Origin of the sequence: Pseudoalteromonas sp. S3260 (assembly GCF_005886925.1) — a bacterium.
Classification (GTDB): domain Bacteria; phylum Pseudomonadota; class Gammaproteobacteria; order Enterobacterales; family Alteromonadaceae; genus Pseudoalteromonas; species Pseudoalteromonas tetraodonis.
Genome location: NZ_PNCV01000011.1, coordinates 1 through 101,604, shown reverse-complemented (window position 1 = coordinate 101,604; position 101,604 = coordinate 1). Strand labels below are relative to the sequence as shown.

91 protein-coding genes and 5 pseudogenes are annotated in these 101,604 nt (G+C 39.0%); 43 read left to right on the top strand and 53 right to left on the bottom strand.

The window, feature by feature from the left end:
* Window positions 1-418: 418 nt before the first annotated feature.
* The gene (locus CWC14_RS02725; protein WP_197098959.1) at window positions 419-928 is read right to left on the bottom strand and encodes a hypothetical protein; all 510 of its coding nucleotides are present in this window, start codon (window positions 926-928) and stop codon (window positions 419-421) included.
* Window positions 929-939: 11 nt separating this feature from the next.
* Entirely contained in the window at window positions 940-2,124 is a 1,185-nt protein-coding gene (locus CWC14_RS02720) for an AAA family ATPase (protein WP_138561114.1), read from the bottom strand.
* A gap of 310 nt (window positions 2,125-2,434) precedes the next feature.
* On the opposite strand from CWC14_RS02720, the pseudogene CWC14_RS02715 reads away from it, so the two are divergent.
* Window positions 2,435-2,713, top strand: a pseudogene (locus CWC14_RS02715) (glutaredoxin family protein); the annotation flags it as partial.
* Window positions 2,714-2,929: 216 nt separating this feature from the next.
* On the opposite strand, the gene CWC14_RS02710 reads toward CWC14_RS02715, so the two are convergent.
* The 24 genes from CWC14_RS02710 to gmtY all read right to left on the bottom strand — a co-directional run bounded on the left by CWC14_RS02710 (window position 2,930) and on the right by gmtY (window position 29,231).
* Entirely contained in the window at window positions 2,930-3,280 is a 351-nt protein-coding gene (locus CWC14_RS02710) for a hypothetical protein (protein ID WP_004589646.1), read from the bottom strand.
* Between the two features lie 50 nt (window positions 3,281-3,330).
* A complete protein-coding gene (locus CWC14_RS02705) occupies window positions 3,331-3,702 on the bottom strand; it encodes a hypothetical protein (RefSeq protein ID WP_008467865.1) in 372 nt (123 codons plus the stop codon).
* A 10-nt stretch (window positions 3,703-3,712) separates the two neighbouring features.
* Window positions 3,713-4,135 (bottom strand): hypothetical protein, encoded by a 423-nt coding sequence (locus CWC14_RS02700; protein ID WP_008467863.1) that lies wholly within the window; start codon window positions 4,133-4,135, stop codon window positions 3,713-3,715.
* Window positions 4,119-4,784: a methyltransferase family protein gene (locus CWC14_RS02695; protein ID WP_004589269.1), complete on the bottom strand. Its 666-nt coding sequence runs from the start codon at window positions 4,782-4,784 to the stop codon at window positions 4,119-4,121. The genes CWC14_RS02700 and CWC14_RS02695 overlap by 17 nt, the downstream gene beginning before the upstream one ends.
* Window positions 4,777-5,112 (bottom strand): DUF2933 domain-containing protein, encoded by a 336-nt coding sequence (locus CWC14_RS02690; RefSeq protein WP_016899208.1) that lies wholly within the window; start codon window positions 5,110-5,112, stop codon window positions 4,777-4,779. Before CWC14_RS02690 ends, CWC14_RS02695 begins: the two co-directional genes overlap by 8 nt.
* A 9-nt stretch (window positions 5,113-5,121) precedes the next feature.
* A complete protein-coding gene (locus CWC14_RS02685) occupies window positions 5,122-5,475 on the bottom strand; it encodes a cupredoxin domain-containing protein (RefSeq protein WP_004589267.1) in 354 nt (117 codons plus the stop codon).
* An 11-nt stretch (window positions 5,476-5,486) separates the two neighbouring features.
* Window positions 5,487-7,730 (bottom strand): heavy metal translocating P-type ATPase, encoded by a 2,244-nt coding sequence (locus CWC14_RS02680; RefSeq protein WP_058155250.1) that lies wholly within the window; start codon window positions 7,728-7,730, stop codon window positions 5,487-5,489.
* Between the two features lie 101 nt (window positions 7,731-7,831).
* Window positions 7,832-8,245 carry a MerR family transcriptional regulator gene (locus CWC14_RS02675; protein ID WP_008467855.1) on the bottom strand — a complete coding sequence of 138 codons (414 nt, stop codon included), beginning with the start codon at window positions 8,243-8,245 and terminating at the stop codon, window positions 7,832-7,834.
* A gap of 299 nt (window positions 8,246-8,544) precedes the next feature.
* Window positions 8,545-8,967 (bottom strand): hypothetical protein, encoded by a 423-nt coding sequence (locus CWC14_RS02670; RefSeq protein ID WP_010558026.1) that lies wholly within the window; start codon window positions 8,965-8,967, stop codon window positions 8,545-8,547.
* 638 nt (window positions 8,968-9,605) lie between these two features.
* On the bottom strand, window positions 9,606-10,466 hold the full coding sequence (locus CWC14_RS02660) for a copper resistance protein B (RefSeq protein WP_004589262.1): 861 nt from the start codon (window positions 10,464-10,466) through the stop codon (window positions 9,606-9,608).
* Complete coding sequence (locus CWC14_RS02655; RefSeq protein WP_138561112.1) at window positions 10,463-12,286, bottom strand: copper resistance system multicopper oxidase; 1,824 nt, start codon at window positions 12,284-12,286, stop codon at window positions 10,463-10,465. Before CWC14_RS02655 ends, CWC14_RS02660 begins: the two co-directional genes overlap by 4 nt.
* 27 nt (window positions 12,287-12,313) lie before the next feature.
* The gene (locus tag CWC14_RS02650) at window positions 12,314-12,784 is read right to left on the bottom strand and encodes a YybH family protein (protein WP_024596192.1); all 471 of its coding nucleotides are present in this window, start codon (window positions 12,782-12,784) and stop codon (window positions 12,314-12,316) included.
* A 15-nt stretch (window positions 12,785-12,799) separates the two neighbouring features.
* Window positions 12,800-13,687, bottom strand: coding sequence for a CopD family protein (locus CWC14_RS02645; RefSeq protein ID WP_024596191.1), 888 nt, complete (start codon window positions 13,685-13,687; stop codon window positions 12,800-12,802).
* 19 nt (window positions 13,688-13,706) lie between these two features.
* The gene (locus CWC14_RS02640; RefSeq protein WP_004589258.1) at window positions 13,707-14,054 is read right to left on the bottom strand and encodes a copper resistance CopC family protein; all 348 of its coding nucleotides are present in this window, start codon (window positions 14,052-14,054) and stop codon (window positions 13,707-13,709) included.
* A gap of 24 nt (window positions 14,055-14,078) precedes the next feature.
* Window positions 14,079-15,911, bottom strand: a complete 1,833-nt coding sequence (locus CWC14_RS02635) for a 2Fe-2S iron-sulfur cluster-binding protein (RefSeq protein ID WP_004589257.1) — start codon at window positions 15,909-15,911, stop codon at window positions 14,079-14,081.
* On the bottom strand, window positions 15,911-16,618 hold the full coding sequence (locus CWC14_RS02630) for a hypothetical protein (protein ID WP_008109638.1): 708 nt from the start codon (window positions 16,616-16,618) through the stop codon (window positions 15,911-15,913). Before CWC14_RS02630 ends, CWC14_RS02635 begins: the two co-directional genes overlap by 1 nt.
* Window positions 16,611-19,775 carry an efflux RND transporter permease subunit gene (locus tag CWC14_RS02625; RefSeq protein ID WP_076923062.1) on the bottom strand — a complete coding sequence of 1,055 codons (3,165 nt, stop codon included), beginning with the start codon at window positions 19,773-19,775 and terminating at the stop codon, window positions 16,611-16,613. The genes CWC14_RS02630 and CWC14_RS02625 overlap by 8 nt, the downstream gene beginning before the upstream one ends.
* Before the next feature lie 15 nt (window positions 19,776-19,790).
* Window positions 19,791-21,548: an efflux RND transporter periplasmic adaptor subunit gene (locus CWC14_RS02620; protein WP_138561110.1), complete on the bottom strand. Its 1,758-nt coding sequence runs from the start codon at window positions 21,546-21,548 to the stop codon at window positions 19,791-19,793.
* On the bottom strand, window positions 21,548-22,975 hold the full coding sequence (locus tag CWC14_RS02615; protein ID WP_008467837.1) for a TolC family protein: 1,428 nt from the start codon (window positions 22,973-22,975) through the stop codon (window positions 21,548-21,550). The genes CWC14_RS02620 and CWC14_RS02615 overlap by 1 nt, the downstream gene beginning before the upstream one ends.
* Window positions 22,975-23,472, bottom strand: a complete 498-nt coding sequence (locus tag CWC14_RS02610; RefSeq protein ID WP_036956660.1) for a DUF411 domain-containing protein — start codon at window positions 23,470-23,472, stop codon at window positions 22,975-22,977. Before CWC14_RS02610 ends, CWC14_RS02615 begins: the two co-directional genes overlap by 1 nt.
* Before the next feature lie 107 nt (window positions 23,473-23,579).
* On the bottom strand, window positions 23,580-23,939 hold the full coding sequence (locus CWC14_RS02605; protein ID WP_004589251.1) for a hypothetical protein: 360 nt from the start codon (window positions 23,937-23,939) through the stop codon (window positions 23,580-23,582).
* 594 nt (window positions 23,940-24,533) lie between these two features.
* A complete protein-coding gene (gene gmtX / locus CWC14_RS02595; RefSeq protein WP_138561106.1) occupies window positions 24,534-25,184 on the bottom strand; it encodes a gamma-mobile-trio protein GmtX in 651 nt (216 codons plus the stop codon).
* A gap of 8 nt (window positions 25,185-25,192) precedes the next feature.
* Entirely contained in the window at window positions 25,193-27,787 is a 2,595-nt protein-coding gene (gmtZ, locus tag CWC14_RS02590) for a gamma-mobile-trio integrase GmtZ (RefSeq protein WP_138561104.1), read from the bottom strand.
* 1 nt (window position 27,788) lies between these two features.
* Window positions 27,789-29,231 (bottom strand): gamma-mobile-trio recombinase GmtY, encoded by a 1,443-nt coding sequence (gene gmtY, locus CWC14_RS02585; RefSeq protein WP_138561102.1) that lies wholly within the window; start codon window positions 29,229-29,231, stop codon window positions 27,789-27,791.
* Window positions 29,232-29,405: 174 nt separating this feature from the next.
* Here gmtY and CWC14_RS02580 point away from each other — a divergent pair, with 174 nt between their 5' ends.
* Both CWC14_RS02580 and CWC14_RS02575 read left to right on the top strand, forming a co-directional pair.
* Window positions 29,406-30,617, top strand: coding sequence for a tyrosine-type recombinase/integrase (locus tag CWC14_RS02580; RefSeq protein ID WP_138561100.1), 1,212 nt, complete (start codon window positions 29,406-29,408; stop codon window positions 30,615-30,617).
* Complete coding sequence (locus CWC14_RS02575; protein WP_138561098.1) at window positions 30,617-31,816, top strand: cation:proton antiporter; 1,200 nt, start codon at window positions 30,617-30,619, stop codon at window positions 31,814-31,816. The genes CWC14_RS02580 and CWC14_RS02575 overlap by 1 nt, the downstream gene beginning before the upstream one ends.
* Window positions 31,817-31,892: 76 nt before the next feature.
* Here the strand turns inward: CWC14_RS02575 and ydiJ are convergent, their stop codons facing one another.
* Complete coding sequence (gene ydiJ, locus CWC14_RS02570; RefSeq protein ID WP_138561096.1) at window positions 31,893-34,937, bottom strand: D-2-hydroxyglutarate dehydrogenase YdiJ; 3,045 nt, start codon at window positions 34,935-34,937, stop codon at window positions 31,893-31,895.
* A gap of 144 nt (window positions 34,938-35,081) precedes the next feature.
* On the opposite strand from ydiJ, the gene CWC14_RS02565 reads away from it, so the two are divergent.
* Entirely contained in the window at window positions 35,082-35,300 is a 219-nt protein-coding gene (locus CWC14_RS02565) for a PGPGW domain-containing protein (RefSeq protein WP_138561094.1), read from the top strand.
* A gap of 46 nt (window positions 35,301-35,346) precedes the next feature.
* On the opposite strand, the gene ppsA is transcribed toward CWC14_RS02565, so the two are convergent.
* Window positions 35,347-37,722: a phosphoenolpyruvate synthase gene (gene ppsA / locus CWC14_RS02560; RefSeq protein ID WP_138561092.1), complete on the bottom strand. Its 2,376-nt coding sequence runs from the start codon at window positions 37,720-37,722 to the stop codon at window positions 35,347-35,349.
* Between the two features lie 154 nt (window positions 37,723-37,876).
* On the opposite strand from ppsA, the gene ppsR reads away from it, so the two are divergent.
* Window positions 37,877-38,686, top strand: a complete 810-nt coding sequence (ppsR, locus tag CWC14_RS02555; protein WP_036955577.1) for a posphoenolpyruvate synthetase regulatory kinase/phosphorylase PpsR — start codon at window positions 37,877-37,879, stop codon at window positions 38,684-38,686.
* 88 nt (window positions 38,687-38,774) lie between these two features.
* Here the strand turns inward: ppsR and CWC14_RS02550 are convergent, their stop codons facing one another.
* Entirely contained in the window at window positions 38,775-40,124 is a 1,350-nt protein-coding gene (locus CWC14_RS02550) for a class II 3-deoxy-7-phosphoheptulonate synthase (RefSeq protein ID WP_024602472.1), read from the bottom strand.
* Between the two features lie 588 nt (window positions 40,125-40,712).
* On the opposite strand from CWC14_RS02550, the gene CWC14_RS02545 reads away from it, so the two are divergent.
* Window positions 40,713-41,588, top strand: a complete 876-nt coding sequence (locus CWC14_RS02545; RefSeq protein WP_008464472.1) for a DNA replication terminus site-binding protein — start codon at window positions 40,713-40,715, stop codon at window positions 41,586-41,588.
* 62 nt (window positions 41,589-41,650) lie between these two features.
* On the opposite strand, the gene CWC14_RS02540 is transcribed toward CWC14_RS02545, so the two are convergent.
* Window positions 41,651-42,865: a hypothetical protein gene (locus CWC14_RS02540; RefSeq protein ID WP_013463357.1), complete on the bottom strand. Its 1,215-nt coding sequence runs from the start codon at window positions 42,863-42,865 to the stop codon at window positions 41,651-41,653.
* A gap of 773 nt (window positions 42,866-43,638) precedes the next feature.
* Here CWC14_RS02540 and CWC14_RS02535 point away from each other — a divergent pair.
* The 5 genes from CWC14_RS02535 (at window position 43,639) to CWC14_RS02515 (ending at window position 52,389) form a co-directional block, all read left to right on the top strand.
* Window positions 43,639-44,877, top strand: a complete 1,239-nt coding sequence (locus CWC14_RS02535) for an AAA family ATPase (protein ID WP_008464468.1) — start codon at window positions 43,639-43,641, stop codon at window positions 44,875-44,877.
* Between the two features lie 15 nt (window positions 44,878-44,892).
* The gene (locus CWC14_RS02530; protein ID WP_138561090.1) at window positions 44,893-45,855 is read left to right on the top strand and encodes a transcriptional regulator; all 963 of its coding nucleotides are present in this window, start codon (window positions 44,893-44,895) and stop codon (window positions 45,853-45,855) included.
* Between the two features lie 426 nt (window positions 45,856-46,281).
* On the top strand, window positions 46,282-49,428 hold the full coding sequence (locus CWC14_RS02525; RefSeq protein ID WP_138561088.1) for a DEAD/DEAH box helicase: 3,147 nt from the start codon (window positions 46,282-46,284) through the stop codon (window positions 49,426-49,428).
* A gap of 589 nt (window positions 49,429-50,017) precedes the next feature.
* Window positions 50,018-51,487: a DNA recombination protein RmuC gene (locus tag CWC14_RS02520; RefSeq protein ID WP_138561086.1), complete on the top strand. Its 1,470-nt coding sequence runs from the start codon at window positions 50,018-50,020 to the stop codon at window positions 51,485-51,487.
* Between the two features lie 104 nt (window positions 51,488-51,591).
* Complete coding sequence (locus tag CWC14_RS02515; protein ID WP_138561084.1) at window positions 51,592-52,389, top strand: DODA-type extradiol aromatic ring-opening family dioxygenase; 798 nt, start codon at window positions 51,592-51,594, stop codon at window positions 52,387-52,389.
* 75 nt (window positions 52,390-52,464) lie between these two features.
* On the opposite strand, the gene CWC14_RS02510 is transcribed toward CWC14_RS02515, so the two are convergent.
* Complete coding sequence (locus tag CWC14_RS02510; RefSeq protein WP_138561082.1) at window positions 52,465-53,361, bottom strand: MBL fold metallo-hydrolase; 897 nt, start codon at window positions 53,359-53,361, stop codon at window positions 52,465-52,467.
* A 71-nt stretch (window positions 53,362-53,432) separates the two neighbouring features.
* Between CWC14_RS02510 and CWC14_RS02505 the strand changes: the two are divergent.
* The 3 genes and pseudogenes from CWC14_RS02505 to drt2 all read left to right on the top strand — a co-directional run bounded on the left by CWC14_RS02505 (window position 53,433) and on the right by drt2 (window position 58,607).
* Window positions 53,433-54,310: pseudogene (locus tag CWC14_RS02505) on the top strand (LysR family transcriptional regulator).
* A 134-nt stretch (window positions 54,311-54,444) separates the two neighbouring features.
* Entirely contained in the window at window positions 54,445-56,781 is a 2,337-nt protein-coding gene (locus CWC14_RS02500) for a S9 family peptidase (RefSeq protein WP_138561080.1), read from the top strand.
* 545 nt (window positions 56,782-57,326) lie between these two features.
* Window positions 57,327-58,607: an antiviral reverse transcriptase Drt2 gene (drt2, locus tag CWC14_RS02495; protein WP_138561078.1), complete on the top strand. Its 1,281-nt coding sequence runs from the start codon at window positions 57,327-57,329 to the stop codon at window positions 58,605-58,607.
* Between the two features lie 35 nt (window positions 58,608-58,642).
* Here the strand turns inward: drt2 and CWC14_RS02490 are convergent, their stop codons facing one another.
* Both CWC14_RS02490 and CWC14_RS02485 read right to left on the bottom strand, forming a co-directional pair.
* On the bottom strand, window positions 58,643-58,930 hold the full coding sequence (locus CWC14_RS02490; RefSeq protein ID WP_138561076.1) for a helix-turn-helix domain-containing protein: 288 nt from the start codon (window positions 58,928-58,930) through the stop codon (window positions 58,643-58,645).
* A 444-nt stretch (window positions 58,931-59,374) separates the two neighbouring features.
* Window positions 59,375-59,674, bottom strand: a complete 300-nt coding sequence (locus CWC14_RS02485; RefSeq protein ID WP_138561074.1) for a hypothetical protein — start codon at window positions 59,672-59,674, stop codon at window positions 59,375-59,377.
* A gap of 109 nt (window positions 59,675-59,783) precedes the next feature.
* Between CWC14_RS02485 and nhaR the strand changes: the two genes are divergently transcribed.
* Window positions 59,784-60,677 (top strand): transcriptional activator NhaR, encoded by an 894-nt coding sequence (gene nhaR, locus CWC14_RS02480; protein WP_138561071.1) that lies wholly within the window; start codon window positions 59,784-59,786, stop codon window positions 60,675-60,677.
* 201 nt (window positions 60,678-60,878) lie between these two features.
* Here nhaR and CWC14_RS02475 read toward each other — a convergent pair whose 3' ends face one another.
* Entirely contained in the window at window positions 60,879-61,688 is an 810-nt protein-coding gene (locus CWC14_RS02475) for a sulfite exporter TauE/SafE family protein (RefSeq protein WP_138561069.1), read from the bottom strand.
* 445 nt (window positions 61,689-62,133) lie between these two features.
* On the opposite strand from CWC14_RS02475, the gene CWC14_RS02470 reads away from it, so the two are divergent.
* Complete coding sequence (locus CWC14_RS02470; RefSeq protein WP_138561067.1) at window positions 62,134-63,108, top strand: DUF1852 domain-containing protein; 975 nt, start codon at window positions 62,134-62,136, stop codon at window positions 63,106-63,108.
* 31 nt (window positions 63,109-63,139) lie between these two features.
* The gene (locus CWC14_RS02465) at window positions 63,140-64,180 is read left to right on the top strand and encodes a methionine synthase (protein WP_138561065.1); all 1,041 of its coding nucleotides are present in this window, start codon (window positions 63,140-63,142) and stop codon (window positions 64,178-64,180) included.
* A 193-nt stretch (window positions 64,181-64,373) separates the two neighbouring features.
* Here the strand turns inward: CWC14_RS02465 and CWC14_RS20015 are convergent.
* Together CWC14_RS20015 and CWC14_RS19125 are read right to left on the bottom strand one after the other, a co-directional pair.
* Window positions 64,374-64,511, bottom strand: a pseudogene (locus tag CWC14_RS20015) (IS982 family transposase); the annotation flags it as partial.
* Entirely contained in the window at window positions 64,444-64,593 is a 150-nt protein-coding gene (locus tag CWC14_RS19125; protein WP_171036816.1) for a hypothetical protein, read from the bottom strand. The gene CWC14_RS19125 and the pseudogene CWC14_RS20015, both read right to left, overlap by 68 nt.
* Before the next feature lie 129 nt (window positions 64,594-64,722).
* Here CWC14_RS19125 and CWC14_RS02455 point away from each other — a divergent pair, with 129 nt between their 5' ends.
* The 3 genes from CWC14_RS02455 (at window position 64,723) to CWC14_RS19615 (ending at window position 66,118) form a co-directional block, all read left to right on the top strand.
* Window positions 64,723-65,073, top strand: a complete 351-nt coding sequence (locus CWC14_RS02455) for a hypothetical protein (protein ID WP_248532277.1) — start codon at window positions 64,723-64,725, stop codon at window positions 65,071-65,073.
* Window positions 65,057-65,506, top strand: coding sequence for a heparan-alpha-glucosaminide N-acetyltransferase domain-containing protein (locus CWC14_RS19620; RefSeq protein ID WP_248532275.1), 450 nt, complete (start codon window positions 65,057-65,059; stop codon window positions 65,504-65,506). The genes CWC14_RS02455 and CWC14_RS19620 overlap by 17 nt, the downstream gene beginning before the upstream one ends.
* 117 nt (window positions 65,507-65,623) lie before the next feature.
* Window positions 65,624-66,118: a hypothetical protein gene (locus CWC14_RS19615; RefSeq protein ID WP_248532274.1), complete on the top strand. Its 495-nt coding sequence runs from the start codon at window positions 65,624-65,626 to the stop codon at window positions 66,116-66,118.
* Between the two features lie 37 nt (window positions 66,119-66,155).
* On the opposite strand, the gene CWC14_RS02445 is transcribed toward CWC14_RS19615, so the two are convergent.
* Window positions 66,156-67,022, bottom strand: coding sequence for a LysR family transcriptional regulator (locus CWC14_RS02445; protein WP_138561063.1), 867 nt, complete (start codon window positions 67,020-67,022; stop codon window positions 66,156-66,158).
* A 104-nt stretch (window positions 67,023-67,126) separates the two neighbouring features.
* Between CWC14_RS02445 and CWC14_RS02440 the strand changes: the two genes are divergently transcribed.
* The 3 genes and pseudogenes from CWC14_RS02440 to CWC14_RS02430 form a co-directional block, all read left to right on the top strand.
* Window positions 67,127-67,627, top strand: coding sequence for a lactoylglutathione lyase family protein (locus CWC14_RS02440; protein ID WP_008130525.1), 501 nt, complete (start codon window positions 67,127-67,129; stop codon window positions 67,625-67,627).
* 161 nt (window positions 67,628-67,788) lie between these two features.
* Window positions 67,789-67,941 (top strand): hypothetical protein, encoded by a 153-nt coding sequence (locus CWC14_RS02435; RefSeq protein WP_502705417.1) that lies wholly within the window; start codon window positions 67,789-67,791, stop codon window positions 67,939-67,941.
* A 188-nt stretch (window positions 67,942-68,129) separates the two neighbouring features.
* Window positions 68,130-68,432: pseudogene (locus tag CWC14_RS02430) on the top strand (GNAT family N-acetyltransferase); the annotation flags it as partial.
* 38 nt (window positions 68,433-68,470) lie between these two features.
* On the opposite strand, the gene CWC14_RS02425 reads toward CWC14_RS02430, so the two are convergent.
* Window positions 68,471-68,890, bottom strand: coding sequence for a hypothetical protein (locus CWC14_RS02425; protein ID WP_010388755.1), 420 nt, complete (start codon window positions 68,888-68,890; stop codon window positions 68,471-68,473).
* Between the two features lie 105 nt (window positions 68,891-68,995).
* Between CWC14_RS02425 and CWC14_RS02420 the strand changes: the two genes are divergently transcribed.
* Window positions 68,996-69,976, top strand: coding sequence for a ChaN family lipoprotein (locus CWC14_RS02420; RefSeq protein ID WP_249928677.1), 981 nt, complete (start codon window positions 68,996-68,998; stop codon window positions 69,974-69,976).
* Window positions 69,977-70,015: 39 nt separating this feature from the next.
* Here CWC14_RS02420 and azu read toward each other — a convergent pair whose 3' ends face one another.
* The 6 genes from azu to CWC14_RS02390 all read right to left on the bottom strand — a co-directional run bounded on the left by azu (window position 70,016) and on the right by CWC14_RS02390 (window position 74,111).
* Window positions 70,016-70,360, bottom strand: coding sequence for an azurin (gene azu / locus CWC14_RS02415; RefSeq protein ID WP_349654501.1), 345 nt, complete (start codon window positions 70,358-70,360; stop codon window positions 70,016-70,018).
* A gap of 197 nt (window positions 70,361-70,557) precedes the next feature.
* On the bottom strand, window positions 70,558-70,731 hold the full coding sequence (locus tag CWC14_RS02410; protein WP_249928676.1) for a cupredoxin domain-containing protein: 174 nt from the start codon (window positions 70,729-70,731) through the stop codon (window positions 70,558-70,560).
* The gene (locus CWC14_RS02405; RefSeq protein WP_036983572.1) at window positions 70,728-71,471 is read right to left on the bottom strand and encodes a HugZ family pyridoxamine 5'-phosphate oxidase; all 744 of its coding nucleotides are present in this window, start codon (window positions 71,469-71,471) and stop codon (window positions 70,728-70,730) included. The genes CWC14_RS02410 and CWC14_RS02405 overlap by 4 nt, the downstream gene beginning before the upstream one ends.
* The gene (locus CWC14_RS02400; protein ID WP_051498254.1) at window positions 71,468-72,256 is read right to left on the bottom strand and encodes a heme ABC transporter ATP-binding protein; all 789 of its coding nucleotides are present in this window, start codon (window positions 72,254-72,256) and stop codon (window positions 71,468-71,470) included. The genes CWC14_RS02405 and CWC14_RS02400 overlap by 4 nt, the downstream gene beginning before the upstream one ends.
* Window positions 72,253-73,305: a FecCD family ABC transporter permease gene (locus CWC14_RS02395; RefSeq protein WP_024602445.1), complete on the bottom strand. Its 1,053-nt coding sequence runs from the start codon at window positions 73,303-73,305 to the stop codon at window positions 72,253-72,255. The genes CWC14_RS02400 and CWC14_RS02395 overlap by 4 nt, the downstream gene beginning before the upstream one ends.
* Window positions 73,302-74,111 (bottom strand): heme/hemin ABC transporter substrate-binding protein, encoded by an 810-nt coding sequence (locus tag CWC14_RS02390; RefSeq protein WP_138561059.1) that lies wholly within the window; start codon window positions 74,109-74,111, stop codon window positions 73,302-73,304. Before CWC14_RS02390 ends, CWC14_RS02395 begins: the two co-directional genes overlap by 4 nt.
* Before the next feature lie 137 nt (window positions 74,112-74,248).
* Here CWC14_RS02390 and CWC14_RS02385 point away from each other — a divergent pair, with 137 nt between their 5' ends.
* Entirely contained in the window at window positions 74,249-76,330 is a 2,082-nt protein-coding gene (locus tag CWC14_RS02385; protein ID WP_036983575.1) for a TonB-dependent hemoglobin/transferrin/lactoferrin family receptor, read from the top strand.
* A 291-nt stretch (window positions 76,331-76,621) separates the two neighbouring features.
* Here CWC14_RS02385 and CWC14_RS02380 read toward each other — a convergent pair whose 3' ends face one another.
* A complete protein-coding gene (locus CWC14_RS02380) occupies window positions 76,622-77,230 on the bottom strand; it encodes a hypothetical protein (RefSeq protein ID WP_138561057.1) in 609 nt (202 codons plus the stop codon).
* A 225-nt stretch (window positions 77,231-77,455) separates the two neighbouring features.
* Window positions 77,456-77,995, bottom strand: a pseudogene (locus CWC14_RS02375) (TonB-dependent receptor plug domain-containing protein); the annotation flags it as partial.
* A gap of 160 nt (window positions 77,996-78,155) precedes the next feature.
* Between CWC14_RS02375 and CWC14_RS02370 the strand changes: the two are divergent.
* From CWC14_RS02370 to CWC14_RS02345, 7 genes are all read left to right on the top strand, one after another.
* Complete coding sequence (locus CWC14_RS02370) at window positions 78,156-78,776, top strand: fused MFS/spermidine synthase (protein WP_138561055.1); 621 nt, start codon at window positions 78,156-78,158, stop codon at window positions 78,774-78,776.
* A complete protein-coding gene (locus tag CWC14_RS02365) occupies window positions 78,769-79,665 on the top strand; it encodes a spermidine synthase (RefSeq protein WP_138561053.1) in 897 nt (298 codons plus the stop codon). The genes CWC14_RS02370 and CWC14_RS02365 overlap by 8 nt, the downstream gene beginning before the upstream one ends.
* Before the next feature lie 343 nt (window positions 79,666-80,008).
* Complete coding sequence (locus CWC14_RS19610) at window positions 80,009-80,182, top strand: hypothetical protein (protein ID WP_249928675.1); 174 nt, start codon at window positions 80,009-80,011, stop codon at window positions 80,180-80,182.
* On the top strand, window positions 80,148-80,447 hold the full coding sequence (locus tag CWC14_RS19605) for a hypothetical protein (protein WP_249928674.1): 300 nt from the start codon (window positions 80,148-80,150) through the stop codon (window positions 80,445-80,447). The genes CWC14_RS19610 and CWC14_RS19605 overlap by 35 nt, the downstream gene beginning before the upstream one ends.
* A gap of 291 nt (window positions 80,448-80,738) precedes the next feature.
* Window positions 80,739-81,215: a MarR family winged helix-turn-helix transcriptional regulator gene (locus CWC14_RS02355; protein WP_138561051.1), complete on the top strand. Its 477-nt coding sequence runs from the start codon at window positions 80,739-80,741 to the stop codon at window positions 81,213-81,215.
* Window positions 81,216-81,217: 2 nt separating this feature from the next.
* Window positions 81,218-82,282, top strand: a complete 1,065-nt coding sequence (locus tag CWC14_RS02350; RefSeq protein ID WP_036983582.1) for an HlyD family secretion protein — start codon at window positions 81,218-81,220, stop codon at window positions 82,280-82,282.
* 11 nt (window positions 82,283-82,293) lie between these two features.
* Window positions 82,294-83,343 (top strand): DUF2955 domain-containing protein, encoded by a 1,050-nt coding sequence (locus CWC14_RS02345; protein ID WP_138561049.1) that lies wholly within the window; start codon window positions 82,294-82,296, stop codon window positions 83,341-83,343.
* A 119-nt stretch (window positions 83,344-83,462) separates the two neighbouring features.
* On the opposite strand, the gene arfB is transcribed toward CWC14_RS02345, so the two are convergent.
* Window positions 83,463-83,876 (bottom strand): alternative ribosome rescue aminoacyl-tRNA hydrolase ArfB, encoded by a 414-nt coding sequence (gene arfB, locus CWC14_RS02340; protein ID WP_028834645.1) that lies wholly within the window; start codon window positions 83,874-83,876, stop codon window positions 83,463-83,465.
* A gap of 173 nt (window positions 83,877-84,049) precedes the next feature.
* On the opposite strand from arfB, the gene CWC14_RS02335 reads away from it, so the two are divergent.
* The 4 genes from CWC14_RS02335 to CWC14_RS02320 all read left to right on the top strand — a co-directional run bounded on the left by CWC14_RS02335 (window position 84,050) and on the right by CWC14_RS02320 (window position 87,777).
* Window positions 84,050-84,619: a short-chain dehydrogenase gene (locus tag CWC14_RS02335; protein ID WP_138561047.1), complete on the top strand. Its 570-nt coding sequence runs from the start codon at window positions 84,050-84,052 to the stop codon at window positions 84,617-84,619.
* Window positions 84,620-85,508: 889 nt separating this feature from the next.
* Window positions 85,509-85,853 (top strand): hypothetical protein, encoded by a 345-nt coding sequence (locus CWC14_RS02330; protein WP_138561045.1) that lies wholly within the window; start codon window positions 85,509-85,511, stop codon window positions 85,851-85,853.
* A complete protein-coding gene (locus tag CWC14_RS02325; protein ID WP_138561043.1) occupies window positions 85,850-87,439 on the top strand; it encodes a PepSY-associated TM helix domain-containing protein in 1,590 nt (529 codons plus the stop codon). The genes CWC14_RS02330 and CWC14_RS02325 overlap by 4 nt, the downstream gene beginning before the upstream one ends.
* Window positions 87,436-87,777: a DUF3325 domain-containing protein gene (locus CWC14_RS02320; protein WP_138561041.1), complete on the top strand. Its 342-nt coding sequence runs from the start codon at window positions 87,436-87,438 to the stop codon at window positions 87,775-87,777. Before CWC14_RS02325 ends, CWC14_RS02320 begins: the two co-directional genes overlap by 4 nt.
* 205 nt (window positions 87,778-87,982) lie before the next feature.
* Here CWC14_RS02320 and CWC14_RS02315 read toward each other — a convergent pair whose 3' ends face one another.
* Window positions 87,983-88,516, bottom strand: coding sequence for a lipocalin family protein (locus tag CWC14_RS02315; protein WP_036983590.1), 534 nt, complete (start codon window positions 88,514-88,516; stop codon window positions 87,983-87,985).
* A gap of 68 nt (window positions 88,517-88,584) precedes the next feature.
* Here CWC14_RS02315 and CWC14_RS02310 point away from each other — a divergent pair, with 68 nt between their 5' ends.
* Together CWC14_RS02310 and CWC14_RS02305 are read left to right on the top strand one after the other, a co-directional pair.
* The gene (locus CWC14_RS02310; RefSeq protein ID WP_058155619.1) at window positions 88,585-89,040 is read left to right on the top strand and encodes a YaiI/YqxD family protein; all 456 of its coding nucleotides are present in this window, start codon (window positions 88,585-88,587) and stop codon (window positions 89,038-89,040) included.
* A 1-nt stretch (window position 89,041) separates the two neighbouring features.
* The gene (locus CWC14_RS02305) at window positions 89,042-89,578 is read left to right on the top strand and encodes a DUF6942 family protein (RefSeq protein ID WP_138561039.1); all 537 of its coding nucleotides are present in this window, start codon (window positions 89,042-89,044) and stop codon (window positions 89,576-89,578) included.
* A 14-nt stretch (window positions 89,579-89,592) separates the two neighbouring features.
* Here the strand turns inward: CWC14_RS02305 and CWC14_RS02300 are convergent, their stop codons facing one another.
* Entirely contained in the window at window positions 89,593-90,237 is a 645-nt protein-coding gene (locus CWC14_RS02300; RefSeq protein ID WP_138561037.1) for a LysE family translocator, read from the bottom strand.
* Between the two features lie 114 nt (window positions 90,238-90,351).
* On the opposite strand from CWC14_RS02300, the gene CWC14_RS02295 reads away from it, so the two are divergent.
* A complete protein-coding gene (locus tag CWC14_RS02295; protein WP_013462814.1) occupies window positions 90,352-90,804 on the top strand; it encodes an Lrp/AsnC family transcriptional regulator in 453 nt (150 codons plus the stop codon).
* 289 nt (window positions 90,805-91,093) lie between these two features.
* Window positions 91,094-91,303, top strand: a complete 210-nt coding sequence (locus tag CWC14_RS02290) for a cold-shock protein (RefSeq protein WP_008463923.1) — start codon at window positions 91,094-91,096, stop codon at window positions 91,301-91,303.
* A 103-nt stretch (window positions 91,304-91,406) separates the two neighbouring features.
* Here CWC14_RS02290 and CWC14_RS02285 read toward each other — a convergent pair whose 3' ends face one another.
* The 4 genes from CWC14_RS02285 to CWC14_RS02270 all read right to left on the bottom strand — a co-directional run bounded on the left by CWC14_RS02285 (window position 91,407) and on the right by CWC14_RS02270 (window position 97,270).
* Window positions 91,407-92,063: a class I SAM-dependent methyltransferase gene (locus CWC14_RS02285; RefSeq protein ID WP_138561035.1), complete on the bottom strand. Its 657-nt coding sequence runs from the start codon at window positions 92,061-92,063 to the stop codon at window positions 91,407-91,409.
* A 9-nt stretch (window positions 92,064-92,072) separates the two neighbouring features.
* Window positions 92,073-95,723, bottom strand: coding sequence for an AAA family ATPase (locus tag CWC14_RS02280; protein ID WP_138561033.1), 3,651 nt, complete (start codon window positions 95,721-95,723; stop codon window positions 92,073-92,075).
* Window positions 95,720-96,967: an exonuclease SbcCD subunit D gene (locus tag CWC14_RS02275; RefSeq protein WP_138561031.1), complete on the bottom strand. Its 1,248-nt coding sequence runs from the start codon at window positions 96,965-96,967 to the stop codon at window positions 95,720-95,722. Before CWC14_RS02275 ends, CWC14_RS02280 begins: the two co-directional genes overlap by 4 nt.
* Before the next feature lie 66 nt (window positions 96,968-97,033).
* Entirely contained in the window at window positions 97,034-97,270 is a 237-nt protein-coding gene (locus tag CWC14_RS02270; RefSeq protein WP_013462818.1) for a hypothetical protein, read from the bottom strand.
* Window positions 97,271-97,696: 426 nt separating this feature from the next.
* Between CWC14_RS02270 and CWC14_RS02265 the strand changes: the two genes are divergently transcribed.
* The 3 genes from CWC14_RS02265 to CWC14_RS02255 all read left to right on the top strand — a co-directional run bounded on the left by CWC14_RS02265 (window position 97,697) and on the right by CWC14_RS02255 (window position 101,506).
* Window positions 97,697-100,141: a M1 family metallopeptidase gene (locus CWC14_RS02265; protein WP_138561029.1), complete on the top strand. Its 2,445-nt coding sequence runs from the start codon at window positions 97,697-97,699 to the stop codon at window positions 100,139-100,141.
* 2 nt (window positions 100,142-100,143) lie between these two features.
* Entirely contained in the window at window positions 100,144-100,638 is a 495-nt protein-coding gene (locus tag CWC14_RS02260) for a DUF6702 family protein (RefSeq protein ID WP_033103224.1), read from the top strand.
* Between the two features lie 250 nt (window positions 100,639-100,888).
* On the top strand, window positions 100,889-101,506 hold the full coding sequence (locus CWC14_RS02255; RefSeq protein WP_076922561.1) for an HAD family hydrolase: 618 nt from the start codon (window positions 100,889-100,891) through the stop codon (window positions 101,504-101,506).
* Window positions 101,507-101,604: the final 98 nt, after the last annotated feature.

The following is a 101,604-nucleotide window of genomic DNA, read 5'->3' as shown; positions in this document are numbered from 1 at the left end:
GGTGATCACCGGACGGATACATTTATTATTTTCATGGGGATCAAACGAATCAAGTCAGCTGAAAACTGAGTCTCAAGAAGTGAGTTTTTTACAAGCTTTTGGCGGGTTTAGAGAGCGGATAATAGAGACGTTTTTAGTAGGATAATTTGAAATAATTCACATCATTCAGAGAGTTTAATTATTAGGCTTAGGTTTCATCTGACAGGCCCATATGAGCGAGAAGCAGACGGTCGAGTAAACTCGTTTTTGGACAGAACCTTGTTAGAACTTTTGATCTAACAAGGTTGTTTTCAGATAAAAAAGTATCTTGAAACCATGAAAGTTTAGAATAGACTCCGTAACGTTTTCTCCAACAAACTCATGACGGTAGCAGTTTATTTTCGTAAATTCTTGTAATTAAAAATTAAGCTATTTCTTTTTATTTTTGGTTAGAAATCAACTCTCTTAGACTAACAATCGTACCTTTCCCAGTAGCATCTAAAACTTCTTTTGAAAATGATTTTTGGTAGCTATTTTTTTTAGTAGGGCAGCCCCCAAGAAAAGGTTTGAGTTTAGCTTTACAGCTGTCACCACAGGTTCCAGCGTTAACACCAAGAACATCAAGCAGCATCCCCTCAAGACATATGGGTGTAGATAAAATCACTTTGATCTTATGCTTCTCTGCATACGCCCAATCTTGTTGTTGTATTGCTACATCACTATCCATCAAAACATATCGTTTGTCATAAGCCGCTTCTTGGCTTTTTTTAGCAGACATGAGAATATTTCTAGGTGAGCCACCATCTGATGATTCAATTTTAACTACTTGCCCCGTTTTTCGGCCGTCATAGTTATCTTTCATATGATTCAAGAACGCCCTGTCGTGTATTCCTTCACCAACGACGATAAGTGACGCAATATTAGCCTTTCTAATTTTCTTCTTCGCCAACTTCAACACTCCTATACGTTGGGTACTGCACCTAAAGCACCAGCTTGGTACTTAGCGTAAAGGTTATCATCGGCACGAATGCCTACCATTTCATCCAAACGCCATGCATCACTTTCAAGGGACTCTTTTTCTACGAGGTAGACTTGGTGTTTCTTGAGTATGTTGAGCACTTCAGGTGTGTGACAGGTAAAAATAAGTTGTGCATCATGCTGGTTAGTCTCTTTGTGCTTAAACCAATTCAGAATGACTGGTAGCATATGAGGATGTAGGTCGTTATCAATCTCATCTAAGATAGCAACACCACCATATTGTAATACTGGAAGTACCCTGCGAAGCATTACAAAAAGAGCTTTAGTACCGCTAGATTCCTCGAAGAATGGGAGTGTAAATTCACCTTTTTCGCATTTATGGATAGCAAAAGGAAAATCAAACTCTATTTCGTCTCCTTTTTCATCTGTAAGTTTTTGCGGCTTATATTCAATATCGTGAATTCCCAAATCGAAGTCAAAGACAGCTTGATGTAATCTCTGTTTCAAATCAATATCGTCTTTTAGAAACTCGGTCGCTTCAAGAATATCACCATCATTGAAATGTCTACGCCCCAACATATTCACATTAAAAATAAAGCTTTCAAAGTACTCATAGAACTTAGATGCGTTAGACACACTCTGTTGGAATGCTGCTGAAATAACAGAGACATTACTTCTTACTTTCTTGGCTTGAGCTACAGAAAAGCCGAAACCTTTTTGCTTGTAGCTGTATCCATCCTCAGCTTTCTCTCTGACGAATACATAGGAGTAGCTACGACTCGTTTTTTTATAAAGCGATTCCAACAATACATCGTTTTTTGTAATCGATAATTTGTATTTGTACTGCTCCCCACCGAGTATGAAGTACAGCTCAAAATCAGTAGACTTATCGGTGTACAATCGGTGTGGCATGTATGGGATACTCTCAGATGGTTTATAGTCGAACACAGAAGTCGATATAAATGAGCCAAGGAAAGCGAGTGGGCGCAACAACTGAGTCTTACCAGCACCATTAGCACCAACAACAGCTAATACCTTGTTCAGACGCTCACCAGACTCTAGGTTTATGTCGTAGTAGGAAGCTGATGGTTTTTTCCCAACTTCGAAAGATACTTCTTGCTCACTGCCAAAAGAGTAGAAATTTTCACAGATAAATTTTATTAGCACTGAAACACCATAATCAACGTATTTCTGTTGATTATGGTGCTTAGTATAGGTAATTGCAAGTGTGTTCAGGGTGATGCAGGTCAAAAAATCAAGTTGTTTAGTAGTCCCGATCTAACCTAATCTCATGTTACTCTAAATATACGTTACTGTTATTACGCAAAGTAAGTCAAATAATGCTTTAGTGAAGTGAGTTTTAAATTCATCGAAACAAAGAATGGTATATCATAAACAAGTAAGTACCATAAAGCGGTAAGTCGGGTTGTTTCTGGTAAATTCATCATTATTGTCGGATGGTGTGGTTGGCCGGACGCTTACGATGAGATGGATAAGATATGGTTATATTTATCCCTTCATTGAAGCATATGCAGGTATTGGTATGGTTTCCCAACTACAGCCTCTCGCAGTGGCACCATTTTCATTGTTTATCGGCACAGTTGGAGCAATTTCAGTTTTCAAAGCCGTTTACATCGACAAACGCCAGTTAAAGTGTGCCTGTGTAGGCGGCGATAGCAGTGTGCCACTTGGATTTGTATCGCTATCTGAAAACTTATTTATGATCGCGGGAGCATTGATTATGCTGCTGATGTAAAGGTATAGCTCTATTCGGCGGCCCCTTAACTGTTAAGATTAGACCTAGGATGCCAGCCCACACCTTTCTAATTCATATGTAACATTTTTTCTGTCGTACTGGCATCAAGATAACCAGAACTGAGCAAACAATCTCAAAGGTTGTACAAAATAACACTAAAGTTTTTTCATTAAGTTTTATTGTTATGCTCTTGTGGTGGCTTTCGCCACCACTTTATTAGTTTTCAAGTTCCACCATATCTTTCGCTGCAATGTCACCAGACACTAGCTTTACAGTTGCGAAATGATCATTCACAATTTTAGTAATTTGTACCGTTCCTACCTTTTCGATAGTGTAGGGATCTTCACCTTCACTCAATACTATTCTTTCATGGAATCTAATAACACTGTATTTTTGCCCAACCTCTGCGCCATGCTTAGCACCAATACAGATTAGAGTTCGATTATCAGAACTTTCTACTACCTGACCTCTCATCATGTATTTATGATAAAAAGTGGTATTGGAACAACCCACTAAATATAAACCGAATGTAAGCAATAAAAGAGCTTTTATATAGGGTGTTTTCATCACTGTTACCTCATTTGACTAACTAATTATCTATACACTTTTTTATGAATTCATTTGTTTTTCCGGCCAGCCCCCGAAGGTGCTTGATGACAACTCCAAGGCTTATGAACAGAGTTATCTTTGATGTTCTGATCAACAAATTTATAGTAACTTTCTTTAGTATGTGTCCACCAATCATCATGAACATCTGCGCCATACTTACGGATTACCTCCTCAATCCCATCAAGGCTTACGTTTGCGGCATCATAGGCAAGGTGTATTTCACCTTCTTTGATGTTGTAACTAACTTCATCTATACCAAAAAGCTGATCTATTTCTTTTACTAACTCGTCACAGCTTTCTTCTGTGACATTGCTAAGCTTTAGGTTTCGAACAACTAAATTTTGCTCTTTAACGCCAACTCTATGATTTAAATCGCTCATAATTTTTCTCCTAATGTTTGTGTGAATGCTGTTGATTGCTATCTTTCATTTCTTCCATTTTACGGTTCATCTGCGGCATCATGTTCCCCATCATTTCTAAATGATGTTCAGCCATCTTGATTTGTTGATGCATTGGCATTTCTTCCATGTTTTTGTGCATGGATTGCATCATCTTCATCATTGAACGGTGATGTTCAACCATCATCTGCTGTTGCTTTTCAGGATCTTTTTCAGTTTTAATGGCATGGACTTCCTTTTTCATTTCCATCATCTTTTTGTGCATTTCTCCCATGTTCTCATGTGGTATTGCCATGCCTTGATGCATATCAGCTTTGTTCGCACCTTCATGTTTATGCTCATTGTTTTGGGCAAATGAGCTAGTGGTTATCAGTAGTGAACTAATAAATAAAATTGATTTAGTTAACGTTTTCATGATTTTTACCTTCTACACTTTTATTAAAATTTGGGATCCAACTTGGTGTCGATTCCATATACCTGTGGTACTCCGAACCAAACTCAGCAATCGCTTGTGCTTCTTCGCGTTTCGCTAGCTCGACGTAAACAACGACTAAGATCGGAAACATCGCAAGTGTTGGGATTGTCGGCCACTGCAATAAAAAGCCGAACATGATTAGAATGAAAGCTACATACTGTGGGTGGCGACACCTTGCATACCATCCAGTTGTAGCCAATTGATGATGTTTTTGCGCGTGATGCAATACATTCCATGCTGAAGACAACATAAAGAAACCTGCAACAATAAACACCATACTCACTATATGAAATGGGTCCCAATGGGCATCACCTTGAAATCCAAAGAAAGTATGTAATAAATGCCCATTTTCATGCGCAAAGAAATTTACTTCTGGATAGGTCTCCGTCAGCCACCCCGACAGAAAATAGATAGTTAAAGGAAAGCCATACATTTCAGTAAATAGGGCAACAATAAAGGCAGAGAACGCGCTTAGACTTCTCCAATCAGTTGATGTTTTTGGTTTGACAAAACTAAAGGCAAAAAAGATAAAAATTGCTGAGTTCAGTATCACCATCGACCATAAGCCATAATCATATGTTTCATTCATCACTGCTTTCCTTTTTATGTGATTCCTTACGTGCCTTTTCTAACCCTTGTATGTAGCCATCGTGATAGGCTGCATTTTTATCCGTGAGTTCTTGAAAGCTCTCTTCCTTTTTTTCATCAGGCGCATGTGAATGATCGTGACCATGTTTACCATGACTGCCATGCATAAATACGTGCATCAAGGGGCATAGCAATAAAATCAAGTAGGGAAGAAATTGCAGCATATGTTGACCATGCTCAAGCACTAAGAAGTAGGTCACTGCGGCAATAAGTGCCAGTGCAGCCCAGCCTGTAGGTGTTGACCAAAAATTAGGGTGTTGATTTTTCATATTGCCCTCCTAAACGACTTTTAAGACACCGCGATACATTTGCATCTGACAGTGAAACTCATGCTCTCCCGGTGATAAGTTCAATAGGGTAATTTGAGTAATTTCATTTAATTTAAGCTGTTCGCTTATATCCAATGAAGGAATAAGCATTGTTTCAGCGCAGGGGGATTGATCTTTGCGCATAAACTTCAGAGTGACAGGTTGGCTAGCAGACACCTGAATTGAGGATGGGGAATACACACCATCCCTCACTTCAATGAGTACTTCATTACCTTGAACGATTGTTTTATTGGGTTTATATAGCCAAAACCACCAAACAATCAGCGCGATTAACATTAAGCCTAATAAGTTAATAACCATCATTGTGATTCTCCTTAATGCTCTTTTGCTTTAAAAAAGCGAAGTCGATTTGCATTTGACACTACAGTCAATGACGAAAACGCCATTGCAGCACCTGCAATTACAGGGCTAAGCAGAATGCCAAAGAAGGGATATAGAACCCCCGCAGCAAAAGGAATCCCGGCTACGTTATAGACAAACGCGCCAAACAAGTTTTGTTTGATATTTCGTAAAGTAGCTTTGCTTACCGCTATGGCATCAGCAAGGCCATGAAGTGAACCACGCATTAGGGTAATGTCAGCACTTTCGATAGCTACATCAGTCCCTGTGCCTATGGCGAAGCCAACATCGGCTAACGCTAGCGCAGGAGCATCGTTGATGCCATCTCCTGTCATACCAACAATTTCGCCGCCTTCTTGTAGCTCTTTCACCTTGTTGGCTTTATCTTCTGGCAGCACTTCAGCAAGAAACTCACTAATACCCACTTTTTTAGCTACGGCGGCAGCGGTTTCCTTGTTATCACCCGTTAACATGATGACGCGTATACCATTAGCATGAAGTCGTTTGATAGCAGAGATTGAGTCTGACTTGATAGGATCTGCAACAGCAATGATTGCTGCAAGTTCACCATCTACAGCAAAGTACATAGGTGTTTTGGCTTCTTTGGCTAAAGACTGTGCTTGTTCAACAAAGCCTGTGAGGTCTATGCCTTTTAACTTCATTAGTTTATCGTTTCCGAAAAGCAGGGCTTTGTTGTTGCAGCTTGCTTCTACACCAAAACCCGTAATGGCGTTAAAGGCTTCAATTTTTAGTAACTCAATATCCTGATCTAACGCACTTTCAACAATCGCTTGCGCTAAAGGATGCTCTGAGCCGCTTTCTAAACTTGCTGCAAGCTGTAGTACGTCTTTTTCGTCAGTAGCTTTTGCTAAAATAATATCGGTTACCTTAGGTGCCCCTTCAGTAATAGTGCCCGTTTTATCTAAAATCATGGCAGTGATTTTAGAGGCGGTTTGCAGTGCCTCACCGTTGCGAATAAGCACTCCGGCTTCTGCTGCTTTTCCTACTCCCACCATGACAGACATGGGTGTTGCCAAGCCTAAAGCACACGGGCAGGCAATAATAAGCACAGTAGTTGCTGAAACGATGGCAAAAGCAATGGCTGGCTCAGGTCCAAAGTTAAGCCATGCTAGCGCACTTAACACAGAGGTGATCATCACGACAGGTACGAAAAAAGCTGAAATAACATCGGCCAAACGGCCAATCGGCGGTTTCGAATTTTGTGCTCGTTTCACCATATTGATGATTTGCGCAAGCGCCGTGTCTTTTCCAACACGTGTGGCTCTAAATAAAATCATGCCTGATTTGTTCAAAGTACCTGCGACAACCTCATCTTCTTCAGCTTTTTCAGCAGGCATAGGTTCGCCTGTCAGCATGGACTCATCAATAGAGGTGTGTCCTTCCAATACCACGCCATCGACGGGAATTTTTTCACCCGGTTTTACCTTCACAATATCGTTAAATAAAACCTGCTCAATACCTATCTGAACTTCTTTGTTGTCACGAACCACGGTTGCTGTTTTGGCTTGCAAGCCGATAAGACGTTTAATGGCCTCAGAGGTTTTACCTCTGGCTTTGATTTCTAATGCTAAACCTAAATCAATTAAGCCAATGATCATGGCGGTAGCTTCAAAATAAACATGCCGTGCCATCAATGGAACAGCGTCAGGTGCAAACACGACAACCATCGAATACAACCAAGCCGTGCCTGTTCCTAAAGCAATTAGGGTGTCCATATTGGCTGAATGATTTTTGAAGCTCTTCCATGCTCCTACATAGAAATGCTTGCCTGAAAAATACATAACACCAAAAGTTAAAATGCCTACAACCAACCAAGAAATTCGTTCAAGGTTTGTTTCAACCGTCATTTCTCCAACTACAATGCTGTAGATCATCAAAGGAACGCCGAGTGAAAGGGCAATAAACGTATCGCGCATTAGCTTTTTGTAATATGCAAAATCCGCAGCCTCTTTCTCATCAAGCGCATCTGTTGCTGAGCTATCATCAATTGGCTTCGCGTTATACCCCACTGACTCAACAGCTTTGATCAACTCTTTTGTTTTAGCTGTCCCATAAACTGTTACTGTCCTATCAGCAAAATTCATTTCCGCACTGACGACTCCAAGAGTTGCCTTCAACGCCCCTTCAATTTTGCCTACACAGCTAGCACACCCAGCACCTTCAATGATAAGCTGTTGGTTATGTGATACTTTCTCCAACGTATTCTCCTTACTTTTACACGAAGAGGATTGAGCTTTTGCCTGACAGCAACAGCCTGATTCAGTTTTTATATTTGTGTTAGTAGCCACCCTTTTTCCTCCTATGCTTTTTTAATTTGCTCAAAGTTTTCGATGAGATGACAAACCATGTTTGCAGTCGGTGCTTTGTCTTCCATTTCTTCCCATCGAGAAAGCGCAGAAGACATTTTTCCTCGAAGTGCCAACATTGCTTGAAACTGCTTTTCTGTTTCTTCAAGCCGCTCTTTGATCAGGCTTCTGACTAATGGGCACGCACTTTTACCATCTTCAGATTCATTAATAATTTCCTTGATATCTGCAACGGAAAAACCAAGGTTTCTGGCACTTAAAATGAATTTAAGTCTCGATACTTCTTTATTCGAGTATGACTTGTAGCCGTTCACTGACTTAGCAGGTTTTAACAATCCTAATCTGGTGTAATAGCGCACCGTATCAGCAGTCGTTCCAAGGCTTTTTGCCAGCTCCGCAACTTTCATATTCACTCCTCAGTTTTTTAGCTAAGTTTGTACTCTCATCTTCAGCTTAGACCTGTGTCTAAGACACAGGTCAAGTACTAATTCTAGTGAATAAGCTAAAAACTAATTTTTTGGTAAAAGAGAAATCTCGGTCAAAATCGACAGCATTAAGTACTGTAAATAGCAATAGTTTGAGCATGTTCATCATGCCTCCAAAAAATATTGTGCTAATTGTTCAAAACGGTTGGTAATTTAAACCAATCAGTAAATCGTTTTATTTTTGATGGGACTGGCGAAAAAAAGGCGCACTGATCCCGTGATTAGCCAATAATTGGTGGACGATAAAGTAAGAGATGGATACCAGATTTTGGTAGGGGTATACGCTGTAGAATTAGCTCAGAATGAATATTGCAAATACCTTCGTCTTGCGCTTCCACAAGATAGGCATTTAAATGAAAGCTTGTACAAAAACCGCCTTCACAACAAACACAATCACCAGCTTTACATTTTTCACAGTCTTCATCACCATGACGGTTTTTAGAATCTTGCGAATTTTCAGTGTGATAGTGACTATTGTCATTCATTGATTGATGATGCATATTTTTGCTTGGTTGTATAATATGCGTGTCGGAAGATCCATTTTGATGTTCTTCACAATTCATTGGTTTAGCAATAGCAAAGCCATGCTGCGTAAGCAACAGAGTAATTACCACTATTTTAAACCACTTGAAAAGTCCAAACATTTTAATTCCTTATTTATCACCTACAATATTAGCCACTTTATAAAAATAATTTTATGATCTTGATCAACCTTTGAACTAAAACCTAAACTTTTTACTTTTTACTTTTTACTTTTTACTTTTTACTTTTTTAAACAGCTTTAACTTCACAAGTATAAAAGGGGTGTCTAATTTATACTCATGAGATTGAAGCCAAGCATGAGCACCATTAAAAGAAATAAAAACCCTACGCTCATAACTAGGTATTGAGTAATGGATCATTTTTCCAATTGTTCAGCTTTAAGCGCAGTACTTTGCAACAATCGGTTCTATCCCGGGCACATCCAATTCCCGTTCATCAAAAGTGATAAAATGGCCTATTGTACGTCTTTCAATGGCGATGTTTTTTGCCTTGACTCTTTAACCTTAACCATTCGCCAACTTTACTTCTTAGCTGATATTCCACCTTGATAGGTATACACCAGACTGGCACCGATTGAAAACAAGAAGTAGCTTACTATTACTGCTCTTAGTTCTTTCCAAAAAAACTATTAGCTAGGCCTTTCCTAACATAACTAAAATGGTTTAAACCCCAAAAAACGAAAGCTACCATCAATATAGTTGCGGTAGCTCTCATCAAGTCAATATAGTATTTCTTCATATCAGAGCCAGAACTTGATACCTGCAACAAAAGCAGTATCACGAGTACTTTGCCCATTTAACTTCGCAAAGTCGGCTGTATTACCAAATTTATTTGTCCACTCAACGCCAACATAGGGAGCAAACTGGCGGGTAAACTCATAACGAACCCGAAAACCAATAGCACTGCTAGACAAGCCACTACCAAGGTTATTTTGGACGTCATCCTTACCGTAAAGCGTCAACTCTGCTCGTGGTTGAACAATTAACTTTTGAGTAAGTAATAGCTCATACTCAGCTTCGATCGAAAATGCACTATTACCTTGCTCTCCTAAATACGCAGTCATATCAATTTCAAACCAGTAGGGGGCTAGACCTTGTAAACCAAAAGCTAGCCATTTGCGGTTTTCACCTTCGTTATTGTAATCAAGTCGAATACCGACTTGTGTATCCCAATAAGCAGATATTGCGTGGCCCCATAGAAAATCTGTTTGGTTCTCCTCTAAATTACCTTCGCTAAAATCTCCTTCAGTTTTGATGACTAATCTATCAAAAGTAGTGCCATACCATGCCTGAAAGTCAAAAACACCTGCGTTTGTTTGCTCATTATATTCAAGACGATCCCCTAGTAGCGCGTAAAATGAATGCTCATCTGCCAAAGTCAGTCGTTTGTCGCTACTGAGTGCATAAGGACCTTCAGTCAAAGTTGTACCTGCTGCATAAGCATGGGGGTCTCTAGCATCTTTAGGTGCATCTCCACCTTGTGCTTGCATTTTAGAATCACCCATCTCAGTCATCTCATCTTTTGCAGATACAGATACACTTATAAGGGGCAAACCTATTAATAATAGTCTTAACGTATTGGTTAGTATTAATTTTTTCATGATACAACTACCTCTCTAAACATACCTGCATCCATGTGGAATAATAAATGGCAATGCCATGCCCAGCGACCTACGTCATGAGGTGTTGTTAAAAAACTAATTCTTTGCGCTGGTTGTACAGGGATAGTATGGCGACGAACCTGTACATCACCTTTTTCATTCTCCAAATCGCTCCACATACCATGCAGGTGCATGGGATGTGTCATCATTGTATCGTTTTGTAAAATAACTCTTAAACGTTGATTATGCTTCATGTGAACTGGCGTGCTTTTTCCAAATTCCAAGCCATCAAATGACCAGCTATAACGCTCCATGTTTCCAGTTAAATGTAATTCAATTTCAGCCTCTGGCTCTTGCTGGTTTGTAATTCCCTCAAGAGAATGTAAATCTGCAAGTGTTAAAACACGGCGTCCATTTTTACGTAAACCTATACCGGGATCATCAAGGTTTGTTCTAGGCATATCAACACGCATATCAACAGAAGCTCCATACTCTGTTTTTGCATGACGCACTTTAGTGCTAGCAACAGCTAATGGGTTTTTAGTCATTCCATGTTTACTATGATCCATTGCCATCGCTCCATGACCCATTGCACTATGATCCATTTTATTAGAATTCATGCCCGACATGTCTGCCATACCTGCCATCGCGGAATGCTCACCACCTTGGGCCATATTCCCCATCATATCTGTCATCGTTAACCATTCAACGGGATCTAGAGCAGGTACTGGTGCATCAATATTAGGTGCCATTGATAAAGTACCTTTAGCATAACCTGAGCGATCCATGCTTTGTGCAAAAATCGTATATGCATCATTTTTTGGCTCGACAAGTACATCATAAGTTTCACCGGGACCAAATCTAAATTCATCTACTGTCACAGGTTCAACATTTTGTCCATCAGCTTGTACAACTGTTAACTTCAGCTCAGGTATTCTTACATCAAAAAACGTATTGCTAGAACCGTTAATAAATCTAAGCCTAACCTTTTCGCCAGCTTTAAACATTCCACGCCAGTTTGTCAAAGGCGCACAACCATTCATTAAAAAAGTCATTGCAGATGCTGATAAGTCTGCAAGATCTGTAGGGTTCATTCTCATTTTATTCCACATTTCCCGGCGTTGTAGCGCATTTGAAACGCTGCTATTTGAAATGTCATCAAAAAACTCTGGAACAGTAGGTTGATTAAAGTTAAATACATCGCTCTGTACTTTTAACTTGCGGAACAAATCCATTGGGTCATCATCAGTCCAATCAGACAATTGGATAACATGCTCATTGTCAGCACTAATAATATCCTTTTCTCTTGGCTCAATAATTAATGCGCCGTACATACCTGTCATTTCTTGAAAGCCACTGTGTGAGTGATACCAATATGTGCCGCTTTGTTGCAGCTTAAATTTATAAACAAAGGTTTCACCCGGCATTATACCTTTAAAGCTAATACCCGGTACGCCATCCATTTGATACGGAAGAATGATCCCATGCCAATGAATTGAACTCGGCACTGATAATTTATTAGTTACCCTGATAGTAACGTCATCACCTTCTCTGAGGCGCAAGGTAGGAGCTGGTATTGAGCCATTGATTGTTGTAGCCATTCTTACAACACCTGTGAAGTTTACGGGTGACTCATCTATCACCAGATCTATTATTTCTCCACTTAGTTCGGGCACAGTACCTGTTGAAGTTCCAGCAAGCAAAGATGAAGCTGCATGAAGAATGCTTGGAAAAGCAGCTAATATACCGCCAGCAGCTAAACCTTGTACAAAGCGTCTACGCGGTGTAGAAATTTGATGTAATGGATCTTTAATTCTCATTTTACTCTCCGAGGTTTGACCAATAAATTAGTGTGACCAATGAATGTGCTTAATTTTCCATTCACCGTTTTGCTTTTCGAGAACCATTGTTTCCATCCCTTGATAATCACGTTCTTCACCATTGTAAGTACCTTTAGTTTGACTACGCGAGGCAGAGATAGCTGTATTTCCAAGTATCGTCACTTGATGTTCAAGTGTGTCGCTCTTCATCGCTGCTAAATACTTCATATCCGACAACATATGATGATGAGCATATTCATCAGCGCTCCTTTCAACGCGGCCTCCCTCGAAGATGGTGACATCATCCGCTAACTGCGCTCTAGCCTGTTTTTGATTGCCAGTTTCAAGTGCTTGATGAAATGCCAAAACAACTTTTGCGGCTGGTGTATCTACACCTTTAAACAATCCTTTGTCTTTATTCTTATCACCATGAGCGTTTGCTGCGAAACTAAACGTCATTAATAAAACGAGTAGGATATTTATTGTTTTCATTTTCATTTTCTCTTTTAGGTTTTAATTTGCAGGGCCAACAACACTAGTAAGCCCAGCCGTTACAGATAAAATGGCAAAAGCTACTACCATTTCTATCGAGATAGATTTAGATAAAGCCTCTCTGCCTTGACTATTTTTAAGTTGTGGAACGAGTATTAGTTTATGTTTAGCAGCAAGTGCCAAAATAGACACTACAAGGGCCAATTTAAACAACAGTGTTTGTCCGTAACTTGAGCTTATTAGTGCATCAAGACTTCCGACCAATTGAATCACGAGCCAGAGGCCTGCTACCAACAATAGGCTCAATGTAAAACTTGCTTGTTTGCCAAAGCTTTCCATCAGCAAATGAAGTTCTGCATAACTTAGCTGATGGCAAGCCTGTTTTAGTGGCAATAACGCCCCAAACCACCATGCCATAACGAGCACATGCAAAATAAGCAAGCCTTTTTCAATTGTGCCTAACTCAGAAATATGACCCAGTAACGTGAATGAGTATGCAAGGATTAATAAACTCAACATTAAAGCGCTTTGTTTTAAGTACGAGTTCACAGCGAGTTTGAACCTTAAAGCTAAAGCGATTATTGCGGTAACTAGCCCAAGCGCTCGAAGCAAAGCTCCAGTGCCGACAGAGGAGTCCCACATAATAGCCAATATATCAGCGTCTATCGCCCCCTGAATTCCCTCTTCTGCCATTGCACCAGTACTGGCAAAGAACCAAGTAATATTAGCGATCAAAGCCATAACTATATAAGTTCTTGTCCACGTTAAATTCGCTATTACAGCATTAGTATGAGATTCATTATTCTCAAATATTTGCCTGAAAAATGTATAACCAGCAATACAGGCAAAGCCGACGTAAAATACAATTTTTGACAGTACAATGACTGTATTCCAGATATACATTTCCATATCAATCACACCGCCTATTTTAGTGAACCATAAAGCCGAAGCTATGTTTCATTTTATGACCATCGTTACCTAAGAAGGTTACATCCACAGCATAGTTTGCAGGAGCTAATTTAGGTAGTTTCCATGTAAATTTGCTAGTAGCGACTTTAGAAGGCTCGAATCCAAATTTAAATTCTTCGCCTTGTTTATTGGCCAATGAAACTTTTACAACCCGTACCTCTTTGGTGAACACCAAAGTTAACTCTTCTGGAGGATTCATTAGCATTGCATTATCAGCAGGCACACTTTTTTCAAGATGCACATGCGCAAATACCGCACTACTAAAAACGACACTGATTACGGTTAAAAATTTAATTAATGTTTTCATATATACCTCTATTTATTTAATGGATTAACGACTAAATTTATCTTTGAAAATTTTATTACTTGGAATCCCAGCATCTGTAATTATTTTTTCCACTTCACTCATCATTGCTTCTGGACCGCACAAGTAAAACTCAGCCAAAAGCAGTTCTGATTTTTGGTTCATATACGGCAGAAGTACTTTTTGAACATAGCCTGAGTGCCCTTGCCATTCTTCTGAAGGATTAGAAAGAGTAGGAATATAAGAGAAGTTTTTATGCTTCTCACTCAGTGACTTCAATTCATTATGGTATAGCAAGTCATCTTCAGTTCGCGCACCATAGATAAGAGTCAAACCACTTTTATCTTTATGCTTTTTCAACTGTTCAAAAATAATAGACCTCAGTGGTGCAAGTCCTGAACCCGCACCAATAAACACGCGACTAACTTTTTTATTTGAAGTGGCATAAAAATCAGAAAAAGGGCCTTTTGCAGTTATCGTTTCACCTACTTGGAGTGAACCTAAATAACTTGAACCTATTCCTGCTTTAAAACCATTCTTTGCGGTCTGCCAACGGATATTAAACATTAACTCATCAGACTCCTCGTCAAAGTTAACTAATGAGTAGTGGCGAGTTACACCGTTATGAGAAAATTTTCCATGATAGTAGCTATCCCAGTATTTTTCATAGCACTCTGGCATATCATCTGGACGTAAGCTATTCATCCCTGCTGGCACATCAAATTGCATATATGCACCAGCTTTAAATGCCAACTGTTTGCCTGATTTCAGCTTAAATTTCACTTCCTTGATAAAAGGAGTAATGAAATTAGTCGCAACCACAACTAGCTCATGATTTTCAATATTGCGATCAGTATTAACTTCAATCGAACTAATTTCAGAGAACCTATGCTGACATCCAAGCCGATAACCTTCCTTAAGTTGCTCCTGAGATAAATGTTCCTGTTCAGATAGTGTGATAGGTAATTTAGTTGAACTTAAGAACACGCATTTGCCACAAGTACCGCCACCACCGCAACCTGAAGGAAGGTATACATGTGAACTAGCTAGCCCTTCTAGTACAGTTGAGCGACCAACTGCTGAGATGTCAGTAATAGTATTTTCATTGGAAAACGTCACTGCCACTTTTTGCCTGTTAGTGCCCCAACCTAGCTTCAGTAAACCACTTCGATACTGTTGTATCAGCCAAGTAACACCAGTAATTGAAAGGAATAGCGTTGCAAAAGCAAATGCAATGATCAACCAATGGTTAAATCCTCCAGAATTGCCATAGTCCATAAAGTGAAGCTTCATCATCAGATCTTTCAATCTGAAATCATCATTGGCATGGCGAAGTACTTGACCTGTAATACTATCTAAATAAATAGTTGTATTGTTCTCATCCTCAACGGCAACTTGCCACATAGGATTTTGCTGCCTTACGTGATCAGAAAACGGAGGTTGAGATAACACTGGAGTAGTTAACTTACCCTGTCCTGAGTAGGAGTTTTTTGCCAAAGTTAGTACTTGTTCTTCAGACAAATTAAATGGCTTTCCTGTTACAGCATCAAATAGCTTTGAGTGGCGTTCTTGATAGCTATGCTGCCCCTTATCGAACACAAAATGATAGTAAGGCTGATGTAAAACCCATATAAGGTTTACTTCCTGCGGAGCATTACTAGTAATGTCTTTAATAGGGAATAGGTCAAAGCCTGTAATGCTACCTTCATGATGAGAATGAACTCTAAGTTCATTACCACTGGCTTTACTGTGATCCATCAAATTGAAGTAAAGGCCCGTTCCCAACCAAATAAGCAGTTGTAAACCAACAAATAAAGAAAGCCACTTGTGTATCGTTGTATTTAACTTAAATAGTCGCATCAAATGACTCTCTTTTTATTTGGGGAAAGCACTCGGTAATAAGTCAATACTGCGCCAGTAATTGCTCCCATTAGACCTAGAGTTGCGACCAAGAACAAAAACCAGTTAGATACGTTTTCTCCATCATAGTAATCCATAATGTGGAACCGCCACATCCAATCAAACAATCGCCAGTAATCATGACGCTTGGCAACAAGTGATCCTGTTTGTTGACTTATATAAAATGTCGGTGTGGAGAATTGCTCAAACGTCACTCTCCAAACAGGTAAATGCCTTGGGGACAACTCAGCAGGCAAGTTTGTCGCTGACTTAATCAACCTTATGCTGTCGATTTGATGATTCAGCACATAATGGTATTGTGCGATTTCTTTAGCCTTGGTTTCATCTACAAGGGCCTGAACAGCTCCAGTTTTAGCATCTATTGCTACTTTTCCATTTTCTCCATTAATAAAAGAATACAAAGGACGGCCCATACTTTGAGTAAGTGTAACTTGGCTAGCTTTAGGATAATCCGCAGCTAGCTTTACAATGGAGTAATCCATACTTGCTAAATCTATTTTGGCTTCCTCACTCTTAGCCAAGGTTTCGCCGTGTATATAGTGAATATCCATAGTCACCATATACACACCAGTAATCGACCAGAAAAGGAATTGTATCCCTACAAATGCCATTAGCCATTTATGGTACTTCCTAGCTTTTCTAAGCATTGTTTTTTAGCTCCGAGTTAGAAAGTTCCTTGTTAAAGGCGTTTACTTCGGGCTTTTTAACGATTGAATAAATCGCGGGTAAAACAATTAGAGTTAGCAGGACTGCACTTGTCATCCCACCTACCATTGGTGCAGCAATACGACTCATTACCTCAGAGCCTGTTCCTGTACCATATAAAATAGGCATTAGGCCGATAATGATTGTCGCTACTGTCATCATTACAGGACGAACACGTAATCCAGCACCGTGCAATAAGGCATCTTGATATTCATCTTCTGAGATGAGTTCTGCTCGCTCTTTCGCTTTTTCCTTAAGCTCAGCAAGTGCCTGATTGAGATAGACCAACATTATCACACCAATCTCAACCGCTACCCCAGCTAGAGCAATAAAGCCCACGCCAACAGCCACAGAGAAGTTAAACCCTTCCAGATACATCAACCATAAGCCACCAATCATCGCCATCGGCAAGGTAACGATAATGATAGCCACCTCACTAAACGCTCTGAAGTTTAAGTAAAGTAGAATAACAATAATGGCGAGTGTTAAAGGCAATACATAGGTGAGCTTTTCTTTCGCTCTTTCCATATATTCGTATTGCCCAGCCCAAGTAATTGAATAACCTGCTGGTAGTTTTAGATTATTAGCCAAGTGTATTTTTGCACTTTCAACATAAGTACCTACGTCAACACCGTCTATATCGATAAACGTCCAGCCATTTAAACGAGCATTTTCACTCTTAATCCCCGGCGGACCGTTCTCAACTCGAATATCTGCGACATCACCTAGTGCAATGCGTTGACCACTTGGTGTTACAACAGGTAATCGTGATAGCTGCTCAGGAGAGTCTCGATAGTCTTGCGGATAGCGTAAGTTAACAGGGTAACGCTCTTGACCTTCTACCGTTTGGGTAACGTTCATACCACCAATAGCTGTAGAAACCACTTGTTGAACATCTTCGATGTTTAACCCAAAGCGACTTGCCTTATCGCGTGAAATATCAACCTTGATATATCGTCCACCTGCAACTCGCTCTGAGTAAACTGATGCTGTGCCTGTAACTTCGGGTAAAATTTGCTCTATTTGTTGGCCGATTTCCTGAATCACATCAAGCTCTGGTCCGGCGACTTTAATACCCACAGGCGTTTTAATACCTGTTGCCAACATATCAATACGAGTTTTGATTGGCATAACCCAAGCATTCGTCAAGCCCGGAAACTTAACCAACTTATCAAACTCAGCTTTTAAAGATTCTGTTGTAACTCCCTCACGCCACTCTTCTTGAGGCTTCAACTGAATGAAGGTCTCAATCATAGTTAGAGGCGCGGGATCAGTTGCAGTTTCAGCTCTTCCTACTTTACCAAATACTGTTTCAACTTCTGGCACTGTTTTAATTAGCTTGTCTGTCTGCTGTAGAATTTCTCTTGCCTTACCAATAGAGATCCCCGGATATGTAGTCGGCATGTACATTAAATCTCCTTCATCTAGAGGAGGAATAAACTCGCTACCAATCTTATCAACAGGCCAAAAACCGACGATAGTCACTAATATTGCTGCTACAATTGTCGATTTTGGAAACTTCATGACTTGCTTTAAAACAGGCATGTAAATAGCAATTAGCAATCGGTTTAACGGATTTTTCTTTTCTGAAACAATTTTGCCTCGAATAAAGTACCCCATTAATACAGGCACCAATGTTATCGCTAAGCCTGCTGATGCAGCCATTGCATATGTTTTTGTGTAAGCAAGAGGAGAGAACATTCTTCCTTCTTGCGCTTCCAAAATAAATACAGGCAAGAATGAGACTGTAATGATGAGCAAACTAAAGAATAATGCAGGACCGACTTCACTTGCCGCCTTTGAGACTATTTGCCAACGATTTTCATCTGTTAGCGGTGTCTTTTCCATATGTTTATGCATATTTTCAATCATCACTATTGCGCCATCTGTCATCGCACCAATTGCAATAGCGATACCACCTAATGACATAATATTCGCATTGATACCTTGCATATGCATGATGATAAATGAAGCTAAGATGCCAATAGGTAGAGTGACAACTGCAACAATCGAAGATCGCAAATGAAACAGAAATGCAACACATACAATCGCGACGACAGCAAGCTCTTCGAGCAATTTACTCCATAGGTTTTCTACCGCCTCTCCTATTAAGCCAGAGCGATCATAAACCGTAACTATTTCAACTCCTTCGGGTAAACCTTTTTTTAACTCTTCTAATTTGGCTTTTACTCCATCAATGGTTTTTTGTGCGTTTTCACCAAAGCGCATAACAACCACACCACCAACAACTTCTCCTTCACCATTAAGTTCCGCGATGCCCCGTCTCATTTGTGGACCTAAGTTAACTTCTGCCACATCGCCAATAGTAAGCGGCGTTCCTTGTTCGTTCACACCGAGAGGGATCAACTCTATATCTGAAATACTTTTGATATAGCCAGTAGCGGTAACCATGTACTCTGCTTCAGCCATTTCAACAACAGAGGCACCTGTTTCTTGGTTACCACGCTTAAGGGCCATTTGAATGTGACTAAGTGGTATACCGTAGGCTCTTAACTTATCGGGATCGACTTGTATTTGATATTGTTTAACCATTCCACCAACGGCAGCAACCTCTGACACTCCGGGGACAGTTTGCAATTCATATTTTAAGAACCAATCTTGAATACTACGCAATTGGCTAATATCCAAGTTGCCCGTTTTATCTACAAGAGAATATAGGTAAACCCAGCCAACACCTGTCGCATCTGGCCCTAGTTGTGGACGCGCACTAGCGGGTAGTGAAGGGGCTACTTGACTTAAATATTCAAGTACTCTGCTCCTTGCCCAATATAAGTCAGTGTCTTCGTCAAAGATGACGTAAACAAATGAGTCACCAAAAAATGAATAGCCACGAACAGTAACAGCGCCGGGAACAGACAACATTGCAGTTGTCAGTGGATAAGTAACCTGATCTTGAACAACTTGCGGTGCCTGACCGGGGTAATTCGTTTTAATTATTACTTGAACGTCAGATAAATCTGGTAGTGCATCAACAGGCGTATTCTTTATTGAAAATAGCCCACCACCAATCAAAATTAAGGTAGCTAAGATAACAAAGAAGCGATTGCCAATTGACCATCTAATAATTGATTCAATCATTATTTTTCTCCCAACTTAATGATTCGAGTGATCAACGACCGGCTTATTTTCCTTGCCGTGTTGTTCATCTGATTCAAGAGAAATGTCAGTGATAACTAAGTCATCCCTAACCTCAAAAGTGAAAGTGACATTATCACCAACATTGAAATCAACTATTTCTATATTGTCCGCGACGATAAAATCCATCGTCGCAGCAGGTCTATCCCACTTCTCTATTGGGCCTCGGCTAATATTTAGAATCCGTGTATCAATATCAATCGCATTAATTAAACCTGATACTGTTGCTGATGATACTTCTTCACTCATATCAGCAGGCTCACTCATGATATGAATTCCAGTAACTTCATATCCACCCTCTTCGGTTTTGCTCACTTCAAAGTGCAAAGATTGACCTGACTTTAATGAGTCAATATCGACTTTTTCAGCCACAGTAAAATCCATAACCATTTCAGGCCAATCCCAAGCTTCAGCAGGGCCATGTGAAATATTAACCATGCGGTGCCCTGCCATAACACTATTAACATCCCCTTGCATCCAAACAGAGTTAGGCACTTCATCATGAGTCATTCGTTTAAAGTCAGAGCTTTTACTTGATTCAGAATCAATCAAGAATTGGGCAGATGTCACCACAACGTCATCTTCATTTAAGCCGTCTAATATTTCGATGCTGTCGATATCAACCCGGCCAATAGTCACTTCAATAGATTTAAATTGCCCATCACCTAACGCAAGTACTACTCTGTCCTGTTTACCTGTTCTAATAACGGCTTCTTTAGGCACGAGGATGGTGCTATCAGCTTGATTAGCGTGAATAGAGACTTGTGCAAACATATTTGGTTTTAATTGATAGTCTGTGTTATCAAATTTCAATCTCACTCTGAGTGTGCGTGTTTTACTGTTCAATGTTGGATAAACATAATCAACGACACCAGCCCAGTCCTCACCGGGTAAATAATCCAGTGTCATTGATACAGGAAGTCCTTTTTTAATTAAGGCTGCGTCACGTTCAAACACTTCTGCTTCAACCCAAACTTGATCTAGCTGGCCAATGCTTAATAAGGTGTTTCCCGGCTTTACATAAAAACCTTCTCTAACCTTCAAACCATCGACAACACCTGCTTGTGGTGAATAAAAGGTAATTGTTTGCTGAACCTTTCGTGTCTTTTCTAGCTTTTGAACAAAGTCTGCTGAAAGCTGTAACGCTTTTAGGCGATCTTTGGCTGCTGAAATTAAAGAACTATTGTTGCGCTTTAACGCTATTAACAGCTCTTCCTGAGCATTAACTAACTGAGGAGAATATAGTGTATAAAGAGGCTGCCCTTTCTCTACAGGGTTACCTGCTGCTTTGATGTAAAGTTTATCAATCCAGCCATCAACCCGTGGGTGGATATGAATTAGCTTATCTTCATCATATTGAACATAACCTACCGTTGAGATTTCAGTATGCATATTTTTCAGTTCAACAGGTGCAGTGCGAACCCCAAGGTTATTCACTACATGAGGCGCAATTTTTACTGCTCCGGGGCCAAAGTCATCACCAGATGATCCTTCCTCATACACAGGTATTAAATCCATCCCCATAGGCGACTTACCGGGCTTGTCCCGGCGGTAATTAGAATCCATCGGTGCAACCCAATACAGAGGCTTTTTCTCTGCTGATGTTGCTTCATTACTATTACTGTTTGAGCCAGTACCTTGATATAAACTCAATGCTCCAGCACCAAGTGCTGCCCCAATGATGATGGCAATAATTGTTTTTGTATTCGTTGACATTATTTTTCTCCAAATTGCTGATTGGATAAGTGCTGATTAGTTTTGTGTGAAGTTTGCATCGACTTATGTTCAGCATTTGAGTTAGATTGAGAATGCGCAAATAAATAGTTGATACGAGCAACTGTTTTAAGTGCGTCAACATCAATTCTTAAAGCTGATATTCTGGCATTTAATTCTGCGATTCTTGCTCGAACAACTTCGGCAAAATCGCCATCATCATTTGTGTAGGCTGTCAATGACGCTTCTGCTTGGTCATGAGTTTGTTTAAGGAGTTGTTCTTGATAGATAGATTGTCTATCTGATAAGCGTTTAAGCTGTCTTAGTTCTTTTTCTAAAACACTGATCATTTGCTTTGTCAGTAATAGTTTCTCGGTTTTAATAGTCTCTGAATCTGCAATAGAAGCTGCAACTTGCTTATCTTGTCTGTTCTCGGTAAACAAGGGTAAATCAAACGTTACCCCAACAGAAAATAAATCAGCTCGGCTATCACCAGAGGGCATATTGTCGCGATAGGCATAACTAGCATTAACACCCCATTCCGGCTCATATTGCTGTTTGGCTAACTCAATTCCTTTTTCTGAAGCTTTGCGTTTTATATCAATTGCAAGTATGGCTGGGTGATTCGAAAGCTCCTGAGCCAATAGATTTCTTGAGTAATTAGATGCTTTTAGGACTGTTGGATTATTCAATTGAATCGAAGGCAATTCTTTTGAGACGCTAAACTCTAATGGTTGCGCGTCAAAGTTGAATGATTCATTCAAACGATCCGCATCGTAAATATGAAGCCACTCATTGAGACGAGCGATTGTCGTTTCTAGTTTCTGCTTTTGCGAAGTTAATCTGTCATCTAACTGCACGATTTCCAACTGAGCACGAATAACATCTTGCTGTCTAGTTTTACCAACAACGTTTGAATAGCTAGCTTTAGCCACTTCCGCCATCTGCTCAAAGAGAGACCAATCATCTTCAATCAATTTAATAGTTTGTTGGGCTAAGTAAGCATCTAACCAAAGTTGTGACACTTGGCTTTTCAACTTAGCTTTACGATCCTCTCGTAACAGTGGAAATTTCGTGGACTCAATTTGTAACTGGTCTTTCTTGATCTCTAGACTGTCGCCTCTCGGAAACATTTGAGAGACGCCAACCTTTAGCTGAGTCATTCCTTCCTGATCTAAATCCCAAGTATCTGTTGGTAAATTCATTATCCCTAGCGATACTTTCGGATCAGGCAAAGTACCTGAAGCAATACTTCTATTTTCAACTGCACTTTGTTTCAATCGGCTACCATGAAGCCAAGGATCATTTTGCTGAGCTAAGGTGATAGCTTGTTCAAGCGACACTACTTTCTCAGCTTGAGCTGAGAATACAGATAAGCCGAGTATTAATGCAGTTGAAAGTGAAGTAAGGTTTGAAGAGTTCAATTTCATTAGAATTGCTCCTCGTATGTCTTAACTTTTGCATAGACTTTGCTCGTTCCATCTTTAAATAGAATTAACACGTTGTATGGCATAAAGCGGTCATCGACTTCCATACCGGGAGAGCCAACTGGCATTGCTGGAACTGAAAGCCCAATCGCATTGGGATGTTCTTCTGATAAGAACTGCTGAATAAATTTAGCAGGTATATGACCTTCAAAGGCAAATCCATTTCTACTCACTGCCGTGTGGCATGAACGGTAATTAGGTTTGATACCATACTTTGTTTTGATGTTGCCGATGTTTCGGAAATCTTTGGAATGCGCAACGATCCCTTTGTCTTCAATATGAGTTATCCATTTTTTACAACACCCACAAGTAGGGGTTTTATAAACGATTAACTCCAAAGGTGTTACGTCGTGATTGTCTGCATGGTTATGTTCGTTGGCGTTTGCAAACGCAGGTGAAAGCAGCATTACTACTGCTATTTTTAAATACTTATTGATCATTTTTGCCCCCAGACATCGCTGGAAAATATCTATAGCGCTACGACGCTATATTGACTAACAGAAAAATTAATTACATGTGCGAGAAATTTGGACGCACTAATCCTGTACTAGGCAAAAATTGGTGGACGATAAAGGGAAGTGGAAATTGAATGAGGTTGTTTAGATTGCAGAGCAGCTACAGATTCACTGAATATTTGAATATCTGTCGAATCAATACTGGAATTTAGGACTGTCGTAGATGAGCAAGCATTTGCAGGACAAATACATTCAACGTCACAACAATCTTCTGATTGACCATTACTGCTTTTATTCATATCACCATGATCCATGTTCATGTTCATGTTCATGTGTGATTCGTGAGAACCTGATGACATTTCGCAAGGCATAGCAGAATACGCAAATGCTTGCCCTACAAAGGCAACCAGCATAAGCGTCATTACTAAGACTTTTGAAAATGCTTTAGACATAAAATTCTCTTACAAATATACATCTCTAATACTAATGCAAATTTTTGACTAAGTCAATTGATGCTGTATAAACATTTATGAATATTTGATTATCGTCAAATTTTTCAAAGAGGTAAGTGACAAATAATAATCTCATCAGACTTCTTATCTTCGCTATTCAATGGCTTTTATTTTGAGACTTAAGTTGCTCTCTCATTTCTAAAACTCGATCTGCCGAATAAGCTCCTGCTCTCATAACAACCAGTTCAACAAACGAAATATCAATTAACTTATGGTCAGCATCAATCACATAACAACTCACACTATGTGTGTATATTTCTAACTTATCCTCATCAGCAGATTTGCTAACAATCTTTGAAGTCACGATTTGCTGAAATGGCCGAAACCTGAATGTTTCATCTTCAATAACCCCCCCTGATAAAAACTCGCCAAGAAATATTTTTTCAATCCGAGTTGTAACTTCATCTTATGAATTCTTTTAACGTCCGCTTTGGCACATAACAGCCTGTCAAATTAATAAATTATATTCACTTGCCAGGCCAATATACATCTAATTTTAATTATAAACCTCATAAGTAGTACATTGTGAATATATTACTCATTAGACTTAATTACTTTATTTAAAGCTTGTATAAAGCCTCTAGGGAATATTTCATTTTGATATTCACTTCCTTTTATTTGGCCTAATTCAGTTTTTAGCCAACCATTGAGCTTAATACACTCATCCGATACAGCATAAGTAAGCGCTGATAACTCATTATTAGTTAGTTTTAAGTTAGGTATAAAGTCTGCTGTTTGGGTATATTGATTACGCTTATCGATTACTATTTCTGATTGACTTTTTAAGATATTCAGCTCGGTTTTAAATTTCTTTCTTTCAGCTAAAATTCTTGCAAAGTATGCGCGAGCCGCAATATCGGGTATTTTATTTAAAAGCTCATTATCTGTAGCTGGTGATACCACTTTATTGCCAATCGATTGACTTTTGATTAATTCAGCCCAATAACTAATTAATTTTCTATAGTGCACATTTTTTGTTGCACGAAGCGTTTCGTAACTAGGACCACCATTTTTATAACTTATCATTCCGATATTTGTTATTGAAAAATCAATATTTCCTTGCTCAAAATATTTAGATAAAATTAAGTTCAATTTATCAAGAGTATCTTTAGTCTTTTGTGTTCTCCCTTCTTTTAGAGCTTCTAGCTTCTCATCTTGGTGCTTTTTTTCTAAGTCTGATCGCATTCGGTGCCTCATTTATGAGAAGGTAAGTTGATATAATTGTTATGTGTCTCAGTGTACCCGGCATCTAGTAATTTTGAGTCAGTGAGGTATGTTTCGGCTTCAAGATAATCAGCAACAACTCTAAATCCTTCAAACTTATCATTCGGAGCGGCAATTTTAGCCATTTTTCTTATCATTGCATTTCCGGCAATTAACTGTTCTTTATCACCCATCTCTAAGAAAATAGGTTTTTTACCGTGTTTAAGTAAGATGCGACTTAATTGAATTGTACGTTGCTTTAAAGCTGGAGTTTTTTGCAATGTATCCATAAAATCTGGATATATTTCCGCATCCTCACATAAGCATGATAGATGCAATAGTTCAGATTTAGTTTCAATAAACTTCAAGGCCGTATTTACATCAGTTGTGTTTCCTAAGGCAATTAATTTAGTCTTATCATTGTCAGCTTCTCGGTTTTCTTCTAGCTGAATAATTTTAGATATAAGGCCAAAACATGATATCCAGTCTTTAGTATATTCGTCAGATTCAACTTTTTGTTTTTCAAACCTGCGTTGAAGTGAGTGGAGTTCTTCGAACTTTAGAAATGGTTTACCCTCTTGGTCAGTTATAAATTTACTGTCTTTGATTTTCTCTAATTTTGTCTCTAAATCCAATGCTAAGCTTGCTGCTTCATGAGCTTTGAAGCTTAACTGATTAAATAACGCATTTAGTTTAGGTAAATAAACAGCTTCGGTGATGAACCACCTACATCTAATACAATTTTCTGAGCCATTGGGTACTTTTCCATATACTCTATCTATTGCCCTAGCTTTTTTAACTAAAAGCTCACCACCATTCCAGCATCCACCAAGTGTACTCATTTCATCGGATCGAACATTATTACCACCTACTAGGCACATACCATAGGCTCTTTCTTCCCATCCTATAGGGTTTCTATTTGCTAGCGATGCAACGACACTATCTTCACTGTTATAAACAACGTTACATTTAATTTGACTGATTGATGCATCTTTTAAAAATGAGCGAAGTGAGCTATCAGAGTTTTCGATTAAGCTCTCCTCTGCCTCTCGCATTTTATCTGCCATAACTGACGGTGATATTTTGTTATAATATATTGTTGAAATAAGCCTTGTATGACCCGCAAGGAGTTTCGAAATTACTGGGATCGGTACGTTTGAATCCATTGAATAAGCTGTAATTAGACTTACTCTTAAACTATGTAGAGGGAAATGTGTAGTTGACCCTTTTGATTTTTCGTTTTCATAATTGACAACTAGGTTGAGTCTTTCTCCATTTTCAAGGGTATCACCAGTACTAAACAGATTAGTCTCTAGCTCTAATAATAGAGAATGCCAAAGGCGTTTTAGGGAATCAGCATCAATAGGTTTGAGCTTATCATCGCCTTGGGCTGTAGGGTCGCGAAATAAAAAACACATATTCCCCATTGCATTAAGCTGAAGTTCCGATTTAGTAGTGCCTAAGTGTTTTCTTGAAAGCTCCTTACAATGTGTTGGCCTGTCTATTGGGTTATATTTTACTTGCCAGTTTCTAAGTTTTTCAAGCCAATATAAAACCTCTTGGTGGTTCCAAGGTATTACATAGCCAGCGTCAACTTCAGCATCTGATGTTTTATTAGTGTTTATGAATAGCCCTGTTGTATGAGTTGAAGTATATTGATCATATATTCTCCTAAAAACACCTCTTTCAATTAATTTTGGGCTTGAGGTTTTTGTTAATTTATTTTCATTTTCTATCCAAGATTTATTGTCATATTTCCAGGTATCATCCTCTCCGGAGTCTAACATTCTAACTTGATATGTTCTCAGTGGTAAATGTAGTTTGATTAAGATAGCTAGTGATCTAACAGGAGACCACATTTGAAAAATTACTTTTTCAGTACCGCCTTTTGGTTTTATTTTTTTTCGGCGCCAAACACAGTCAGGATCATTTTTGTCAATTAAACTTTCAGGAACTTCAAACCAATCACCACCCCTACCTCCTGACCTAACTCCTGTTTGAACTTGTGCCCAACCCCAATCTTTAAATGACAGACAGTGGTATGTTTTATAGTGTTTGGTTGTTTTACCAGAGCTAGATGAAATTATATCTCTTAGCTTGAGTATATATTTATAAGGTAGCGGTTGACGAACGGTTTCAAGAGGAACACTTTTAAATTTAACCTTAGTAAATGGGTTAACAACTAATTTTTTTGGCACATTATGCTGGTCAGCAACTGTAAAATGCTTATTAACGACAAAGTCAATAAAATCAACTATATAGTTTGGTCTTCTTGACTGTTCATAAAGATCATTTACACCTGATAATTTCATTATTTCTACAAATTCATCTGAATTGCTTACATGGCCATTTGCACCTCTAAAAAAGTCATCAATATTAGATGCATATGGAGCATGTATAAAAAGATATTTTTCTAAGAAAAAAGTAAGAGCTACTCTTTTTACATCTATTGAAGTTGTTTGCATCCCAATCCATTCACTAGCAAGCTTCTCCCAACCATTCCATTTACTGCCGAGGACTTTAGATATCCAGCTAAATGTTAAATCAATACTTCGATTGTCATTTTTCTTAATTGGTTTTTTCATTTTATACCTTGAATTTTATGTTTTCACCCGAAAAGTATTGATTAGGATCTATGTCATTGAAACCATATTTAGTTAAGTTCTCCCAACTTAAATCTAACATCTTTTCACCTTTATCTAATGCTACTGAAGCAGCAGTTAAAGTATCTGATATTTCATTGAAATTTGGCTCTGTGTAAGGAGTTTGAGAGTCAAGCGATTTGTGATGCATACACCTTCTGATAATTAATGGATTTATATTTGCTCTTCGTAAACGCCGACCATAGCTATGTCTATGACCATGTGGATCATAACCAGCATGCTTTGAGGGCAATAAATTAATTCTTTTTAATGCATTTTTATAATTTTGATGAAATGCATTTAATGTGTAAGGTAAACCTAAATGTTTTTTATGAAATGAAATAAAGGCATAGGGATGATTGCATAAGATAGATGCTCGATATTGATGATAAATTTTCCAGAGTCTTAGAAAAATTTCACCATAGTATGAAGGGAACCAATTGACAATTATATAACCATCTTTGTGGTCTATAGTCCCGCCTTTCCAGCCTAAATGCTCAGTATTGAACATAGAAACACGTGGTACTCTGCCATATTTTTCTTTAAGGAATAATTTTCTAGAGTTTCCCCCCCTGTTCGATTTCCAGCCATAAGGAGCAACACCTTGCTCTTCATTATATATTTTAACAAGCGCAGCATTATTATTTAGAGGGTCTAATTCAATATCTGAAACCCATAAACTCATGGCTTCACTCTCTCTTAAGCCGCCTCCATGCATAAGGAGTAAGATTAGCTTGTCTCTTATTGAAATTCTTAAATCACGTTGAGTTGAAAAACCATCGAAAAAAAGATTTTTAAATGTTTCTTCAGGAAAGGCTACAGCATCACCTTCGGCTACTAAATGTGTTTTCGTTGAGCAATAATTCATTTCTCTGTAGCTTAATGAGCTGTTTTTAAAAGACTTAGTATGTCCAAGAAAGTCATTTATATTTTTTCTATACCATGCCGAATAAAGTAAAACGCTACGAAAATCATTTTGGATAAGTTTATGAGTTTTTGTACATTTTGGCTCTAACCAATTTAGAAGTGATATTAAACAACGAATAATGTTTTTAGTATTAAGAAAGGATTTTGGTTCCCAATAAAGACCAGAAGGGTCGATCCCACGTTCATCTAAAGTGCCAGATCTTAACCTTAAAATGAATGAAGTGAGTAATCTGTCAGGCTCATTAAATATACTTTTATTAGCTTCCATGTAATCAAGAAATAACTTTATGGCTCTTACATAAGATATTAGAGAGGAGCGGCTTTTACCTTGTGCAGTTAAGACTAATAAATAGTCTGTAATTAGTGGTATGTCACCATTGGCGGTAAGAATTACAGGAACATTAACCCACGAGCCAGTATTATCTGTAATAATTTTTGCAATGACAGTTACTGTTGACATCTTAAACTTGAATTATTTTTAATATCAAGAAGTTAATCTATTTGAAAGGAAATATAAAGGAAATATTTTTTAACTTTAAATAAAAGTACATATGAACATAACTATATACAATAGACAGTATCGGACTTTAAGGTTAATCTATAAGTCTATTATTTTCTTATATATTTTACTATTATGCTTGTTGCTCTGGTCGATACATTAAAACAATTACGTTATCAAATAGCTCACCTTGAAGATAATACACTCCAATCAGAATATCCAGAACTAGCCTCTTTTATACAGCAAGTCAGCTTGACCGTAACTGAATCAAAGGCCGATCTTAACTTTTTATACCAGTTTTTATATGTTTATGGCCGAAAATCAGAAGCAACCTATAGTCGTTTTCGTAATGAGTTGGAACGTTTTTATTTATGGTCATGGCTTATAGCTGAAAAATCTGTATTTGAACTTAAGCGTGAAGATATTGAAGCCTATGTTGATTTTATGGTCGAGCCGGATAAAAAGTGGGCATCAACTTCGGTGCAGTGGCGCTATAAAGATGAGCAAGGAGTACGTAGGTTAAACCAAAATTGGCGCCCTTTTATGCAAAAAGAATCTATTGCGAGTCAGCAAACATTATCCGCAATGTTTACTGCACTTAATGTATTTTACAAGTTCGCTATTTTAGAAGAAAAAACCTTCGCTAACTTTGTACCTGTAGTTAAAAAAAATAGCCCTTATTTAGTAGTGCAATCGCAGATTCAAATTCCCGATACATTGAGCGATATTCAATGGGAATACGTATTTGGTGTAACACGTGATCTGTGTGAACAAAAACCAGAGTATGAAAGAAACCTTTTTACCCTCGCCTGTTTAAAAGGATTATATTTACGTATATCAGAATTATCAGAGCGTCCACAATGGTCACCTGTTATGTCTCATTTTTGGCAAGATAACGATGGCTTTTGGTTTTTACGTATAATGGGTAAGGGTAATAAATTACGAGATGTAACTTTAAGTGATGATTTTCTTGAGTATTTAAAACGCTACCGGTTATACCGTGGTTTACCTGCCCTGCCCCGGGTTGACGAATCCGACCCGTTAGTGCATAAAATTCGAGGCCAAGGTGGTATGACAGTAAGACAAATTCGACGTTTAGTACAACAAAGTTTTGATATTGCTCAGCAGTCATTACTTGATGATGGGTTTAAAGATGACGCGGAACAATTAGAAGCGGCCACTGCACATTGGCTTCGACATACCGGTGCAACGCATGACGCACAAACTCGCCCTTTAAAACATTTATCTGAAGACTTAGGTCACGCAAAAATAGCCACAACTGATCAAATATATATTCAAACAAATATTAAAGAACGGGCAAAGTCTGGAATAAAAAGGAAGATTTAATGGAATACTTAATTATTGCTTTTATTGGTGCATTATTTTTAATTTATTCTATAACACTACGCCAATTAGAAAAAACAGAAATTACTGGGCCGATGTTTTTTGTTATAGGGGGGATACTGCTAGCATTGATAGCTCCGAACGAAAGTGAAAATTTTAATAATGGCTTACGGTTTTTACTGCCCTTTATAGAATTAACGCTCAGTATCTTTTTATTTACCGATGCAGCAAAGTCAAAATTAGGAGTATTAAGGCATAGTTTTCAATATCCTAGTTTACTTTTATTTGTTGCCTTACCATTAACTCTATTACTCGGGATTGCTACCGCGTTATTTTTATTTGCTGAGCTTTCATTAATTCAAGCAGCACTTATCGCAATTATATTAACCCCAACCGATGCGGCGTTAAGTAAGGGGTTATTAAGTAATACAAAAGTGCCTGAAAAAATAAGAGAAGGTATTAATACTGAAAGTGGCTTAAACGATGGCTTATGTGTGCCTATATTTTTAATATTTATTCTGCTTGCAAAAAATCCTGAATCCTCAATTACTGCAACACAAACGTTAAGTGTATTTGGTAGAGAGTTGGGAGTTGCATTATTAATTGCATTCGCAAGTATTGCTGTTTTTATTCCGTGTTTAAACTTTGCAATGAAGCGACATTACTTTGCCCAAAACACTAGTCCGTTTTTACTATTGGGTTTTGCTATGGCTGTATTTTCACTTACGCAATATTTTCATGGCAGTGGATTTATTGCCGTATTTGTAGCGGGGCTTTTATTTGATAAATACGCGAGCACCAAAATAAACAAAGAGCTGATTGAAGACTCAGAGCATATAGCTGACTTTTCCTCTTTAATGATTTGGTGTTTATTCGGTTTTGTTTGTGCTTATTTAGTAATCCCGAAATTAAATACTGAAATAATGATTTATGCGCTACTTAGTACAACACTGATCAGAATAATTCCTGTTATGTTGTCACTGCAATTTACGTCATTAAAAATAAAAGAGCGTTTAACGTTTGCTTGGTTTGGGCCGCGAGGATTGGCTTCGATTGTTTTTACTTTAATGGTTATTGATACACAAATAGAAAATAAATTTCAAATTGCGACCATTGCTATGACTACAATTTTATTTAGTGTATTTATACATGGTATTAGTACAAAACCCATTGCAGACAGTTTTGCTAAAAAAACTAAATAAATATAAACAAAAATAAAAAGGCGTAACTTAATAATAAGTTGCGCCTTTTTATTTTACAGCTAACTTAATTAAATTATTAACTAAGTACTTTTGCCAGTAACTCTATTGGATGCTTAGGCTTGAATTTTTCATAACGTTTTACTTGGCTACGACATGAAAAGCCAGTTGATAAAAGTTGCTCAGGTTTATTTTTATCAACGATAGGTTTCCAACTAATTTCATAAAGTGCTTTGGAGTTAGCTTGGTTTTGTGCTTCATGACCATAAGTGCCGGCCATACCACAACACCCAGTATTTGTGGTGTTTAATGTTAAACCAAGTTCATCAAAAATATTTTTCCACACACTTGCTGCTTTTGGTAATGCAGTCGTTTCGGTACAGTGACTTAATAAGGTAAATTCAGTATTTATTTGTTTAGCTTTTAAAGCACTGAACGATTGTGTTTCTAACCATTCATGCGCAAGTTGCACATTAAAATCGCCACGGTTACTTTCTAAAATTGTATTATACTCATCGCGATAACACATCACTAACGACGCATCTAAACCAACTAACGGCGCATTAATATCATTAAGCTGATTTAAAAACTCTGCAGCACTTTTTGCCGTTAGCTTAAATTCATGTAAAAAACCTTTCACGTGCTGAGGTTTACCATTGGGTTTAAAAGGTAACAGCATTGGTTTTTTTCCAAGCTGAGTAATTAGTGTAATAAAACTCTCAACTAATTCTGCTTCATAAAAACTAGTGAATGGATCTTGAACAATGAGCACATAATCATTTTGCTCATCGGCGCTTAATTTTTTAAGTAATTCTAAATTAAATCTTTGCGCTTTGTTTACACGTTTGTTGAGTGCTGGAATACTTAGCTGTGGGGTATCAACATAGCCTACTGTTTTTTTAATCAGGCTACTGACTAATGACGTTTTAACAATTGGGTTTATAACCCTCGCAAATTTTGCCATTAATGGTGCGCAGTATTCGATATTAGCCACTAAATAATCTTTAAGTGGGCGCGCATAATAACTATGATAATAATTTAAAAAACGAGCTCGAAAAGTTGGTACATCTACCTTTATTGGGCAAGCGGTGGTACACGCTTTACATGCTAAACATTCATCCATTGAGGCTTTTACTTCATGCGAAAAATCGTAAACGCCTTTATTTTTTTCACGGCTATGAACAAAACGTTCCCACCAGGTGATCACTTCACCTTTGTTTAGCTCTTTTTCTACTTCAAGCAAATTAACATCTTTTGACTCTTGAAGTCGTAACCATTCACGCATGAGCCCTGCTCGACCTTTAGGTGAATTACGGCGATCGCCGGTCACTTTATAAGATGGGCACATTGGCGAGTTTTCATCATAATTAAAACACAAGCCGTTACCATTACAGGTCATTGCATTATTAAAACTGGTTTTAACATCAATAGAGATTTGCTTATCGAAGTAAGAACGTTTCTGCCCATCAACACTAACTAGTGAGTCTTTACTTTCAATAGGCGTGCATATTTTACCAGGGTTTATTTTGTTGTTTGGGTCAAATACAGATTTTATTTTGCGTAATTGAGTAAATAAATGCTCACCAAAAAATTCAGGGCCGTATTCACTTCGGTAGCCTTTGCCATGCTCGCCCCACATTAATCCACCGTATTTTGCGGTGAGTTTTACTACTTCGTCTGAAATAGTACGCAGTAATTTTTCTTGTTCTGGATCGCACATATCAAGCGCGGGTCTAACATGTAATACACCGGCATCTACATGGCCAAACATACCATATTGTAAATTATGGCTATCGAGTAGCGCTCTAAATTCAACAATGTAATCGGCTAAATTTTCAGGCGGTACGGCGGTATCTTCGGCAAACGCGAGAGGTTTTTGGCTGCCTTTTACATTACCGAGTAAACCCACAGATTTTTTACGCATTGCATAAATTTTCAGTATATCGCTTTTATCACTGGTTAACTGATAGCCAATAACGCCATTAGTTTGGTTAGCTACACACTCATCTAATAATTTACATAATGTGTCTACCTTGTCTTTTATGTCTTCTGGTGATACGGCATTAAACTCAACCATGTTGAGTCCTTGCATATTTTTATTTGGTACATCGGTTATTAAGTCCGATACTGAATGCCAAATAATATCTTCGCGGGCAAGATTTAATACTTTGCTGTCAACGGTTTCAACCGAGGTCGCACGGGCATCAACCAAAAATGGTGAATGGCGAAGTGCAGAATCAAAACTGTCATATTTTATATTGATGAGTGTTTTAAACTCAGCAATGGGTGTTAGGTTTAATTTCGCCTCAGTAACTATACCTAATGAGCCTTCAGAACCTGTAATTAGTCGACTCATATCAAAAGTTTGTAAGTCTTCACTTAGTACATGCTCTAGGTCATACCCAGTTAAGAAGCGATTTAATCGTGGGAATTTGGCTAATATAGCGTCGCGTTCATTAATTGAAATATCTAAAACTGTTTTGTATATTTGACCAATTAATGTGTCCTGATCGGCAATTATTTTTGCTTTTTCAATGTCTATTGGGCTGGTAGACATTGCTGTGCCATCAACTAAATAGGTGGTTAGCCCTAAAACATGGTCGCTGGTTTTGCCATAAACTAAGGAGCCTTGCCCCGATGCATCAGTACTGATCATGCCGCCAATAGTAGCGCGGTTACTGGTAGATAAATCGGGTGAAAAGAAAAATCCATACGGTTTTAAAAAGTCGTTAAGTTGATCTTTTATCACACCGGTTTGAACTCGTACCCAACCTTCTTCTACATTTATTTCGAGGATTTCACGCATGTAACGTGATAAATCAACTACAATACCTGGGGTTAAAGATTGTCCGTTAGTGCCTGTGCCGCCACCGCGAGGACCAAAAGTTAACGACAAAAACGGGTCATGAGATGCAGTTTGTAAGGCAATTTGAATGTCTTTTTCGCTTTTTGGAAAAATAACACCTTGTGGAAGCTGCTGGTAAATACTGTTATCGGTTGATGCAGTCAGCCTCGTTGCATAACTGGCGTCTGTATCTCCAGTAAACCCTTGATTTTTTATGGTATTTAAGTAATTTGCAACCAATTCGGTCGCGGCATCTTGTTGTGTAATCGTTGCTATCATGGCGGCGCTTTTTAATGCATTTGTGTAATTATATCATGGTGATGGCTAATAGAAATTGAAGATTTTACAGTTTGTAACACTCTTTTAATCGTAATATGAGCAGCTGCAATTATAATCAAATTAAACGCCTACTATGAGGTTTATATGAAAAAACTACTAATGCAGATCAGCGGAACAGTGTTTATTTTACTCGGATTATTGTTTGCTGTAGTACCAGGGCCTTCGTTAATATTTTTTATTGTAGGTTTACTGTGCTTTTCTATGTATTACCCAAAAGCGAGAGGTTATTTAGCTTGGTGTCAAAAAGCGCTTACTCGTTCATGTGCCTATTTAGATAAAAAATTAGTAAAACACAAATTTTAAGCCATAAAAAATGCCAGCAAATGCTGGCACTTTTTTACAAGGTAATTTATTTAGCGAGTTTATCAGCTAAATATAACCATGTTTCTAGTACTGTATCTGGGTTTAGCGAAACAGAGTCAATACCCTGCTCTACTAACCATGCAGCAAAATCTTCATGATCTGAAGGACCTTGGCCACAAATACCTACATACTTACCTTTTTCTTTTGCTGTTCTAATAGCCATCGAAAGAAGCTTTTTGATTGCAGGGTCGCGCTCATCAAATAAGTGCGCAATTAAACCTGAATCACGGTCAAGACCAAGCGTTAACTGCGTTAAATCATTAGAGCCGATAGAGAAACCATCGAAGTATTCTAAAAATTCTTCAGCCATTAATGCATTTGACGGAAGTTCACACATCATAATTACTTTAAGACCATTTTCGCCACGTTTAAGGCCATGTTCTTCAAGTAATTCTATAACGCGTTTACCTTCTTCAAGGGTACGTACGAATGGGATCATGATTTCGATGTTAGTCATATCCATGGTATTTCTAACACGTTTTATTGCTTCACACTCAAGGGCAAAACAATCACGGAAATCTTCAGAAATATAACGCGCAGCACCACGGAAACCAATCATTGGGTTTTCTTCTTCTGGCTCGTATTGCTGGCCGCCCACTAAGTTTGCGTATTCGTTTGATTTAAAATCAGACATACGCACAATTACACGCTCTGGAGCAAACGCGCAACCTAGGGTAGAAATACCTTCAACTAGTTTACCAATATAGAATTCAACAGGTGATTCGTAACCGGCAATCATGTCTGTGATTTCTGCTTTTAATGCATCTGTTTGTGCATCAAAATTTAATAACGCTTTAGGGTGAACACCAATCATACGGTTGATGATAAACTCAACGCGCGCAAGGCCAACACCTGAATGTGGTAAACGTGCAAAATCGAATGCGCGATCCGGGTTACCTACGTTCATCATTACTTTCATTGGCAGTTCAGGCATTTCGTCAACACGTGAAGTAAGTACTTCAAAGTCTAAAATACCTTCATAGATGAAACCAGTATCGCCTTCGGCACATGATACGGTAACTTCTTGACCAGCTTTAATTAAATCTGTTGCATTACCACAACCAACAACGGCTGGAATACCTAACTCACGTGCAATAATTGCAGCATGGCATGTACGACCACCACGATTTGTAACAATCGCAGCTGCGCGTTTCATGATAGGTTCCCAATCTGGGTCGGTCATATCGGTAACTAAAATATCACCTACTTGTACTTGGTCCATCTCTTTGATTGAATCAAGTACACGCACAACACCACTACCAATTTTATGACCAATTGCACGGCCTTCAACAACAACATTGCTGCTGCCATTCAGTTGGAAGCGTTCCATTACGTTAGTGTCTTCGTTTGAACGAACGGTTTCTGGACGCGCTTGAACTATATATAGTTTGCCATCGTTACCATCTTTTGCCCATTCGATGTCCATTGGACGACCGTAATGTTTTTCAATGATTACAGCTTGTTTGGCAAGGTTTTGCACTTCTTCATCTGTAATCGAGAATTTGTTTGAAAGCGCTGGATCTACGTCAACAATTTCTACTTGTTTGCCGTGAGCTTTGTCTTGTGAGTAAATCATTTGAATGGCTTTAGAGCCAATATTACGACGAACTACTGATGGCTTGTTTTTAAGCAGCGTTGGTTTATGAACATAAAATTCATCAGGATTTACCGCACCCTGTACAACCATTTCACCCAAACCATAGCTTGATGTAATAAATACAACATCTTCAAAACCAGATTCAGTATCAATACTAAACATAACGCCTGATGCTGATTTATCTGAGCGAACCATGCGTTGAATACCTGCTGATAAGGCAACACCACGGTGATCGTAGCCTTGGTGAACACGATAAGAAATTGCACGGTCGTTAAATAACGAAGCGAATACGTGTTTAATAGCAGTCATTACAGAATCTATACCAACAACGTTTAAAAACGTTTCTTGTTGGCCTGCAAAAGAGGCATCTGGCATATCTTCAGCGGTTGCTGATGAACGAACAGCGAATGAAACATCTGCAGTTGTGTCGCCATGTAGCTGGCTGTATGCGTCGCGGATTGCTTTGTCTAGACTAGGTTGGAATGGGGTATCGATAATCCACTGGCGGATATCGGCGCCGACTTTGGCGAGTGTGTTTACATCATCAACATCAAGAGTATCTAAAATGTCATGAATTTTTGCGTTGAGTCCTGATTGTTCTAAAAACTCGTTAAAAGCGTCTGAGGTAGTAGCAAAACCACCTGGGACTTGCACACCTGCGTTAGCTAAGTTTGAAATCATTTCACCAAGTGACGCATTTTTACCGCCAACTCGAGGAACATCTTGCATACCAAGCTCTTGATACCAGAGAACGTATTCTTGCACGGATCTTTCTCCAAAAAACAAATTGTAGTAGTAACTGTGAGAGTTAAGAAAGAAAACCTTTTATAAAGGTCGCCACCATTCTACACTGGCAAACGTCCCCACGTAAACCGTGATACACTGATTTTAAAATTAAATGTAATAAAAAAGAGGCTTTATGAGAACTGCGTTTTATATTTCAGATGGCACAGCAATCACATCTGAAGTGTTTGGTCATGCGACTTTATCTTTATTCCCTGTCGAATTTAATCATAAAACAATCCCTTTTGTAGAAACTGAAGAAAAAGCGCATGAAATAAAAGCGCTTATTAACGCCACGTCATCTAAGCAAGGTGAAAAGCCTTTGGTGTTTTTTACTTTTGTGAATCATAAATTGTCTGAGATTATTCGCTCAGCGGATGCAGTTTCATACGACTTTTTAAGTACCTATAGTGAAAAAATTGAAAAAGAATTAAACGTGGCGCCAGTACCAAAAGTACACAGAACACACTCTATTCATGAAAAAAGTTATGATTTTAGAATTGATGCCGTTAATTATGCGTTGATGAATGATGATGGCGGCAACATTAAAAACTTTGCGGAGGCTGACATTATTTTAGTTGGCGTTAGTCGAAGTGGTAAAACACCCACTAGTCTTTATTTAGCGTTGCAGTATGGCATTAAAGCAGCCAATTACCCGATCACTGAAGACGACTTAGAAAGCGAAGGTTTACCAAAATGCTTAGTGCCTTATAAGCACAAACTGTTTGGCTTAACCATTGATCCAGAGCGATTGGCTGCAATAAGGGACAGACGCATGGCAAATTCAAAATACGCATCAATCAGACAGTGTCGTATTGAAGTGCGCGAAGTTGAAATGCTGTATAAAAAAAATAAAATTGCACATTTAAATTCTACTCATCATTCTGTTGAAGAAATTTCAGCAAAAATCATTTCTGATACAGGCCTTGAGCGTCGTAAGTACTAACAAACTAATGTGTGATTTAAGCGCGTAATCACAGTTAAACACAAAAAAGCCGCTAAATAAAAGCGGCTTTGGTATTTATGAACGGGTATTATTTACGCGCATCTTTTAGTAAATCAGCTACTAAAAATCCAAGCTCTAATACTTGATCAGCATTTAAGCGTGGGTCACATTGTGTTTTGTAGCGCTGAGCAAGGTCATCGTCAGATAAACCGTATGCACCGCCGGTACACTCTGTTACATGTTGGCCGGTCATTTCTAAATGAACACCGCCTGCGTAAGAACCCTCTGCTTTATGAACAGCAAAGAATTGGCTAATTTCGCGCATGATATTATCAAAGCTACGCGTTTTGTAACCTGAGCTGGCTTTTTCAGTATTGCCATGCATTGGATCTGAGCTCCAAATTACTTTGCGACCTTCTTGCTGTACCTTACGCACCAGCGCAGGTAACTTCTCTGGTAATACATCCGCACCCATTCGCGTGATAAGTGTTAATCGGCCTGGGATATTATCCGGGTTAAGCGCATCGATTAAACGGATAAGCTCGTCTGGGTCCATACCTGGCCCAACTTTAACGCCAATTGGGTTTTTAATACCTTTAAAAAATTCAATATGAGCATGGTCTAGCTGGCGAGTACGTTCACCAATCCAAACAAAGTGTGCTGAACAATCGTACCAGTCACCTGATAAATGGTCTCTACGTGTTAATGCTTCTTCGTAGCCTAGTAATAACGCTTCGTGTGACGTGTATAAATCAGTTTCTTTTAAGCTTGGCGCTATAGTTGAATTAATACCACACACTTCCATAAATTCTAACGCGTCTTGAATTTTGTCTGCAAGTTGTTGGTATTTTGCTTTTTGTGGATTAGCAGCAACAAAGCCCATGTTCCAACGGTTAACTTGATGTAAGTCGGCAAGTCCACCTTGTGCAAAAGCGCGTAGCAAATTTAGCGTTGCCGCACTGTGATGATATGCAGTCATTAAACGTTGAGGGTCTGGAATACGTGCTTCTTCAGTAAACTCAAAGTTATTTACTATATCACCACGGTAAGATGGCAACGAAACGCCGTCTATTGTTTCTAAGTCGGCTGAACGCGGCTTAGCGTATTGACCTGCCATACGTGCAATTTTAACAACCGGGCACTTTCCACCATAGGTTAATACTACAGCCATTTGTAAGATGGTTTTAAATGTATCGCGAATATTAGCGGCATTAAAGTCGCTAAACGATTCTGCACAATCTCCACCTTGAAGTAAAAAGGCACGGCCTTCGCATACGTCTTCAAGTTGTTTAAATAAACTTCTTGTTTCTTCAGCAAATACTAAAGGCGGTGCACTTTTCAACTGGCTTTCTACCGACTTTAATACGTCTTGATCTGGGTACTGTGGTTGCTGCAGTATTGGCAATTCTCTCCAGCTATTTGGGTTCCACGATTGCATGTTCATTCCTCATTCCTATTACCTGATGTAATGAAATTAACGTATGCAGTGTGCTTTGTTCAAGGACTAAATACACTATTTACCAATTATTTAGTTATTAGGTAAATTTTAATAAGATTTAAGAGCCTATTTTGAGTTACTTTTGATGAGCAAGTTTATAAAGCAAAAATAAATAAACATTTAAAAACAATAATCTAAGTAGGTAGAGTGTGCATTATAATGGCTTGAGTAGAAGCTTAACAGCTAAGCGATGGTGATACAGATAGCAGCAGGAACACATCATACTTAATTGGAAATATGTAATCTTAACTTTACGGGTGGTTTTAAAAAAAATGCTACTCAATTATGCGCTTTTAAATATTTATGCTAGCGCTTCCTACAAAGCTCAGTGCCTAAACTCACCCCTTCTATTATTTCCTTTAAAATATGTGAAGCAAAAGTACTTAAAAAAACCATAAAGAACACATCATACTAAAATTAAATTATAGTAAATCTTAGCAATAGAATTTTATTTAAAAATATCTATCAAAGGAAAAGGTTGTTTGCGAAAATAGTGACTAAGTAAGATGTGTTCTAGGTAGGTAGCTAATGGTTACAAAGGTACAAATAAGAAGTCAGTTTGATTTACTCAATGAATTAACACTTAGCTTAATTGATGAGCTTAAAGAGGTTGGCTTTGCTAAAGCAGAGTATTTTCAATTACCTGAGATTAGTAGTACTGAAGAAAATATAATCCCTGAGTCTATAAGCGTTTCAAAAATAACAGGGGAATTGGCACATAAGGCAATTTTAAATGCTTTCTCAGATATGTATAAAAAGCCAGGGCTAAGCAGCCGAGTATTAAAGCGACACCCTGGTTTGCTAGTAATAAAAGAGGCGAATAAACAAGCCATTATTGATCGCATAGCACAGGTAAATAGTGCAAAAGCAGCTTTTAAAAATTGTATTTTAGCAATAGATAATAACGACGCGCGATTTGAAGCGGTGCATAATGCAATGCCAAATTTAATAACGCTTGCGGCGTATCGTAAAATTCATAGTGAAATTGAATCCCCTTTTTCTGTTCGCTTTACTTGGATGCATAAACACGCAACCAAAACACTTACAAAAAAAATGGCGCTTGAAATGTTAGAAAAATCGGCAGGCTATAAAAACCCGCGAATGATTGATCAGCAAAAATGGCAGTCACTGGTTGCACAAGAACAGGTTCGAGTAGCCAGTTTGGGTGAAAAAGAAAAATTGCGAATTAGACGCCCTACTCGAGTTAGTCCTCAAGTTAATGTGAGGTACACTGCACAAAATCGCTATCATGTTAGTGCTGCTTTACCTTTTATACTAATTAACCCACAGCCCGACGTAAAATTTGGCGAACTACCGAGTTACCAAAAACCCTTATCGCATCCCCGAAAACGCGAATATGATTTTCTAGTGGACCGATTATATTTAGAACAAGTAACTAAATAAATTATGTTAAAAAGGCCACATTATGTGGCCTATAATATATTTGTTGGTAAAAATAAATAGAATTACTTTTCTACAATTTCTTCCAGCTTATCTTCATCAATCAATACCGCATTTTCAACAATGCGTTTGCCGCCTTGTATTTCAATACGCTTATTGTGTTTATTTAATGCCAATATCTCATCACAAAATTGATCAGACGGGTGCATTTCATAAGTGTAATCGACTATGTTGCCGGTTTTATCATCTTTAACATTGGTAATGCTGTATTCAGATATTGCTCCTTTTTCAATTAAATCTTTCATCGTGGTTGTCATATCACGACGCAGTGCTTTTAATTTATTTTCGGTAATATCATCCGTTGAGTAAATAGAGCCATATTTTTCCATAATAGAAAGTAATCTAAAATGGTAGGTTTTTCCTGGTGCTGCATAACGCCATAAATGATATAAACGCAGCATCATCCAACGCGATAATCCGCGTTTTAATTCTTGTGCACTGTTAAAGTAATAACCTTTGTATTCAAGGTTATCAATCATGTTGTGTACAAATGCATTTAAACACGCAACACATTTTACGTTTCCGCCTTGGCCTTTCTTACCACTAAAGTGCAAAGACGATAAAAAGTTCATATTCGACTCGTAAAACGAATCATCAATATCAGAATTTTTAGTATCCGTTGCAGAATATTTAAAAGAAAGTTTAGAACCTTGCAATGCTTCAAGCGACTCTTTAATTTGTGGATATGGCATAGATTGGCCAACCGCTTTAAGCTCTTGTGCTAATTCGTTCATAGAAAACACAACGGCATATTGAATACCGGACTTAAAATTAATTTTTACAATTTTACCTTTTGAAGCTAGGCGAATTAATGCGCGCTCTACTTTTTCTTCTCTATCTGATGGCCATACTAAATATTCTACATCTTCGCCATCTTTACGAGTACTGACCACAGCCGGTGTTATTTTTATTTCGCCATCATATAAAATACCATCTACTTTTTCAGATATCTTACGCGTAATGATGGTTTTTTTAGGGGCTTCTTCAAGTGGCAGTTTTTTGTGGCCTGAGCGAACAAAACGTCCCCACAGATCATAATGGTTAAATGTGTTAGAGTAAGCGCGTAACCCATGGGCTGCATTTTCTATCGAAATTCGCACATCTTTATTATCTGTAAATAGTGCTAGGCTTTCGTTATCGATCGCACTTTCCACCCCGTGAATTTGGCCCCTAAGTGTATCGGGCAAGTTATCTACCGAGATGTTGACCTTTCGGCTCATGGTTTTTATTTCCGTTTTTATTGTGACAGCTAATAACAACACATAAAGCCACAAAAGTTAAATGTTTAAGTTAGTATAAAAGTGATCTGACTTCAAATAAAATGCTCAGATCAGTATTTTACTAAGGAAAACTTAAGACAAGCGTTTTCAGATCACATTTTTACTAACTGAGTGTTGATAAGCCAAATTTTTACTAACTAAATAATAATTTTGTCCATTACAAAGTGTTTTTTTTTATATTTTACACGACAAATTATATAAAAATCTTAACCCCCTGTGGATAAGCTTAGTTCGAGTTAGCATAGATCTGATCTGTACTTACTACAGATCAGATCTATACTAATTAAACCATGCATTATCACTATTGCTTAGTGCATAACTTTATAATTTACTTAGTAAAAATATGATCTACAGGTAGGTATTTGTGAGTAACTCAGTGCTTAACCTGTGCGTAACTTAGATTGTAAATATTCGCTTAGTAAAAAGCTGATCTGCAAGTAGATAAGGATCTGATCTTAACCACGTACAATGCTGATCCACTATTTTTAATATTATTTATATAAATCATTACGTTATATATGTATTTTACACCCTTAGCCTTTAATACCTTATATATTTAACCATATTTAAACTTCTTTATTTATACTAAGCAATCTTAAAGGTGTAAAAATTATTTTATATGTCTTGTATTTAAAAGACATGTCGCCTTAAATAGTTGTTTACAGCTAATTGAATGGACATTATACTAAACGCCTAACTTTGAGGAATAAAGTATGTCTATCAATAAAAACGCGCTAGATACTTATCGACTTTTGAAAGCAACCGCAGAAGTTGCTGAAAAATCACTAGAAGGACGTATCCAACATTATCGCGCCCATCTTAAATCTGAAGAAAAAGAATTAAGAACTTACACCCAAAAAGCAGCAGCTGATTTACTTGGCTGTAATAATCGTACCTTAAAAAGACGCCATGACAATGGCGACTTTGACGATTTAAATATAAAACGCGGTGCAAACGGCCACTATGCCTACACCTTAGTTAATATTTTTGCTATGGCTGATATTATGGACATACAGCCTGATCACCGCGCATCAACAGACAAACTCCAAGTTATTGTTATTAATTCATTAAAAGGTGGTTGTGGTAAAACAACAAGCATGGTTAACATTGCTGCTGCACTCGCTACCACTAACATTAAACGTTACCGTATCGGTATAATTGATTTAGATCCTCAAGGGTCATCATCAAGCTTTTTCCCATCTTCAGAGCCCGATCCAATTACCGTTGGTGATTTGATGCGTGATTGCATTGACCTTGATGAAGGTGAAACATGGCCTGAATTTGTGTCTAACTCTTTTTTACCAACACATATTCCTAATATTCGTGTTTTACCATCAGGTATGGATGACTTTTATTTTGAGCACGAAACAGCAACATTACTCAAAGACACCTCCAATTATGAGCAAACACGCCATTACCACAAACTACTAGAACGAGTAATAAATCCGGTAAAAGATGAGTTTGACATTCTTTTAATTGATACAGCGCCAACGCTTAACTTTATGTTTTACAATGCATTAATGGCTTCAACGGCGATGCTAATTCCGGTTCACCCTGAAGCGGTAGACTTTGATGCAAATAATAAATATTTAAAACGTTTAGGTGAGATTTATCATACCGTTGCCGCTCTTGGCCATGATGGTTGGGATTTCATGCAATTTTTAGTTACTAATTATGTGAAAGGCAATCACTCACAACGCGACATAGTTAAAGATGTGCGTAGTGCTTTTGGTCGCCAAGTAATGAGCTATCCTATTAATCATAGTTCAGCAATTACCGCCAGTTCATCGTCGTTCAATACTATCTTTGACCAAAAAGCATCTGACAGCTTAGCAAGTAGAGAGTCATTAATGCGCGCACAAGAAAATATCAAAGATGTAGTGGATGAACTCGAAATGCTAATTCGTTCTAATTGGCAATCCACTCAATCTAAATTAAATACGCCTAAGTAAGGATGTTGACTAAAAATGGCTAAAAAACGTAAAAATGACACCCGCTTAGATCCCTTTGCAACCGCTGTTGGCAGTAGCAGCTTAGATGCTCTTTTAGAGCAAGCCAATGCAGGCGATGTTATTCGTATGCCTGCTCCCAGTGATCCTAACCGGGAAATAACGCTTGTTTGTAAAGTGATTGCTCACAACGAGATTGAAAAATCGACCCAAGTTTATGGTAAAAATCGTCGCGTACAAGCGCTTTTAAACGAAAAGTCAGTCGCAGATATTCTTCCTGCTATTAAAAAAGATGGCCGTAATCAGCACCCTGCTCTATTATGGGAGCAAGGTGATATGAGCCTTGTATTAGCTGGCTCTAGACGTCGTAAAGCCTGTATTTTAGGTGGCGCAGACTACCTCGTATTGAGTTCTAGTGACTTTAGCGAGCAAGATGCCAAAGTACTTGCGGTTTCATCAGATCAATACATTGCCCCTAGTCTTTGGGAGTTGGGTCAAGCGTATCAGCAAACTAGAAACGATCTTATTCAACAAGGCAAAAAAGGCTCGTACCGTGAAATTGCTGTTATTGAAGGGGTATCGCATACAGCGATTGCTGATGCGATAAAAGCGTATGAGCAAATATCTGCAGATGTTATAGCCCTTTACCCAACAGCTAATCATGTTGGTAGAGAAGTTGCTAAAAAGCTGATTAACGCAAAGGAGCGCGATGAGGAAGCATTTAACGAGTTAGTTGTTGCACTTGCCAGCAATGATGAAATTAACGCCTTAGAAGCCGACGACAAGCGCGCTATGCTAATTACTAAATATCTAACTGCAGAGCCTAAAACAGCATCAAAACGTGAAGCGGTTTTAGAAAATGACTTTATTAGTGTGCAACGTAACCTTAAAAGTGGTGACGTTTCAATTAAAATAAATAATAAAGTGATGACAGACAAGCGCTTAGAGCAACTTACTAAGTTATTAAGTGCCTTTAATTAGTTAGTAATATCGTGATCTGTAAAAGGGGTTGGGTTAGTTAAAACATGATCTAAACCTCTTTTTTAGTTGGTAAAAATCTGATCTTTAGTGGCATAAAAAGGCTAAAAACATGGCTTAAACCATCAAGGATCATATTTTTACTAACTAAACACCTCCTTTTAATGCCATTTTTCACCTTGTTAGTAAAAACCTGATCTAAGCCTAACTAAATCTCCTTTTAAAGTTAATTAATTGTTTTTCTTTTGTAATTTAAACGTGCTTTTTTAGTGAGCAAAATTAAACAATGATCGCCAATTCGCTATAAACCAATTTTTTACTAACCAATCAGATCCAACCAGTTTATTTTAAAAATAATATTGCTTTAGCTCAGCGCTGATAAGGCATATACTGGAAAAATTGTTTTTAAATTTTAATACTTTGAGTGACATGTCTGCTAACTTATCAAAAAATGATTTAATGGCTATTTTTGAAGAAATTAAAAATGAGCAGGCTACCCAGTTTCCTCTTTCTGAGCGATTCATAAAAAAATTATTTAAACCCGCGGTGTTGGCCAAAGGAAAATCGTACTATAAAAACGGCCAAATCAGTTGGTTAGAACATAATGCAGATTTTTCTGTGGTTGACTCTACGGTGCAAGGTGATAAAGGAATCGCGTTCAACCAACGTATTGAGATCAGTAAATTACCAACTGGTTATTCGGTCGATACCCACTGTACCTGTAATGTTAAAACTAAATGCCGCCATTTGGCCGCTATTTTGTTAAAGCTTAAAATTGAGCATTCTGGTGAGTACGGTGAAGATTATTTTATTAATGATTGGTTTAGTGAACTAAGCGCACTTAAAAACACCGACCAAGCTCAACCCTCGCAAGTATTACTGTTTGTATTAGACATAGAAAACAACAAAGTATTTTTAACCCCTAAAATTGCCAACTACGATAAAAATAATAATTATGCACTTGGGCGAAATTTAACTGAGCAACAGCTTAATAGTTTTGTAACCCCTAGCGATTTGCTCGAAAGTGATTTTAGATTATATAGCTGGATCCGATCGCAAAATGCGGTCGGTAATATTGAGCTTAAAGGTCAATGGGGTTTTAATGCGCTGCAGCAATTACTAGCCACAGACAGATTATTTTTACAACGCTCTCGAGTACCTATTAAAGCGCAACCTGGTTTACCTCTTAACTTTGTTTGGGAAAAACAAAAAGAGGTAACCCAGTTAAAAATTCATCTTGATCAAATTCCTAATTGGGCGTTAATTAAAACAACGCCGCCTATCTATTTAGATTTAGATAAATATAAGTTAGGCCGTATTCGCACGCCCCTCAGTGCTGATGAAATTGCGCACTTACAAACTATACCGGCGCTGCACGATACAAACTTTGACCGAATTTATAAGCAGCTTGCTGATAACTTTGGTGTAGGTGTTATTCCCCACCCGACTAATGCACCAAGCACGCCTGTTAAGTCGTTGAGTAATGCCATACTTAAAGTCAGCATGTCGGGCTCAGTAATGGCTATTTCGTTATCGTTTAAGTATAAAAATAAAAACTATTTAGCGGGCACCGCGCCTGCAAAGTTAATTAATAGCGCCTTTGAAAACACCGTTACCAATGAGTTAGTCAACTTAGGCTTCGATTTTTGTAAAGGGGGTTTACACAGCGAGTTTATTTTTAGTCAGGAATCGGCTATTCACTTACATTGGCTAGTTCACGAGGTACTGCCCAGCTTTAAACAACGCGGTTGGCAAGTATCAATGAGCAAAGTTAATGTTGCTGATACTAAAAGCCAAATCTCATTGCATGTAAACAGAGCTGCAGGTCATCAAATGCATAGTAAAGTAATGCTAAACGATACCAAAGTAGCTACCCTATTAAATGTAAATAATAAACTTTATGAATCGTTAAACCGTCAAAGTGAATTATTTTATTACTACCCTGTTGGCCGTCAATTTGGGGTTATTGATAAAGCAGCGTTTAATTTATTAATTGAGTTTAAACTGCGGTTTGAATTTATTAAAACCCGTGACGAATTTAACATTCCGCTTTCATACTTACCTGAATTAGTTCAGCACACAGCTATTAATGTAGAGCTACATGACCCGTCATTAGAGCGTTACCTTGATGAACTAAATAACGATGCACTGCTATCACCTAACACTGCCATTCATGGCTTACACGATTCTGTAGTATTAAGAGAGTATCAGCAAGAAGGCGTGGCTTGGCTTAACTTTTTAAAGCGTAATCAGTTAGGTGGGATTTTAGCGGATGATATGGGCTTGGGTAAAACGTTACAAGTGATTGCCTACTTAGCAAGCTCATACAATACACCGCAAGCAGGACCTACGCTTATTGTGTGCCCTACAAGTTTAGTGAGTAATTGGCAAAACGAAATTACCAAGTTCGCAAAAAGCTTAAAAGTGACCACTATTTTTGGTGCACACCGAAATGATTCGTTGCAGCATTTGGCACAAGCGCAATGTATTTTAACCACGTATCCGCTATTAAAACGTGACATTGCTTATTACTCACCGCTGTATTTTGAAAACATTATTCTTGATGAAGCCCAGTATATTAAAAACGATACCGCACAAGTTTCGCGGTTGGTAAAACGTTTAAATGCCGACTTTAAGCTTTGTTTAAGTGGCACCCCAATTGAAAACAATTTATTTGAATTAAAGTCGTTACTCGACTTTGCAATGCCCTCGCTTTTAGGTTCACAGGCGCACTTTAAGCAGCATTTTCAAGGCCCTATTGAACGCGAAAGCAACATTGAACGTGCAGAGCAACTAAAAGCGTTAATTATGCCGTTTATTTTGCGCCGTACTAAAGCCCAAGTGGCTCAAGAGCTACCGCAAAAAACCGAACTTATAAAAGAGTTTGAGTTTGAACCTAAACAAAAAGATATGTACCAAGGTATAACTCGTGCGCTTGAAGAAAAACTGATTGATTTATTTGCCGAGCAAGGCGTACAAAAAAGTAAACTCGCTTTTTTAGAAGCTTTATTAAAGTTACGCCAAATTTGTTGTCATCCTAAACTCATTGAACCTGAAACTGAGGCAGCCAGTGCTAAATTAGAATGGTTATCGAGTCACTTACCTTTAATGCTTAGCCTTGGCCGTAAAGTGATTATATTTAGCCAGTTTACCTCTGCCCTTGATTTAATTGCCGAGCGTTTAAATGAGCTAAATATTAATTTTAGTATGCTAACTGGGCAAACGCGTCATCGCGATAAAGTAATAGACGAATTCACCAGTGGTAACACTTCCGTGTTTTTAATTAGCTTAAAAGCCGGTGGTACAGGGCTTAATTTAACCCAAGCCGACACCGTTATTCATTTTGATCCATGGTGGAACCCAGCCGTTGAAAAACAAGCCACCGATCGTGCTTATCGAATTGGGCAAACAAACCCAGTGTTTGTTTATAAACTAATTATGGCTAACTCTATTGAACAAAAAGTATTTCAAATGCAGCAAGATAAGCAAGCGCTTGTAGATGCATTATTTACCGAAAAATCAATGAGTTTTACCCAGTTTGACGAACAACAAATGCTGTCTTTAATTAAAAGCTAAAATAATTTTAAAAAATCATGACGAGTTTTTGAACTTATTTAAATTGTAGGCGTCTATTAATATGCTTGGTTAAATTGCAGTTTCTCCAAGCTTTCATGTTGATATCCCATATAGTAGTTACTAGACATAGTAATGATTAAGCCAGCCAGTAATGCGCTGGCTTTTTTTTGCTTTTAAAAATATTTATTTTTTTATTTAATTTATTTTGAACTAATCACAAATGGCTGGGTCTATTATTATGCTTGTAGTTGATGTGTTGTTATACAAGTTTCATGTTGATTTCCCTGTTTGATTACTAATTTAGTAATATTGAGCCAGCTTTATTAGCTGGCTTTTTTTATGCCTCAAATTCAACTTTTTTAAAATTATTTTGAACTAATTTAAATGCAGCGCGTCTACTATTATGCTTGTAGTTGATATGTTGTTTTACAAGTTTCATGTTGATTTCCCTGTTTGATTACTAATTTAGTAATATTGAGCCAGCTTTACTAGCTGGCTTTTTTTATGCGCTTAATTTAGTGTTTTACCCTACTGCTAAAGAGAGTAATTCGTTATGATGGCATGTCACTAAATTTTAAAAGTTTATTTTATGTTTACTTCATTTTTATCCCATTTAGATTGGTTAAGTGTTGGTACTGGCGCTATAGCCGGTATGGCTATTTTCAGCGTTGTATCAGTCCAGTTAAGCAAAAAAATAAAGCGCCAAGTGAGTGAGCAGCAGCAAGAGTTATTGTTATTACAAAGCCAGTATGAGCATACGCAAAATCAATATGCCTCTTTAGTGGAAGAGCACGACTTGTTAGGGCTTACTCATCAAGAGCAACGTGATCAGGCGCAACATTTTAAAACGCGATTAACTGAGCAAGAAAAACAAAGCCAACTTTATAATCAATATTGGCGTAAAGCCGAAGCCGAGCTAACCGCCCTGCGCGAGCAATACAATCTGCGCGATGTCGAGCTTAATAATATACGCACTACCCTTGAGCAAAAGCAGCAACATTTCAGCGAGCAACTGGCTCACATAGAGCAAAGTAAAGAAACGCTTAAAAAAGAATTCGAAAATTTAGCCAATCAAATCTTAGAAGAAAAATCGCAAAAATTTAAAACCCTCAATCAAGAAAGCATAGAGCAGTTACTCAAGCCGGTTCAAGGTGAGCTAAAAGGCTTTAGAGATAAAATGGAATCTATTCACGTTGAAGACTTAAAACAACGTGCAGCACTTAAAACCGAGCTATTACATTTACAAGCCAAAAGCCAAGCCATTACCGAGCAGGCTGACAAGCTAAGCAATGCCTTACAAGGGCAAAAGAAAACCCAAGGTAATTGGGGCGAACTCATGCTTGAAAACGTGCTTGATAGCGCAGGACTTCGAGCTGGCACAGACTATAAACGCGAAGTGTCGTTTAATACCGAAGATGGTCGTCTTCGTCCTGATGTGGTGGTGTATTTACCCCAAGGTCGGCACTTAGTGATTGATGCAAAAACATCGTTAAATGCCTATACCCGCTACGTAAATGCCGAAACAGAGCTGGAATCTCAACAAGCGATTAAAGAGCATGTAAATGCCGTAACTGCCCGTATAAATGAGTTGGCCAGTAAATCGTATGACCGTTTACCAGGGATAAACTCGCCTGAGGTAGTTATTATGTTTGTACCGATTGAATCCGCCTTTGTAGAAGCACTTAAATACCAAAGCGACATTTACCAGCAAGCAATCGAAAAAAACATTTTGGTTGCTACCCCTACTACCCTGCTAACCAGTTTAAATATTGTTAAACAGTTATGGCGCTTTGAAGAGCAAACTAAATACTCAAAAGAGCTGGCTAATCGTGCTGAGCGTTTCTACAGTAAACTCAACGGCTTTTTAACCAGTATGGAAGGCGTGGGTAAACAGCTTGATAAAGCCAAAGAAACTTACGATAAAGCATTTTCTCAGTTATACCGTGGTAAAGGTAACTTAATTAAACAAGCCTCAGAATTTAAAGAGTTGGGTGTATCGGTGCAAAAAGAGTTACCTCAAGAAAGCGTTGAACGCGCTCACTTAGAGCTTGATGAATAAACACCACATATAATATTTGCGCACTAAGGCTGTGCGTTTATGTGGCTAGTTATTTACTAACTGCGCAGGCACTATAATAATATCTGTCCTTTAGGATTAACCACATGCAACGCCCAACTGTTTTTTTCATTTCTCATGGTGGCGGCCCAATGCCATTACTAGGTGATGCCAACCATGCAGAAATGCGAGCCTGTTTAGAACAGGTTGCCGCTACAATCCCAAAGCCTTCTGCTATTTTAATGGTCAGCGCGCATTGGGAAGCTCAACCAATTAGTATAACGGCGCACTCTTCACCGCCGCTTATTTACGATTACTATGGTTTTCCTGAGCAGGCGTACCAATTAACTTACCCTTGTACTGGCCAGCCGCAACTTGCTAATTTAGTACAACAAGCGCTCGCAACACATAATATTGACTCAAAACTCGATCCACAGCGTGGTTTTGATCACGGTATGTTTGTACCGTTAAAAATTATGTATCCAGAGGCCGATATTCCCTGTGTGCAAATATCCTTGCACCCAAGCCTTGATCCGCTGTTGCATGTTGAAATTGGTAAAGCGTTGCAAAGTATTGATTACGATAACTTATTAATTATAGGCTCAGGCTTTACCTTCCATAATATGCGCGCTTTTGGTGTTACTCAGTCAAACGATGTTAACCAGCAAAATCAGGCATTTGAAAATTGGTTGGTAAGCACAATCGCAGATCAAACATTAACCGAGCAACAGCGTGAACAGCAATTATTAGCATGGCAGCAAGCTCCAGCTGCACGCTTTAATCACCCCAGAGAAGAGCACTTGTTACCGCTACATGTATGCTATGGCGCTGCTATGTGTGCAAGCACTGAGGTATTTGAATTAAATATTGCCAATAAGCGAGCCAGTATGTATTTGTGGCAATAATAAAAAACACGCCAGACTTTGCTAGGCGTGTTTTTTGGTTCTACTGTATTTATTACAGTGGTTAAGCGTAAGCAATTACCATTTCATTTCGCCTTTATGAACTTTAGCGCCAATGCTAAGAGCCATAGGTAATACAGCCTCTGGGTATGAGTTGGTCATTTTATTTATCAGCAGCTTACTGCTATCACTACTTTGCTTAGCGTGTGCAAAATCCTTTAAATACTGGATTGAAAAATCAATATTTTCAGCATCTAATTGAGTGCCTGCTTTCATATGCCCTGGGATCACCACGTCAGGTTTAAGTGCTTTCATTTCATTAAGTTGTTTTGCCCAGGCATTTTGCTCTGCTTGAGTTTGTGCATCGGCCATCCATAAATGAACATTAGCGTATACAGCCACATTACCTAAAATAGCTTTGTTATCAGGTATCCATAAATAAGGACGATGATTATGCTCACCCTCTGTACCACGAATTTCAATGGTATGGCCTTCTATTTTTAAGCTATTACCATTAAATACCTTAGGTACGACGGGGTTTTTTGGTGCGTTTTCACCCATTTTTGGGGTCCAGAAAGCAAGTTTACCTTTAAGCTTTGCTGCTATTTTTTGGTGCACTGCGGGCGTAGTAATAACCTCTGCCTCAGGAAAAAACTGTTGTAACACTTCAGCGCCAAAGTAGTAATCAGGATCGGCTTGGCTAATAAAAATAGTTTTTAGTTGTTTACCAGAGTCAATTACTTTGGCGGCAATGCGCAGTGCATCGGCTTTGGTAAATCCGGCATCAATTAAAATTGCATCGGTACGGCCATAAACCAGCGTGGCATTAACATGAAAGCTATTGCTGTCAGCGTTATACACATCAAGGGTTAATGGGGGTTCGTCTGCAATAGCGATATTGCTGGTTAATAGTGTGCTTAATAAAAGCGTGCGTAGGTTCATGGTATTCTCATCATTGGTTGCTAATGCGAGCATAATAAAGGTTTGATATGTTCAGAAAAACAACCAATATTTAGCATCATTGTTTCATAAATCGTGCAAATACTATGGATAAACTCACCGCAGCGCAGGTTTTTGTGGATGTTGCCTACTCAGGCAGTTTTACTGCCACTGCCGATCGGCTTGAAATGTCACGCCCTATGGTTACTCGTCATATAGAGTCGGCAGAGGCCTGGTTAAATACGCGCTTATTGCATCGCACTACCCGTAAAGTAACGCTTACCACCGCCGGCGAGGCCTGTTTACCCGAAATAGAGCAATGGTTAGAACAGGCTAACCGTTTAGTTGAACAAACTAAAAGCCAGCAACAGTTGTCAGGTAAAATACGAGTAGCGACCAGTATGTCGTTAGGTTTTGCACAATTAGCCCCTATATTTACACGTTTTATGAAACGTCACCCTAACGTGCAAATAGACATAGATCTTGAAGACTCAACCACAGATCTAATAGAGCAACGTGTTGATTTGACAATACGTATTGCAGCCAATCCTGATCCTTCGTTAATAGGTAAACCTATTGCCGAGTGTGAATCTATATTAGTGGCCTCAGCCAGCTACCTTGCTGATTATCCGCCAATAACGACACCACAACAGTTAAGTGCTCATCAGTGTTTAGGCTATAAAAACTTCGACCGATATATTTGGCATTTACACAACGGGGATGAATTTCAATCGGTTGATGTTAAATGCAATTTAAGTGCAAACGAGGCCACCACATTACTTCATGCAGCCATAGCCGGTGGTGGTATCCTACGTATTTGGCAAACCAATATATACTTGATGGTCGCTTGCAGCGTGTATTAGCGCCATGGACATTAAACCCAATAAAAATATATGTGCTTTACCCTTCTCGTCAGCATTTATCGGCAACAGTAAGAGCACTAATCGACACGCTCAGTGAAGAATTTAAAAATCCAGCATGGTAATAAATTATAAAAGTTTGGGTTTAAACCATAGCTTTGTGCGTTAAGCATACTGATATTCTGTACGTTATTTTGTTACAGTAAATGTAATAAGCGCCTTAATCCATAAAGGCCAACAGACCTAAGGAACAATAATAATGAATCTGATCAAAACATCGGGCTTGGCACTGGCTATTGTTGCGGGCTTAGGCTTGCAAGCATGTTCAAGTACCAGCATAACAACCAACAATAATGCAGCGATGAGCACCGTGAATAACCCATTAAACCTAGCGCAAATTTATAAAGATAAAGAATTTAAAACCCAGCGTAGCACTTACTTTAAGTGGCTAGACGATGGTACCGGCTACACTGTGCTTGAAGAGCGCGAAAGCGAAAAAGAAAAAGCAGACGATAACAACGTCGATGACGAAAAAGAGCACGGCGTAAAAGGCAACGACATTGTATTTTACAATGCTGACGGCACAGGCCGTAAAGTACTGGTTGAGTTTGAAAAGCTGTTGCCAGAGGGCGCAGACGAGCCATTTGCAATCGAAAGCTATCAGTGGTCAAAAGACGGTAAATGGTTGATGGTATTTACCAACAGCGAGCAAGTTTGGCGTTCGCGCAGTCGAGGGGATTTTTGGTTACTCAACCTTGAGACAAACCAATTACAGCAATTAGGTGGTAAAGACGTTGAGCCAACTAAGTTAATGTTTGCTAAGTTCTCGCCAGATAGCTCAAAAGTGGCTTACGTACGCGACAACAATATTTATATGCAAGCGGTTGGTAGTAACGATGTCACCGCGCTCACAACCGATGGCAGTGCCACCATTGTTAACGGTAATTTTGATTGGGTATACGAAGAAGAATTTACTATTGCCGATGGCTTTCGTTGGAGCCCCGACAACAAATCAATCGCCTATTGGCAGCTTGATACCAGTGACGTTAAATTTTTCACTATGATTAACAACACCGACGAACTGTACCCTACCCTAAAAGAATTCCCTTATCCTAAAGCCGGTGAAACCAACTCTGCCGTGCGTGTTGGTGTGGTAAGCCTTGCTGATAAACAAACCCGTTGGGCTGAGCTTGAAGGCGATAACCGCGACCGTTATATTCCGCGTATTAGCTGGGCAGGCACCGGTAATGAATTAATGATTCAAGACTTAAACCGCCCGCAAAGCCATAACAAAGTGTGGTTGTTTGATTGGCAAAAGCAGCAACTGACCAAGATTTTAGAAGACAAAGACGATGCGTTTATCGAATGGTTTTATAAAGCAAACTGGTCAAAAGACGGCGAGTTTTTTATTTGGCATAGCGAACGCGACGGTTGGCGTCATCTTTATCGTGTATCGCGCGATGGCAAGACTATTATCGACCTAACCCCTGGCGATTACGACATTATTGATATGCTGAGCATCAATGAAGACAAAAACGTGATGTATTTTATTGCCTCGCCAAACGATCCTGGTCAGCGTTATTTATACAGCACACCGCTTGATGGCAGCAGCAAACCGGTACGGGTAACACCTGCTGAGTTTGAGGGATCAAACAGCTACTACATGTCAAAAGATGCCTCATGGGCAATGCATACTTACTCAAAATTTGGTACGCCACCGACTAAAGAGATCATTAAAGTGAGCGATCATAGTAATGTAAAAACCTTAGTTGAAAATACAAAGCTTAAACAAAAACTGGCTGAACAAAGCTTACCAAAGCATGAGTTTTTTAAAGTAAACGCGCAAGATGGCACCGAGCTTGACGGCTACATTATGTTCCCAGAGAACATGGATAAAAGTAAAAAATACCCAATAGTGTTTTACGTATACGGCGAACCATGGGGTTCAACCGTGCAAGACCGCTGGGAAGGTAACAGTTACCTGTATAAATCACTGTTAACGCAAAAAGGCTTTATTGTAGCATCGGTTGATAACCGTGGTACACGTGCACCAAAAGGCCGCGATTGGCGTAAATCGATTTATAAAAAAATTGGCTCAATTACCGTGCAAGATCAAGTAGACGCCCTAGATGCCATGGCTAAACGCTGGGATGTAATAGACACAGACCGCGTTGGCGTATGGGGACACTCAGGCGGCGGTAGTTCAACCCTTAATTTACTGTTCCGCCATGGTGATAAATTTAAAGTAGGGATTGCCTCAGCACCCGTGCCGGACATTCGTTTGTACGACACCATTTACCAAGAGCGTTATGCGGGCAACCCAAACACCGACCCTGAGAGTTACGATAACACCTCGCCGATTACCTTTGCTAAAAACCTAACCGGTAAGCTATTACTTATTCACGGCACAGGCGATGATAACGTGCATTACCAAGGCTCAGAACGCTTAATTGACGAACTCGTTAAGCATAACAAACAGTTTGAGTTTTTCTCATACCCTAACCGCTCACACAGCTTGCGCGAAGGCAAAGGCACCACTTTGCATTACCATACTATGATGGCTGACTTTTTTGAAAAGCACTTACTAAACAAGTAACCGCTTTAAAAAGTAAAATACTAAAGCCGCACACTAATTATTAGTATGCGGCTTTTTTAATCAAAGTGTAACGGGGGTTTACAAAGCGTAGGTTGGGTAGAGTGCAACGAAACCCAACAAAAATACAACGTTATTGGCAGGATCAAGATGTCTCCGTGCTCTCCTTCTATTGGTTGCAAATAGAGTTTAGTGATATCGTCAGAATGGGGCAAATTGTTGATTGATATATATCATTTTATCAATTATCTTATAGGTGCTTCGAGATGAGGAGAACACTCCAATTAGGCTCGGAGGTTTATAACATGTTGTCAAGTACTATCGGAACGCCACAACAGGCAAACGATAAGAACGATAAGATTACATGGACTAAGGTCTTCTGAATGTTTATGGATACCTCCAAGTTAATAGTTATATTATAATTCATGTCTAACATTACGCGGCGACGTTTTACAAGATGGTTACTTAAGTAACTTGGTTAAGCCGAGGTAAGGCGATTGGAATTGCCGCAGTTCTAAGTCTGCCTCGGTTTTGCTAGAGAGTTTATTATGGACGATAATCACCCCTGCTGGTATCGAAGAAGAGGTTATCTTCACTTTGATCTACCTATTGGTACAAAGAAAGCAATTAGCTTAACCTCCAATCCTAGCTTCGTAAAAAAGCACTCATTTTATCCCTTGATAAATTATGAGGTTAGTTCAAAAAAAATAAATAAAGATAAATTATCAGGCAAGCTTTTGGCTAAGAATAAAATGCGACCTATAGCTTATTCGTCCCATGTTGATAGTCATATTTATGCTTTTTATGCTGAAAAATTGAGTGAACTATATGAAGGGACATTAAAAGGTAATGGTCTCGATAAGTCTGTTCTTGCTTTCAGAAATTTAGGAAAAAGTAATATAGATTTTGCTTATGAAGCATTTCTTAAAATAAAAGAAATGGGAGAATGCAGCGCTGTAGCGCTCGATTTTTCTAAGTTTTTTGATACTTTAGATCATAATTTACTTAAAAAATCTTGGTGTAAACTTCTCGGCCAAGAAAAACTTCCACCCGACCACTTCAATGTTTTTAAATCAATTACTAAGTTCTCGACGGTAGATAAGTTGGAGCTATATAAATTATTCTCAATTTCAAAAAACAAACCTAGAAATCAACATAAACGGATTTGTAGCTCTGAGGACTTTAGAACAAAGGTACGGGCAGAAGGTTTAATAAAACCAAATTTATGTGGGTATGGCATACCTCAAGGCTCTCCTATCAGTGCGCTTTTATCCAATATTTATATGTTGGACTTTGATTTAGAAATGAAAAAATATGCTGATATACATGGTGGTTACTACTTTAGATATTGTGATGATATGCTGTTTATTATGCCTAAAAGGCTTAAAAACAAAGTAGCAGGATTTGCTCAAAAGCATATATCAAAGTTAAAAGTACGTATTAATCCAGATAAAACAGAGATCAGACAATTTAATAAGGTAGGAAATATTCTTAAAGCTGATAATACATTGCAATATCTTGGCTTTATTTTTGACGGTGAAAATATTTACTTACGTTCTTCTTCCCTAGCTAGATACTCGGAAAAAATGAGAAGGGGTGTTAGTCTCGCGAAGCAAACAATGAGAAAATATAATGATATCAGAGCTATGAAAGGAGCTGATGAAAAAGCTCTTTATAAAAAAAAGCTTTATAGCCGTTATACTCACCTAGGGGGACGTAATTTTATTACATATGGGCTTAGGGCTGCTAATAAAATGGAAAGTAATACAATTAAAAAGCAATTAAAACCATTATGGCGACGCTTTCATGAAGAATTGGATAAGGATTAATTAGTGCAGGTTAGCCATATTGACGCTATATTAGCTTATTCATGCTCAGCCACCATGTTCTGGATTTGCATTAGTAATTTATTTTTAGCCTTTTCATCATGTTGAGGTACAACCACGTCTATTTTTACTTCTAAGCCTAAAGCTTCCATTAAATTAAACGCGCGGCCAATTGATAACGAACCTGTGCCATTTTCAAAATCACTTACTGTATTAATACTAATACCGGAGAAATCTCCCGCAGTTTTTTGGTCAAGCTTTTGGCTTTTTCTCACAATGCTTGCCAATTTACCTAATTGTTTTGCTGACTTTATCGTGACTTCCATAACCCATCCAAAATTCACAGTATTTTGTGAATAATAGTTAAAAAAGTACAAAAAAGCTAATAATTCACAATATTTTGTGGATTATAGCGAAAGTTAACTCACTAAATGATAAATTCACAGTATTTTGTGAATTATTAAATTAATAGGCATGAACCTAATAAATTCACAATAAACTATGAATTTAGGTAATTGAAAATTTCACTCTCTTTTTAATCAAAATGGTGTGAGGGGTTTATAGCTGAGGTCAAAGGTTAAAGGAACAAGGTCAAAGAATTTTAGTTACGGTAAGTTGGGTATAGTCCAACAAAACCCAACAAGGAAATACTGCTCAATAGGCAATAATTGAATCGTTTAATATTAAACATAGCTTGGAATTAGAGAGGCATTAAAAGAGTAGCATCCATGCTACTGCAAGTGCGATATTAATAAAAACTAAGAGCTTGGCTACGAAGGTTGATACTTATTAACGAGAATGTGCTGCAAACTTTTAAGTGCCCGCTTTATCGCTTGCAGCATACTTCTTCCTTTTGTATTTACATTAATACTGGGTAGCCCAGGCAAAAGAATATTAATTTTGCATTGCTGCAAAGTGCCGTGGCGCTCACTCGAAAGATCATTTATTTGAATCTCAACTTTACGAATATTTAAAGCATGTTTTGCCAATTGGCTTTTTATCAACTTCAAAAGCGACATCTTTTCACTTGCGTTAATTATCTTATTTTTAACTGTAAGTTTTAGCTTCATGCAATTACACCTTTTAATAGTAACTATGTTGCAGGCATGACTGTAATCTACTAACTTAGTGGCAAAGGAAAAAGCTGATTATTTCTTACTTTAAAACAGGTATTTTCGAATGATTACCAACATCAACTACAATCACTTATATTATTTTTGGCAAGTAAGTAAGCACGGCAGTATTACAGCGGCGAGTAAAATACTTAATTTAACGCCGCAAACGGTCAGCTCGCAAATTACTAACTTAGAGCAACGACTAGGAAAACCGCTATTTATTCGCCAAGGGCGGGGCCTACAGTTAACGGAGTTTGGCCATGTAACTCAGCAGTACACTAATGATATGTTTGCTATTGCTCACGAATGGCTAGAAACCACACAAGGTGATACCACGCAATACTCACGAACGTTAAAGGTGGGTATTTCAGATGTGTTACCCAAATCATTGGTGTCGAAGTGGCTAGCGCCTTTAATTAATAACGACCGTATTACCAACTTACACTGTATTGACGGCCAACAAGATGAGCTGCTGGCACAAATGGCGATTCATAAGCTCGACTTAGTTTTAGCTGATAAACCACTCGATACTACTTTGCCATTTAAGGCGTTTTGTCATGAAATAGGTAAAAGCCAAATCGCTCTTTTTGGTAACGAAACATGGCATTCGCAACTACATAAGCAGTTTCCGCAGTCTTTAAATAACAAGCCTCTAGTGCTCCCCGCAAAAGAAAGCCCCGTCGCGCGTGCTATTTATTATTGGCTGCAAGAGCAAGAGATTGAAATGACAATAGCTGGCCATGTTGACGACAGCGCATTAATGAAGTCACTCGGTGAGCAAGGGTTTGGTATATTCCCTGCGCCTATTTTGGTAAGAGCTGAAGTAGAACGCCATTACGACGTTAATTACATTGGTACAATTGATAATGTTTATCAGCATTATTATGCTTTTACGCCCGACAGGCTAATTAAAGACAGTATTTATGATGAATTTATAAAGCATGCGCAAATGACGTAGATTTTAGTTAATCGCCTTAAAATGTGAAGGTTAAAGGTTAAAGGTTAAAGGTTAAAGGTTAACGGGCGTCGGGGTGCGGGTTACGGGTCTAAAATCTATAATTCAAATTCGACGCGGGGGTGAACCCGCTGCTACTAGTCGCTAATATTCTAGGTAGCAGCGGCTTTATGCCGCGTCTTTTTAAGGCTCATATAAATGCTCTTATCGAGTAAACATATTAATTGCCATTACAATTAATAAGCCGGCAAATATTTTCTTTATGGTTGAAACTGGCAAATAATGCGTGGCTTTAGCACCGAGTGGCGCGGTAAACCATGAGGTGCATACAATACCCAATAAAGCGGGCAAATACACAAAACCTGCAAATCCTTCTTTTAGGCTAAATAACTGGCTACCAGAGCTGATATAACCCATTGATCCAAACAGCGCTATCACAATGCCTGAGGCCGAGGCGCAGCCTATGGCTTTTTTCATATCAACAGAAAAAAACGTCAGTAGCGGCACTAATACTGCCCCGCCGCCAATACCTATCATGGCAGACAAGCCACCGGTTATGGTCGTATAAACGCTTAGTAACCCTTTGTTTGGTAATGGGCGCGCTATTGCTGAATCATTCTTACCAGAAAAAATCATTTTTAGTGCAATTAGCACCACGCTCACAGCAAATACCAAACGCACTACATGCTCAGGTAATAGAGCAGCTATAAAGCCACTAATAAGCGCACCAAAGGCAACGCCTGCCATAACCCAAGGTGCAATATCCCAGGGTACATTGCCATTTTTATGATGCGCAATAGCCGACGAGGTCGAAGTAAATAAAATAGAGGCCAGCGAGGTCGCAATGGCAACCACCACTACTTGTTCAGGTGGCAAAGCATTAAAGTGCAGTAATATCATGCTGAGTATGGGCACAATCACCAGCCCGCCCCCTATTCCTAATAAGCCTGCTAAAAAACCAACACCGCTACCTAATATGGCGCAGTATATAATTAACACTATTAAATCACTCATTCCTTTTGTCTCTTCTTATGTTGTGGAAAGTTCTGCGACGGCGAGCTGCTTAATAAAGTGCTTAAGCTCACCAAGGTTTATTCGAGTATATCAACAACCGTTTATGCAAATGGCACTTTAAGTACTTATGAGCATTGAATAATACTCACGTTTTGTATGAATAAATCACAACACCCGTAAAAACATCTAGAAATCTAGACTTCTAAAGTAGGTTTTGTCTGAGTGGGAGCGTCTACTAGCCTAATTTATTCATTCAACTTTGTTAAAGAATGAATCTGGCTCATGTTTTACCTGAAATAATACCGTTTTTCTTCATGCTACATAGCGCGTATAAATTTATTAACTCTGCAAAGCACCATTACAGCTAACCCGTTATGTCGGTTTTAACAGCGAGTAATGCGCCATCAATAAAAGCAGCAACAACTCAAATTGAAAGGATACGGCTATGAGCACTGATCTTGCATTTACTATTAAAAGCACTAACTTGGATGAAAACTACCATCCGTCAAATAACACACGTATTACGACCAATTTCGCTAATTTAGCAAGGGGTGAAAGCCGCCAACAAAACCTGCGTAATACCCTAAAAATGATCAACAATCGTTTTAATGCTCTGGCCAGTTGGGATAACCCACAAGGGGATCGTTACGAGGTTGAGCTCGAGATCATTTCGGTTGATTTAGACATTGCAGGCAGTGGCCAGGCATTTCCGTCAATTGAGGTATTAAAAACCAATATTATTGACCACCAAACTAATGAGCGAATTGAAGGCATGGTGGGTAATAACTTTTCATCGTATGTGCGCGACTACGACTTTAGCGTGTTATTGCTTGAGCATAACAAAAGCAAACCGCAATTTAGTATCCCCGATAATTTTGGTGACTTACACGGTAAGTTGTTTAAATGCTTTGTAAACTCAGATACCTATAAACAGCATTTTAAAAAGCCGCCAGTTATTTGCTTAAGCGTGTCTGATAACAAAATCTATCAGCAAACCGAAAACTTACACCCTATCTTAGGCGTAGAGTATCAGCCTAATGAGTCGTCGTTAACAGAGCAATACTTTAAAAAAATGGGCCTACAAGTGCGCTACTTTATGCCACCAAACAGCGTTGCACCGTTAGCGTTTTACTTTTTTGGTGACCTACTTAACGACTACAGCAACCTTGAACTAATTAGCACTATTAGCACCATGGAAACGTTTCAAAAAATTTATCGTCCAGAAATTTATAACGCTAATGCCGCCGCAGGTAGTCGTTATAAACCGAATTTAAAAAATGACGATCATTCGTTAACGCAAATTGTGTATGACCGCGCAGAGCGAGGTCAATTAGCGGTAGAGCAAGGTAAATTTACTGAGCAGCATTTTATTAAGCCTTATCAATCGGTGTTGCAGCAGTTCTCGGCAAGTATCGCTTAATCACACAACAAAATTAAAGGCAGCATTTATTATGAAAAAACTATTACCTACATCATCAGCAGGCAGCTTGCCAAAACCGTCATGGCTTGCTGAGCCCGAAACCTTATGGTCACCGTGGAAATTACAAGGTAGTGAGCTGATTGATGGCAAACACGACGCCCTGCGTATTTCCCTGCACGAGCAACAAACCGCAGGCGTAGATATAGTCAGCGACGGCGAACAAACTCGCCAACACTTTGTAACCACCTTTATTGAACATTTAAATGGCGTTGATTTTGAAAACCGCAAAACAGTTAAAATTCGCGACCGTTACGACGCCAGCGTACCCACAGTGGTTGGCCCTGTGTCTCGCACTAAATCGGTATTTGTTGAAGACGCCAAGTTTTTACGCCAGCAAACCAGCCAACCAATTAAATGGGCACTGCCTGGGCCCATGACTATGATCGACACCCTGTATGACGATCACTATAAAAGCCGTGAAAAACTGGCATGGGAATTTGCTAAAATACTTAACCAAGAAGCCAAAGAGCTAGAAGCCGCAGGGGTTGATATAATTCAATTTGATGAACCCGCTTTTAACGTGTTTTTTGACGAGGTAAACGACTGGGGCATAGCCTGCCTAGAGCGAGCCATAGAAGGGTTAAAATGCGAAACCGCCGTGCATATTTGCTACGGCTACGGCATTAAAGCCAACACCGATTGGAAGAAAACCCTTGGCACCGAGTGGCGACAATACGAAGAAGTATTCCCTAAGCTGCAAAAATCGAATATTGATATTATTTCGCTCGAATGTCAAAACTCACATGTACCCATAGAGCTACTCGAACTGGTGCGCGGTAAAAAAATAATGGTGGGCGCAATCGATGTAGCCACCAATACTATAGAAACACCCGAAGAGGTGGCCAAAACCCTACGCGAAGCGCTTAAATACGTTGATGCCGACAAACTCTACCCCTGCACCAACTGCGGTATGGCACCCCTACCCCGCGACATCGCAAACGGTAAACTTAACGCCCTAAGCAAAGGCGCAGAGCTAGTACGTAACGAACTGTTAGCAGCGAATGTCGCTTAATTCTTAGTTAAAGCAGCTGTAAAAAGCCACGCCTTAACACATGTTGAGGTGTGGCTTTTTTAATCAAAATGTAAGGGGGGGTTACAGTTAAAGTGCAAGGTCAAAGGTGAAAGGGAAAAGGTTTAAGTTCGTTGAATATTGGTTGGGTGAGTGCAGCAAACCTAGCGTAATTAACCTCAGAACTGCATAAGAATTAAAGCCGAGTCACTTTTATACTCGGCTTTTTAGTCTGAAAAGTATAGGCAATTAATCCAGCCATTAAATTAACCATAAATGAGATGCCGCTGCGGTGCCTTGTGTGGTCTATTTGAGCCATATTTTTCACCTGATTCTATTAGGTGTTTAAGCCATTGAGGTTCAAACAATAAACAAAAATCATCGACACCTAGGTAAATTGCATCTAAGTTATTCATGCCCTTCCCTCGGTAATCTTATGTTTCTTGGTCGAAAGATCTGATCACCGCAAGGGCATTTAGTTCCATTTCTTATGTGCAGCTCAGGTTATTTACGCTTCTTGTCGTGGGTTTAATCTGAATAACGACGTGTTAGTAAGTAAAACTGAGCAAACCAAAGCGTTTACTCATTTTATAAGCCAAGTTGGTGAATGGATAAATACCGACTACGCGCTGGATAAAAAAGAACAAGCACGGTTATTACTCGATTCATTAAGTAGCGCCATTGATCGAGCTCATAGTTTAGCCCTTGCTACTACTTTACATATCAACAATTGCCATCGTCAGCTGCACACCGTTATTTGTGAACACTTTAATCTTGATGCGCCATTTACTGAAAAAAACCAGCGTTTAGCCTGTTGCCGCTATTATTTAGCCTGTTATAGCAAATGCCAAACCTGCCCTAAAAAGGACATTAATACCAATGAACCAACGTCTTAAAACGATTGATCTTGTGCGTGGTGCGAGCGTTTTCATTATGATTATTGTGCATACCTTATGGATGTATGCCTCCACAACGCTTCAAAGTGAAAGCGCATTTGGTACGGTTGTACATATACTTGGCAAAGGCACCGCCTCGTTTTTGGTGGCAATGGGGCTATTTATGGCGCTTTCGCGCAGGCAAACACCCTTGCTATTAATTAAGCGTGGCATACAGCTTTTACTGCTTGCTTATTTTATGAATGCGGTCAAGTCCTGGCTGCCTATTGAAGTATTTAATACCATGCCTGAGGCGTTTATAAATGCGTATGGCTGGCAAAGTCCGCTCAGTGCTGGGCAGTTACAATTATTTTACAACTGGCTGGAGTTAGCTTATTGCTGTTTGGTGTGCTTAATATTGACCGTTGGAAAACAACATGGATTGCGGGTTTAGCCATTGCAATTGCAGTTTTGAGCCAGTTTGTAAGGCGGCTGCAATTTACGCTTTCACCTTATTTTAGCGATTTGTTTTTTTGCTAATAACTATCAGGTGCATTTTCCGGTATTTCTTTTGATAAGTGCGATATTAACGGGGTATGTACTTTGTCGTTTATACAGTAGTAACCACCAATGTGCCGATTACTTATATAAAGTATGTGCACAACTTGGTGCTGCTTTACTAGTTATTGGCGGCATATGGTTAGCCATTGATTTTAAAGGTCAGTTTGGCAAATTTTTCAATTTAAATGGCGGCGGTATTAGCTATTTAATTGGCTTAAATTTATGTGCCCTAGCGGCTATACAGTATATTTTTGCTGATAAATATAATGGCCCTATTACACGTGCTCTTTTATATGCCAGTAAACATGTTACCGCTTTGTATGTTATTCAGTGGGTCCTTATTTGCTGGTTTATGGGTGTGTTTGGTTATCATACGCAGTCGCTTGTGCCAACCTTGTGTCTAATGGCGCTTATGAGTTTACTCACTTTTGCAATACACAAAATGTATTTGCAAACTAAGTTAACCCTACTTGGTTTTAAGCAAAAATCTAAACGTGCAGCATAAACTGTAAAGGGGCTTTACGGACGCTGATTTGGGTGCCCTAGCTTGCTTTTATTGCGTCAATAACGCTATGCATACGCTTTGCTAACGGCCTATTTCGGTGATGGCACACATAAATATTTTCGCTAATTGGATTTGTTAAATGATGCGTTTTAATAAGCGCAGGTTTATTAAAAGCACTTACTGCGTGTGCGGGTAAAACCGTAAAACCCAGCCCTAAACTTACCGGCTCCAGTATTAAACTTATTTGGTTAGAAAACCCCGTTTGCTTAATTTGATCAACATGTTCAAATTCACTGTAGTTTTCGCTAAGTAAAAGCTGTGCATGATGTTTTGCATCGGGGTGGCTAATAAAGCCCAGTTCATTTAATGCGCTCCATGTTGGGTTTTTTATTGCGGCCGGAGTTACCAATAGTAAAGGTTCTTGGCCTATTTTATGGCTGGTTACTTCGCTAAGGGCTGGCGCTTGAGTTAAAAAGCCAATATCGGCACTATGGTTTGCCACTGCTTGTTCAACACTGGTATTTGGAGCAAAGCGATAATCTATAATTAGCTCCTTGTGCTCTACTTGCAGTGCTAATAGTTGATTGTAAAACTGCAGTCCACAACTGCCTGGCGACTGTATTTTAACTAAACCGCTGTATGGCGAGTCATCTTTTAATTGTTGTTCTAAAAACTGCCATTCTTTGAGTAACTGACTACCCTGCTGATATAAATTTTGACCCTGAACGGTAAGCGTAAATTGTTTACCGTGGCGCTCAAGCAAGGCGCAATCTACTTGCTGCTCTAACTTTTTTATATGTTGGCTTACGCCTGACTGGGTCATATAAAGGCGCTCGGCGGTTTGGGTAAAATGGTTTACCTCAACCAAAGTGCAAAATGTATTTAGCCATGCCGGGTTTATCATTACAAAATATACTCAAAATGATGATTAATGATAATTTTACTTAATGTTGGTCAGTTCGTAAACTCACTCCATCAACTAAACATAGTTAAGTAGGAGTATTTATTATGAGTCATACATATCCACGTAGTTTTTCGCACATTGGTATTTCAGTTCCCGATGTTGAAAAAGCCGTAGAGTTTTACACTAAGGTGATGGGCTGGTACACCATAATGGAGCCTACTGTGATCACTGAAGACAACAGCCCAATTGGCGAAATGTGTACCGATGTATTTGGTCCAAATTGGGAAAAATTCAAAATAGCGCATCTTTCAACAGGCGACCGAATTGGTGTAGAAATTTTTGAATTTAAAGACCAAGAAAACCCTAAAGACAACTTTGAATACTGGAAAACCGGTATCTTCCACTTCTGTGTACAAGACCCTGATGTAGAAGGCTTAGCGGATCGTATTGTTGCTGCAGGTGGTAAAAAACGTATGCCAGAGCCACGTTACTACTACCCTGGCGAAAAGCCGTACCGCATGATCTACATGGAAGACCCGTTTGGTAACATCCTTGAGATTTACAGCCACAGTTACGAGCTTATATATAGCGCTGGTGCTTATTAAACTTAGCTAGTCTAAAAAAATTTAGCTAAAAACAAAGGCCGCAGTATTTATTACTGCGGCTTTTTTGTGCCTAAAAAGAATACATTGCCTAGGTATATTAGTGCTGATAACGTGATAAAACAAAACTACTTATAACTCCATGTTTTAAATTTAGGACAATAATGAACATTTCATTGGAAGATGTCACCTCTGCTAATTACGAAGAGGTATGCGATTTAGACGTTACCAAAGCGCAACAAGATTACGTAGCGAGTAATATGTGGTCGTTAGTTGAAGCGCACTACAATAGCGGGTATACCTGTAAAGCGAATTAACCTGAACTCTGGATAATAAATCTATCTCAAGCAGTAATTTTCAGCGCTAACTTCGTTGAATTTACTTGCAATAGGCTAGCTATTGACGCGTAATTTCGCCTTGTTTTCACTGGAAATCTCTGGCTAGAGAGAATAAGCATAAATATCACTTTTTACTCAATACGTTAGTAAACCTCTTAACCAGAGTTCAGGTTATTTACCAAAATAATAAGCCTGTAGGCTTTTTTATGTGGGTGCAAGAAACCCCTACAAAAGTTTCTATTTGGCGTTTTATGGTAGATGAACATCATCAAAATAAAGGTATTGGCCGCCAAGCACTATTCATGGCAATTGCAGAGATTAAAACGACTTCTAAGCTTGAACAAATCGAGATTTGTTATAACCCGCAAAACCCTGTTGCTAAGGATTTTTATTCTAGTTTTGGGTTTGAAGAAGTTGGCCTAGATGAAGACGAAGAAGATATGTTAGCCATTATTAATATAAAAAGTTAACCCAATTTTGTTTAGCGCGTTGCTTATTGCCATAAAAATTAGTGCTTAGTAAGGTGTGGAGGATGTTGCAGTGCTAATTTTTTTAGCTGTGTAATGCATGAAAGCGCTAAGTCATGATATTCATCATCGCTATACAATATTTCGTTTAGCAGATTAATAGATTGTATGAGTGCATTGTGCGCAGCACTTTGTTCGTCTAAAAAGTGAAGTGTGGAATAAAGGCGCTCTGTAAGTGAGGTAATTTGTATGATTTGCTGTTTATTCGCACAGTTATACATTTGAGCTAATAAGGACGCACTTTCAAGTGCACACCCCAAATACGGCAATGCTTGTGCAAATTGGTATCGTTTAAACAGCGCTTCGCCACTTAGCTGCGCATTTTGAATATCTATAATTGCTTGTTCTGGTTGACATAAAACATGTTGTTTGTGTCGAGCACATAAAAAAGGTAAGGCCATTATACGTTCTATATCTGTTTATTTTTTAAGACTGTAAAACAGAAATCTCAAAACATCAAATGATAATTGTTTTTATTTGCGTTTGTGGGCTTGAAGCAGTTTGTTGTGTATACTAACTTCATTGTTTTGATTCTTATTTTTATAAAAACCGATATGAAAAACCCATTTTTAGCACTTGTTTTACTCAGTGGATTATCAGGCTGCAGTATAAACACAGTATCAGTATCTCAAAATTCATCCTTGTATAATTATGGGCTTTATAATGCAAAGGGTCAGCGAGTTAATTCAATATTGTCAGAGTCCACGCTTTTGAATGCCGATGTTGTTTTAGTCGGTGAATGGCATACACACCCCGGTGTGCACTTATTTCAGGCTGAGCTGTTTCAGCAATTAAGCACAAAAAATAAGCCTATTGCCTTATCGCTTGAGCAATTTAGTCGCGCTGATCAGCAAACACTAAACCTTTATCTTGAGAGTAAAATAGGTGAACAATACCTAATTGATAATACTAAGGCTTGGCCTAATTATAAGAGCGATTATCGTGCGTTAGTGGAATTGGCGAAGATACAAAATAGCGATGTAATAGCTGCAAATGCGCCTAAGCATATTGTTACCTGTATTGGCCGCCAAGGTATTAATTATATTAATAAACTCGACCCACAACAGCGTAGTTTTATTGCAAAAGAGATAGATACTTCTCCAAGCCTTTATAAAGAACGCTTTATGCAATCCATGCACCATGGAACGGCGAGTAAAAACGAAAAACTTTACGCCGCGCAAGTTACTTGGGACGAAACCATGGCTGAGTCTATCGTTAACTATATTAGTCAAAATAAGGGCACGCAGGTTATACATTTAGCCGGTGACTTTCATGTGAGAAATGGTGAAGGCATAGCGCGGGTAATTAAGCGAATTGCCCCAGAGCTTAATATTGTATGGATATCGCCAGTATCAAAAGTACAATCTGAGCAAAGTGGTTATCAATTAGAAGTTAACGCTTTGCCTGCTCGCTATGTGCAAAAAGCACATCAACAAGCTGCATTTAAAGCGTTAGCTAAACGAGGGGAGAAAACACAGTGCCAATAATAGGTTGGCACTGTGTTTGTGTAATACACTTTTTAATATTTACTTAAGCGTAAATGTGCCTTTCATCATGGCGTAATGGCCAGGAAAAGAGCAAAAGAAAGTGTAATCGGTTCCGGCGGTTAAGCCGCTGGTTTTAAAAGTAACTTCGGTTTTTTTACCGCCGCCAATAATGTCTGTAGCACCAATCACGCGACTATCATTAGGCTTTATGTAGTGGTTGCTAAGCCCTGCAGCGTTGCCATCTGTGATAATACCTTGCATGTTTTGCTCAGTAGATAGCACCCAGTTATGGCCCATTACATTAGCAGGTAATTTACCGGTGTGGCAAGGGCGTGTTGATCTTTGATGGTTGAATTTGCAGCAGTGTGTTTGGTTTTTAGGCAAGACAGAGCCTATGAAGTGTGGTTATTCCACATAAATAGGCGATAACGCAGCATAAATACCAAACATGCGCTGCCCTTCGGGTTCTGCCTAGGGGCGATAAACTCATTGTTGCTCGATTTTTACTTAGCCCACTAGGTTACAAATCAAGCGCCGCGATTTAATCGCCCCTAGATTGAACAAATTACAATCCGCAAAGTTCAACACGCCCTAAGTTTAACAGTCACTTGCTTACAGTTTTTAGGGGCGCTTAGTGTTTTAGTTGAAAACTGCATCATATCGTTTGCATCTATATTTAGTGTGCATTCGTCTGCATATGCAGTATTGGCACTCAGTAGCAGTGTAGTGCTGAGTAAGGCTATTAATTTTTTCATACTGTCTCCGCTAGTTGGTTTGAGCTGTTTCGTGCTTGATTTGTTAGGGCTACAAGTGCTTTTCGCACGGCTAATGGGCTATCGCACTCGTTCGCAAAATTAATAAAGTAATTACGCTTGTGGCTTTGTATATAAAAGCCTGTGGGTAGTAGGCCGCTCATTATTGGAGTGTTATCGGCTACGTTATAGAGCTGCATTAATATCAGCGACATAGCATCTTGATGATCTTCATTCATATGAGTGATCATGCTTTGCTGCTGGCTTTCATCCCACTTTTTAGGCTGAGCTTGCCACTCGTTTTGCTCAAGCCAAAATATTTTTCCAAAACCGCCAATATAACGCACCCGCACTACATCTAATTGCCAAAGCTGAAAATCATGCGCATTGCGATAGCTTGCAGCCTCAGGGTACAAAGCTATATATTTATCAAGTAGCACTTCGCTTTGCTCTTTTGCCACAATAGAGCCATCACCTACGAGTGTTACTCGCCCATGTTCGTTTTGATCGCCATAATCGGCGGCATCAAAAATAGTCAGACTCATGCGTGAGTCCTGTTTTAAATTTTTGGTGTGCTGAGCTATGTCACTAATAAAAAAGTAGATGCGGCCTTGTTCGTCACACATATAAGGTGTAACAGAGCCAAACGGATAGCCGCGTAAATTATTTGAAATGGTCGACATTACGCCGGCATGGGTTTTAAAAACGAGCGTGCGTGCGTCGTTTAATGCTTGTTCTCTCATGAAAACTCCTGACGTTGAGAAAAAACCATGGGCGCATCGTTATAAGGATGAGGGTTAACGTGCAATTTCATGGCGTACATTTGTTGTAAGTTTTGTGCTGTTAAAACGGTATTTATAGACCCGCTTTGCAGCACTTTTTGGTTGTGTAATAAGATAGCGTTGGTTGCATAAAGGCTTGCTAAATTAAGATCGTGTATAGCAATAATGGCGCTGTTTCCTTGCTCTACAAAGGTTCTAACACAGCTAAGTAAGGTATGTTGATGACGCATATCTAGCGCTGATGTTGGCTCATCGAGTAACATTAATTTAGGCTCAGTTTGCGCAGTAAAAGCATCTAACTGGGCTAATGTGCGCGCCATATGAACACGCTGTTGTTCGCCGCCCGAAAGCGCACTCATTCGACGTGTTAGGTAATGGGTTAAATCCATAAGTGAGGCATATTTTTGAACTTTATTGGCTTGTGTTTTAAGAGACTCTGTATAGGGATAGCGACCCATAGCAATGAGTTCAAATACACTAAAATCAAAGCCAACATGGTTACTTTGCATCATTACAGCGCGCTTGCTAGCTAATTGCTCTTTAGAAAATGAATGCAAAGGCTTGGTATTAAATAGTATATCTCCCTCAAAGGGATGCATGCCTGCCAAAGTATGCAGTAAGGTTGATTTACCTGCACCATTTTCGCCTATCAGAGCGACAAGTTGTCCTGCTTGGATATTGCCGCTAATATCCTCTAAAACACGATGCGTGTTAAAGCCTATATTGAGGTTGTTAAACGTGATCATGACCAATCTCGCTTATTTTTAATGATCAAATATATAAACAGAGGAGCCCCAAGTAACGCCGTTATAATGCCTATCGGCAGCTCCGCAGGCATAACAACCAAGCGTGCTAACCAATCTGAAAGTAGCAACACTATGACACCTAAAAGCATACAAAGTGGCAGCATATTCCGTAAGTGTGGGCCAACCATGAGGCGTGCGATGTGAGGGACAACTAAACCAACAAAGCCAATTAAACCTGTTAGCGCAACCACCGCACCTACGCCCAATGCAACTAATATAATGACGTATAATTTAAGCTTGCTGGTATCCACTCCTAAGTATTGGGCTTGTGATTCACCGATAAGAAGTAGATTCATTGGCTCTTTTAATCGCCATAGCCCGATAAGACTCAGTAATAGCAAAGGACTCGCCTGTTTTATATTATCCCAGCTTGCACCGCCTAATGAGCCCATGGTCCAATAGTTAATTAACCGCAGTGCGCTGTCATCGGCATAAAAACTTAATAATCCAATAACAGCGAATGCCAATGCATTAATGGCGACACCGACTAATATAAGTGTATTTATATTAATTTGTTTTTGTTGTTTTGAGACTAAATATACCAGCGACGTTACTGAGAGTGCGCCCAAAAATGAGGCATAAGGTAAGTAGTGTTGGGCGTTAAAATTAAATTGTGCACTAAGGGCAATAAAAGCAACCGCGACCATTGCAGCGCCTGCGCTTATACCAATAATAGAAGGATCAGCAAGCGGGTTACGACACAGCGCTTGAGTTGCAGCTCCTGTTTGTGCAAGTACTAAACCCACCATCACTGCAAGGACAAAACGAGGCAGGCGTATTTGTGTAACCACATTGATTTGTAGCGCATCAAATTGACTAAAATGTTCAGGAGCTAGCCATGCAATCGCTAAACGCCAATCCCACCCTGCCGCTCCATAGCCTATGCTAAGTAATGCTAAAGCAAAAATGCAGCCATAACTTAATAGCATCCACTTATGCGGATTACTCAGTGTTATGGCGTTAAAACGATTCAAAGTTAACGTGCTCATAAGCGTGTTTTATACTCATGCAATGCTTGAATCGCAGTAGCAATACGCGGCGATATGCCCAGTGAAAGTAAGCTGTCCATGACCAGTAATTGACACTCTTGCGCTGCTTTTAATAAGCGAAGTGTAGGCTGTTTACAAAAGGCTTGTTTACCACCAAGGCTTTGCACAACATGCGCTGGCGCTACTAAAAAATCGGGCTGATTTACAGCCAGTACTTCACTGTTAATTGCTTTAAAGCCTGTATGCGTAGCAGCTATATTGGTAATGCCCGCATAGTTAAACAGTAAGTTGGGCACCGTTTCTTGTCCTGCTGCGACGAGCCCACGCTCATTAGCTGAAAGTAAAAACAAAGCGTTGTGGCTCTGTGTTTTTACTTTATTAGGTAATGATTTTTTTATTTTAGTAATTAGGTTTTTAGCTTTTAGGTTTGCATCTAAATCACTACCAAGGTGCTTAATTAGTTCAAGTAGTTCATTTACAGAAGTCGGTTTTTTATAGTGAATAACCTTCACTCCGGTCGCTTCTATTTGCTTGAGCGCCTGCTCTCTTCCTGCACCTTCAAGTGCAAGTAACGTAGTTGGACGCATTGAAAGCACTCCCTCAGCAGCTAGATCTCGATAGTAGCCTACCTGTGGCAATTGTGTTGCTTGTTGCGGATACATACTCGATTGGTCAACCGCTACTAAACTATTTTGTTTATCTAGTGCGTAGATTATTTCAGTTAATGTGCCGCCAGCACTGATCACACGCTCTTTAGCGAGTGCTGATTGAGTGGCTAAAGCCAGAAAAAAAATTAGGTACTTCATAACAAACTCCGATTTTATTTTTTAGTATTATAACCACTTTAATCTAAATGAAAATGATTATCATAATTAATTGATCTTATTTTGGGTTAGTTGTAACATTTAAAAGTAAATAATAACTATTATCATTTGGAGTGGAGATGAATCCCTTTTCTTTTAAATTTACAGCATTAGCCTCTTTGTTAATTAGCTCTGGTAGCGCACTGGCCGAAAATATTATTGACGATCATATTGTGGTTAGTGGTTCTCGCTTTGAACAAAAGCTAGAAGATGTAACTGGCTCAGTAACGGTGATTACCGAACAAGATATTGAGCGTCAACTCGCTGTAGATTTACAAACGATGTTTAAATATGATCCAAGTATCTCAAGTACTGGCAGTGGCGCAGGCGCGCAAACATTAACTGTACGGGGTGTTGGTGGCAATAGAGTTGTTTTTATTAAAGATGGAAGACGCACAAACGATGGCTACGCTGGCGGCGGCGGTTATTTAGTGGGTCGAAACTACTTTGATGTTGCGGGTGTTAAACAAGTTGAAGTTGCAAAAGGGGCGGCATCATCGCTATATGGTTCTGATGCACTAGGGGGAATTGTAGTAATAACAACTAAAGATCCAAGTGATTATTTAGTGGATCAACAAAGCTTGGTAAAAGTAGCGTTAGGCTACCAAGGCCAAAGCAATCAGGTTGCTGCTGATATTACAGCAGCAAAAGATTTAGGTGACTTTGCTATTAGCGCTGTTTATAGCCATCGCGATAGTGAAGAAGTACAAAATTACGTTGAAAATTTACCAGGTTACGATGCCCGCTCGGACGCTTTACTACTTAAAGTTGAGCAAAAATTTGATGAAAAACGAACCCTTAAGTACACCTTAGATTACTTTAACCAAACGACAGAGCAAGTAATCACTCCATCCATTCAAGAAACCGAAGACGAAGATACAAATATCTCATTTGCACTCGATTATGATTCAAATATGGCAACAGCCATATTTGATAAATGGTATGGGCAACTATCCTATAGTCGTTACGAGCAACAAAGTGACCAAATAAGCGCGGCTAGAAATTACATTGATTATAATGACTACGGGTTTGAGCAAGATATTTTAGGCCTAAAAGCGGTATTTAATAAGGAAATTAAAGGAGAAAATACCAAGCATGAATTTGTTTATGGAATCGATATTGATTTATATGATACAACACGACCACGCTTAAAAACCCGTGTATTAAATGATGGTACTGTTGATTTTACGAATGAAAAACAAAAAGCATTTCCTGGCGCCGATACTTCTTTAGTTGGTGTATATATGCAAGACAGTATTAAATTTAATGAGACTGATTGGTCGTTAGTTGCGGGTATTCGTTACGATTATTATGCACTTGAAGCTAAAAAAGATGCGCTATACGCTGACACCGAGCTTGATGATATTACCGAATCTGCATTTTCACCAAAGCTGGGTGTGATTTATCAGGTAGACGATAATTTATCTTGGTATGGGCAATATGTTCGAGGCTTTAAAATACCGCCACACGACCAAGCCTATCAAAGCCATGGTGTTGAGCCATTTTATCAAATATTACCAAACGCAGATTTAGACCCTGAAAGCAGTGACTCATTTGAGATCGGATTAAGATACGCAAGTAGCGATATTAGTGTAAATCTAAGTACTTTTTATGCTGCCTATGATGACTTTATCGAAACGGCAATTGCGGGTGTTGAACCAACTTATATTCCTAATGTAAATAAAACATTTTACCAATACCAAAATATTAGCGAAACCCAGATCAGCGGTGTAGAAGCTGGTATTGCTATGTATGTTACCGACGATATTTTATTAGAGGCCAATGTTGCTTACGTAGATGGTGAAAACAAAGACTCTGACCAGCCACTCACTAGTATTAGCCCGTTAAATGGTTCTATATTGGTAAGCACTGAGTTTGGCAATGTTAATTGGACCGCTGCTTGGCGTTTAGCTAAGGCGCAGTCTGATGTAGTACTTGATACTAATGGTAATAAAACAACACAAGGTAACGGTTATGGTGTTGTTGATTTATATGCAAATTATCAGTGGCAAGCATGGCAAATGAATGTAGGTTTACTTAACCTACTCGATAAAGAGTACGTACCGTTTGAACTTATTGCTGGTCAATCCAAAGGCACTGATTTTAGCCAATATAGCCAACCAGGACGTAATGTTTCGGCTCGGATAAGCTATCAGTTTTAATTAATATTAAAAGTTGTGTATATACCAATCAGCATAAATATCTGAATAATTTAACGGATTGAATTTTTCTATGTCTAAGCTGATTGGTATATAAAGCACCAAAAACACTGCGTATTGCGCCATAGTGTAAAGGGGGTTTACGCCCCGTGATCTTTGTACTGCTCATATCTTTCAATAACACTATTCATACATTTTCAAAAGAGTGCGCTTAAATCAATATTGGTTTACTAAAGGCACTTAAGGCATGCGTATTCAACACCAGAAACCTAAGCTAATTATAAAAAGGAGGTATTAGCTCGAACAGGTTACGTCACTCATATCGAAAGTATGCGTTAAACCAGCAGGATCTTTATTAATTACTATTAGGTTATTCTTTTCAATGTAAAAAGTGTATTCGCGCATCCAATTGAGTTTAGCAATTTGTTTTAGCTCATAACGGCCAAATGCTAGCGGGCAATTTAAATACACATAATGGTAGGCTTTCCCCATCGCGCCAGGGTCTGCGGTGTAAATATAAATAGTACGATCAGTAAACGTGCTTTGTTTATGAATATAATCAGGGGTTGATAATGAAGAACCATTGAATAAAATCCCTAAACACAAAAAAGGAATTTGAATTACACCGACTAATGTAAGAATGATAAAGAACAACCACTGAGCGATTTTATTTTTAATTATGCTTTTAATTTTTTCAGATTTGGCGAGCAGTAATATTAAACCTGTAATTACCAACACCAATTTTATATAAAGTAAATTATGGCTTAATGTATCCATAAGCCGTGGAGAGTGCCAATTTAAACCCCAAAGCGCTCCACCATGCATACTCTCCAGAAAGGGTAACAATAAACATGCCGTAATAAGAAAGATAATTAACGAGACATTATTGCTGCTTTTATCCATTGATTTTTGTCCTTTAATCTAACCGGAGTCGCTGTATTTTTAGTGTAATATTTATAACATAATTTAAAATGCAGCGTACCTAAAATGTTATAAACAAGATAGCTACCTAAAAGAGTAAAAGTATCTTTAAAGATGGTAAGCAGCTACTTATTATCCAAAAAAAAGCGCCTTAACCACTACATTAAGACACTTTGGATGAAAAACTATAAATAACTAGACGTTAAAAATGCTGGTTGTATAGTCAACTTCAACGCGGTTAAAATTATCACTACCTAAGCTAAGTTTTAGCTCACCCTGTTGCTCAAATTGAGGTTTTTTGGTCACGATATTAACTGTACCGCCGGGCTCTGAGCGGCCATAAAGTGCGGAGCCTAGACCTTTTAATACTTCAATGTACTCAATGTTTGATACATCACGAGGGCCGCTGAATCCGCGTCCACCGCTAAAACCATTAATTAAGTAACCCGATGGCATGTTTTCGTTACCCGATAATCCACGAATCGAAAAGCTATCCCATAACGCGCCACTGTTATTTTTACGTGAAATACTGGCAGAAAAATCCAGCGCATCTTGTAATTGAGTTATTCCTTTTTGATCAAGTACCGCGTTATCGAGGGTTTCGATTGATTGTGGCATTTGCTTTTGAGGAATATTGCCTCGGTAAGCTTGTTTATATGTAACCGCAATTTTCTCTATTGGTTGACTTTGGGCAATGCTTTGTGCGCTTGCACTTAAGCAGGCTAAGTAAATTAATAAGTACTTCATAAAATGCTTTTAGTAATGTTATATTATAACTCAAACTACAGCATTTGTTACTTTATAACAAAATGTTTTTTGCGCTCTATGTATGCGTCTAATTTTTACACTAGCGACTATGCAGCTATCACGTTAAGATGGATAAAAATAACACAATAAGAACAATATAATGTTAACAAAAACAAATGCATTAATTTACTTTTTAGCGTTTAGTAGTGGCTTTAGTATTATGGGAATAGAGCTATTAGGTGGGCGCATTTTAGCGCCTTACTTTGGCAGTAGTGTACATATCTGGGGCAGTATTATTACTGTATTTATGCTTAGCTTATCATTTGGGTATTTACTGGGGGGTAAGCTGTCTATTCGTCATCCTTCGTTGACCAAATATGGGTTAATCTTTTTAGTTGCCAGTATTATGGTGGTGCCTATTGCATTGTTTGCTGAGCCAATTATGGCATTTATTTTTTCGCATATTGAAGACAGTCGCTATGGCTCGTTACTCGCCTCAACCGCGTTATTTTTTATACCCACCATTATTTTAGGCATGATCTCGCCCTACTCCGTACGTTTGCTGGTTACAAACAGTGAGCGCAGCGGCCAAGTGGCAGGTGGCCTTTATTTTGTAAGTACCTTAGGCAGCGCACTGGGCACCATTATAACCTCTTTTTATATGGTATTGGCGTTTGATGTTAACGCGATTATTTTAGGTTTTGCTGGTGTATTAGGCACGCTTGGGCTAATTGCCATTACCTTTGACAAACTTAAAGTACGAGAGGCCGTTTATGCTTAAGTTTAAATCCCTGTTTGTTTGTATTACGGTGCTACTGTTTTCATCATACAGTGCAGCTAATGTTGTGCATAAAGAGCGCTCCTTGTATCGAAATCTACTTGTTGAAGAAACTGGCGATTTACGCTGTTTAAAGTTTGATGAAAAAACCCGACAAAGCAGCCAAAGTTGCATGTACATTAGCGACCCTAAAAAACTCGTGTTTAACTACACTAAGCTGGCTTTTTCTAGTTTGTTACTGATTGATAACCCTAAAAAAGTGCTCATTATTGGTTTAGGTGGCGGTACGCTTTCTAATATGATTCATGAGCTATACCCAAAGGCACACATTGAAAATGTTGAAATAGACCCTGCGGTAATTAAAGTGGCGCGCGATTATTTTAACTTTATAGAAACCGATAACGTAACTGCTAAAGTGCAAGATGGGCGTATTTTTATTAAACGTGCGGCGCTTAAAAAACAGCAGTTTGATTGGATTATTTTGGATGCGTTTAATGGCGACTACATTCCTGAGCACTTACTCACAAAAGAGTTTTTTGAAGAGATAAAAAGCGTATTAGCCGAAGGCGGAATTGTTGCTGCTAACACGTTTTCATCAAGTAAACTCTATGAACATGAGTCGGCAACCTATCATGCGGTATTTGGCGATTTTATTAATGTAACAGCCAATAATAACAGTAATCGTATTATTTTGGCTGGTTATAGCAATATCCCTACAGAGCAACAAATAGCACAGCGGGTGACGCAGCTAGCTCCGTTACTTGCTCCTTATGACGTAGATATAAAGGCAATTAGCCAGCGTATGTTTTTCACTAAAGATGGTAAAGATTGGCCAAGTGGTACTAAGGTGCTGACAGATCAATACTCTCCAGCTAATTTACTTAATTTTTGATTGCTATTACATGGTCACTTATATCCGGTGGCCATTACTTATTAAAAAGATAATATTTTAAGGAAGCGATAATGCACATTCACTTTATTATTCATGAACATTTTGAAGCGCCAGGCGCTTATGAAGCTTGGGCTAAAATGAATGGTCATACGCTGTCTTAAACCGTATTTATTTAGCTGAACACTTACCACAACATGCTGATGATATAGACTTTTTAATTGTAATGGGTGGGCCACAATCGCCCGCTATATAGCTTGCAGAATGCGCCTATTTTGATAGCAAAAAAGAACAAGCCTTTATTGCCAGCATGATCACGGCAAACAAAATAGAGTTGGGTGTTTGTTTGGGGTCGCAATTAATTGGTGAAGCGTTAGGCGCGGCTTATCAACCTAGTCCAGAAAAGGAAATTAGTAAGTTTGCGATTACCCTCACTGATGCAGGTTTGAATCATCCGTTATTTAGCCATTTTGGCAGTGAGCTTAATGTGGGGCATTGGCATAACGATATGCCAGGCTGACTACTACAGCCAGTATTATTGCAATAGCGAAGGTTGTCCAAGGCAAATAGTCGCTTATAGCGATTTAGTCTTTGGTTTTCAATGCTACATGGAATTGACCACCGAGGTGGTTACCCTCCTCATTGCCAACGATGATTTAACCAATGCCCATAATTACCGCTTTGTTGAACAGCCCGAAAAGCTCTTAAGTCATGACTATAGTAAAATGAACAATAAGCTTTATACTTTCTTAGAAAAGCTTGCTGCGCACTATTTATCAAAATAATACTTATTTAACCTGAACTCTGGATAATAAATCTATCTCAAGCAGCTATTTACAGCGCTAACTACGTTGAATTTACTTGCAATAGGCGAGCTATTGACGCGTAATTTCGCCTTGTTTTCACTGGAAATCTCTGGCTAGAGAAAATAAACATAAATATCAATTTTGATTCAATACGTTAGTAAATCTCTTAACCAAAGTTCAGGTTATTTACGTGAAGTTAAAATGCCAAATATTTACTTAGCCTGCTAACTAATGCTAAAATTTGCCGTATATTCACAAGTAAGAGTTCCTATGAGTAGCACTATTCCTTTTCATGAAACACTCGATTTAACCTTATGCGGCAATATGGGCCGAGTGCACCGCTTATGTCGAGAAGCGGTGACACTGGCGGTTGAGCCGCTAGGTTTAACTCAGTCACGCTGGACGGCAATGATCCACTTACATCATTTACCCTTAGGAGCAACGCAGCAAGCGCTGGCGACTAGTTTAGGTATTGAAATGCCCTCATTAACGCGCACCATTAAGCAATTAGAGCAGCAAAATCTGGTTATTCGACAAGTTGATGAACACGATAAACGTAGTAAAAAATTGTACTTTACTGATGAGGGTATAAAGTTATTAGAACATTTAAAAGAGCTAACAAGCGATATTAAACAGCGTTTATATGCCGATTTAAGTACTGAGCAACTTGATGGTATGGCGCACAGTTTAGTGCAAATGGAAGAAAACGCGCGGCGTTGTATTGCAAGCTTATCTGGAGATAAATAAGTATGACACCTGATCAAAAATTTGCCCGCTACGTTAAAGTTTCGCTTGTTGGTTTTATTGTTGTCTTTTTTTATTATATTGTTGCCGATGTATGGTTGCCGGTTACGCCACAGGCACGGGTTTATCATCCGGTTGTGCAAATATCACCGCAAATAAATGGCCGTGTTACCGATGTTTTGGTCAGTAATAACCAAGCGGTTAAAGCGGGTGATGTATTATTTGAGATAGATAAAAACACCTATCAGCTGGCACTTGAACAAGCACAGCTTGCCCTTGACGATGCCAAACTTCAAAATAAACGCCTTGATACCAATGTAAAAGCGCTTGAGGCACAAATAAGTGCAGCTAACGCTAAATTGCATGAGCAGCAGCTATTAAAAAAGCGTGGCGAAACACTTTATAAACAAAACTCTATTTCGGAGCAAGAGCTTGAAAGCATTCGTGCTAACTTTGCAGCAAGTCAATCTAATTTAGCTGCCTTTGAAGCACAGCTTGCTGAAGCTGTTTTAGCGCGTGGCGACTCGGGGCAAAATAATTTAGCGCTGCGCCATGCGGCCAATCAGTTAGCGCAAGCCGAGCTTAACTTATCCTATACACAAGTGCGTGCTTTAAGCGATGGTGTAGTGGCTAATTTACAGTTACTTGAGGGTTCCTATGCGGTTGCGGGTAAGCCATTACTTGCTATTGTGGCAAAAAAAGCAGATTTAGTGGCTGATTTTCGTGAAAAGTCACTATTAAATATGCAGCCTGGGAGTTTAGCAAAAGTAGTGTTTGATAGCCGACCTGGTGAAGTATTCGACGCTAAAATTGAAACTTTTGAGGCCGGTGTCAGTGACGGGCAACTTAGTGCGAATGGATTACTTAGCACCACCGAAACCAGCAACCGCTGGGTTCGTGACGCTCAGCGCCAGCGTATTCATTTAGTGCTACCAAATAACACTCAGCTTATAAATAATATGCCCAGTGGTGCGCGTGCCACCGTGCAGTTACTCCCACAATCGGCAATAGGTCAATGGTTGGGGTCAGTACAGATCCGCTTTATTAGTTGGTTACATTACATTTATTAGTGGGGCGAGTAATGACACAACATGTTAGCCAAGCGCCACAACTCGATTCAAATGGCTTACGCCAAGCGCTGCGGATTGCCGGTGGTTGCACTATTGGTTTTACTTTATGTAAGTTAATGAATTGGCCAAATGGAATATTTTTTACAGTTTACCCTATGTTATTACTGGGTTTAGTGCCAAGTATTAACAAAGGTGTGATCCGTCAATTTGTTGCCAGTGCTGCCTACAGTGCGTTTATTGTGCTTGTTTTGCAGGGCTTATTTTCACACTTACCGGTGTTAATGACGCTCATTACTTTTGCTAGTTTTTGCGTGTTATTTTATTTAATGAGTAGTGGCGGCGCGTTTTTATTTGGTGCGTTAGGTGCGGTGAGCTTATCGATTCAGTTGCACTTTGCCAGCCATGTTGATCAAGCAAGCAGCATTTACCCGCTTATTTTAAGTAATGGTATGGCTATTTTTATTACTATTATTATTGCGCTCTTGATGCATGGTTTGTTTCCTGATGTGACAGCGCGGCCCATGCGCGCTGTGCCACACAAGGACAAAGAAAGTATTCGTCACGAGGTGTTGCTATGCGCTAGCGTTGCGACTTTATCATTCGTAGTTTTTCAGGTACTTGATTTACAAGATTCAATTTCGGCGCAAGCGGCGTCTATTTTAATTTTATTTTCGTTGTGTTTTAAGGCAGCGGGCACCGCAAGTTGGCAACGTATTATTGGTACACTGATAGGCTGTAATGCTGCTTTGGTTTCGCAGTTGTTTTTGTATAATCATACCGACGTTTTGCTTTTTCCGGTGGCTATATTATGGATTTTGTCTTTTATATTCAGTCGTTTTCATATTTTAGGTGGTGGTCCACCGGGTGTTGGGTTTGGGGTATTAACCACGTTTGGCATTTTATTTGGTCAGTCGTTAGGCCCAGGGCAAGATTTAATATACAGTGCTTTGTATCGATTTAGCTCGGTGGCCGTTGCGGTTACGGTAAGCTTAAGCGCAGTGTATGTAGTGCATCGAATCCTCAACCGATTTAGCGTCACCCGCCATCATACTTATGATTAAATTAAAGGCTGCATTCGCAGCCTTTTTTATACTAGCCTATTGCAAGTAAATTCAACGCAGTTAGCGCTGGAAATAGCTGCTTGAGATAGATTTATTATCCAGAGTTCAGATTACTTAAGTTATAGCTTGATATTACCGCGTAGGGCTTTAGTTTGGCCGTGTTTGGTTTTTTTATCCATGCGTTTACGCTGTGAGTTACGGCTAGGTTTAGTGGCACGGCGTGCTTTATTAACCTTAGTGGCGCTTAAAATTAAATCTTTTAGCCGTTTTAATGCATCTTCCCTGTTGAGCTCTTGGGTGCGATGGCTTTGCGCTTTAATAACCAATACCCCTTCTTTGGTGATCCTTGAATCTTTTAAAGCAAGTAATCGTTCTTTATAAAAGTCAGGTAATTTAGAGCGATTAATATCAAAGCGTAAATGTATAGCACTGGCTACTTTATTAACATTTTGCCCGCCTGCACCTTGCGAGCGAATAGCGCTGAGCTCTACTTCCCATTCATCTATGGTTACGGTATTTGAAATAGTTAACATAGTGCCCCGCTCTTTTTGCAAAAAAATGTATTATAACATCAGTACATTGCGTTGTGGTGAATCAACTTAAACTCACAACTGAGTTAATAATAATTTATAAATTTACGCTTTGTATTGGCAATAGCCGTTAATTAGTTTTTAATTAACGCTACTTTACTATTAGGAAATGCTTAATGAAAAAATTACTGTTATCAATCGGCTTGTTAGCGATGAGCTTCTCAAGCTTTGCACAAGACATTAACGAAGGTCAATTACAAAGCTATATTAAGGCATTGCCTGCGGTTACAAGTTGGGCAAGCAATCAAGCGTCGTTAGAAGGCTTAGATTTAGCGAGTATGCTGGGCGCATCGGCAGATCAAACGGTCACTGAGCAAAGCTCGTTAGCCAACAGCGCACTTAGCATGATCAAACAGCAAGACTTATATAAAAGCTTTGCCAACGTAACTAGCCAATATGGTTTTACGCCTGAACAATTAATTGCTGTAGGATCAGAAGTTTCAATGGCTTACATTGAAAACCTGAAATCAGGTTTATCAGATGAACATAAAGAAACCGCCAATAAATTAATGGGGGGCTTACAAAGTATGCAAAGCAGTAAAGACAAAGGTGTTAGTTCATTAATGGGGTCGTTTGGCAATGCATCAAGCGCAGCTCAATCGGCAGAGCCTGTAGTCAGTGAAAATAACCTAGCACTTGTGAGCGAATACATGCCACAACTTAAAAAGCTGTTTTCAATGTTGTAAAAGTTATTGTTTATAGAGGTGGCATTGGCCACCTTTTTTATACTTACTTTCCCAGTCTCATGTATTTTAAGTTTAAACAATGGCCTCAGTTTTAATGCTGTAAACCCCCTTTACGGCTATGATTAAGGCGTTATTTCGCTAACGCTAAAAAATAAAAAGTAATAAATAAACCTTAATTTTACTAACGCTAAGGCTACGTTTTGTTTGACGCTGAAGTTATACCAATCGACTTAAATATTTAACCATTCTAGCGAGCTAAATAAAGCGCTAACTGCGTTATAATTTTTTCAAGTAGAACAACCACATGTCAAAATTTACGCCTTGTTATCACTCCATTTATTTGTCGCTATAAATGGTCAGTAACTTAACACAATTGGTATTTAAGTTAGTTGTTACTGACTCGTTGTTGTTTGATACGGATCAGCCATTTATCAACTTAAGTAGTAAATGACGGTATATTTGCTTTCAGCTAGCTTATTTTTGTTTGTTTTGTAGCCTTTTTTTAATTTGTATACGGTTGAGTTAGTAAAAAATCGGTTTATTTTAACGATTTTGAAAAGTAGTTAGTAAAATCGTGATCCTTTCGGTTTTTTAAATAAAGTTATTATAAATTAGGTGGTTAGGCTTTAGTATTATAAAGCTAAAATAGTAGTAATCCCAAAGGGCACGTATGTTAATAGCAAATAATGGGACTAAAGCATCGCTATATAGCCGTTTGCAGCGGTTATAGCTGTTTGTTCAGGTGCCTTATTTCAGATCACTATTTAACTAACAGTATTAAAAGAGCCTATTTTATTCAAATGCAAATAAGAACTACTATCTTTTGTATTTGTTGGCGTTATAATATCACCATCTTTTTTTAGCTATGTTTAAAAGGAATTTGCAGTTTATGCAGGCCTCCAACCGTCTTTTAGACTTTCCCAAACCCGTTTTTTCTATGTTATGGCAATTTATGCAACGCTTTAGCTATGAATTAGCGGTTTTATCGCGTTTTTTTATTGCCATTGTTGGCGGGTATTTTTTTACAGCCGTTAGTGTGTCGCTATTAAGTACATTAGTGCCTGTGCCTAAAGTTGACGCGGTTTTGCTTAGTGTGTCTGCGAGTATTTTAATTTATGCCCTAGTGTTTATTTATAGCTTTTATATTCATTCATTAAAAACTGTTTGGATCAGTATTTTACTAAGTATTGCAGCGCAACTTGTCGTGTTGTCGCTATTGAAGGGATGGTTATGAAAGGGAGTTTTTTTCGTTCAATGACGTGGTTACATACATGGGTGGGTTTGCTCGTGTGTTGGTTACTGTATTTAATATTTTTTGCAGGCACTATTAGCTTTTTTAGAGATGAAGTGAGCTTATGGAATCAGCCAAGTGTCCATAATATTGAGCAGCAGGCAGATCGTATTGGCGCGCAAAAACAACAAATCGTGTCGGGTGTTGAGTATTTAAATGCGCAAGCACCTAATGCGCCTAATTGGCGTATAACGCTTCCTGAGGAGCGTATACCTTATTTAACGTTTGGTTATGCAAAACCAAAAGAGCCTGGACAGCGCAGAGCGCAGTTCGAAAATACCCGTTTAGATCCAAATAATATTCAGCCTTTAGCACCCTTTGTAGATACCCGTGGGGGGAATTTCTTTTATCGCCTGCATTTTGATTTGCATTATATCGATGTAAAAACGGCGCGTTGGATTGTCTGTTTTGCTAGTTTATTTATGCTCATTGCGTTGATATCTGGCATAGTTATTCACAAACGTATTTTTAAAGATATGTTTGTTTTTAGAGCTAATAAAGGCAGCCGTAGCTGGTTAGATGTGCATAATTTAAGTTCGGTATTTGCCTTACCGTTTCATTTAATGATTACTTATACGGGCATTATTACCCTGATATTTATGATTTTCCCCTACCCCGCGCAAACCGTTTATGAGGATGGAATACGAGGCTTTTTTAATGATGTTTCGCCAAGTAGTCCTGCAACAGAGTCGTTGCAAGGCACTGCGCCGTTAGTGCCTATCAATACTGTTTTGGATCAGGTTTATACTAAGTGGCCAGAGGCTGATATAACTCGGGTGATTATAAATAAGCCGAATAAGGCCGCTGCGACTATTATGGTTTTGGTCAGTCCTGGAAAAACATTAAGGGATCAAGCACCGCGTTTGATATTTAGTGGAGCGAGTGGTGAGCCTGTTGCTCAAACTGATGATGAACTCACCGGCAGTAAAGCGCTGTATGAGTCACTAAATTCAATGCACACTGGGCGTTTAGCAGAGCCATTATTACGTGTTTTATACTTTTTAGGCGGCATTGCTGGCTGCATAATGATAGCCACGGGCTGTATTATGTGGGCAAAGCGCATTCGGGAGCGAATGAAAAAAAATGCCCAGCCATCATGGGGTTTAAAACTCGTCGAAGCGCTTAATTTAGGAACTTTAATGGGGTTACCCTTGGCAACGTCTGCGTTCTTTTTAGCAAACCGATTAATCAGTACACGCGCAATGGAGCGCGCGGATAAAGAGATACTTGCCTTCTTTTTAACTTGGCTGTGTGTACTTATTATCGCTTTTGTAAAGCGTGACAAGTTGCAGTGGTGTGTTATGGCTGCCATAAACAGCATTGCTTGTTTTAGTGTGCCAGTGGTTAATGCGCTAACAACACAAGGGAATATAATCAGTTATTTACGTAATGAACAGTGGGCTTTATTTATGTTTGATAGTCTCTTTTTACTGTTTGGTTTGCTGTTTTTGTTACAAACCGAAAAATTACGTACTGCACTGCAAGCTAAAAAATCTAGTCCGATAAACACTCAGGAGCAAAAAGTATGATTGCATTGCTCCCTTTTAGTTTATGTTTGGTGGCTTTTAACTGCTTTGCACTGGCTAAGTTTAATCATTTTAAGGATGTTTTTAACAAGCGCCCGACTGATCAGCAGCGTTTAATTTTATTGAGTGTTGCTTGGATCAGTATTTTACTAAGTTTGCTGTTATGTGTTAACGAATTACAAGGTTATGGTGGTTTGCAGTTTTGTGGCTATATGACGTTAAGTGCTTTAATTGTAATGACTTTTTATAGCTTTTTGGTGAGGTTAACTAAACTTTTTAACTTACTCATATTAGTAATATTGGCCATGAGTACGTTATTTTTTGGTTTAAATGGGCTTTAGTTAGTAAAAACCTGATCCCAAAAAATAGGCTAAATTGAGGTAAAAAAATGGCAAGCGAAAGCTTGCCAATTAAAAAGGGGGATTGTCATTATGTCTTGTACTTGCCTTTCCTTTTGCAAGTGGGGCTAATATAGCCCCTCTTTATTTAGTTTACCTTACAGTAAGGTGAACGTTTTATTACAACCTAGGGGCATGTAAACCCCCTTTACAGCGATTTTTGATTTACCCAAATAATCTCATCTGTTGCAAAACCAAGCGCTTTTACTTGGTTTAAAAAGTGCTGCTTGAGCTCTTTACTCACAGTAGGTGTTCGCGATAAAAACCATAAGTAATCTTTGCTGTAACTGGTAATAAACGCATATTGATAATCAGGTTGGTCGAGCTCAAAAATAATATAGGCACCATAAAACGGGCCAAAAAATGACACTTTAAAATGCCCTGTATCGGCGTTTTCTACAAATTTAGCTAAGCCTTCAGCTTCGTCCCATTTTTGTTCTTTACTAATAAACCCTTTGTTTAATACCTTTACCGTTCCATCATCGTTAATTGAATAAGTGGCTGTTACTTGCTCCATTCCTTGTTCAAAAGAGTGGTCTAATCGTGCTATTTCATACCACTTGCCTTGGTATTTCTCTAAATCAAAGTTTTTAACAGGGGTTATTCCTTCGGGTGCGCTGGTACAGGCACTGAGTAAAAACACGGTGGTAATAAATAATGCGGTTTTAAAAGCGAGTTTCATGTTGTTTCCTTTTCTTTAGAAATTGCTATAGGATCGCCTTAATACTAAAGCAATTTAAAGAACTTAGCATGAAAATTTGGGTTGATGCTGACGCTTGTCCGGTGGTAATAAAAGAAATTTTATTTAGAGCTGCAGAGCGTACGCAAACAGAAACAATACTGGTTGCAAATCATGCCATGCGCATCCCACCGTCAAAATTTATTAGCCGACTACAAGTGTCATCGGGCTTTGATGTGGCTGATGATGAAATAGTAAAACGGATTGAAAAAGGCGATTTAGTGATCACAGGAGATATTCCACTGGCAAGTGAAGTGATTGATAATGGCGGCCAAGCACTTAATCCGCGCGGTGAGCTATACACCACTGAAAACATTCGTTCATTACTAAATGTACGCGATTTTATGGATACTATGCGCTCAAGTGGTGTAGAAATGAGTGGTGGGCCGCCTCCATTAAGCCAAAGTGACAGACAAAACTTTGCTAACAATCTTGATCGTATTTTAGTGCAAAATAAGAGCAGTTAAAGTGAGCAGCCAGTTAATAGGGTTAGGTGATGACTCATTCATTGTTGCTGTGTATGTAGCAAAAGCGCCCCCTATGCCTTACTTTGAAACACTTGCGCAGCTAGAGCCTGTAGTTAGTGGGCAAATAAATAGCATAAACCAGCACTGTGGCAATGGCTGGCGAAAAGTTTTTAATGTATACGCCAAGGTGTTGTTTGCGCTGCCAAGCGAGTATTACGCTTTTGCTAAACAAGCCAAGAGTTGGCAAGCATATCGCGATGAGCTGTTATTACAAAAGCATAACGGTACTGCATTACTCTTTAGTGCGCCGGTGCTTACTGAGCATAAAAATCAATTGCACATTATTGCTGGGCGAACTCACGCTAAAAACTTAATACAACAAGGTAAATTAAACGCCCAACTTGATTGGCTTGATGATGAGTTTGCTATAGATAAAAGCCAGAATATTATTGTATGCCCCTATTTTGATTATAGGCAGCTGAGTAATATTAAAATTGCCCGTTTGAGTGAATTAGTGGCTCAGTTGCGAATAATCTAAGCCACTTTCGTTTTTTAGGTAAGTGTTACGCTCAGTGTGTTAGCGCTATCAACTAGCATGAGCGATCCCAAAATAAATAGGATGCAGGCCGATGCACGGCCAAATTTTAGTGAGAGCGCCGGATTATTGCTGAGGATTTTTCTGGCACTTACCCCTATTAACCAATATACCAGCGCACAGCCAACTAAATGAATAATGCTAAGTACCAGCAATTGTTCAGTAATAGAAAATGACAGTGTTGGTAAAACAAACTGCTGCAATAAGGCTAAAAATAACAGTATCACTTTGGGATTCAAGCCACTAATTATAAAGCCCTTTCTCATCCACTTTAGAGGCGTGTCTGAGGTGTGCTCTTGGCCATCGTTATAGGCTGCAGGCATTGGAGGAAATCGGTACAGTGATACGGCAATCCAAATGATATACAAAGCACCAAATAAGGTTAACAGCTTTATAAACATGGCATGCGACGCTAATAACGCGCCTAACCCTATCACCACAATCAAACTAGCCATTAAATGCCCAAGTATTAATCCTGACACCGCAGGAATGATTTTATCACCCGCTATACCTGCACTGATTGTATAAGCCCAATCGGCACCGGGGGTAAGTACAAACAAGATTGATACCAGCCAAAAAGAAAAAATAATATTAATATCCATACGTATCCATGCGCTAAAACCCAAAATAAGTGAGCTGCTATTTTATTTCTTTCTGATGAGTAAAAGTTACTGTATTTTACTGACATAAGCGTTCATTTTAGGAAATAATCAACTATGGATACCATAGATAGGAAAATTCTTGCTGAGTTGCAAGTTGATGGCAGGCTCACCCTTTCTGAATTGGCTGATCGTGTTGGGCTAAGCGTGTCACCTTGTCATCGTCGTGTAAAAGAGCTTGAGAAAAGCAAAGCAATTGTTGGCTACAGAACAGAAATATCACCGGAGAAGGTTGGTTTAAACTTTTCTGCGTTAGTATTTATTACTATTAAAGAAGGTGATAAAGCGTCGTTAAGCAAATTAGAGCAAGCAGTCGATGCTATCCCTCAGATCACCAATGCACAACGCTTATTTGGCACCCCTGATTACTTATTACACGTCGTTACTAAAGATTTAGCCGCGTTTCAGCAACTCTACGATGACAAGCTATCAGCCTTACCGGGTGTACAACGTTTAACCTCAACCATTGTGATGAAAGATATTGTAAGAGCGCGTAACTTGCACTTTTAACAGGTTATGTTTTACACGAACTTTAAAAAGTTAAGCCGATGACGCTGCAAAGCCTATGGCAGCGGGCTTTGCCTAAATAGGTAAAAATAAAGTGTAAATAAAGCTTGTTATAAAGTGTATTGCTGTTATTGTGCTTGCCATCGGGTTGATAGAAAGCCCTGTTTATTTGTAAGTACCTCGTTGTTATTAGTAATAATCCTTCGCGATATCCTCAAGTTAAATGTTTGTTTTCTTCCTGTTAAACGCCTATTTTAAGGCAAATTTTTTATTATTTTTTTAGGATATTATTATGTCTAATACAACTACTGGTACAGTAAAATTTTTCAATGAAGCAAAAGGTTTTGGTTTTATTGAGCAAGAATCTGGCGCAGACGTTTTCGCACATTTCAGTGCTATCTCTGGCGACGGTTTCAAAACATTAGCCGAAGGCCAAAAAGTACAGTTTACTGTAACGCAAGGTCAAAAAGGCCCGCAAGCTGAAAACATCGTTTGCATCTAATTATAGAGGGAGTGGGCTTTAAAGCGCACTCACTCCGCTTAAACTAGTGTTAAGCAATAAAGCTAATATCATTATGATATTAGCTTTTTTTTTTGACAAAAATTTATACAACGTAACCGCTAAAGCCAAGTGCTTTAAAATAAAGCTTTGGAATACCAAATCCACATTCATTCAGTAGTTCACTAAAGCGCATACGATCTAGGGGGTAAAACTCTCTTTCGAGGTTATGCCCCATTTGAGTTTTGCCTGCTTCAGTTAGGCCTAATTGAGCACAGGTGTTTAATTGTGACTCACGCTCAAATGTTGTTTCTGGGCGCATTAAATCAGCAATGTAAAGATTCGCTCCTTTTTTAAGGTTAGTTTTAATGCTTTTAAGAATTTGTTTTTTGTCGCCGTTATCTTCTACAAAATGCATCACCAGTAAACATAATACGGCGTCTGCTTTCGCTTTTACTTTATCAACTGGGCTACATTCAATAGTGACACGGCTATCAATACCTTGCTTTGCAAAGCGCTGTTTTGCAATATCGAGCATATCACTAGAGGTGTCTTGGGCAGTAAACTGCCATTTAGGATTCATTTTTGCTAATGCTAATACTTCCTTACCTGTGCCGGCACCAATCACTAAAATGTGTGCATCGTCGCTTAACGTGGTTTGCAGCTGTGCATTGGTTAGTTGATGAAGTAGCTCATAGCCTGGGACTAAACGGGTAATGCGGTTATCATATTCTTGTGCTTCTTCGCCTGTGAAAGTGGGCATGCTGTCTCCTTAAATTACGTTTATGGTGGAGTATCCACCCGGTTTTTTAGCGACATGAATTTGTGTAGCAACGCGTTCGCTCATTTCACTTACATGTGAAATTACACCGACCTTTCTACCTTGCGCTTGCAATGAATCTAGCGCGTCCATGGCAATACTGAGTGTTTCACTATCTAGTGTTCCAAAGCCCTCGTCAACAAATAACGAGTTAATTTGCACTTTGTTCGAAGATAGTGAGGCAAGTCCAAGTGCTAATGCCAACGACACTAAAAACGATTCACCGCCAGATAGCGTATTGACCGAGCGTTGCTCATCGGCCATATCGCGGTCGATAATGGCTATATCAAGTGACTCAGCAATTGCAGTGAGCTCATAGCGCTTGTTAAGGGTTTTTAAATGGCTATTAGCATAATGCAGCAATATTTTGAGTGTTTGTGTTTGCGCTAAATTACGCATTGTTTTACCTGTGGCATCACCGAGCACTTTATTAAGTAAATGCCATTGGTCAACCTGTTGCTTGAGTTGGCTTAGTTCAGCTTGTTTGCCATCAAGCGCTTTTGCATTTTGGTTGTGCTGCTCAATCGCGGTGTTGATGGTGAGTAAGCTATTTTGCAATTGTGTTTGCTGGGTATTTAAGTGGTTTTGTTGCTCAATTAGCTGTGCTTCGCTTTGCGTTGGCTGATTATTTTGTTGGTGCTGTTCATTAGCTTGTTGCTGTTGCTTTAACGCGGCTCTGGCATCAACGACTGCTTGCGATAGTTGCTCGCCTTGTTTTAACTGAGTTTTAATATCGTCGTTGCTGATAGTTAGTAAAAATGTGACTTGCTCATGACTGATATCGCCATGAAGGATGTTAAATTCTTTAAACCAGTCGCTGTAACGCGTTTCAAGCATCACTAACTCTTGGTGGTTATCTGCCAGACGATGCTCAAGGTTTTTAAGCGTGATAGCGTGTTCATCGCGCTGTTTTACGGCACTGTCGTGTGCTTGTTGGCTGGCACTTAATTGGCTTTGGCAGTGCTCTAGCTGTGCTGACAGTTTAGCTTGGTAGTCATCGGCGCTAATAGTTTGGTTATCAAATAAGGCTAAGCGCTGTTGCTGCGTATTATTGTGTTGTTGCTGTGCTTTAGTTAATTCTTCATTGAGCGTGCTAATTTGCTGCTCTGCTTTGGTTATAAGCGGTGTTAGTTGTTGTAACTGTACATTGGCGCTGTCGCATTGTTTTTGACTTTGTTCAAGCTGTGCTTGGATTTGCTGATATTGTTCTACCTGCTGAGCTAAATCGCTAAGCGTTAACGATCCTGCTTGCAATGCGTGCCAAAAATCACTGTGTTCAAAATGTAAATTGAGCTCTTTTATAATCGCTTCGTTTTGAGTTGCTAGTTCATCGCATTTGTTATTAAGCTGAGATTGCTGATTGCTCAGCTCAACATGCTGTGTGTTTAATTGTTGCTGTGTCGCTTGTTCTTTTTTAACTGTGCTTTGCAGCTGGTTAACAGTTTCTTGCAAATTACTAAGCTGTTTTTGCGCCGAAAAATACTGTGTTTTTTGTTCACTTAATTGCTTATAAGTTTCATCAAGCTGCTCAACTGTTAACTCATTAAGCTCGGTTTTAGCCGCTTGCATGGTATTTTTAATTTCCAGCATTTTGGCTTGTGCATCACTAATGGCTTGGCTGTACTGAGCATGCTCTGCCACCAAAACAGCGTGTTGTGTTTGGTGTTGATGAAGCTGTGCTTGAGCATCTTGGTGTTGCTGTTTTTTGCTATTATATGCATTTTCAAAGTCGGTTATTAAGTTTGTAAAAGGTTGGCTTTGATTGCTCGCGAACGGGTGCTCTGTAGCCCCACAAACGGCACACGACTCATTTGGAACCAGTTGTGCGCGTAAATGCTCAACATGCTCACTGGCGCGAAGCCTCGCTTGATTAAGCGCTTGCTCTGCGTGTTTAAGTGCCTGCTCTTTGCTGGCTAAATGCGTAAGCAGCGTAGTTTTAGTGTGTTCACTGTGGCTGAGCTTTTCTGCCACATCACGTTGCTGTTGCACCGTGTGTTTTAATTCTTGGTTAAACTGCTTATAGCGTGTGCGCTGATCTTTTAAATAATCAATGTTTTTAAGCTTAATGTCGCATTGTTCAATGTTAAATTGAGCGTGCTGCTGGTTTAGCTTATTTAGGCTTTGCTGCTGCGTTGTAAGCGTTTGCTCTGCTTGTTCGAGTTGTTTATTTTGCTCGCTAAGTTTTGCTGTGAGTATTGTTTGTTGCTCTGCGTGAGCCTGAGCTTGCTGCTGGGTTGTTTTTAGTTGTGTCTGAGTATTAAAAAACTGCTTAAAGCTATGATGAAAATAGTTCCAATCAGTTGCCAATGGCTTTAATTGACTCTGCTCGTTCAACCAGTGCTGATGCCCTGTGATTTGCGTTGTGGCTAGCTCTGCACTTATTTTGTTTTGTTGTAGCTGCTGTTGTAAATCACTTAATTGTTGCTGCTCTTTGGCGCTTTGTTGAGTCAGACTTTTTATAGTTTGGTTATATATTGCTAATTGGCTGTCGAGCTCTCGCGCTTTTGCAATCAGAGGCTCTGCTGTTAGCTTTTGTTGCTTTGCTGTATCTAATTCGTTTTGCTGTTTTTTAACGTTACTGGCTTGCTCGGTGATCAGCGCGTTGTGATCAAGCTCGTTTAATTGTTTTATTTGTGTATTTAACTGGCTATTTTGCGCTGTTAAGCTTTCACAGCGCTGGCGGTTATCTTTAATTTCAAGCGCACTTTGCGCTTGTTTTGCTTGCTCAGTTTGCGCTTTAACAGCATTGAGTGCGGCATGTGCTTGTTGCTCGTTTTGCTGAGCATTTTTTAATGTCAGCTCTAAGCTATGTGCTTGCTTATACCAATTAACACCTTGCTCTGTCGTTGCTAAAGTTGTTTTAGTGTGTTCAATTTGTTGTTTTAAATCAGCCAGCGTTTGTTGTTTTTCACTCAGCTCATCGTCAGACAATAACGTATAACTGGCTAAACTTGCCGTTAGTAATTCAAATTTATCTTTAATAGCTTTGTTGCGCTCAAATATACGCTGCCCTATTCGACTAAATTTATCGGTGCCAGTCAGGCACTCTAAAAGCTGCGCGCGCTCATCGCCGGTGGCTTTTAAAAAGGCGGCAAACTCATGTTGTGCTAGTAGCACTGCACGGGAGAATTGCTCAAAAGTGAGGCCTATTTTATTTTCAATGGCTTTGATGGTGGTGCTTTTGTCGGCAATTAAGGTTTCATCAGGTAAGCTATGCAAAGTATGCTCTGCCACTTTTAGTTTGCCGGTTACTTTTTTATGCGTGCGTTGAATACTGTAGCGTGCTCTATAAAGTTGTTGGTCTTGGCCACTAAAATCTACTTCGGCGTACCCTTCCCATTTGCCACGGCGCAATAAATTGCGGGCATCGTTAAGTTTAATGTTATCGCCATTAAAATCAATTAGGTTACCTTTATCGCCTTTCAAACGCGCAGTTTTTGTATAAAGCGCTAAGCAGATAGCATCGAGTACGGTGCTTTTTCCTGCGCCGGTATCACCTGTAATGGCAAAGAGGCCTGCGTCTTTGAGTGGCGAGGCTAAAAAGTCGATTTCGGCATCGGCAATGGAGGCTAAATTATGAATACGAACAGCCGTTATTTTCATAGCAGTTGCTCCTGTTCAAGTTCTTCAATTACGTCGGTTAACAGTGCTTTTAATTCATTGGGCACGGTCGCTGCGGCCATATCTTTATCATTATTAAATGCTTGTTCGAGTAAGCTAATTGGGTTGAGCATTTCAACAAAGCTTAAATCCTCAAATACCGTTTCTGAGGAATTACTCACTTGCTGATCGCGTACCCGTTCTATACCGCAAAAGTTAACTTGTTTGCCCTTTAGTGCTTGCTCAATTTGCTCACGAAAAGTGGTGTCAATATCACTTGATTTAAGTTTTACTCGTAAGTAGGGAGCAATGTCGTATTGCTCTGTATCGAGTACTTTTATTTGCTCACACAGCTGTGCTAAAGGCACACATTCTCCTTCAGGGAGTACAATTACTTCTGCTAAGCGCGGAATGTAAAGGGGGTTTACAGTAGTGCTTAGCGGTTGGTCTTTTTGTACGTTAAACTCAACCACGTTGACTTGATGGGTATACTTTCTCTCTGAAAACGACATTGGAATAGGCGTTCCGCTGTAACGTATTTGCTCATTTTTAGCCACTAGTTGCGCTTTATGTAAGTGGCCTAGTGCGACGTAATTGGCATGCTTACCAAATACCAACGCTGAAATAGCTTCTTCACCGCCAATGACCAAATTACGTTCAGAGTCACCGGAAATATTACCGCCTTTTGCATGCAAATGACCCATAACAATTAAAGGCGTATTTTCAGCGTTAAGTGTTAGCGCATGTTCAAGAGCAAGTTCATAGGCTTTTGCAACGCCCTGTGCGTAACTAGGGCCATCTTCGGTTTGGCTAAGCGTGCTTATGTCACTGGTGCGTAAAAAAGGCATAGCGAGTACCACAGCGCGTTTATCATCGTTATTAATCGTTATTACAACGTCACTGGGTTTAGCAGGATCAAACCGCCCTACCACATGAGTATCAAACTGGGCTAATAAGGGCTGTGCAGCCAAAATACGATTAGCGGAGTCATGATTACCCGCAATAATAACAACGTGTAATTGTGGGCACTGGGCTTTGGCGTTTTTTATAAATTGATAGAGTTGGTTTTCGGCGCTAGCACTGGGGGTGGCGGTATGATAAATGTCGCCTGCAACAAGCAATAAATCGATTTGTTGGCTAACGAGGGTGGTTAATAACCAAGAGAAAAAAGCATGATGTTCATGACGGCGATCATGTTCATAAAATTGCTGACCTAGGTGCCAGTCTGAAGTGTGAATAACTTTCATTTTGCGCTCTTAAAAAACCATAAGAGCGCCAATATACCCAAGGCAATTAAAGATGCAAGTATCGCTTTAGGTTAAAGTATACCAAGCTATAAAAATAACGGGCAAAGCAGCGAGCGCGATTGTTAAAGGCCACTTTAATGCTTTGGCTTTTTTAGCTTGTAATACTTGCAGTGCATTAGTTTCATTACAAGCAGCGACTTTATCAATATACAGATAACCCGAGTTTATATACTGCTTACAATTTTGCACGTCTGCTGGTATTGCAATTAGTTTTTGCTGCTTTTTTAGGACATAAAAATCCATAAACTCACCACACTTAATACGATTAGTTAGAACAAAAAATATTTGAGAGAAACGCTAAAAAATGCTCTCAAATTAAAAAAGTGGGCGATTCTAATTACAAACCATAGTAAAGATCAACCTAAAACTGCGTTATTTAGCTTTTTTAATGAAAATAGCTGTGTTTTTTTGTTTTATCTCTACTTTTAGTGATAGCCAGTGTGTTTTGTAAACCCCCTTTACAGTTTTGTTTAGCGTATTAATGGCCTTTGTTTTTTATTCAATTTCTGACGAAATGTTCGTTCTTTTTTGTTGTATAAAACGCTATTTATTGTATTTACAAAAAGGTGGGGAATATCACCCTATAAAAGCAGGGTTTTATCGCTATTTTATTGAAGCTAAGCTGTAAATTTGTCACAGTAGCGTTACTAAAATAGATCAGGATTAACAATGAAGAAAAATTTATTTACACTCAGTGCGTTTATAATGCCTTTGGCAATGGCAAGCACTGTGCTTGCCTCATCTGTTGAGCAAACTAAAGGCAGCTATGTTGATAAGTTTCGTCAACTAGATGAAGCTTTACCTACGCCTAACGTTTACCGCAGTGCAGCTGGTGCCCCTGCTGAAAATTATTGGCAACAACGCGTTGATTACGATATTGATGTAAAGCTTGATGAGCAAAAGCGTCGCTTAACGGGGAGTCAAACAATTGAATATAAAAATAACTCTCCACATACATTAAAGTATCTATGGCTTCAGCTTGATCAAAATATTTTTAAAAATGACTCAATTGCAGAAACCACACAAACATTTAAAAGTACCCTACAAAACGAACCAGATGCAAAACCAGCTAAGTTAAGCTTAGGTGATTTACGTCGTCAACAGTTTATGAACGACAATGAACTGGGTTACACCATTAGCAATGTTAAAGATGAAGATGGTAAAGCGCTGCGCGTGACTGTGGTTGATACCTTAATGCGCATTGATTTAAATACGCCACTTAAACCAGGTAAAGATGTTGAGTTTAGTATGGACTTTGCGTTTAACCTCGTTGAAGAAGACGCGGTAGGCGCACGTGCAGGTTACGAGCATTTTGAAGAAGACGGTAACGATATTTTCTTGGTTGCACAGTGGTTTCCTCGCTTAGCGGCTTACACCGATTACGAAGCATGGACAAACAAACCGTTTTTAGGCAGTGGTGAGTTCACTTTAGAGTTTGGTGACTACGATGTTGAAATTACGGTTCCTGCGGATCATATTGTATCGGCAACTGGTAAGCTTGATAACCCAAGCTCGGTATTGACCAGCACTCAGCGCAAGCGTTTAAAAGAAGCTGAAACAGCAAAACGCCCTGTGTTTGTTGTTACCGAAGAAGAAGCGCTCGAAAACGAAAAAGCCGGTACAGACAAAACAAAAACATGGCATTTTAAAGCAGAAAATGTTCGTGACTTTGCTTGGGCATCATCACGTAAATTTATGTGGGATGCTAAAGGTTACCAGCAAGGTGGTGATGAACAACCACTCGTTATGGCGATGTCGTTCTTCCCTAAAGAAGGTGGCGATTTATGGAAGAAATACTCAACTGAAGCGGTTGTACACACGATGGAAGTGTATTCACAGTATTCATTTGATTACCCATACCCAACTGCGCAGTCAGTTAATGGCCCTGTAGGGGGTATGGAATACCCAATGATCACTTTTAATGGCCCACGTACAGATTTACAAGACGATGGTACACGCACTTACTCTCAAGCAGAAAAGCGTTTTTTAATTGGTGTTGTTATTCATGAAGTGGGTCATATCTACTTTCCAATGATTGTAAACTCAGATGAGCGCCAATGGACTTGGATGGATGAAGGTTTAAATAGCTTTTTAGACGGTGTTGCTGGGCGTGAATGGGATCCAACCATTCCATGGGGTGTTGAACCACGTGACATTGTTGCTTACATGAAGTCAGAGACTCAAGTGCCTATTATGACGCAATCAGACAGCGTGCTACGTTTAGGCCCTAATGCCTATACTAAACCTGCTGCGGCATTAAATATTTTACGTGAAGTGATTTTAGGGCGTGAATTATTTGATTTTGCGTTTAAAGAATATGCTCAGCGCTGGAAATATAAGCGCCCTACTCCGGCTGATTTTTTCCGTACTATGGAAGAAGCCTCAGGTGTTGATTTAGATTGGTTCTGGCGTGGTTGGTTCTACACCACAGACCATGTCGATATCTCGCTTGATAAAGTATATCAATTACGTTTAGACACCAAAAATCCAGATATCGACTTTAAACGTTTACGTGATATTGAAGCGAATAAGCCAAGTTCATTATTTGTTGAGCGTAATCGCGCTGAAGGTAAAAAAACGTGGGTTGAACAAAATCCAGATGTGACAGATTTTTATGACGAAAACGATCGTTTTACCGTTACAAACAAAGAGCGTAATACGTACAATAAGTTTTTAAAAGGCTTAAAGCCGTGGGAGCGTAAAACACTTGATCGCGCGCTAGAAGAAGACAAAAACTACTACGTGATGGAGTTTTCAAACCTCGGTGGCTTAGTGATGCCAATTCTTTTAGAGCTAACGTATGAAGATGGCACTAAAGAGGAACGTTATATTCCTGCAGAAATTTGGCGTCGTAATCACAAAAACGTACAAAAGCTGATTATTACCGACAAAAACAAACCGCTTACCTCAGTAACGGTTGATCCAGGCTGGGAAACAGCAGATGTTGATGTAGAAAATAACCACTACCCACGTCGTATTATTCCTTCGCGTATTGAAGTGTATAAACGTGAAAAGAGTAAGGCAAAAGTAAGCCGCGATATTATGCAAGATATCAAAACAGAGCTGAAAAAAGACGAGCCAAAAGACGAAAAAAATAACGACGAGGATCAATAATAATGCGTTTTTTGCTTATTATTGTTTGTTTTTTAATTGCTGCGCCAAGTATGGCGCATCAATTAAAATCATCCGTTACAACGGTGTTATTTAATCAGCGTACGCACAATATTGAATTGATGCATCGTTTTTATTTACATGACACAGAGCATGCTGTTGGTAACTTGTTTCAAGGCAAAGTTGATATTATGAGTAACAAGCGTGACCAAAAACGCTTTGCCAAGTATGTTGAATCTCATGTTGCCTTACAAACCTTGAGCGGTGAGCCCCTCACCCTTAATTATGTAGGTGCACAAGTGGATGGTAAGTTTTTTTGGGTGTACCAAGAAGCTGCTATTCCCGATGAGATTGAGGGCATTAGAATGAGTCATGGTGCACTGCGTGATTTGTGGCCTGCACAAGTGAATATGGTGAACGTTGAAGGGCGAGGACAGATCAAAACCTTAAACTTTAGCCAAGACGATACCTGGCTTGAAGCGAAATTTGAGCCGAAATAACCACTATTATTGCGCACCTTTAGAGGGTGCGCACTTTCCTTTATAGCTGATCGAGTTAATTAATTGCATCGTAAAGTCTTTACTATACCAGTTATACAAACCCAAACTATTACGTTATCAAGTGAGCTATAATTAAATTTCAATGGACTGAGCTGTTTTTATATGTTTATTGATATACTTTTTATTAAAGGTTTAGCTAACCTAAGCCAAACCTAGCATACTGAGCTAATTATTTAGCGCAAGGAATGAAATGAAAACGCAAATTGAGGCAATCAAAGGTGTTATTTTTGATTTAGACGGAACTTTAGTATCTTCAGAATTAAACTTTTCATTGATAAAAGCCCAAGTAGGTTGCCCTGCAGAACAAGACTTACTCGATTACATAGAACAATTGCCTTCCCCCTATATGCGTGAAGAAGCAATGAATATAGTGCATCAGCATGAGTTATTAGATGCACAATCGGCTAAGCTTCTACCTGGCGTTGTAGAGGCTGTTAAAGCGCTACAAGCTAAAAACATACCTATGGCCATTGTTACACGTAATTTTGATAAGGCGGCGACATTAAAGTTACAGAATAACCCGCTACCAATAGAAACAGTACTCACCCGAACAGACGCACCAGCAAAACCCGATCCAAGCGCTTTATTAACGGTTGCAACTCAATGGGAAATGCCGGTTGATAATGTGATTTATGTTGGTGATTATTTATACGACATACAAGCGGCGCACAATGCCAATATGCGTGCCTGTTTGTATGCACCTGATGTAACCCCCGGGTATGCCGAACAAGCCGATTTTGTTATTCATGCGTTTGATGAGTTGGTGTCATTAATTGACAATTACGCTGAAAAAGTGAGGGTCTGTTGACCTTTCAAGGTTGAATTTGCAGCAGTCTGTTTGGTATTTAGGCAAGGCAGCGCCTATGTGGTGTGGTTATTCCCCATAAATAGGCGATAACGCAGCAT

Coding starts and splice junctions, on each gene's coding strand:
- CWC14_RS02710 (WP_004589646.1), bottom strand. CDS start 3,280: ATGAAAACACCCTATATAAAAGCTCTTTTATTGCTTACATTCGGTTTA.
- CWC14_RS02705 (WP_008467865.1), bottom strand. CDS start 3,702: ATGAGCGATTTAAATCATAGAGTTGGCGTTAAAGAGCAAAATTTAGTT.
- CWC14_RS02700 (WP_008467863.1), bottom strand. CDS start 4,135: ATGAAAACGTTAACTAAATCAATTTTATTTATTAGTTCACTACTGATA.
- CWC14_RS02695 (WP_004589269.1), bottom strand. CDS start 4,784: ATGAATGAAACATATGATTATGGCTTATGGTCGATGGTGATACTGAAC.
- CWC14_RS02690 (WP_016899208.1), bottom strand. CDS start 5,112: ATGAAAAATCAACACCCTAATTTTTGGTCAACACCTACAGGCTGGGCT.
- CWC14_RS02685 (WP_004589267.1), bottom strand. CDS start 5,475: ATGATGGTTATTAACTTATTAGGCTTAATGTTAATCGCGCTGATTGTT.
- CWC14_RS02675 (WP_008467855.1), bottom strand. CDS start 8,245: ATGAAAGTTGCGGAGCTGGCAAAAAGCCTTGGAACGACTGCTGATACG.
- CWC14_RS02670 (WP_010558026.1), bottom strand. CDS start 8,967: ATGTTTGGACTTTTCAAGTGGTTTAAAATAGTGGTAATTACTCTGTTG.
- CWC14_RS02660 (WP_004589262.1), bottom strand. CDS start 10,466: ATGAAAAAATTAATACTAACCAATACGTTAAGACTATTATTAATAGGT.
- CWC14_RS02655 (WP_138561112.1), bottom strand. CDS start 12,286: ATGAGAATTAAAGATCCATTACATCAAATTTCTACACCGCGTAGACGC.
- CWC14_RS02650 (WP_024596192.1), bottom strand. CDS start 12,784: ATGAAAATGAAAACAATAAATATCCTACTCGTTTTATTAATGACGTTT.
- CWC14_RS02645 (WP_024596191.1), bottom strand. CDS start 13,687: ATGGAAATGTATATCTGGAATACAGTCATTGTACTGTCAAAAATTGTA.
- CWC14_RS02640 (WP_004589258.1), bottom strand. CDS start 14,054: ATGAAAACATTAATTAAATTTTTAACCGTAATCAGTGTCGTTTTTAGT.
- CWC14_RS02635 (WP_004589257.1), bottom strand. CDS start 15,911: ATGCGACTATTTAAGTTAAATACAACGATACACAAGTGGCTTTCTTTA.
- CWC14_RS02630 (WP_008109638.1), bottom strand. CDS start 16,618: ATGCTTAGAAAAGCTAGGAAGTACCATAAATGGCTAATGGCATTTGTA.
- CWC14_RS02625 (WP_076923062.1), bottom strand. CDS start 19,775: ATGATTGAATCAATTATTAGATGGTCAATTGGCAATCGCTTCTTTGTT.
- CWC14_RS02620 (WP_138561110.1), bottom strand. CDS start 21,548: ATGTCAACGAATACAAAAACAATTATTGCCATCATCATTGGGGCAGCA.
- CWC14_RS02615 (WP_008467837.1), bottom strand. CDS start 22,975: ATGAAATTGAACTCTTCAAACCTTACTTCACTTTCAACTGCATTAATA.
- CWC14_RS02610 (WP_036956660.1), bottom strand. CDS start 23,472: ATGATCAATAAGTATTTAAAAATAGCAGTAGTAATGCTGCTTTCACCT.
- CWC14_RS02605 (WP_004589251.1), bottom strand. CDS start 23,939: ATGTCTAAAGCATTTTCAAAAGTCTTAGTAATGACGCTTATGCTGGTT.
- gmtX (WP_138561106.1), bottom strand. CDS start 25,184: ATGCGATCAGACTTAGAAAAAAAGCACCAAGATGAGAAGCTAGAAGCT.
- gmtZ (WP_138561104.1), bottom strand. CDS start 27,787: ATGAAAAAACCAATTAAGAAAAATGACAATCGAAGTATTGATTTAACA.
- gmtY (WP_138561102.1), bottom strand. CDS start 29,231: ATGTCAACAGTAACTGTCATTGCAAAAATTATTACAGATAATACTGGC.
- CWC14_RS02580 (WP_138561100.1), top strand. CDS start 29,406: ATGCTTGTTGCTCTGGTCGATACATTAAAACAATTACGTTATCAAATA.
- CWC14_RS02575 (WP_138561098.1), top strand. CDS start 30,617: ATGGAATACTTAATTATTGCTTTTATTGGTGCATTATTTTTAATTTAT.
- ydiJ (WP_138561096.1), bottom strand. CDS start 34,937: ATGATAGCAACGATTACACAACAAGATGCCGCGACCGAATTGGTTGCA.
- CWC14_RS02565 (WP_138561094.1), top strand. CDS start 35,082: ATGAAAAAACTACTAATGCAGATCAGCGGAACAGTGTTTATTTTACTC.
- ppsR (WP_036955577.1), top strand. CDS start 37,877: ATGAGAACTGCGTTTTATATTTCAGATGGCACAGCAATCACATCTGAA.
- CWC14_RS02550 (WP_024602472.1), bottom strand. CDS start 40,124: ATGCAATCGTGGAACCCAAATAGCTGGAGAGAATTGCCAATACTGCAG.
- CWC14_RS02545 (WP_008464472.1), top strand. CDS start 40,713: ATGGTTACAAAGGTACAAATAAGAAGTCAGTTTGATTTACTCAATGAA.
- CWC14_RS02540 (WP_013463357.1), bottom strand. CDS start 42,865: ATGAGCCGAAAGGTCAACATCTCGGTAGATAACTTGCCCGATACACTT.
- CWC14_RS02535 (WP_008464468.1), top strand. CDS start 43,639: ATGTCTATCAATAAAAACGCGCTAGATACTTATCGACTTTTGAAAGCA.
- CWC14_RS02530 (WP_138561090.1), top strand. CDS start 44,893: ATGGCTAAAAAACGTAAAAATGACACCCGCTTAGATCCCTTTGCAACC.
- CWC14_RS02525 (WP_138561088.1), top strand. CDS start 46,282: ATGTCTGCTAACTTATCAAAAAATGATTTAATGGCTATTTTTGAAGAA.
- CWC14_RS02520 (WP_138561086.1), top strand. CDS start 50,018: ATGTTTACTTCATTTTTATCCCATTTAGATTGGTTAAGTGTTGGTACT.
- CWC14_RS02515 (WP_138561084.1), top strand. CDS start 51,592: ATGCAACGCCCAACTGTTTTTTTCATTTCTCATGGTGGCGGCCCAATG.
- CWC14_RS02510 (WP_138561082.1), bottom strand. CDS start 53,361: ATGCTCGCATTAGCAACCAATGATGAGAATACCATGAACCTACGCACG.
- CWC14_RS02500 (WP_138561080.1), top strand. CDS start 54,445: ATGAATCTGATCAAAACATCGGGCTTGGCACTGGCTATTGTTGCGGGC.
- drt2 (WP_138561078.1), top strand. CDS start 57,327: ATGGACGATAATCACCCCTGCTGGTATCGAAGAAGAGGTTATCTTCAC.
- CWC14_RS02490 (WP_138561076.1), bottom strand. CDS start 58,930: ATGGAAGTCACGATAAAGTCAGCAAAACAATTAGGTAAATTGGCAAGC.
- CWC14_RS02485 (WP_138561074.1), bottom strand. CDS start 59,674: ATGAAGCTAAAACTTACAGTTAAAAATAAGATAATTAACGCAAGTGAA.
- nhaR (WP_138561071.1), top strand. CDS start 59,784: ATGATTACCAACATCAACTACAATCACTTATATTATTTTTGGCAAGTA.
- CWC14_RS02475 (WP_138561069.1), bottom strand. CDS start 61,688: ATGAGTGATTTAATAGTGTTAATTATATACTGCGCCATATTAGGTAGC.
- CWC14_RS02470 (WP_138561067.1), top strand. CDS start 62,134: ATGAGCACTGATCTTGCATTTACTATTAAAAGCACTAACTTGGATGAA.
- CWC14_RS02465 (WP_138561065.1), top strand. CDS start 63,140: ATGAAAAAACTATTACCTACATCATCAGCAGGCAGCTTGCCAAAACCG.
- CWC14_RS19125 (WP_171036816.1), bottom strand. CDS start 64,593: ATGAATAACTTAGATGCAATTTACCTAGGTGTCGATGATTTTTGTTTA.
- CWC14_RS19620 (WP_248532275.1), top strand. CDS start 65,057: ATGAACCAACGTCTTAAAACGATTGATCTTGTGCGTGGTGCGAGCGTT.
- CWC14_RS02445 (WP_138561063.1), bottom strand. CDS start 67,022: ATGATAAACCCGGCATGGCTAAATACATTTTGCACTTTGGTTGAGGTA.
- CWC14_RS02440 (WP_008130525.1), top strand. CDS start 67,127: ATGAGTCATACATATCCACGTAGTTTTTCGCACATTGGTATTTCAGTT.
- CWC14_RS02435 (WP_502705417.1), top strand. CDS start 67,789: ATGAACATTTCATTGGAAGATGTCACCTCTGCTAATTACGAAGAGGTA.
- CWC14_RS02425 (WP_010388755.1), bottom strand. CDS start 68,890: ATGGCCTTACCTTTTTTATGTGCTCGACACAAACAACATGTTTTATGT.
- CWC14_RS02410 (WP_249928676.1), bottom strand. CDS start 70,731: ATGAAAAAATTAATAGCCTTACTCAGCACTACACTGCTACTGAGTGCC.
- CWC14_RS02405 (WP_036983572.1), bottom strand. CDS start 71,471: ATGAGAGAACAAGCATTAAACGACGCACGCACGCTCGTTTTTAAAACC.
- CWC14_RS02400 (WP_051498254.1), bottom strand. CDS start 72,256: ATGATCACGTTTAACAACCTCAATATAGGCTTTAACACGCATCGTGTT.
- CWC14_RS02395 (WP_024602445.1), bottom strand. CDS start 73,305: ATGAGCACGTTAACTTTGAATCGTTTTAACGCCATAACACTGAGTAAT.
- CWC14_RS02390 (WP_138561059.1), bottom strand. CDS start 74,111: ATGAAGTACCTAATTTTTTTTCTGGCTTTAGCCACTCAATCAGCACTC.
- CWC14_RS02385 (WP_036983575.1), top strand. CDS start 74,249: ATGAATCCCTTTTCTTTTAAATTTACAGCATTAGCCTCTTTGTTAATT.
- CWC14_RS02380 (WP_138561057.1), bottom strand. CDS start 77,230: ATGGATAAAAGCAGCAATAATGTCTCGTTAATTATCTTTCTTATTACG.
- CWC14_RS02370 (WP_138561055.1), top strand. CDS start 78,156: ATGTTAACAAAAACAAATGCATTAATTTACTTTTTAGCGTTTAGTAGT.
- CWC14_RS02365 (WP_138561053.1), top strand. CDS start 78,769: ATGCTTAAGTTTAAATCCCTGTTTGTTTGTATTACGGTGCTACTGTTT.
- CWC14_RS19605 (WP_249928674.1), top strand. CDS start 80,148: ATGTGGGGCATTGGCATAACGATATGCCAGGCTGACTACTACAGCCAG.
- CWC14_RS02355 (WP_138561051.1), top strand. CDS start 80,739: ATGAGTAGCACTATTCCTTTTCATGAAACACTCGATTTAACCTTATGC.
- CWC14_RS02350 (WP_036983582.1), top strand. CDS start 81,218: ATGACACCTGATCAAAAATTTGCCCGCTACGTTAAAGTTTCGCTTGTT.
- CWC14_RS02345 (WP_138561049.1), top strand. CDS start 82,294: ATGACACAACATGTTAGCCAAGCGCCACAACTCGATTCAAATGGCTTA.
- arfB (WP_028834645.1), bottom strand. CDS start 83,876: ATGTTAACTATTTCAAATACCGTAACCATAGATGAATGGGAAGTAGAG.
- CWC14_RS02335 (WP_138561047.1), top strand. CDS start 84,050: ATGAAAAAATTACTGTTATCAATCGGCTTGTTAGCGATGAGCTTCTCA.
- CWC14_RS02330 (WP_138561045.1), top strand. CDS start 85,509: ATGCAGGCCTCCAACCGTCTTTTAGACTTTCCCAAACCCGTTTTTTCT.
- CWC14_RS02325 (WP_138561043.1), top strand. CDS start 85,850: ATGAAAGGGAGTTTTTTTCGTTCAATGACGTGGTTACATACATGGGTG.
- CWC14_RS02320 (WP_138561041.1), top strand. CDS start 87,436: ATGATTGCATTGCTCCCTTTTAGTTTATGTTTGGTGGCTTTTAACTGC.
- CWC14_RS02315 (WP_036983590.1), bottom strand. CDS start 88,516: ATGAAACTCGCTTTTAAAACCGCATTATTTATTACCACCGTGTTTTTA.
- CWC14_RS02310 (WP_058155619.1), top strand. CDS start 88,585: ATGAAAATTTGGGTTGATGCTGACGCTTGTCCGGTGGTAATAAAAGAA.
- CWC14_RS02300 (WP_138561037.1), bottom strand. CDS start 90,237: ATGGATATTAATATTATTTTTTCTTTTTGGCTGGTATCAATCTTGTTT.
- CWC14_RS02295 (WP_013462814.1), top strand. CDS start 90,352: ATGGATACCATAGATAGGAAAATTCTTGCTGAGTTGCAAGTTGATGGC.
- CWC14_RS02290 (WP_008463923.1), top strand. CDS start 91,094: ATGTCTAATACAACTACTGGTACAGTAAAATTTTTCAATGAAGCAAAA.
- CWC14_RS02285 (WP_138561035.1), bottom strand. CDS start 92,063: ATGCCCACTTTCACAGGCGAAGAAGCACAAGAATATGATAACCGCATT.
- CWC14_RS02280 (WP_138561033.1), bottom strand. CDS start 95,723: ATGAAAATAACGGCTGTTCGTATTCATAATTTAGCCTCCATTGCCGAT.
- CWC14_RS02275 (WP_138561031.1), bottom strand. CDS start 96,967: ATGAAAGTTATTCACACTTCAGACTGGCACCTAGGTCAGCAATTTTAT.
- CWC14_RS02270 (WP_013462818.1), bottom strand. CDS start 97,270: ATGGATTTTTATGTCCTAAAAAAGCAGCAAAAACTAATTGCAATACCA.
- CWC14_RS02265 (WP_138561029.1), top strand. CDS start 97,697: ATGAAGAAAAATTTATTTACACTCAGTGCGTTTATAATGCCTTTGGCA.
- CWC14_RS02260 (WP_033103224.1), top strand. CDS start 100,144: ATGCGTTTTTTGCTTATTATTGTTTGTTTTTTAATTGCTGCGCCAAGT.
- CWC14_RS02255 (WP_076922561.1), top strand. CDS start 100,889: ATGAAAACGCAAATTGAGGCAATCAAAGGTGTTATTTTTGATTTAGAC.